General features: G+C 52.9%; 110 protein-coding genes and 1 other annotated feature (1 of these 111 cut by a window edge). Of the genes, 13 read left to right on the top strand and 97 right to left on the bottom strand.

The window, feature by feature from the left end:
* Positions 1 to 62: 62 nt before the first annotated feature.
* Positions 63 to 926 carry a class I SAM-dependent methyltransferase gene (locus tag ACE5KN_RS12215; RefSeq protein ID WP_375523667.1) on the top strand — a complete coding sequence of 288 codons (864 nt, stop codon included), beginning with the start codon at positions 63 to 65 and terminating at the stop codon, positions 924 to 926.
* 5 nt (positions 927 to 931) lie between these two features.
* Positions 932 to 1,651, top strand: coding sequence for an RluA family pseudouridine synthase (locus tag ACE5KN_RS12210; protein WP_375523666.1), 720 nt, complete (start codon positions 932 to 934; stop codon positions 1,649 to 1,651).
* Positions 1,652 to 1,783: 132 nt separating this feature from the next.
* On the opposite strand, the gene ACE5KN_RS12205 is transcribed toward ACE5KN_RS12210, so the two are convergent.
* From ACE5KN_RS12205 to leuC, 30 genes are all read right to left on the bottom strand, one after another.
* Complete coding sequence (locus ACE5KN_RS12205; protein WP_375523665.1) at positions 1,784 to 2,452, bottom strand: DUF6320 domain-containing protein; 669 nt, start codon at positions 2,450 to 2,452, stop codon at positions 1,784 to 1,786.
* Entirely contained in the window at positions 2,449 to 3,726 is a 1,278-nt protein-coding gene (locus tag ACE5KN_RS12200) for a condensation domain-containing protein (protein ID WP_375523664.1), read from the bottom strand. The genes ACE5KN_RS12205 and ACE5KN_RS12200 overlap by 4 nt, the downstream gene beginning before the upstream one ends.
* 32 nt (positions 3,727 to 3,758) lie before the next feature.
* Positions 3,759 to 4,355 (bottom strand): TetR/AcrR family transcriptional regulator, encoded by a 597-nt coding sequence (locus tag ACE5KN_RS12195; RefSeq protein WP_375523663.1) that lies wholly within the window; start codon positions 4,353 to 4,355, stop codon positions 3,759 to 3,761.
* 205 nt (positions 4,356 to 4,560) lie between these two features.
* On the bottom strand, positions 4,561 to 6,063 hold the full coding sequence (locus tag ACE5KN_RS12190; protein ID WP_375523662.1) for a DHA2 family efflux MFS transporter permease subunit: 1,503 nt from the start codon (positions 6,061 to 6,063) through the stop codon (positions 4,561 to 4,563).
* A complete protein-coding gene (locus ACE5KN_RS12185) occupies positions 6,041 to 6,505 on the bottom strand; it encodes a MarR family winged helix-turn-helix transcriptional regulator (RefSeq protein WP_375523661.1) in 465 nt (154 codons plus the stop codon). The genes ACE5KN_RS12190 and ACE5KN_RS12185 overlap by 23 nt, the downstream gene beginning before the upstream one ends.
* 285 nt (positions 6,506 to 6,790) lie before the next feature.
* The gene (locus ACE5KN_RS12180; protein ID WP_375523660.1) at positions 6,791 to 7,207 is read right to left on the bottom strand and encodes a MarR family winged helix-turn-helix transcriptional regulator; all 417 of its coding nucleotides are present in this window, start codon (positions 7,205 to 7,207) and stop codon (positions 6,791 to 6,793) included.
* A gap of 1,067 nt (positions 7,208 to 8,274) precedes the next feature.
* Complete coding sequence (gyrA, locus tag ACE5KN_RS12175; protein ID WP_375523659.1) at positions 8,275 to 10,737, bottom strand: DNA gyrase subunit A; 2,463 nt, start codon at positions 10,735 to 10,737, stop codon at positions 8,275 to 8,277.
* 118 nt (positions 10,738 to 10,855) lie between these two features.
* Positions 10,856 to 12,838, bottom strand: a complete 1,983-nt coding sequence (parE, locus tag ACE5KN_RS12170) for a DNA topoisomerase IV subunit B (protein ID WP_375523658.1) — start codon at positions 12,836 to 12,838, stop codon at positions 10,856 to 10,858.
* 79 nt (positions 12,839 to 12,917) lie between these two features.
* Complete coding sequence (locus ACE5KN_RS12165) at positions 12,918 to 13,907, bottom strand: ABC transporter permease (RefSeq protein WP_375523657.1); 990 nt, start codon at positions 13,905 to 13,907, stop codon at positions 12,918 to 12,920.
* Positions 13,900 to 14,868, bottom strand: a complete 969-nt coding sequence (locus ACE5KN_RS12160) for an ABC transporter ATP-binding protein (RefSeq protein ID WP_375523758.1) — start codon at positions 14,866 to 14,868, stop codon at positions 13,900 to 13,902. Before ACE5KN_RS12160 ends, ACE5KN_RS12165 begins: the two co-directional genes overlap by 8 nt.
* Entirely contained in the window at positions 14,868 to 15,701 is an 834-nt protein-coding gene (locus ACE5KN_RS12155; protein ID WP_375523656.1) for a GDSL-type esterase/lipase family protein, read from the bottom strand. The genes ACE5KN_RS12160 and ACE5KN_RS12155 overlap by 1 nt, the downstream gene beginning before the upstream one ends.
* Positions 15,702 to 15,866: 165 nt before the next feature.
* Positions 15,867 to 16,547: a CAP domain-containing protein gene (locus ACE5KN_RS12150; RefSeq protein WP_375523655.1), complete on the bottom strand. Its 681-nt coding sequence runs from the start codon at positions 16,545 to 16,547 to the stop codon at positions 15,867 to 15,869.
* Positions 16,548 to 16,726: 179 nt separating this feature from the next.
* A complete protein-coding gene (gene mglC / locus ACE5KN_RS12145; RefSeq protein WP_375523654.1) occupies positions 16,727 to 17,734 on the bottom strand; it encodes a galactose/methyl galactoside ABC transporter permease MglC in 1,008 nt (335 codons plus the stop codon).
* A 27-nt stretch (positions 17,735 to 17,761) separates the two neighbouring features.
* Positions 17,762 to 19,273, bottom strand: coding sequence for a sugar ABC transporter ATP-binding protein (locus ACE5KN_RS12140; RefSeq protein ID WP_375523653.1), 1,512 nt, complete (start codon positions 19,271 to 19,273; stop codon positions 17,762 to 17,764).
* A gap of 117 nt (positions 19,274 to 19,390) precedes the next feature.
* On the bottom strand, positions 19,391 to 20,434 hold the full coding sequence (locus ACE5KN_RS12135) for a galactose ABC transporter substrate-binding protein (RefSeq protein WP_375523652.1): 1,044 nt from the start codon (positions 20,432 to 20,434) through the stop codon (positions 19,391 to 19,393).
* Between the two features lie 728 nt (positions 20,435 to 21,162).
* Positions 21,163 to 22,134 carry a substrate-binding domain-containing protein gene (locus tag ACE5KN_RS12130; RefSeq protein WP_375523651.1) on the bottom strand — a complete coding sequence of 324 codons (972 nt, stop codon included), beginning with the start codon at positions 22,132 to 22,134 and terminating at the stop codon, positions 21,163 to 21,165.
* The gene (locus tag ACE5KN_RS12125) at positions 22,131 to 23,936 is read right to left on the bottom strand and encodes a sensor histidine kinase (protein ID WP_375523650.1); all 1,806 of its coding nucleotides are present in this window, start codon (positions 23,934 to 23,936) and stop codon (positions 22,131 to 22,133) included. The genes ACE5KN_RS12130 and ACE5KN_RS12125 overlap by 4 nt, the downstream gene beginning before the upstream one ends.
* A gap of 9 nt (positions 23,937 to 23,945) precedes the next feature.
* Positions 23,946 to 25,598, bottom strand: a complete 1,653-nt coding sequence (locus ACE5KN_RS12120) for a response regulator transcription factor (protein ID WP_375523649.1) — start codon at positions 25,596 to 25,598, stop codon at positions 23,946 to 23,948.
* 198 nt (positions 25,599 to 25,796) lie between these two features.
* Positions 25,797 to 26,255 (bottom strand): GNAT family N-acetyltransferase, encoded by a 459-nt coding sequence (locus tag ACE5KN_RS12115; protein WP_375523648.1) that lies wholly within the window; start codon positions 26,253 to 26,255, stop codon positions 25,797 to 25,799.
* Entirely contained in the window at positions 26,245 to 27,438 is a 1,194-nt protein-coding gene (gene purT / locus ACE5KN_RS12110) for a formate-dependent phosphoribosylglycinamide formyltransferase (RefSeq protein ID WP_375523647.1), read from the bottom strand. The genes ACE5KN_RS12115 and purT overlap by 11 nt, the downstream gene beginning before the upstream one ends.
* 120 nt (positions 27,439 to 27,558) lie before the next feature.
* Complete coding sequence (locus ACE5KN_RS12105; RefSeq protein ID WP_375523757.1) at positions 27,559 to 29,340, bottom strand: ABC transporter ATP-binding protein; 1,782 nt, start codon at positions 29,338 to 29,340, stop codon at positions 27,559 to 27,561.
* Between the two features lie 74 nt (positions 29,341 to 29,414).
* Entirely contained in the window at positions 29,415 to 31,184 is a 1,770-nt protein-coding gene (locus ACE5KN_RS12100; protein WP_375523646.1) for an ABC transporter ATP-binding protein, read from the bottom strand.
* A 320-nt stretch (positions 31,185 to 31,504) separates the two neighbouring features.
* The gene (locus ACE5KN_RS12095) at positions 31,505 to 35,134 is read right to left on the bottom strand and encodes a dynamin family protein (protein WP_375523645.1); all 3,630 of its coding nucleotides are present in this window, start codon (positions 35,132 to 35,134) and stop codon (positions 31,505 to 31,507) included.
* Between the two features lie 168 nt (positions 35,135 to 35,302).
* A complete protein-coding gene (locus ACE5KN_RS12090) occupies positions 35,303 to 35,575 on the bottom strand; it encodes an NAD/NADP transhydrogenase alpha subunit (protein WP_355326747.1) in 273 nt (90 codons plus the stop codon).
* Between the two features lie 23 nt (positions 35,576 to 35,598).
* Positions 35,599 to 36,312, bottom strand: coding sequence for an endonuclease III (gene nth, locus ACE5KN_RS12085; protein WP_375523644.1), 714 nt, complete (start codon positions 36,310 to 36,312; stop codon positions 35,599 to 35,601).
* A 199-nt stretch (positions 36,313 to 36,511) separates the two neighbouring features.
* The gene (locus ACE5KN_RS12080) at positions 36,512 to 37,165 is read right to left on the bottom strand and encodes a GerMN domain-containing protein (RefSeq protein WP_375523643.1); all 654 of its coding nucleotides are present in this window, start codon (positions 37,163 to 37,165) and stop codon (positions 36,512 to 36,514) included.
* A 30-nt stretch (positions 37,166 to 37,195) separates the two neighbouring features.
* The gene (locus ACE5KN_RS12075; protein ID WP_375523642.1) at positions 37,196 to 38,620 is read right to left on the bottom strand and encodes an N-acetylmuramoyl-L-alanine amidase family protein; all 1,425 of its coding nucleotides are present in this window, start codon (positions 38,618 to 38,620) and stop codon (positions 37,196 to 37,198) included.
* A 309-nt stretch (positions 38,621 to 38,929) separates the two neighbouring features.
* A complete protein-coding gene (locus tag ACE5KN_RS12070) occupies positions 38,930 to 40,468 on the bottom strand; it encodes an N-acetylmuramoyl-L-alanine amidase family protein (RefSeq protein WP_375523641.1) in 1,539 nt (512 codons plus the stop codon).
* A 301-nt stretch (positions 40,469 to 40,769) separates the two neighbouring features.
* A complete protein-coding gene (gene leuD / locus ACE5KN_RS12065) occupies positions 40,770 to 41,372 on the bottom strand; it encodes a 3-isopropylmalate dehydratase small subunit (protein ID WP_375523640.1) in 603 nt (200 codons plus the stop codon).
* A gap of 21 nt (positions 41,373 to 41,393) precedes the next feature.
* Positions 41,394 to 42,815, bottom strand: coding sequence for a 3-isopropylmalate dehydratase large subunit (gene leuC / locus ACE5KN_RS12060; protein WP_375523639.1), 1,422 nt, complete (start codon positions 42,813 to 42,815; stop codon positions 41,394 to 41,396).
* A gap of 210 nt (positions 42,816 to 43,025) precedes the next feature.
* Here leuC and ACE5KN_RS12055 point away from each other — a divergent pair, with 210 nt between their 5' ends.
* A complete protein-coding gene (locus ACE5KN_RS12055) occupies positions 43,026 to 43,967 on the top strand; it encodes a LysR family transcriptional regulator (protein WP_375523638.1) in 942 nt (313 codons plus the stop codon).
* A 364-nt stretch (positions 43,968 to 44,331) separates the two neighbouring features.
* Here ACE5KN_RS12055 and ACE5KN_RS12050 read toward each other — a convergent pair whose 3' ends face one another.
* The 3 genes from ACE5KN_RS12050 to ACE5KN_RS12040 all read right to left on the bottom strand — a co-directional run bounded on the left by ACE5KN_RS12050 (position 44,332) and on the right by ACE5KN_RS12040 (position 45,922).
* A complete protein-coding gene (locus tag ACE5KN_RS12050) occupies positions 44,332 to 44,460 on the bottom strand; it encodes a hypothetical protein (protein WP_375523637.1) in 129 nt (42 codons plus the stop codon).
* 129 nt (positions 44,461 to 44,589) lie between these two features.
* Positions 44,590 to 45,036, bottom strand: a complete 447-nt coding sequence (locus tag ACE5KN_RS12045; RefSeq protein WP_375523636.1) for an acetyltransferase — start codon at positions 45,034 to 45,036, stop codon at positions 44,590 to 44,592.
* Between the two features lie 70 nt (positions 45,037 to 45,106).
* On the bottom strand, positions 45,107 to 45,922 hold the full coding sequence (locus ACE5KN_RS12040; protein ID WP_375523635.1) for a carbon-nitrogen family hydrolase: 816 nt from the start codon (positions 45,920 to 45,922) through the stop codon (positions 45,107 to 45,109).
* Between the two features lie 185 nt (positions 45,923 to 46,107).
* Between ACE5KN_RS12040 and ACE5KN_RS12035 the strand changes: the two genes are divergently transcribed.
* From ACE5KN_RS12035 to ACE5KN_RS11995, 9 genes are all read left to right on the top strand, one after another.
* Positions 46,108 to 47,316, top strand: a complete 1,209-nt coding sequence (locus tag ACE5KN_RS12035) for a pyridoxal phosphate-dependent aminotransferase (RefSeq protein ID WP_375523634.1) — start codon at positions 46,108 to 46,110, stop codon at positions 47,314 to 47,316.
* A 97-nt stretch (positions 47,317 to 47,413) separates the two neighbouring features.
* Positions 47,414 to 47,626: a binding site (T-box leader), on the top strand.
* A gap of 64 nt (positions 47,627 to 47,690) precedes the next feature.
* Positions 47,691 to 48,791, top strand: a complete 1,101-nt coding sequence (proB, locus tag ACE5KN_RS12030; RefSeq protein ID WP_375523633.1) for a glutamate 5-kinase — start codon at positions 47,691 to 47,693, stop codon at positions 48,789 to 48,791.
* Positions 48,792 to 48,837: 46 nt separating this feature from the next.
* Positions 48,838 to 50,085, top strand: coding sequence for a glutamate-5-semialdehyde dehydrogenase (locus ACE5KN_RS12025; protein ID WP_375523632.1), 1,248 nt, complete (start codon positions 48,838 to 48,840; stop codon positions 50,083 to 50,085).
* Positions 50,086 to 50,105: 20 nt separating this feature from the next.
* A complete protein-coding gene (gene proC, locus ACE5KN_RS12020; protein WP_375523631.1) occupies positions 50,106 to 50,972 on the top strand; it encodes a pyrroline-5-carboxylate reductase in 867 nt (288 codons plus the stop codon).
* Positions 50,969 to 52,180: a 2,3-diketo-5-methylthiopentyl-1-phosphate enolase gene (locus ACE5KN_RS12015; protein ID WP_375523630.1), complete on the top strand. Its 1,212-nt coding sequence runs from the start codon at positions 50,969 to 50,971 to the stop codon at positions 52,178 to 52,180. The genes proC and ACE5KN_RS12015 overlap by 4 nt, the downstream gene beginning before the upstream one ends.
* Positions 52,177 to 52,866 carry a 2-hydroxy-3-keto-5-methylthiopentenyl-1-phosphate phosphatase gene (locus ACE5KN_RS12010; RefSeq protein ID WP_375523629.1) on the top strand — a complete coding sequence of 230 codons (690 nt, stop codon included), beginning with the start codon at positions 52,177 to 52,179 and terminating at the stop codon, positions 52,864 to 52,866. Before ACE5KN_RS12015 ends, ACE5KN_RS12010 begins: the two co-directional genes overlap by 4 nt.
* On the top strand, positions 52,867 to 53,511 hold the full coding sequence (locus ACE5KN_RS12005) for a methylthioribulose 1-phosphate dehydratase (protein WP_375523628.1): 645 nt from the start codon (positions 52,867 to 52,869) through the stop codon (positions 53,509 to 53,511).
* Positions 53,512 to 53,680: 169 nt separating this feature from the next.
* Positions 53,681 to 54,064 (top strand): methylglyoxalase, encoded by a 384-nt coding sequence (gene glxB / locus ACE5KN_RS12000; protein ID WP_375523627.1) that lies wholly within the window; start codon positions 53,681 to 53,683, stop codon positions 54,062 to 54,064.
* A 73-nt stretch (positions 54,065 to 54,137) separates the two neighbouring features.
* Complete coding sequence (locus ACE5KN_RS11995; RefSeq protein WP_375523626.1) at positions 54,138 to 54,773, top strand: FMN-dependent NADH-azoreductase; 636 nt, start codon at positions 54,138 to 54,140, stop codon at positions 54,771 to 54,773.
* Positions 54,774 to 54,903: 130 nt separating this feature from the next.
* Here ACE5KN_RS11995 and ACE5KN_RS11990 read toward each other — a convergent pair whose 3' ends face one another.
* The 25 genes from ACE5KN_RS11990 to ACE5KN_RS11870 form a co-directional block, all read right to left on the bottom strand.
* Positions 54,904 to 56,040: a hypothetical protein gene (locus tag ACE5KN_RS11990; protein ID WP_375523625.1), complete on the bottom strand. Its 1,137-nt coding sequence runs from the start codon at positions 56,038 to 56,040 to the stop codon at positions 54,904 to 54,906.
* Positions 56,041 to 56,101: 61 nt separating this feature from the next.
* A complete protein-coding gene (locus tag ACE5KN_RS11985) occupies positions 56,102 to 56,542 on the bottom strand; it encodes a hypothetical protein (protein ID WP_375523624.1) in 441 nt (146 codons plus the stop codon).
* A complete protein-coding gene (locus ACE5KN_RS11980) occupies positions 56,539 to 57,075 on the bottom strand; it encodes an RNA polymerase sigma factor (RefSeq protein WP_375523623.1) in 537 nt (178 codons plus the stop codon). Before ACE5KN_RS11980 ends, ACE5KN_RS11985 begins: the two co-directional genes overlap by 4 nt.
* A 351-nt stretch (positions 57,076 to 57,426) precedes the next feature.
* Positions 57,427 to 58,131 carry a DnaD domain protein gene (locus ACE5KN_RS11975; protein WP_375523622.1) on the bottom strand — a complete coding sequence of 235 codons (705 nt, stop codon included), beginning with the start codon at positions 58,129 to 58,131 and terminating at the stop codon, positions 57,427 to 57,429.
* A gap of 3 nt (positions 58,132 to 58,134) precedes the next feature.
* Positions 58,135 to 59,430 carry an asparagine--tRNA ligase gene (gene asnS, locus ACE5KN_RS11970; protein ID WP_375523621.1) on the bottom strand — a complete coding sequence of 432 codons (1,296 nt, stop codon included), beginning with the start codon at positions 59,428 to 59,430 and terminating at the stop codon, positions 58,135 to 58,137.
* Between the two features lie 87 nt (positions 59,431 to 59,517).
* Positions 59,518 to 60,714: an acetate/propionate family kinase gene (locus tag ACE5KN_RS11965; protein WP_375523620.1), complete on the bottom strand. Its 1,197-nt coding sequence runs from the start codon at positions 60,712 to 60,714 to the stop codon at positions 59,518 to 59,520.
* Entirely contained in the window at positions 60,711 to 61,583 is an 873-nt protein-coding gene (locus ACE5KN_RS11960; RefSeq protein WP_375523619.1) for a 3-hydroxyacyl-CoA dehydrogenase family protein, read from the bottom strand. Before ACE5KN_RS11960 ends, ACE5KN_RS11965 begins: the two co-directional genes overlap by 4 nt.
* 136 nt (positions 61,584 to 61,719) lie before the next feature.
* Positions 61,720 to 63,222 (bottom strand): AAA family ATPase, encoded by a 1,503-nt coding sequence (locus ACE5KN_RS11955; protein ID WP_375523618.1) that lies wholly within the window; start codon positions 63,220 to 63,222, stop codon positions 61,720 to 61,722.
* Positions 63,215 to 63,748 (bottom strand): hypothetical protein, encoded by a 534-nt coding sequence (locus ACE5KN_RS11950; RefSeq protein WP_375523617.1) that lies wholly within the window; start codon positions 63,746 to 63,748, stop codon positions 63,215 to 63,217. Before ACE5KN_RS11950 ends, ACE5KN_RS11955 begins: the two co-directional genes overlap by 8 nt.
* A gap of 413 nt (positions 63,749 to 64,161) precedes the next feature.
* Entirely contained in the window at positions 64,162 to 64,692 is a 531-nt protein-coding gene (locus ACE5KN_RS11945) for a cell wall elongation regulator TseB-like domain-containing protein (protein WP_375523616.1), read from the bottom strand.
* A gap of 31 nt (positions 64,693 to 64,723) precedes the next feature.
* Positions 64,724 to 66,025, bottom strand: coding sequence for an amidohydrolase (locus ACE5KN_RS11940; RefSeq protein ID WP_375523756.1), 1,302 nt, complete (start codon positions 66,023 to 66,025; stop codon positions 64,724 to 64,726).
* Positions 66,012 to 66,665, bottom strand: coding sequence for a redox-sensing transcriptional repressor Rex (locus ACE5KN_RS11935; protein ID WP_375523615.1), 654 nt, complete (start codon positions 66,663 to 66,665; stop codon positions 66,012 to 66,014). Before ACE5KN_RS11935 ends, ACE5KN_RS11940 begins: the two co-directional genes overlap by 14 nt.
* A 47-nt stretch (positions 66,666 to 66,712) precedes the next feature.
* Positions 66,713 to 69,574 carry an ATP-dependent DNA helicase DinG, 3'-5' exoribonuclease type gene (gene dinG, locus ACE5KN_RS11930; protein WP_375523614.1) on the bottom strand — a complete coding sequence of 954 codons (2,862 nt, stop codon included), beginning with the start codon at positions 69,572 to 69,574 and terminating at the stop codon, positions 66,713 to 66,715.
* Positions 69,575 to 69,732: 158 nt separating this feature from the next.
* Positions 69,733 to 70,338 (bottom strand): hypothetical protein, encoded by a 606-nt coding sequence (locus ACE5KN_RS11925; protein ID WP_375523613.1) that lies wholly within the window; start codon positions 70,336 to 70,338, stop codon positions 69,733 to 69,735.
* A 155-nt stretch (positions 70,339 to 70,493) separates the two neighbouring features.
* Complete coding sequence (gene panD / locus ACE5KN_RS11920) at positions 70,494 to 70,877, bottom strand: aspartate 1-decarboxylase (RefSeq protein ID WP_375523612.1); 384 nt, start codon at positions 70,875 to 70,877, stop codon at positions 70,494 to 70,496.
* On the bottom strand, positions 70,870 to 71,772 hold the full coding sequence (panC, locus tag ACE5KN_RS11915) for a pantoate--beta-alanine ligase (RefSeq protein ID WP_375523611.1): 903 nt from the start codon (positions 71,770 to 71,772) through the stop codon (positions 70,870 to 70,872). Before panC ends, panD begins: the two co-directional genes overlap by 8 nt.
* Positions 71,769 to 72,644, bottom strand: a complete 876-nt coding sequence (gene panB, locus ACE5KN_RS11910) for a 3-methyl-2-oxobutanoate hydroxymethyltransferase (protein ID WP_375523610.1) — start codon at positions 72,642 to 72,644, stop codon at positions 71,769 to 71,771. Before panB ends, panC begins: the two co-directional genes overlap by 4 nt.
* Before the next feature lie 275 nt (positions 72,645 to 72,919).
* Positions 72,920 to 73,897 (bottom strand): biotin--[acetyl-CoA-carboxylase] ligase, encoded by a 978-nt coding sequence (locus ACE5KN_RS11905; protein ID WP_375523609.1) that lies wholly within the window; start codon positions 73,895 to 73,897, stop codon positions 72,920 to 72,922.
* A complete protein-coding gene (locus ACE5KN_RS11900; RefSeq protein WP_375523608.1) occupies positions 73,884 to 75,170 on the bottom strand; it encodes a CCA tRNA nucleotidyltransferase in 1,287 nt (428 codons plus the stop codon). Before ACE5KN_RS11900 ends, ACE5KN_RS11905 begins: the two co-directional genes overlap by 14 nt.
* A gap of 303 nt (positions 75,171 to 75,473) precedes the next feature.
* On the bottom strand, positions 75,474 to 76,637 hold the full coding sequence (bshA, locus tag ACE5KN_RS11895; protein WP_375523607.1) for an N-acetyl-alpha-D-glucosaminyl L-malate synthase BshA: 1,164 nt from the start codon (positions 76,635 to 76,637) through the stop codon (positions 75,474 to 75,476).
* Between the two features lie 299 nt (positions 76,638 to 76,936).
* Positions 76,937 to 77,629, bottom strand: a complete 693-nt coding sequence (gene bshB1 / locus ACE5KN_RS11890) for a bacillithiol biosynthesis deacetylase BshB1 (protein WP_375523606.1) — start codon at positions 77,627 to 77,629, stop codon at positions 76,937 to 76,939.
* Positions 77,626 to 78,060 carry a methylglyoxal synthase gene (gene mgsA / locus ACE5KN_RS11885; RefSeq protein ID WP_375523605.1) on the bottom strand — a complete coding sequence of 145 codons (435 nt, stop codon included), beginning with the start codon at positions 78,058 to 78,060 and terminating at the stop codon, positions 77,626 to 77,628. Before mgsA ends, bshB1 begins: the two co-directional genes overlap by 4 nt.
* Positions 78,061 to 78,122: 62 nt before the next feature.
* Positions 78,123 to 78,926 carry a 4-hydroxy-tetrahydrodipicolinate reductase gene (gene dapB / locus ACE5KN_RS11880; protein ID WP_375523604.1) on the bottom strand — a complete coding sequence of 268 codons (804 nt, stop codon included), beginning with the start codon at positions 78,924 to 78,926 and terminating at the stop codon, positions 78,123 to 78,125.
* A gap of 33 nt (positions 78,927 to 78,959) precedes the next feature.
* Positions 78,960 to 79,493, bottom strand: a complete 534-nt coding sequence (locus ACE5KN_RS11875; RefSeq protein WP_375523603.1) for a tetratricopeptide repeat protein — start codon at positions 79,491 to 79,493, stop codon at positions 78,960 to 78,962.
* Between the two features lie 53 nt (positions 79,494 to 79,546).
* A complete protein-coding gene (locus tag ACE5KN_RS11870) occupies positions 79,547 to 79,876 on the bottom strand; it encodes a nucleotide pyrophosphohydrolase (RefSeq protein ID WP_355320299.1) in 330 nt (109 codons plus the stop codon).
* A gap of 161 nt (positions 79,877 to 80,037) precedes the next feature.
* On the opposite strand from ACE5KN_RS11870, the gene ACE5KN_RS11865 reads away from it, so the two are divergent.
* Complete coding sequence (locus tag ACE5KN_RS11865) at positions 80,038 to 80,907, top strand: YitT family protein (RefSeq protein WP_375523602.1); 870 nt, start codon at positions 80,038 to 80,040, stop codon at positions 80,905 to 80,907.
* Positions 80,908 to 81,040: 133 nt separating this feature from the next.
* On the opposite strand, the gene ACE5KN_RS11860 is transcribed toward ACE5KN_RS11865, so the two are convergent.
* From ACE5KN_RS11860 to ACE5KN_RS11670, 39 genes are all read right to left on the bottom strand, one after another.
* Positions 81,041 to 81,880, bottom strand: coding sequence for a sporulation protein YpjB (locus tag ACE5KN_RS11860; RefSeq protein ID WP_375523601.1), 840 nt, complete (start codon positions 81,878 to 81,880; stop codon positions 81,041 to 81,043).
* Positions 81,881 to 82,215: 335 nt separating this feature from the next.
* Positions 82,216 to 82,854: a DUF1405 domain-containing protein gene (locus ACE5KN_RS11855; RefSeq protein ID WP_375523600.1), complete on the bottom strand. Its 639-nt coding sequence runs from the start codon at positions 82,852 to 82,854 to the stop codon at positions 82,216 to 82,218.
* A 147-nt stretch (positions 82,855 to 83,001) separates the two neighbouring features.
* Positions 83,002 to 83,181 carry an IDEAL domain-containing protein gene (locus ACE5KN_RS11850; protein WP_375353501.1) on the bottom strand — a complete coding sequence of 60 codons (180 nt, stop codon included), beginning with the start codon at positions 83,179 to 83,181 and terminating at the stop codon, positions 83,002 to 83,004.
* 25 nt (positions 83,182 to 83,206) lie between these two features.
* Positions 83,207 to 83,713, bottom strand: coding sequence for a gamma carbonic anhydrase family protein (locus ACE5KN_RS11845; protein ID WP_375523599.1), 507 nt, complete (start codon positions 83,711 to 83,713; stop codon positions 83,207 to 83,209).
* A 55-nt stretch (positions 83,714 to 83,768) separates the two neighbouring features.
* Positions 83,769 to 84,872 (bottom strand): hypothetical protein, encoded by a 1,104-nt coding sequence (locus ACE5KN_RS11840; protein ID WP_375523598.1) that lies wholly within the window; start codon positions 84,870 to 84,872, stop codon positions 83,769 to 83,771.
* A 231-nt stretch (positions 84,873 to 85,103) separates the two neighbouring features.
* Positions 85,104 to 85,679, bottom strand: a complete 576-nt coding sequence (locus tag ACE5KN_RS11835) for a histidine phosphatase family protein (RefSeq protein ID WP_375523597.1) — start codon at positions 85,677 to 85,679, stop codon at positions 85,104 to 85,106.
* Positions 85,680 to 85,732: 53 nt separating this feature from the next.
* Positions 85,733 to 86,347: an anti-sigma factor gene (locus ACE5KN_RS11830; RefSeq protein ID WP_375523596.1), complete on the bottom strand. Its 615-nt coding sequence runs from the start codon at positions 86,345 to 86,347 to the stop codon at positions 85,733 to 85,735.
* Positions 86,344 to 86,937 (bottom strand): RNA polymerase sigma factor, encoded by a 594-nt coding sequence (locus ACE5KN_RS11825; protein ID WP_511215699.1) that lies wholly within the window; start codon positions 86,935 to 86,937, stop codon positions 86,344 to 86,346. Before ACE5KN_RS11825 ends, ACE5KN_RS11830 begins: the two co-directional genes overlap by 4 nt.
* A gap of 409 nt (positions 86,938 to 87,346) precedes the next feature.
* A complete protein-coding gene (locus ACE5KN_RS11820; protein WP_375523594.1) occupies positions 87,347 to 88,435 on the bottom strand; it encodes a prephenate dehydrogenase in 1,089 nt (362 codons plus the stop codon).
* 23 nt (positions 88,436 to 88,458) lie between these two features.
* Positions 88,459 to 89,562: a histidinol-phosphate transaminase gene (gene hisC / locus ACE5KN_RS11815; protein ID WP_375523593.1), complete on the bottom strand. Its 1,104-nt coding sequence runs from the start codon at positions 89,560 to 89,562 to the stop codon at positions 88,459 to 88,461.
* 29 nt (positions 89,563 to 89,591) lie between these two features.
* A complete protein-coding gene (trpA, locus tag ACE5KN_RS11810; RefSeq protein WP_375523592.1) occupies positions 89,592 to 90,398 on the bottom strand; it encodes a tryptophan synthase subunit alpha in 807 nt (268 codons plus the stop codon).
* Complete coding sequence (gene trpB / locus ACE5KN_RS11805) at positions 90,395 to 91,591, bottom strand: tryptophan synthase subunit beta (RefSeq protein ID WP_375523591.1); 1,197 nt, start codon at positions 91,589 to 91,591, stop codon at positions 90,395 to 90,397. The genes trpA and trpB overlap by 4 nt, the downstream gene beginning before the upstream one ends.
* Entirely contained in the window at positions 91,575 to 92,261 is a 687-nt protein-coding gene (locus tag ACE5KN_RS11800) for a phosphoribosylanthranilate isomerase (RefSeq protein WP_375523590.1), read from the bottom strand. The genes trpB and ACE5KN_RS11800 overlap by 17 nt, the downstream gene beginning before the upstream one ends.
* 48 nt (positions 92,262 to 92,309) lie before the next feature.
* A complete protein-coding gene (gene trpC, locus ACE5KN_RS11795; RefSeq protein ID WP_375523589.1) occupies positions 92,310 to 93,092 on the bottom strand; it encodes an indole-3-glycerol phosphate synthase TrpC in 783 nt (260 codons plus the stop codon).
* Positions 93,082 to 94,122, bottom strand: a complete 1,041-nt coding sequence (trpD, locus tag ACE5KN_RS11790; protein WP_375523588.1) for an anthranilate phosphoribosyltransferase — start codon at positions 94,120 to 94,122, stop codon at positions 93,082 to 93,084. The genes trpC and trpD overlap by 11 nt, the downstream gene beginning before the upstream one ends.
* A gap of 53 nt (positions 94,123 to 94,175) precedes the next feature.
* On the bottom strand, positions 94,176 to 95,726 hold the full coding sequence (gene trpE, locus ACE5KN_RS11785; protein WP_375523587.1) for an anthranilate synthase component I: 1,551 nt from the start codon (positions 95,724 to 95,726) through the stop codon (positions 94,176 to 94,178).
* Positions 95,727 to 96,101: 375 nt separating this feature from the next.
* Positions 96,102 to 96,485 carry a chorismate mutase gene (gene aroH, locus ACE5KN_RS11780; RefSeq protein WP_375523586.1) on the bottom strand — a complete coding sequence of 128 codons (384 nt, stop codon included), beginning with the start codon at positions 96,483 to 96,485 and terminating at the stop codon, positions 96,102 to 96,104.
* Positions 96,486 to 96,488: 3 nt separating this feature from the next.
* Positions 96,489 to 97,583: a 3-dehydroquinate synthase gene (aroB, locus tag ACE5KN_RS11775; RefSeq protein ID WP_375523585.1), complete on the bottom strand. Its 1,095-nt coding sequence runs from the start codon at positions 97,581 to 97,583 to the stop codon at positions 96,489 to 96,491.
* A gap of 2 nt (positions 97,584 to 97,585) precedes the next feature.
* Positions 97,586 to 98,755 (bottom strand): chorismate synthase, encoded by a 1,170-nt coding sequence (gene aroC / locus ACE5KN_RS11770; RefSeq protein ID WP_375523584.1) that lies wholly within the window; start codon positions 98,753 to 98,755, stop codon positions 97,586 to 97,588.
* A 169-nt stretch (positions 98,756 to 98,924) separates the two neighbouring features.
* A complete protein-coding gene (locus ACE5KN_RS11765; protein WP_375523583.1) occupies positions 98,925 to 99,725 on the bottom strand; it encodes a CheR family methyltransferase in 801 nt (266 codons plus the stop codon).
* A gap of 30 nt (positions 99,726 to 99,755) precedes the next feature.
* The gene (gene ndk, locus ACE5KN_RS11760) at positions 99,756 to 100,199 is read right to left on the bottom strand and encodes a nucleoside-diphosphate kinase (protein WP_375523582.1); all 444 of its coding nucleotides are present in this window, start codon (positions 100,197 to 100,199) and stop codon (positions 99,756 to 99,758) included.
* 120 nt (positions 100,200 to 100,319) lie between these two features.
* Complete coding sequence (locus ACE5KN_RS11755; protein WP_375523581.1) at positions 100,320 to 101,294, bottom strand: polyprenyl synthetase family protein; 975 nt, start codon at positions 101,292 to 101,294, stop codon at positions 100,320 to 100,322.
* The gene (locus ACE5KN_RS11750) at positions 101,291 to 102,157 is read right to left on the bottom strand and encodes a menaquinone biosynthesis protein (protein ID WP_375523580.1); all 867 of its coding nucleotides are present in this window, start codon (positions 102,155 to 102,157) and stop codon (positions 101,291 to 101,293) included. The genes ACE5KN_RS11755 and ACE5KN_RS11750 overlap by 4 nt, the downstream gene beginning before the upstream one ends.
* The gene (locus tag ACE5KN_RS11745; RefSeq protein ID WP_375523579.1) at positions 102,114 to 102,761 is read right to left on the bottom strand and encodes a UbiX family flavin prenyltransferase; all 648 of its coding nucleotides are present in this window, start codon (positions 102,759 to 102,761) and stop codon (positions 102,114 to 102,116) included. The genes ACE5KN_RS11750 and ACE5KN_RS11745 overlap by 44 nt, the downstream gene beginning before the upstream one ends.
* The gene (locus ACE5KN_RS11740) at positions 102,758 to 103,633 is read right to left on the bottom strand and encodes a UbiA-like polyprenyltransferase (protein ID WP_375523578.1); all 876 of its coding nucleotides are present in this window, start codon (positions 103,631 to 103,633) and stop codon (positions 102,758 to 102,760) included. Before ACE5KN_RS11740 ends, ACE5KN_RS11745 begins: the two co-directional genes overlap by 4 nt.
* Complete coding sequence (locus tag ACE5KN_RS11735) at positions 103,626 to 104,354, bottom strand: demethylmenaquinone methyltransferase (RefSeq protein WP_375523577.1); 729 nt, start codon at positions 104,352 to 104,354, stop codon at positions 103,626 to 103,628. Before ACE5KN_RS11735 ends, ACE5KN_RS11740 begins: the two co-directional genes overlap by 8 nt.
* Before the next feature lie 9 nt (positions 104,355 to 104,363).
* A complete protein-coding gene (locus tag ACE5KN_RS11730; protein ID WP_375533081.1) occupies positions 104,364 to 105,230 on the bottom strand; it encodes a heptaprenyl diphosphate synthase component 1 in 867 nt (288 codons plus the stop codon).
* Between the two features lie 374 nt (positions 105,231 to 105,604).
* Positions 105,605 to 106,159, bottom strand: coding sequence for a hypothetical protein (locus tag ACE5KN_RS11725; RefSeq protein WP_375523575.1), 555 nt, complete (start codon positions 106,157 to 106,159; stop codon positions 105,605 to 105,607).
* A gap of 99 nt (positions 106,160 to 106,258) precedes the next feature.
* Entirely contained in the window at positions 106,259 to 106,486 is a 228-nt protein-coding gene (gene mtrB, locus ACE5KN_RS11720) for a trp RNA-binding attenuation protein MtrB (RefSeq protein ID WP_375523574.1), read from the bottom strand.
* Positions 106,487 to 106,822: 336 nt separating this feature from the next.
* On the bottom strand, positions 106,823 to 107,095 hold the full coding sequence (gene hbs, locus ACE5KN_RS11715; RefSeq protein ID WP_355320329.1) for a non-specific DNA-binding protein Hbs: 273 nt from the start codon (positions 107,093 to 107,095) through the stop codon (positions 106,823 to 106,825).
* A gap of 174 nt (positions 107,096 to 107,269) precedes the next feature.
* Entirely contained in the window at positions 107,270 to 108,256 is a 987-nt protein-coding gene (locus tag ACE5KN_RS11710; RefSeq protein ID WP_375523573.1) for an ABC transporter permease, read from the bottom strand.
* Positions 108,246 to 109,769 (bottom strand): sugar ABC transporter ATP-binding protein, encoded by a 1,524-nt coding sequence (locus tag ACE5KN_RS11705; RefSeq protein WP_375523572.1) that lies wholly within the window; start codon positions 109,767 to 109,769, stop codon positions 108,246 to 108,248. The genes ACE5KN_RS11710 and ACE5KN_RS11705 overlap by 11 nt, the downstream gene beginning before the upstream one ends.
* Positions 109,770 to 109,843: 74 nt before the next feature.
* On the bottom strand, positions 109,844 to 110,926 hold the full coding sequence (locus tag ACE5KN_RS11700) for a sugar ABC transporter substrate-binding protein (protein WP_375523571.1): 1,083 nt from the start codon (positions 110,924 to 110,926) through the stop codon (positions 109,844 to 109,846).
* A 187-nt stretch (positions 110,927 to 111,113) separates the two neighbouring features.
* The gene (spoIVA, locus tag ACE5KN_RS11695; protein WP_375523570.1) at positions 111,114 to 112,592 is read right to left on the bottom strand and encodes a stage IV sporulation protein A; all 1,479 of its coding nucleotides are present in this window, start codon (positions 112,590 to 112,592) and stop codon (positions 111,114 to 111,116) included.
* A gap of 64 nt (positions 112,593 to 112,656) precedes the next feature.
* The gene (locus tag ACE5KN_RS11690) at positions 112,657 to 112,791 is read right to left on the bottom strand and encodes a hypothetical protein (protein ID WP_375523569.1); all 135 of its coding nucleotides are present in this window, start codon (positions 112,789 to 112,791) and stop codon (positions 112,657 to 112,659) included.
* Between the two features lie 183 nt (positions 112,792 to 112,974).
* Complete coding sequence (locus tag ACE5KN_RS11685) at positions 112,975 to 113,319, bottom strand: 2Fe-2S iron-sulfur cluster-binding protein (protein WP_375523568.1); 345 nt, start codon at positions 113,317 to 113,319, stop codon at positions 112,975 to 112,977.
* Positions 113,309 to 114,064 (bottom strand): hypothetical protein, encoded by a 756-nt coding sequence (locus tag ACE5KN_RS11680; protein ID WP_375523567.1) that lies wholly within the window; start codon positions 114,062 to 114,064, stop codon positions 113,309 to 113,311. Before ACE5KN_RS11680 ends, ACE5KN_RS11685 begins: the two co-directional genes overlap by 11 nt.
* A gap of 9 nt (positions 114,065 to 114,073) precedes the next feature.
* On the bottom strand, positions 114,074 to 114,349 hold the full coding sequence (locus tag ACE5KN_RS11675) for a stage VI sporulation protein F (protein WP_375523566.1): 276 nt from the start codon (positions 114,347 to 114,349) through the stop codon (positions 114,074 to 114,076).
* Positions 114,350 to 114,413: 64 nt separating this feature from the next.
* Positions 114,414 to 115,343 carry the 3' portion of an NAD(P)H-dependent glycerol-3-phosphate dehydrogenase gene (locus ACE5KN_RS11670; RefSeq protein ID WP_375523565.1) on the bottom strand. 111 nt of this gene lie beyond the right edge of the window, so only the last 930 of its 1,041 coding nucleotides appear in the window; its start codon lies beyond the right edge, outside the window; the stop codon is at positions 114,414 to 114,416.

Below are 115,343 nucleotides of genomic sequence, written 5' to 3'. Positions count from 1 at the left end.
CGGCGCAAGCTGCAATTGTGTACAATAGTGTGCATACGACTTTTTGAAGGATGGATTATGACATGTATGTAGCTGACAAGTGGAAAGATTATGAAGTGATTGATACCGGTGGCGGTGAAAAGCTCGAACGCTGGGGAGAGGTAATTTTGCGGCGCCCTGATCCGCAAATCATTTGGCCTTTGACCAAGGAAACGGCGGAATGGCGCAGCACACACGGCCATTACCATCGCAGCTCGTCCGGCGGCGGCAGCTGGGAGATGAAGAAGCCTGTACCCGAGCGCTGGGCGATCAGCTATGAAAACCTTAAGTTCCATATTCGCCCAACCAGTTTTAAGCATACCGGCCTCTTCCCTGAGCAGGCGGCCAACTGGAGCTGGATGATGGATAAGATCGCTGGGGCAGGCAGACCGATCTCGGTGCTGAATCTGTTCGCTTATACAGGCGGAGCGACGGTTGCAGCCGCTTATGCCGGAGCAAGTGTCGTTCATGTCGATGCGGCCAAAGGCATGGTGCAGTGGGCCAAGGAGAATGTGCAGCTGTCCGGTCTTGCCGACAGACCAGTGCGTTTTATAACTGACGATGTATTCAAATTCGTGCAGCGGGAACAGCGGCGCGGCAACAAATACGATGCTATCATTATGGACCCGCCTTCCTACGGCCGCGGACCCAGCGGCGAAACGTGGAAGCTGGAGCAGAGCCTCTATCCTTTCCTGGAATCGTGCATGAGCATCGTATCGGACAACCCTTTATTTTTGCTGATCAACTCCTATACGACCGGCATTTCGCCTACCGTATTGAAAAATATGCTCAGCATGACCATGCAGCCAAGATATGGCGGCAGTATCACTGCCGGCGAAATCGGGCTGCCGATTACCCGCTCCGGGCTCATTCTGCCCTGCGGCATTCTCGGACGCTGGGAGGCGTAATCCCCATGCCACTTGTTCCAAACGAGGAATCCGGGATCAAGGTATTGTATGAGGACAACCATGTGCTGGCGGTTGCAAAACCAGTCAACGTTCCTACTCAGGAGGATGCGAGCGGAGATCCCGACCTGCTGACCCTGCTGAAGCAGGATTTGAAGATCAGGCATCAGAAGCCTGGAAACGTGTTTTTGGGGTTGATCCACAGACTGGACAGGCCTGTTGGCGGCGCCATGATCTTCGCCAAAACGTCCAAAGCCGCATCCAGGCTGTCCGAGGCCGTCCGCAGCCGCAGCTTCCGCAAGCTGTACGCAGCCGTAGTGCACGGCTCCCCTAGAGGGCAGAGCGGCCGGCTTGAGCATTACCTGCTCAAAGACCCGCGCACCAATACAGTGCAGACAGTGAAGCCAGGCACGCCGGGAGCCAAGCAAGCCTTGCTTGAATACAGAGTTGTGGGAGAAAAAAACGGACTAAGCTTGATTCTGGTTGAATTGCACACTGGCCGGCCCCATCAAATCCGCGTGCAAATGCAAAGCATCGGCTGTCCCCTGTATGGGGATCAGAAATACGGTGCTCAGGTGAACCGTCCTGGCCAGCAGCTCGCTCTTTGGTCCCTGCTGGCTGGCGCTCCCCACCCTGTCAGCAAGGAGCCTCTGTTGTTCCGATCGCTCCCGCCTCGTCAATTTCCGTGGAGTGAATGGCCGGAGGCGGTTTATGAAGAGGCTCACTAACAAATAAAATATCGGCTGCTAAAGACGTAAGCTTTTGTCTTTGACAGCCGAGTAAATTCCGGAACCCTATAACCAGTTCGCACTTCGAGTGCCGTCCGTCACTTCAAATTAGCTCACTGTTCTTGCCTTCTGTTAAAAATGCAATCTGCGCTTCATTTCCTTACGGAATCCCTTGTCTGTGAGCATCCACATCCCGAAAAGTGTTAACAGGGCATACAGCCCGGCCGCAATAGCTGTCCATAATACTTGTGACATGCCTACGGCATATAACAGCAAAGGGACAAAACAAAGGAGAATCAGAGTTAACAAGTATCCTGTGAACTCCCGCCACCACATACTGCACATAATGGTAACCACGAAGGTTGCAGCCATCATCAGGAACGGAATGACATATCCTGTTGACCAGTTACTCGTGCCTGCCGCCACATTGATCCACAATAGCATACCCGACAGCCCGAGCAATTGAACGATAACTTTGGCGCCCATGTGTGATCGTGATATCAAAGTATGTCTTATGAACAGCCAGACGTACAATACACAGGGGATCACATACAGACACCACCAGACATCGCTTTTTCCCAGCGCGTTGATGAGGATGGAGAGACTGATAACAACCAGCACGATAAAGGCAAGCCACTTGGAAAAAAGATTGCTGACTCGCTGCTCTTGTGTAAATGTATAAACAGGGTACCAGCGATTGCCGGCTGTTTGTGCTGCCCCCCTGCCACTTAAGTTTCTTCGGCATAAGGGACATGCGGCATGCGCCGGATCTACGGATACGCCACAGCTCATACACTTCATGCTCCCATCCCCCAATCATTGCTGACAATCCTCAAGTCCAATCCGCTTAGAATGGCGAGCTGGCGAAAAAAATGCATGATCACATCGCTTTCGACAATATTGCGTGCAAAGGTGATCGTGAGCTCCTCATTGATGGAGCATACAGCACAATTTATCGGGCTTTTAGCTGTTGGGTACAACGTGGCCTCCATGGCCTCTACATGCGCTGACATACTGGAAGGAATAGCGATTCTGCCCAGATTGGTAAGCGTAAGCGTTTTGACTTCTTCACCGTAATGGTCGAAGCCATATCGGATCGCCAAGTTCTTCAGCTTGAGCGGTGTAAATCTGGATAAAAGATTTTTCTCGTATTTCATGCTGCCGGCCATTACTTGACTTAAATAGGGCTTGGTTGTTTTTTCTTTCATCTGTGCATGTACGATTTCGAGCACTTGCTCGAATGTCATGTCTTCATTCATCTCTACACCAATGTTAATCACTGCAAAAAAGTTCCTCAGACTGCTGGAAGGGAATATTTTTCGCAGATTCACCGGTATGCATATTACAATGGGCAACTTCTCGTTATTGAAAGGCAATGTGGAAGCATGAACCGCCATGATCAGAATCGCCGTCAGATATGCCGTGAGAGTTACGCCCTTCTCCTTGGCAACCGCATTCAGCCGGGAAGCGTGGATCATTCCGTGTATCACATTGTGTCCATAAGGCGTAAAACGTGTACCTGGAATCTGCAGGGCTTCCGATGCCCTGATTTCCGTTTCTGATGAGGCAGAAGCGTAATGGGCTTTAAAGCTGTCCTGTTCTTCAGCATAACGGGCAAATGACGCAGGGGGTAAAATCAGACCTTCCTTGTCCTCAATGCTCTCACCGCTCAGATATAAATATTGGAATACCAAGGTTTTGAGAAACTCAAGCGCCCCTCCTCCGTCTGTCAGTGCATGAAAAATCTCCACGCTGACTTTGTTGCCGTAATATAAAACTTTTACCAGACTTCCGTTCTTATCCGAAAGCGTTACTGGCGCACAGGGATAGGTCGTTTCCGGTTCGATCGTCAGAGGCGTCTCTTTCTCGCGCAGGAACTTCCAAAAAAGTCCATTGCTCAGTTCCATCTTCAAGAGTGGATACCTCTTAATCACCCCGTCCAAAGCCTGCTGCAAGAGCGACGGATTTACGGGACTTGTGAGTATCATTGACAACCGAAAAGTTGAGGAATTCTCCTGACCCGCAACTGCCGGGAACAGCTTCCCGGCGTGGTCAAGTTTATACCATTCTGCCATACGTTGATCTCCTTAGTTTTTGTAACGTCACATTATGAATACAGAAAAGCCATCACATCCTCGACCGGGGGCACCATGAAACGATCTCCCATAAACAGCTTCATATCAGCAACCCCCTGAATCACGGAAAAGAAGAAGAGCGACAATTGATAAGGATCCCCTTGCCTAAATTCCCCCAGCTTTTGCCCTTCTTCAATTAAGCGGGCGGTCTGTTGGAACAGCAGCAGATCGATCTTTTTCAGCTCCGACATTTGCGGCAAAGGCTCCAGCGCCAGCAGCGAGCGGGTCATCAGTATAAAATATTGCGAAATCGGCTCATTCCCTTGAATATCCTTAAGCAGGCCGGACGTCACCTGAGTCAATGTCCGGGAAGGGTTCCCATCAGAATCGAGAAACCGAATGGTTTCCGCCATTTCCATCATCGTATTGTCAACCAATTGGGTGAACAGCTCCTGCTTGGAGGCAAAATGCCGATAAATCAGGCCTGTGCTAATGCCCGCGGCTTTCGCGATATCCTTCATGCTGGTTAAGGCAAAGCCCTTTTGGACAAAACATGCTAGACCGGCGGTTTCGATTTTTTTTCTTGTTGCCGCCGACATTTGGTCGTTCTGTTCCTTTGTGCGAGGCATTGCGATTTCTCCCTCATAAAATGAATTGAACGTAAATTCATTTTATTTTATTAAGGGTGGCATGTCAATAAAAGTACGGACACAGCTTCCCCTGTCAGTACGGGAAATTTCAAGTTTTGTTGTTGCTAAGGATTTTGATTTGCTCTTACCGAATACAAAAACCCTGCAGCCTAATGCAGGGTTTTTGTATTGTATAGATTTTTATTTACGAAGAAACAGCCGTGCGTCTCTTTTTCTCCACCACTTCACGCTGCTTCTGCGGGTTTGTATTTTGAATAAAGAATGACAGGATCAGGGCGGCAATGCTCATGCCTGTGGCAATCATGAACGCATAATTGATGCCGTAGGTCATGGCATGGTTGGTGATGCCCGCCAGGCCTGCGCTGTCCGTCATGGATACCCCTTGGGCGGCGGCCAGTTCCTGCGTACGGCTCTGCGTTTTCATCGTCATGACCGTTACGAGCAGCGCCGTCCCGATCGAGCCTGAAATCATGCGCAGCGTATTGCTCATCGCCGTACCATGGGCGTTCAAATGCTGAGGAAGCTGGTTCAGCCCCGCCGTCTGGATCGGCATCATAATCATCGACATGCCGAACATGCGGGCCGTATAGATGATCATCAGCTCCATAAACGATGTGGTTTCAGTAAGCCGTGTAAACTCCCAGGTCGTGATGCTCATAATGGCTAAGCCGATGACGGTCAGCCAGCGGGCTCCAATTTTATCAAAGATCGTTCCTGTTATCGGGGACATGATGCCCATCAGAATCGCCCCGGGCAGCAGCAGCAGACCCGACTGCATGGGGGTAAAGCCGCGAATGTTTTGCAGATAAAGCGGCAGCAGGATCATGCCCGCATACAAAGCCATGGTGACAATCACGTTAATAATGATGGTCAGACTGTACATATTGTAATTAAAAATACGGAATTCCAGCATCGGCTCATCGCTTTTAAACTCACGAATAATGAACAGTACCAGGGCAATGGCGCCAATGGCGAGTGTTGCGAGCACAACCGGGCTGCTCCAGCCAGCGTTGGCTGCCTCACTGAAACCGTACAGCAGACCGCCAAAACCCAGTGTGGACAAAATGATTGCCGGAATGTCCAGTTTCGGATTGGACAATTTCGTCACATTTTTCAGAAAAAATGCGCCGATTAACGTAGCGAGCACCGCGATTGGCAGGATAATCCAGAAGAGTACGCGCCAGTCATAATGCTCGACAATATATCCGGAAAGCGTCGGACCAACGGCCGGGGCAAAGGTCATGGCGATACCCATCATACCCATCGCCTGTCCCCGTTTCTCGATGGGGAAAATATTCAGAAACACGACGGTCATCAGAGGCATCGTAATACCGGCCCCGGCGGCTTGAATCAGTCTTCCCAGCAAAACAACAGTAAAGTTAGGAGCAACGGCACACAGCAGCGTTCCGATGCTAAATAAAATCATGGAGCTTAAAAAGAGCTGTCTGGTGCTGAACCTGGCGATCAGAAAAGCGGTCACCGGAATCAGCACACCGTTGACCAGCATAAAGCCGGTTGTCAGCCACTGGGCTGTCGACGGCTCGATGACCAGATCAGCCATCATTTTCGGTAATGCGATGTTGATTAACGTCTGATTCAGTAAACCTACAAATGCGCCAAGCAGCAGTGCGGCTACGATTGGTGCTTTTCGTATTTCAGCTGTATCAGCAGTTTGGGGATTGTTCACGTTGTGTCATTCCTTTCTCTTGAAGCTTCTGTACGATTTGCTGATGAACCTGCAATGTAAAATCAAGATCCGCCCTCGGAATCTCCAATATGCTTGAAACTCGCTCCATCCAGAGTGTATCGATGCGTTCCCGGACGGCTTCTCCCTCAGCAGTCAATTTCAATGTTAACGACCTCCGGTCATTCATGAGACGGGCACGGGTAATATATCCTCCCTTGCACAGCCGCTCCACAACGCCGCTCATCGTACTGCTTCCCATGTTGGCCAGTTTTGCCAGCTCGGCGAGACCGATGTCTGGCCGCTCATGAAGAATAGACAGTACGAGATATTGGACAGACGTTAACTCCAATTGCAGATCACTGTGCCAAAACACCTGAAACAGGGCCTTGTTAACCTGTCTGAATGATTGAACGATGCGATAGATCTCATGCTTATCGTCCAATGCCCAAGCCTCCTTCATTTCTATTAGCATTATAATCATTCGTATGCGAATTATTATAACTATATCTATATAGTTTAAACCTTCATTTATGTAATAGTCAACATAACATGCTCTTTTTTCTGTAAATTAGCAAAAATAAAAGACAGTTTTCTGAAAGCCAGAAATAAACTGTCTGATTTTATCCTTTATTAAGATTCTAGAATGTATAAGCTGCCTGGAATCGCAAGAAAAACTACCGCTAAGCGCGGTCTGGCTTCTGTGAATATACATCGATAGACGTTTTTCTTATGCTTGTCCGGCCGCTGTAATTTTGCCCAATAAATAAACGAGCAGATTCTGGTTATGAATGGAGATTCGGCCGAGCGCTGCAGACAAAAAATCATTGCGAATTTGAATGCCCCGGTCTGCTTCCTCCTTGCCGCGGTCCGTGATCAAGATCCACACGATTCTGCGGTCCTCCTGATCCCTTATACGGGTGACAAGCTCGTTCTTCTCCATCCTGTCCAGCAGCATGGTAACTGCGGCGGGTGTCGTGGCAAGGAACGGGATCAGCTGGGAGGGCTTCATCCGGCCGTTCTCCCTAAGCACTTCCAGTACCGTCAACTGGGACTCGGTCAACGAGGGTGCCAAGTTCTGTTCCATATATGCTTTATAGTCTTTGGTTAGCTTAAACCACAGCTTGGCAAATTCAGACGTTTGCATTCTTTCATCTCCTCTCAGCAGTCAACTATACGCACGTCGTAAATGCAACTTATTCATGCTGTTAAATTTCGCCGTGACACCTGCTTTTCCTGCCCTGTTCTCCTTAAGAAAGCCAAAACAGGAAATAAGTCATACATACACCCATGGGGTATGCTGCATTTCGACAGTGGTCATTAAAAACCTTGCCATCCTGACAGACAGAGCCCGACAATAAGCGAAAGTCCGAAGCGGAATTCCTAAAGGATTCTGCGATGCTCTTGAGACGATTCAGAGATACTTCTGGAGATATATCCTGAGACGATCTTGAGAAGTTTTAAGTATTAATTTCCTTCAATATCCTTAAATTTCAATTATTACTCTGAACCAAAAACGAGATCGTATTTTAACAAGACCGGACGTAGTACAAAATCGTCCTGACGGACTGTAATGCTGCTATTTCGGCGAAAACAAACGTTTGTGGAATGTCAACGGACCCCATAGCCTTTATTTAGCATTTAAGCGAATGTTTTGGGGCATTTTGGGGTAAATAAGATCTCCCTAGTCCGTTAAAACACTGATATTTCGCTTTTGGGGCAAATAAGAGCACTCGAGTCCGTTAGCGTGAAAGGATGACGATGCCTCGTTCCAATGGCTAGTTGTGAAGCATTCTTTCAGGTTGAGCCATTTTTAGAGAGGAAAGTCGGCGCCAACGCCGAAGGCTATTGCTTTTCCGCCAGTTGCTTCACCCTTTCCGCTGCTAGTGCTTATACCTACGTAAAGAACCGTAAGGCAACACCAATCTCAAGCAATTCCTGATTTAATAAAAAAAAGGTCGAGATAGGTACACCACCGTTCTCGACCTTTGCGAAGCAATATTCTTTTCATCTTCGAATCAGCAAACCAAACATCCCCTTGAACAAGCGAAGCATTCAAGGAACACTACCCTGCAAAGTACCCGGAATTGTCCTGAAGAAGCGGAGCGTTCGCCTTTGTCCCCGGATTTCTTCCACTGCCTATTCAATCAGGAAATCCGGGGACAACAGCGATCGGAAGGACAATCCGGGTACGCCTAACTCCGGGTACGCCCCCTACTCAACCTCTGACGAGCTCTGCGGCTCAGGACGAAGCAGTACGTCCGCGACAAGGTCCTTCTTCTCTAACGTAACGAGCAGTTTGCCCGTATCCTTGCGATCCATTAATGGCGCTTTCTCGGAGAGGAAGGACAGGACTTGCCCTTCGGTGGTAACGACGCTCACCTGCACGGCCTCCGTAACGTGGAAAGCGGCCACCAGCCTGGAACCGTTCGGGCGCACCCGCTTCCCTTCCTTGAATTCAAAGGTGGCAATGCCTTTGCCGCCCCGCCCCTGAGCCGGATAATCAAGCAACAGCGATCTCTTTCCGTATCCGAGATCAGACACGACGAGAATCTCTCCTTCATCTTCCTGAACCCAAAGTGCGGCGATGACTTCGTCTTCGTCCGCCACCTGGATACCACGGACACCCGCTGACACACGTCCCATCGCGTTCACCTCGTTCTCACGGAAGCGAATGCTCATTCCGGCACGGGTGACAAGCAGCAGATCACGCGAATTGTCACTCAGCGTGACCGACAGCACTTCGTCGTCTGCAGCCACCTTAGCCGCAGCCACCGCACTGGAGCGCTTGGTCGCATAATCCTTCAGTTCCGTACGTTTGACCTGTCCTTTGCGGGTGACAAATACAAGACTTTTGCCCTCTTCTTCCATGCTCTTCACCGGGATGATGCTGACAATCCGGTCTTCCTTGGATAAAGGAATAACATTGACAATCGCCGTACCCGGCTCCTTCCACTTGTATTCAGGGATCTGATGCACGGGCAGCAGGAAGTACTGTCCCCTTTGGGTAAAGACGAGCAGCGAATCCAGAGTGTTCACATCCAGCAGCTCTGTCACATAGTCGCCTTCCCTGACGCCGGAGCCGTAGCGTTCCCCACCGGAGCGGGTAAAGGACAGCAAGCTGGTCCGTTTGACATACCCCTGTTTGGACAGAGTCACGAGCACATCCTCGGAACTAACCATGACCTCAAGGTTCACCTTGATTTCTTCCACTTCCTCCTGAATGGCGGAGCGGCGGTCGATGCCGAATCGCTCGCGGATTTCGAGCAGCTCCTTGCGGATAACATTGATCAGCTTGCGGTCGCTCTCCAGAATGGAACGCAGCTGGGCAATTTTCTTTTGAATATCAGCCAGCTCTTTCTCCAGGGAAGTAATCTCCAGATTGGTCAAACGGTACAGCTGCAGGGTTAGGATAGAATCCGCCTGGCGCTCACTGAAGCCGAACATCCACTGCAAATTGTTCTGTGCATCCTGACGGTTCTTGGATGCCTTGATTGCTGCGATGACCTCATCCAGAATATTAAGCGCTTTAACCAGGCCCTCAAGCACATGAGCACGGTCCTCCGCCTTCTCCAGCTCGAATTGGGTGCGGAAAGTCACAACTTCGCGCTGATGCGCAATGTAGGCTTCCAGAATCGGTTTCAGCCCCAGCTGATGAGGCGCCTTGTTCACGATAGCCACCATATTGAAGTTGTAGGCCACCTGCAGATCCGTTTTCTTCAAAAGATAAGCCAGGATTCCTTCCGCATCGGCGTCTTTCTTCAGTTCAACGACAATGCGCAGCCCTTCGCGGCCGCTTTCGTCACGAACCTCGGCGATGCCCTCCACCTTTTTCTCCAGGCGGATATTTTCCATGGCTGTCACCAGCCGGGATTTGACCACCTGATAAGGAATTTCCGTAATGACAATCTGCTGCTTGCCGCCCCGCAGCGATTCTATCTCCGTCTTCGAGCGGATATAGATACGCCCTTTGCCTGTTCTGTACGCGTCCAGAATGCCTTCCCCGCCCATAATCAAGCCGCCTGTCGGGAAGTCGGGACCTTTGATAAAGGTCATGATCTCTTCCAGCTCGATGGAAGGCTTCTCCATCACGGCGATGCAGGCATCGATTACCTCGCGCAGATTATGAGTCGGAATTTCAGTGGCAAAGCCGGAGGAAATACCGCTGACGCCGTTGACCAGCAGATTCGGATAGCGTGAAGGCAGGACGACCGGCTCCTTGGCCGTATTGTCGAAATTGTCCTTGAACAGAACCGTGCGCTTCTCGATATCGCGCAGCATTTCCATCGCGATCGGTGAAAGCCTTGCTTCCGTATAACGCATCGCCGCTGCCGGATCATCATCCACAGAACCCCAGTTGCCATGCCCGTCGATCAGGACATGTCCCATTTTCCAAGGCTGAGCCATGCGGACCATTCCTTCGTAAATGGACGAGTCGCCGTGCGGATGATAATTCCCCATCACGTCGCCGACGGTCTTGGCCGATTTCCGGTACGGTTTATCCGGCGTGTTGCCCGAATCGTACATAGCGTACAAAATGCGGCGCTGCACAGGCTTCAGACCATCGCGTACATCAGGAATGGCGCGGTCCTGAATAATATATTTGGAATATCGGCCAAAGCGGTCGCCGACAACCTCTTCCAGAAAAGCTGGCAAAAACTGTTCTGATAAGCTCATCTAAGCACCTCTTTTTAAAAATAACCGTTAATCATCTAAGCAAAAAACGCCGCCTGTAGCGTGAAAGGCGGCGGGGCAGGCTGAAAAACCGCCCGCCTTTTTTTTGCAAACATGTCGTTTACTCTTCATATTCGGTAAAATCCACATTTTCGACAATCCATCTTTTGCGCGGATCGACCTTGTCGCCCATCAATGTTGACACTCTGCGCTCAGCCTTGGCCGCATCCTCGATCTGCACCTGCAAAAGAATGCGCGTCTCCGGATTCATCGTCGTCTCCCACAGCTGCTCCGGATTCATTTCGCCAAGTCCTTTGTACCGCTGCAGCTCGAAATTCTTCCCGAATTCCTTAAGGTAATTCTGCAGCTGCTCGTCGCTCCAGGCATATCTGACCGTTTCCAGCTTGCCTGATTTACGGGTGATTTTGTAAAGCGGCGGCTGTGCGATATAGACTTTACCGGCATCGATCAGCGGCTTCATATAGCGGTAGAAGAACGTAAGCAGAAGCACTTGAATATGAGCGCCGTCCGTATCCGCGTCTGTCATGATGATAATTTTCGAATAATTGCTGTCATCGACGGTGAATTCTGTACCGATCCCCGCACCGATGGCGGAAGTGATGGCACGATACTCCTCATTCTTCAGAATATCGGCCAGCTTCGCTTTCTCGGGATTCATCGGTTTGCCCTTCAGCGGCAGAATGGCCTGAATCTTGGAATCCCGTCCCTGCTTGGCAGAGCCTCCCGCCGAGTCTCCTTCGACGATAAACAGCTCGTTGCGCGTAAAGTCCTTGGACTGCGCAGGAGACAGTTTGCCGTTCAGGTTGGAGCTCTCGCTGCGCTTTTTGCCCGAACGCATTTCATCCCGTGCTTTTCTTGCCGCTTCACGCGCCTTGGAGGCCTGAATCGATTTCTTGATCAAGGTTTGCGCCACCTGCGGGTTTTCCTCCAGAAAACGCTGCATGTTCTCGGCCACAATCGCATCCACGGCACTGCGCGCCGATGCGCTCCCCAGCTGATCCTTGGTCTGTCCGACAAATTCCACCTCAGACATTTTCACGCTGATGACGGCCATCATGCCTTCGCGCAGGTCGTTGCCCTCCAGATTTTTTTCTTTTTCCTTGAGCATGCCCGTACGGCGGGCGTAATCGTTCATCACTCGCGTATAGGCTGTCTTGAATCCGGTCTCATGCGTGCCGCCGCCGCGGGTCGGAATGGAGTTCACGAAGGAAGCGAGCGTTTCCGTATAACCTGCATTATACTGAATAGCCACTTCAACCTCGATCTCTTCCTTTTCACCGGTGAAATGAATCACATCGTGCAGAACGTCTTTGCCCTCATTCAGGAACGCGACAAACTGGCTGGCTCCGCCCTCATAATAAAATTCATCGCTTCTGCCATTACGCTCATCCTTCAGGACAACGCGGAGACCTGAGTTGAGGAAAGCAATTTCCTGCAGCCGCTCGGCGAGCGTATCGTAATTCAGAGTAATGCCGTTCTGGAAAACGCGGATATCGGGTTTGAACGTGACTTTGCTGCCGGTCTTGTTCGTATTCCCGAGCACCTCAAGCCCGGTTACAGGTTCACCGACATGCTCAACCCCTTGCTCATCCTGCCAATATTCAAAACGCTGGCGGTGAATTTTGCCCTCCCGGTAAATCTCCACCTCCAGCCACTCGGAAAGCGCGTTGGTTACGGACGCCCCTACACCGTGCAGGCCGCCCGATTTCTTATACCCGGAACCGCCGAATTTGCCGCCGGCATGCAATATTGTAAAAACAACCTGGGGGGTTGGTATCCCCATTTTGTGCATTCCCGTTGGAATGCCCCGTCCGTTGTCCAATACGGTAACTGAACCGTCCTTATGCATAGTGATGTCGATTCGGGAGCAAAATTTGGCCAGATGCTCGTCAACCGCGTTGTCTACAATTTCCCATACCAAATGATGCAGTCCCGAAGAACTGGTGCTCCCGATGTACATGCCCGGCCGTTTCCGTACCGCCACAAGCCCTTCGAGAACTTGAATGTCGTCCGCCCCGTAATCCGAAGCCTGACGGTCGTTGCCGTCAGCCCCCTTGGCGAACAAGTCGATTTGGTCGACCATTCATGCTCCCCCTTTGTCTAATCATGACCTTGTTTTAACCAAAAATGCAAACAGATGTTTTCTTTATACTTTGTCCATTTTAATTCAATATATCCCGTTTCGTAAAGACGGCGAATGAAACGATCAGCGACAATCCCCCCCAAACTGACAGCACAGCCAGGGAAAACGGCAGTGTCATACCCTCGATCGGAGCAGGATTTCCAGCCAGATAATCCGTCAATCCAAGATTCACCATGAACAGATATTTGGCGCTCTCCCAGGAAGAAGCCATGTTGGTCAGAATCGTGCCTGCGATCAATGCCGACATCATCACCACAATGCTCGCCGCCGTACTGCGAAGCAGGACGGAAACCATAAACGCCAGCATGGCGACAATCATGCTCACAAACCAGATCAGCCCGCACTGCAGCAGCATGTATTGCCACTGCGGAATCGCCTGTACGGCTGACAAATCCACGTTCGACCCGACGATTCGGAAGCCCGTAAATATCGGGACTCCAAAACCGCTGTAACCGAAGAAAAGCCCGGATATGAGATAGCTCACGGCAAAAGTGGACACCACAATGAGCGAAACAAACATAAAGAGCGACAGCAGCTTGCTTAACAGCACCTTCCACCTGCGGACAGGCCTGGTGAGCAGCATCTTGATGGTGCCTGTCGTTCGCTCTCCGGATACAAGATCCGACGCGATCGCCATAATGAGCAGCGGGATGAACAGATTTACGGAATTGTCCATAAATTCACGGGTAAAGGTGACCGCTCCCGGCTCATTGGGATTGATGTCATGCTCTAAATAATACTGCATTTGCTGAATAAAAACACTCCGGTACCTTTTCCATTCCTCAGGAACCCGGTCGCTGCCAAGCGAGTTCTGGTTGTCCGTGATCGCCTGCTGCAGCTCAAGCCGCCAATCGCCGCCAAATTTCTCGCGGTTTCTCTCCGCAGCTTTAAGCTGGGCATAAGTAAATATCGGCACGAGGACGAGCAAAATGAGCAGAATGATGTAAAGTCTTTTTCTTTTCATAATTTTGATCGTCTCGTTCTTCACTAGAGGCAGTATATTATTCAAGCACTTCACCCTCTGTCATCTTCAGGAATAGCTGCTCCAGCGTCGGATTGATGGGGCTTACACGATGCACCTTGATGCCTGACCCTGCGAGAAGGGCAACCAGTTCAGATATATGCCTTTCCTCCATTTCGGTGAATATCGCCCCTTCACCCGCGGAGGCTATGATACTGTCATCCACCTGCTCGTCGGGCCGTTCAAGCACCTTAACATGCGGCGAGGCCTGGAGTATTGCCAGCCCCTGCTCACGCGGATGCAGCTGCCAGACTGCGAGCCGCGAGTGATCCGCGACCAGTTCCTTTACTCCGCCTACCGCAAGCACGTTGCCGTGGCTGATAATGGCCACCCGATCGCACAGCAGCTGAATTTCGCTCAGCAGGTGGCTGGATACGAATACGGCCATACCCTGCTCGGCCAGCGCCCTGATGAAAGCCCGCATTTCCTTGATACCCTTGGGGTCCAGCCCGTTCGTTGGCTCATCAAGAATTAACAGCTTCGGTCTGCCCAGCAGCGCTTGAGCAATGCCGAGCCGCTGCCGCATGCCCAGAGAATATGTACTGACCTTGTCGTGAATTCTGCGGTCCAGCCGAACGAGATTAACGACCTCCAGGATTCGTAACGCGTCGATCCCCGACTGCATGCGCGCAAAGTGCTCCAGGTTTTCCCACCCTGTGAGATAGCCGTACATTTCGGGATTTTCCACAATTGAACCGACATAAGTGAGCGCGCGCTCAGGGTCCCGGTTCACATTGTATCCGCAAACGCTGATCGTTCCCTCCGTCGGCTTGATCAAATCCACCAGCATGCGGATGGTGGTCGTTTTGCCCGCCCCGTTTGGTCCGAGGAAACCGAAAATTTCCCCTGCATACACATCAAACGTCACATCCTGAATGATCCAGCGGCGTCCTATTTTTTTCTTTACATGCTGTACGGATAATACCGTTTCCCTGTCATGAGTGTCCATCATTCGTTAGCCTCCCCGCCCGGTGATGCTGTGCCGAAGCCCTGCACGATCCGCTCGGCGATAGCCTGATAACCCGCGCCGTTCGGGTGAAAATGGTCCGAGGAAAGGTAAACAGCCAGGTTTTGCTCAAACAGGTCGAACGTCGGAATGACACTCATTTGATCGCTCTTGTTCGTAATCCTGAGCGCCGCCGCATTCCATTCGCTGACCACGGTATTGCCGGGAACCCTCAGATCCGGCAGATCGCTGAAAGGATTGTATAGACCAAGATACAATATCCGGGCATCCGGATTGATGGTGTGCAGCTTTTCCAGTATCTTCTGCAGGCGCGCAGAGGCACCGGGCAGGGTTGCCCTCAGCTTATCCACTGACGGAGGCTCTGTGCCGCTCTGGAGAGCCTGTCCGCCAGCAAACAGATCGTTTCCTCCGATGGAAAGCATGATCACGTTGGCTTCCTTGAGAACATATTGTACACCTGTCTCGTCAAGTCTGGTCAAGAGGACATCCGTCGTGAGCCCGTTAATCCCCAGATTATTAATAAGCTTGGCATGCATCCCGTTTTTATCCAACAGGTCAACCGCTCTTCGCACGAATCCGCTTCCCGAGTCATCCCCTGTTCCTCTTGCAAGCGAATCCCCGATCGCAACGGCTCTGATTTCATTCCCTGCCGCTGGAGACGGGGCCTGTCCGCTTTCCGGCACGGCTGCGGGCGGAGACACCGGTGCCGACACAAGATTCCCGGCAACGGCTGCAACAAAACCGTATATAAGCAGCAATGTGGCTGCAATGGACAAGGTGCTTGTTATTCTCCAGATCCAACTCGTTGAATTCAACTTGCATACCTCCCGAGTGCCCTAATCTACCTAAAGATAAAGCTTCTTTTTGCGATTTGCAAATTTCCCCTCAGCCGCGGCGCCGGAAAGCGGAGTTTTGTTATAGAAAACACAAAAAAGCAGATCAGGAATTTCAGTATTCCCGATCTGCTTTTTCCTATTTCATTATTTGCCGATAAACTCTTGTACCCAGTAGCCGTTATAATAGCCTACGCCAATCGTTGTGAAGTTCGGATTCAAGATGTTTTCACGATGGCCCTGGCTGTTCATCCAGTCTTTCATAACTTCCTGAGGTGTTTGCTGCCCCATGGCAATATTTTCGCCGGCATAAGAATAGGAAATGCCGAATTTCTTCATCATATCAAATGGCGAACCGTAGGTTGGCGAGTTATGATCAAAGTAGTTGTTCTTGCTCATATCCTTCGCTTTTTCCAGCGCCATGTTGGAAAGGTTCGTATGGTTGGTCAATGGCTTCAGACCTGCTTTGCTGCGTTCTTGGTTTACGAGGGTAATGACCTGTGCCGTAAACTGTGACTTGTCTGTTGCTGGCTTGGAAGTTGTATTCCCTGTGTTATTATTGGTTGTAGTGCCATTGTTATTGGTTGTAGTCCCTGGTTTGGACACCGGCTTTGTCGGAGCTGCTGGCTTGGAGGCGGTTTGTCCGCTTTGTGGCCAGTTCGCTGTATATCCTTCATAGCCATTATTGTTGAGCCATTGCTGAATATAGGAAGACAAATCCGTTGAAGTCGTTGGCGCAGGTGCCGCTGATACTGGCAGGACTAATGCTGCGGACAACGCTGCTGTCAGGGTACCTGTTGTCAAAATCTTTTTCCACGTATTTTTCAATGTTCTCATCTCCCGATTTATAAATTTACAAAAAGGTTACAAACTTGTCATCAACATAGTGCCAGTATAACATGATTCGACACGAGCTTCCTATCCCAAATTTATGGAAATCCCCCTGTTAAATCACAGTAAAAAGCCGCGGCAGGACCGCGGCCTTGTTGCTGTAATATAGTTAAGACTTACTTTTTGGCTGCATATTTTCTCATATCGATGGCGATGGCAGCCACGATGATGAGACCCTTGATTATCAGCTGCCAGTAAGGGCTGACCCCGATAAATGTCAAACCATAGTTGATAATGGTGAAAATGAATACCCCTACAAGCACACCCGGCACGGTTCCGATCCCGCCGGAGGTGGATACCCCGCCCACGACACAAGCCGCGATGGCGTCAAGCTCATACATATTGCCGTAGTTGTTCGTTGCGCCGCCTGTACGCGCAGCTTCCAGCACCCCTGCCAGACCGTATAGTGCGCCGGCAATCGCATAAATCCAGATCAGGTTCTTGGAAACATTGATGCCGGATACTTTGGCAGCCTGGATGTTGCCGCCGATGGCATACATGTTTTTGCCAAGCTTCGTTTTGTTAAACACGACCCACACGATCACGGCCACGACAATGGCAATGATGACGATGTAAGGGATCGAATACTGCCCGGTGCCGATAAACCCGGAGCCGATGGCCGTAAAATCAGGGCGCAGACCGCCGATCGGCTGGGATACGTTCGGTTCCATATCGAAATACAGGGAGTTCAAGCCGTAAACGGCAACCATCGTGCCGAGTGTGGCGATAAACGGCGGAACGTTCAGCTTGGCGACAACCCAGCCGTTGATCATACCGCACACGAGGCCGATAATAACAGCCAGCGCAATCGGAATGATAACGTTCAGCTCCGGCATATCCGGGAAGAAACGGCGCGGATAGTCGGCCACCTGCAGCATGGAAGCCGAGATGACGGCGGATAAACCGACAATCCGCCCTGCAGACAGGTCCGTGCCGGCTGTAATCAGGACGAAGGCCATGCCTAGCGCGATGATGATACGGGTTGAGGACTGAATGAGCACGTCCCGCAGCGTATTTACGGCCAGAAAGGTCGGATCATAAACGGCAATGCCGATAATAAGCACAAGAAGCACAATATAAATAGCGTTTTGGGACAAAAATCCCTTCATTTTTATAGTATCCATAATGACAGTTTCCCCCTCTGATTCTCCCTAGTGCTGGGCAGCCAGCTTCATAATCTCTTCTTCTGTAGCCAGTTCGCCTTCCAGAACCCCCGTAAGGCGCCCTTCCGACATCACCATAATCCGATCGGACATGCCCAGCAGCTCCGGCATTTCGGAGGAGATCATGATAATGCTCTTCCCTTGCTTCGCCAAATCGGAAATAATGCTGTAGATTTCAAACTTGGCCCCGACGTCGATCCCGCGTGTCGGCTCATCCAATAACAGAATATCAGGCTCCGTCAGCAGCCAGCGGGCAAGCAGCACCTTTTGCTGGTTGCCGCCGGACAGATTCATGATGAGCGCCTTCGTATTGGGCGTCTTGGTGCGCAGCTTCTCGACCATTTTGTCCGATTCGCTCCGCTTCCGCTTCTCGTCCAGCAGCAAGTACGGTGTCTGATACCGCCCCAGATTCGCGATCGCTGCGTTCTCATGCACCGGCAGCACAGGGAAGATGCCCGTTACGCGCCGTTCCTCGGTCAGGAGCGCCATGCCCAGCTTTTTGGCATCCTCCGGTGATTTGATTTTGACAGGCTTGCCGTTCAATTCGATCGTTCCGGATTCGATGGCCCGCAAGCCGAATAGTGCCTCAATGACTTCCGTGCGTTGAGCACCGACCAGTCCCCCAATCCCCAGCACCTCACCCTTGCGCAGCTCAAAGCTGACATCCTTGAACGATTTCGGCAGCGGCGACGTCAAATTTTTCACACGCAGCACCACTTCGCCAGGCACATTCTCGCGTTCCGGGAAACGAGAGGTCAAGTCACGGCCGACCATGCGCGAAATGATCAAATCAGTGGTCAATTCGGATGCAGGCCATGTGCCTATTTTTTTGCCGTCACGCATAATGGTGACATCGTCCGAAATTTGCAAAATTTCTTCCATTTTGTGCGAAATATATATGATTGCCACACCCTGTTTTTGCAGGTCGCGAATGATGCGGAACAGATGCTCCACTTCAACGCCCGTCAGGGAAGAGGTCGGTTCATCCATCACGATAATTTTGGAATGGAAGGATACCGCCTTGGCGATTTCGATCGATTGGATTTTGGATACGGACAGTTTGCCGACAAGAGTGTCAGGCTCAAGATCGATATCTAGCTGACGAAACAGCGCCTCCGTATCTGCTTTCATTTTCTTGTGATCAACAAACTGCAAGGGTCCAATGCCCTTAGTCGGAAAACGTCCCAGCCAGATGTTCTCCATCACATTCCGGTGCGGCACCGGATGAAGCTCCTGGTGAATCATGGATATCCCGTGTTTCAACGCATCACTCGAATTGTTGATGTCCGTTTTGACGCCATTCAGCAAAATTTCTCCGCTATCAGGCTTGTAAATGCCGAATAGGCATTTCATCAGTGTCGATTTGCCGGCTCCATTCTCACCCATCAGGGCATGGACCGTGCCGGGTCTAACCTTCAGGGTCAGACCGTCCAAGGCCTTGACGCCGGGAAATTCCTTGGTAATGTCGTTCATTTCCAAAACATACTCATGTTGAGCCATCTGTTACGCCCCCTGCGTATTTGTCTTTAATGGAGAGGCACAGCACTCCTCATTCCTATCCGGATGCAAGCGGAGCGGGTGGAAGACCACCCGCCCTAAGCTCCATCCATGCGGTTGTTACTTAACGGATGCGTCGGCAATGTTATCCTTGGTGATTTTCTTATAGGAGATCCAAACATATTGATTGTCTGTAATGTCGAAGCCAACATTGTCTTTGCTAGGCGTTTCACCTTTGGCAAGCACTTCAGACAGATTCACAGCTGCTTTACCCTGGCTGCTGGCATCATTCAGCACGGTTCCGAGCAGTGTCCCGTCCTTCAAGGCCTGCAGGGCAGGCTCGGTTGCGTCAACGCCGACAACCGGCATGTATTTGTCGCCTTTGAAGTAGCCTGCAGCTTTAAGTGCTTCCACTGCGCCCAATGCCATATCGTCATTGTTGGCCAGCACCGCTTCGATTTTGTCGCCGTGAGCGCCAAGGAAGGCTGCCATTTTTTCCTGGCCTTTTACGCGGTCCCACATCGCCGTGTCTTCCGCAAGCTTCTCAACCTTGATCCCTGCATCTTCAATTGCTTTTACAGAATACTGTGTGCGCAGTTCGGCATCCTGGTGGCCAGGCTCGCCTTTCAGCATGACATACTGAAGAACGCCGTCCCCGTTTTTGTCCGCCTCAGGATTGTTTTTGAAATAATCTGCAATCAGCTGGCCTTCCATTGTTCCGGATTCTTCGGCTTTGGCGCCGACATAATACACTTTATCCCACTTCTTCATGTCCTCCGGCAGCGGCTCGCGGTTCAGGAATACTACAGGAATATCCGCTGTTTTCGCTTTGTCTATAATGACGCCGGCTGCTGTACGGTCCACCGGATTCACGATCAAAGCGTTTTTCTTCTTCGTGATGAACAGATCGACTTTATCGTTTTGCGTCGGCTGGGAGTTTTGGCTGTCCACGATATCCACGGCCACTTTGCCTGCCGCATTTTTCTCGATGGCGCTGCGGACACCGGACATAAATGTATCGTCAAATTTGTAGATCGCTGCCCCCACTTGCGGAAGATCACCGCCTCCTCCACCGCCTGAGCCGGATTTGCTTCCGGAAGAGCAGCCTGCCAGCGCTCCGCTGACCAAGGCACCTGCAAGGAGTACAAAAGTAACTTTTTTCATCAAATATTAGACCTCCTGGGACGGCTTTATCAGCCGCTTTCTCTTTTGTTTACGCTTTCATTATCCTTGAAAAGGGGGCCCAGTGTAATGCAAAATCCTCATCAAAAATATCAAAATCCTCATCAATGTATGAGGATTTTCATGGGCAAATAGTCCTTTGCGCTGTTGAGAGACACTCCGCAAACGAATGATTCCTCCGCTGCATCAAGCCGATCCCTTACTTAAAACCACAAAAAAGAACAGGAGCAAAATGTGCCTCCTGTTCACAAGAATGTTATGGGGCCCTGGGCACTGAGGAATTTGAATCCCCCTTACAAGATCGTGGCAAGGCATGTGAACTCACTATCCGAGAGCTTTGCACCATTATCCCATTGGATCAGGTTAAGAAAAACAGCAAACCGGGAACCGAAAATATACTTTAGGCGCGTTAAAGAAAATAACGGATCAAGTGAGGCGCGAAAATGCCTGTTGTTACGCTATTCAGAACATCGAATGGGTCTATTTTCAAACACTGCGATCAGGACGCAGCCGCATAGACTCCAAAAAACCCCCGCCCCCTCGCATTCTGAACAAAAGGGATAATCATGCAAGGGTATATGGAGAGGCTTCAGGCATCAGGCAACGGTCACCACTCCCTATAGCTATCCATCTCACTCTGGATACAAGACTCTGAGGGGGGCGAATCCCCTTCTTGCAAGAAAGCTAGCATTTAGTTATCCATACAACTGTCATCTGACAAACGGGAATAGCTGCTTTTGATTTTCCGGCCACATCATGTTGTTTAAATCGATCAGCTTTGTGCCCGTGTCCGTCCGGTCGGGGACGTCCATCCCCTGGATATATTCCACCGCCTGCTTCACGGCGAGATAGCCGTTGCTGAACGGGTTTTGGATGACCGTCGCCTGCACGGTGCCCTCCTGCAGCATTTCCATCACCGCAGGCGGGCTGTCGAACGTTACAATCTTGACCTTCGACACAAGACCGGCCTCACGGACCGCTCGTCCGGCACCCAGCCCCGCCTCCCCGCTGAGGCCCACAATGGCATCCAACTCCGGGTGCCTCTTCAACATTGCGGCAGCCTGCCGGTATGCCAGTTCCTGGTCGGAGCCGCAGTAAGCCGTCTCTACAATCGAGATGCCGGGAAAGCGCGCCAAATAATCCATCAGCCCTTCGATCCTTTGGTCCGCATTACGCGCCCCTTTTACAAAATTGACGATCCCGATATCCGCTTCCGGGCCGGTAAGTGCGGTCAGCCGCTCGGCCGCCAACTGTCCGGATGCATAATTGTTTGCTCCGACAAAGGCGACAGGACGGGCAGACGCTACCTCGGAATCCATACCGATAACCGGTATGCCGATAGCCTGGTCCGTTACCTGGGCCAGAGCCATATAATCGCTTGCCGCGAGAATAATAGCATCCCGGTCCGCCTTGATGGACGCCTCCATTAATTTAATTTGCCCCTTTATATCCGTTTCACTGTCAGGGCCGAGAAAGTTCAGCTTTACATTGAACTCCTTGGCGGCAACCTCCGCCCCCAGTTTGACCGTATTCCAATACTCACCGTCCTTCTTCTTGACAATCATGTCAATCTGCAGCGGCGTACTGCCGACTGTCGGCTCAACACTCTGTTCTCCGCAGCCGCCCAGCAGCCCGGTGAACAGGCAAAGGCTAATCAGCACATTCCATTTAAAGCGTCTCATGCTTCAACCCTCCCCGGTGCGCCATCTTCAATCGGCAGGACCGGTATCCTGATCGTGACTGTCGTCCCTTCTTCCAGCTCGCTTTCAAAATGAAGACCATAACCGTCTCCGTAATAGAGCCTAATCCGCTTGTGCACATTGGCAACTCCTACGCCGGAGCCTTTTTCGGATCTGTGCTCCCCGGTCAGAATGCGTTCCAGCGTACCCTCTGTCATACCCAGTCCATTGTCGGAGACGGTGATCAGGATATCCCCGCCGTCAGCCCATGTACGGAGCCGGATAAAACCCTTGTCCGCCATCTCCTCGATGCCGTGTACAATGGCGTTTTCAACGATAGGCTGCAGTATCAGCTTCAGGCACTGGAAATGCCGCAGCCCTTCATCCGCTTCAATGACAAAATCAAAACGTTCCTTGTAGCGTACCTTCTGAATAATCAGATAATGGCGCACATGCTCCAGCTCATCCCCGAGTGATATAATCTGTTTTCCCTTGCTGAGACTGATGCGAAAGAACTTGGATAAAGAGGTGATCGCTTTGACCACTTCGTCATTTTGTCCTCTCTCCGCCAGACGGATCACCGTGTTCAGGGTGTTGTATAGAAAATGCGGATTGATCTGGGCCTGCAGCACGTCGAGCTCGCTCTTGCGCTTCGCCTCCTGCTCGCGGATGCTTTGCTCCATCAGCTCGCGGATGCGGGTCAGCATCCGGTTGAAACTGCCCGATAGCTGCTCGATTTCGTCCGCTCCCCGCACTTGAATAGGCGTATATAAATCCCCTTTCTCCACTTTGCGCACCGCTTTTTCCAACCGTTGGATCGGCTTGGATATACTTGCCGAAACGAGAACGGATAATATAAGCACCACAATGAGGACCTCTGCCAGAAACCAGACGATAAAACTGTTCAGCTCCTGCTTGGTCGTCAATATTTCCTCCGGAAAAGCGACACCGACAATTTTCCAGCCGATTGGATTGACCGTCTTGACGGTAATGAGCCGTTCCTCTCCAGTTGAATGATCGATATATCTTCCATACGAATAGCTCAGCACCGGCTCTATGTTTTCATACTTTAAACCGGCGTATATCAGCTGCTGCTGCGGATGGTATACGATGTTGCCTTGTGAATCGATAATGTACACATAGCCCCGCTTGCCCAGACTGACCCTTTTTGAAAGCTCGTCGATCGTCTTGAAATTAACGTCCACCAGCAGGATGCCTTTCTTGATTTCTCCCCCCTGGCGGTAAGCAACCTGTCCGCTCATGGAGACAACCCATTTGTACTGTCCCGGAAACAGATTCTGGATATGGGGAGGAGAAAAGGACATTCTCCGCTCTCCCCGCAGCGCACTCTCGAACCAGCTTTGCGAAGTCAGATTCGTGTTCCGCTGCAGCTTCCGGTCCGGCATATCCAGCACCATGTCTCCCTCGGGGGTAAACAGCGCAAAGGAAACGACATCCTGTCTCGTTCCGAGCACGGCCGACAGTTGCTCATGCAGCTTGCTGTCCGAGATATCCTCTGCCGCGGCGATCCTTTCGCCGGCCACCTCGTAGATGCCCATCATGCCTTCTACATAAATTTCCAGATTATAGCTGACCTGCCCGATAATCTGCTGGATGTTAAGATAAGCGTTCTCCTCCGCAGTGCTCGAAAACTTGTTGTACAGCAAACCGCTGACAATCAAAACGATAAAAACGGTCAGCAATGTAAAGGACAAACCGATTAAAAAACGGATGCTTCTCCACGGCAATGTCCCAATCATCGCGCGAAGACGGCCGAGCGGCCTTGCCAAAAGTGTTATTTTCATGCTGTCGGTTCAGCCTCCCCGGGAGCTGTTGCGGTATTCTTTAGGTGTCATGTTGAACGTCTTCCGGAAGCAGTAGCTGAAATAGTTGGAATCCGAAAATCCGGTTTTCTCCGCAATTTCAAACGCCTTCAGGTCAGTGGTACGCAGCAGCTCCTTCGCCTCCTCCATACGCAGCTGCATCAAGTAGCCGACAAAGGTCGTCTTCATCTCTTTTTTGAAAATACTGCTGAAGTAACCTGCGCTGATATGAAGATGGCTGCACACCTTGGCGATGGACAGGTCGCTGTCGCGAAAATGCTCGCGCATAAACGCCTTGGCTTCCTCCACAAGCTTGCTGTACCCCGTTTCGCGGCGACTGGAGATCAGACGGGTCAGAGTATTGCAGGCATACGTAAACCACTGCTTTACCTCGGGCAAGTTGTTCAGCCGGTATACTTCCGCAACCGGATTGGAAGCAGCTCCGAATACGGACTCGATCCCGATTCCGGCCTCACGTGTCACTTTGAGAATGACGGTCAAAATTTCCAAAAGATATACCTGGTAGTCCTGCACAGATACTACGGAAGGCTCCAGATCGGCAAACAGGCTATCCATCAGCTCGACCAGCTCAGCCGCGGTGCCCACCTTCAAGGTGCGGATCAGCGCCTGCTCCTTCAGGTCGTCAAAACGGAGCAGCTCGGCTCTGCCCGACTCCACATCATCAATCAAAATAATGCGATTGTTGCCAAGCACAAATCTGTAGTTTAACGCGCCACAGGCGCTTTCATAGGAGATATAGGCATTTTCCGCTTCCCTGAACTCAGTCCCGACTCCGATAGTAACGGTAAGCTTTAAATATTTCTCGACACTCATCCGGATTTCATCCAGTACGTTCAGGACATTACGGGTAAATTGCTCACTCTCTTCGCCACGACGGACAGACAGCAGCACGATTTGATCCTGATGCATGAACACAAGGCCGCTGCCACGCCTGCTTAGGATTTCATCCGCGATATTGAGCACCGCAAATAGCTGCAGCTGCAGGTTGTCAGAGCTGCGCAATGAAATACTGTCATGGCTTTCATCAGCCCCGGACCAGTGCTGCCCGTGGAGCCGGTCAATGGAAATCACCGACGCCATATAGCCATCACCTGACAAGTCCAGACCGTACTGCCGTGACTTCTCTGAAACTTCCGCCTGCGGCAGGCGCCTTGACATGAGCGAAATCAGAAAAAGCTCGCGCAGCAGCGGCAAGCTCCGTTTGTAATGATCCTGAAGCACCTGCAGATTTTCTTTTTCCGCAATTTCACTTTCGATGCGGGTTTTCACCTTTAACAGCACATCCACCAGTTCACCCGCCGAAAACGGCTTAAGCACATATTCGTCGATATGCAGCTTGATGGCCCGCTGGGCGTATTCGAATTCGTCGAAGCCTGTCAAAATAATGATTTTGGCTGTCGGCGCGTGAAGCCTCACCCATTCCGCCAGCTGCAAACCGTCCATAAATGGCATCTGAATATCGGTGACGATGACGTCAGGCTGATGCTTCTCCACAAGCTCGCATGCCTCTCGGCCGTTCTCGGCCGTGGCTATGACTTCAAGGCCGTGTGCCTGCCAATCAATTTGCTCCAGCAGCCCCTCACGGACGTCCTGCTCATCATCTACCAGAATAAGCTTATACATTGCATCATCCCTCAAATCCTCATACTATGTATGAATCAAGTGAATATCCTTGAACCGCTGTTTCGTGAAAGCGTTTCCCAAAAATCACTTAGGTATTGTATTATATCCTTTGCAGGAAGTAAATAGAGAAGAAATTTCAGCAGAAAAAAAGAACCGGCCACTTGCGTGCCGGGTCAGTTTCATACCTATTTATATCTGCTATTTCAGCTTTTTGATCAGTCGATAACCATGTTTTTCAAACCCGATGTGTTCGTAAAAATCGAGTGCGACTGCATTCCGTTCACGATTTGCGCCTGTGACTACCATTTGCACGCCTCCGCGCTCTTTACCCCACGCCTCCGCCTGTGCAACGAGCCTTCTGCCGATTCCTTCACGGCGGTGTTCATTGCAGACAATTAACAATGTGATCTGTGCGGCCGGCTCGGGATAGGCATGGCTCTGTACGATCTGAACGCCGATTGCGCCAGCCACCTTTCCGTCAACTTCCGCCATCATAATGCAGGCATTAGGATCAGCTTCAATGGATTCCATACGTTCGCGCATAACGGCGCAGGTCATCGGATAATTGATTTCCCGCATCAAACCTGTAACGCATTCGCAGTCACTGAGCTCACCGGTCCGAAGCGTCAGCTCCGGAGCCAAAACGTTATTTGACATGGTTTACGTTAACCTCCACTTTAAGCTTATTAGCAGCTTCTTTTGCAATTTTACGGGCTGTCTCCACTTCATCGGCTGTGCTCAAGGCTACAGCCATCCGCCGGCCCACTTTCGTCTCCGGCTTGCCAAATATTCTTACCTGGGTACGAGGCAGCTTCAGCGCTTCCTCTATTCCGCCCACCGCATAATCCTGAGCGGCGGTACCCGCTTTAAGCGTGGCGGAAGCACCCGGCGCGAGCAGCTGTACGTCGTGTACAGGCAGCCCGAGAATAGCCCGCACATGCAGGGCAAATTCGGATAAATCCTGTGTGACCATGGTAACCATCCCGGTATCATGAGGACGGGGTGAAACTTCGCTGAAGACGACACCGTCCGCTGTCAGAAACAGCTCGACACCGAAAATTCCGTATCCTCCCAGCTCGTCCGTAATGCGGCGTGCAATATCCTGTGCCTGCTCCAGCTGTTCGGCCGTCATCTGATGGGGCTGCCATGATTCGACATAATCCCCATCCTTCTGCACATGTCCGATAGGCGGACAGAAGGTTGTCCCGCTTACCGAGCGTACGGTAAGAAGCGTAATTTCGCTTTCAAACGGAACAAAAGCCTCGATGATGACACGTGTCGTACGGGCGCGCGCCCCTTCCAGAGCCGCGTTCCAGCAGGCAGGCGCATCTTCCGGTGTCCTGCAGACGGATTGTCCCTTACCTGAAGAGCTCATCAGCGGCTTCACCACACATGGCGTGCCAAGCTCAGTCACCGCATGCTGCAGCTGTTCGAGGTTATCGGCAAAGCGGTACGCGGCGGTAGGCAGTCCCAGCTGTTCGGCTGCCAGCCGGCGAATCCCCTCGCGATCCATCGTAAGACGCGCAGCACGGGCGGTTGGCACAACCTTGAAGCCCTCCTGCTCCAGCTCTTCCAGCGCATGAGTTGCGATCGCCTCGATTTCGGGGACGATCAGATCAGGCTGCTCCTTGCGGATCAGCGACTGTAAGGCTTCAGGATCCTGCATGTCGATACAATAGGACCGATGGGCTACCTGCATGGCAGGCGCATGCTCATAACGATCCACGGCAATGCATTCCACACCATATCGCTGAGCCTCAATAATGACTTCTTTTCCGAGTTCGCCGCTGCCAAGCAGCAGCATTTTTTTCGCTCCAGCGGAAAAAGGAGCACCCCACATTTTGTTCCTTCCCCCTCAGACGATATAGCTCGTTCTTCTTTATTTTCAGGGTTCATGGACAATAATGCAATAGTGCTCCGCAATTTTCTTTACAAAAAACGTGATTTTGCGATGTTTTTTTTACAAAAATCTGAACTGCGCTTCGACAAGGCCCCGGTAGACCCCTTGTTTTTTCATTAATTGGTCATGGTTTCCTGCCTCCACGATCTCGCCATGGTCCAATACAATGATGTTGTCGGCATTTCGGATCGTTGACAGCCGGTGTGCAACCATGAAGGAAGTCCTGTCTTTCAGCAGCACCTTCAAAGCGTCCTGGATTTTGAGCTCCGTTTCGGTGTCGATGCTTGCCGTAGCCTCATCCAGAATGAGAATGCGCGGGTTCGCCAGCAGGGCGCGCGCGAAGGACAGCAGCTGTCTTTGACCCATCGAGAGCACGGTTCCCCTCTCCTCAACCTCCGTCTCATAACCGCGTGGCAGCTGCATAATGAACTCATGTGCGTGCACGGCCTTGGCAGCGGCTTCGATCTCCTCATCCGTGGCGTCGAGGCGGCCGAATCTTATATTTTCGCGGATGGTGCCGGAGAAAATAAACGTATCCTGCAGCACGATGCTGATCTGGCTGCGCAGGCTTTCCACCTGAACATCGCGGATGTCATAACCGTCGATGGTCAACCGCCCTGAGGTGATGTCGTAAAAACGGCTCAGCAGGTTAATGATGGTGCTCTTGCCGGAGCCGGTGTGACCGACGAGCGCAATGGACTCTCCGGCCTTAACGGATAAGCTGATGCCTTTCAAGGCCTGCCGGCCTTTCTCATACTCAAACACGACGTTCTCCAGCTCGATATCCCCACGGATGGGTGGCAGCGGTACGGCACCAGGCTTGTCGGAAATGGCGGGCTTCTCATCCATAAACTCAAAAATGCGCTCCGAGGAAGCCATCGCCACAAGCAGCTGATTGTACATTTGCCCGAGCCGGTTAATGGGGTCCCAGAAATTTCCGACATAGGTAGCAAAGGCTACCAGATAACCGATGGTCAGCTGCTCCGTCTGGATCAGGTATGAGCCGAACCAGAACAGCACGAGTGTCCCCAGGCCTCCGGTGATTTCAATCAGGGGACCGAATCCCTGGTTCATGGCGGAAGCCTTGTCCCAGGATCTTTTGCTGGAAAAGTTCATTCGGTCGAAGAAGGCCATGTTCTCATGCTCCTGCGTATACGCCTGGGTTACACGAATCCCCTGAATGGATTCATTCAAATGGGAGTTGATGCGGGAGTTCTTCATTCTGACATCCTGCCAGGCGCGGCGTATCCGTACCCGCAGCTTGGTGGAGATGATGAACATCAAAGGCACGGTCAGCATGACGGCCAGCGCCAGCTTCCAGTTGATCAACAGCAGAATGATGATGATACCCGACAGCTGCACACAATCGATGAGCACATTGACGGCACCGTTCGTAAACAGGTCCTGCAGCGAGTTGATATCATTCGTCACACGGACGAGCACGGAGCCCGCCGGCCGCTTGTCAAAAAAGTTGAACGACAGCTTCTGGATATGCTTGAAGAGATCGGCTCTGAGATCATAGATGACACGCTGCCCGATAATATTCGTATATTTGATCCGGTACACGTTCGCGCCCCACTGAATGATGTAAAGCACCAGGACAATTCCCGTCAGGGTCAGCAGGAGCTTAAGATTGGGAACGGTGATCGCTTTGTCAATAGCCTGGCTGGTCAAGAACGGTACGGCAAGCTTCGTGATTGTGCCCAACACCATCATCAGCGCAACCAGGGGGAGCATTTGTCTCGCGTAAGGCTTCATATAAGCGAACAACCGCTTGAATTCCACCCAGTTGAAGGGCTTGTCGATCACTTCGTCATCCTGATAAACGAAGCGTTCATTCATCGGTTTGCCCTGTGATTCTTCCTGCCGTTTACGCCTCTTGAACACGGAATTTTCACTTCTCTGCACATTCATATTCATGGATTCACCTTCTCCGCTGCGCTGGCCGTCTGCGCAATATGGTCTGCATATTGAATTTGATAGACGTCCTGGTATACCCCGGGTGTAGTCGTCAGCTCCTCATGGGTTCCCCGCTGCACGACCCTGCCTTCCTCCAGCACCAGAATTTCGTCGGCATGCCGGAGCGAGGAGATGCGGTGCGCGATGATAAATGTCGTTCTTCCTTTCATCACCTCTTTGAAGCCGGCCTGAATCTCATGCTCGGTTTCCATATCGACAGCGCTGGTCGCGTCGTCAAGTACAAGTATTTTCGGGTTCTTCAGCAGGGCGCGGGCGATGGCGATGCGCTGCTTCTGTCCCCCCGACAGCCCCAGCCCCCGTTCTCCCACCACGGTGTCGTAACCTTCCGGCAGTTCACTGATGAAATCATGCGCTTTGGCCAGCTTGGAGACACGAATGATCTCCTCCATGTTCACATTGCTTATCCCGTAGGAAATATTGTTGCGGATGGAGGAAGAGAACAGAAAGGTTTCCTGGAACACGGACGCGATTTGGGATCGCAAATCCTTGATTTTGATATGACGGATATCCGTGCCGTCCAGCTTGATGCTGCCTTCATTGACGTTGTAGGCGCGCATCAGCAGCTGAATAATGGTCGATTTTCCGGACCCGGTGCCTCCCAGCAGCCCGATCACGGAACCGGGGGGAGCATCGATATTGATGTCTACGACAGCAGGCATTTTATTCCCGTAAGCAAACGTAACATGCTCGAACGTGACATGGCCCTGAACCTTGCCGGAATCAAGCTCAATCACACCTTTTTCATCCTTCACATCCACCGGCTGGTTGAGCAGCTCAAGCACCCGTTCCCCGGAGGCTTTGGATTGCGTATAGTTGTTGATATGGAACCCGATGCTCCACATCGGACCGATGATGTACCAGATCAGGCTGAAAAAAGCGACCAGCTCGCCCAGTGTCAAGGATTGACGGATAACCAGATAACCGCCTACACCCATGAGCAGCACAACGCTGACCGAAGCGAGCAGCTCCATGACCGGAAAATATCGGCTCCACAGATCAGCCGCGTTCAGCTGATTTCTCTTGTAATACTCGTTGCGGATCGTAAATTTATCCACTTCATGGGCCTCGCGCGCAAAAGACTTGACCGTACGAACGCCGGTAATGTTCTCCTGTACGGCTGTCGTCAAGGAGCTCAAGGCCTGACGCATATCTTGAAAGGTCGGGTGGATCTTGGATTCGAATTTGAGAGCGACAAAGGTAAGAAGCGGCATGCTGATGAGCGTAATCAGCGTCAGCTGCCAGTTAATGGTCAGCATGACCACGGCGCCGAAAAAGAGCATCAGCAGCAAGTTGAGCAGCTGGGCGAACCCGAAGCCGATGAAATTGCGGATCGCTTCCAGATCCCCGGTAAGGCGGGACATGAGGTCTCCGGTTTTAGCGGTATCATAATAGCGGAAAGATAGGAACTGAAGCTTCTCGTAACAGGCATTGCGAAGACGGTAGGCCAAAAAGTTGCCCAGCCTGCCACCGAAAAATCCGTGGAGAAACTGCATGAAGGACTTGAGGATCACAACTCCCAGAGCCGTCAGGGCAAGCATGGGAACGTCTTCAAAATAGCGGGGCACAATTACATCGTCAATCAACCGCCGAAGCAACGTCGGGTACACAAGCCCGAGCGCGGTGGCTATGGCAAGGCATAGGATTGAAAAGAGCAAATAGTGCCTTCTCTCCTTGAAGAAGCCCTGCAGCTGCCTGAGAACATCCATGAGTTATTCCCTCCATCAACTCGAATAAAATTTGTAATGACATTTAAGAAGTTTATCACCCGCTTGACAGGGCGGCAAAGAGGATAACTCGCGGTATTCGGGCAGGAAGCCCCACATTTAACCAATGGTGTTTTGAAAACGCATTATTTTAATGGAATAGGGAAAATAACTCCCGTTTCCTTCCTTTTTTCAGCGTTCAGGCAAGCACAAAAGGCAGCCTCTCCTCATAGGATAAAGGCTGCCTTTGCGAAAACCGGGATATTGAGCTGAATGCTGCAAACAGGGCCGGAAAAATCCCGGACAGCTCAGCTTGCTATCTGTTACATGTTTTCCTGCTCCAGCTCCGCCAGCCGCTCTGCCAGTGCCGCCCATTGTTCAGGACCTTCACTGCCGGCCAGGGACTGCTTCATGCCTTCCAGCGTCTCTGCCGTCTGCTCCTGAATTTGTCCGGCATGATGCCGTCTTTCCTGACGGACGCATTCCGCATAATAATCGGCAAGATTGCCTCCCACGCGTGCCGCTTCCTCCGCTACGAGCTGCCTGAGCAGCGGCTCAAGCCTTTCCTGCAGCGAACGCCTTCCGGCACCCTCGAAGAAATGCTTCGGATTTTTGAAGAAGCTCCAGTAGCTTTTCCAATCGATCTTCCCCTGCAGGGAGGTTTCCGCAAGCTCGGGCACCTTCCACTCCTGCGGTTCTGCCGGCTTGCTGTCCAGGCCGTCCAGCAGCGCATTGATCTCCTCACAGCAGCGGGAGCTTTCCTTCAGCACCATCGCTTTGCCTGCCTTCTCCAGCCTCAGCGTGGTGGCAAGCAGCTCTTGGCTCAGCTCGATTTCGAGCAGGCGCAGCAGCTCCCTGCCGCAGGCGGCAAACACAGAGCGCAGGTCCCCCTCTCCTTCACGCAGCACGGAAGGATGGAAGGCTTCTGCCATGAACTCTCCCGTGCGGTAGGTAATGCGCTGCCGAACATGATAGAGCAGCTCATCAGCCTCCGCCGCCATACCCGGAGCGGAAGCCTCGGAGGCAAGCGCGCCGGTAATGTCGGCGGAACGGGTGAGGGCAGCTTCCACTTGATGCAGGCGGCGCTCACGCTCCTCTTGTCCGGCTGCCGCCTCTTTGGCCCACTGATCGATACGGGCACGAACTCTTTGGATCTCGCTGCCCGCCGCACGAATGGACAGGCCTGCCAGCTCTTCGCCTGCGAAAGCATGGAAAGATTGCTCAAACTCGGCAAACCTGGAGGCGTCGTAAAGCGCCGCTTCGTCCTTCTCCCGGCCGTCAAGCGCAAGCAGACTGGACACAGGGAAGATGCGCGGCTTGCGAATGCCATTCGACTGCAGCTCCGCAGATACGTGCCGGACGACCGCCTGCAGCTCTTCCGCCGAGGAAGCAAGATCCGCCGCATTTACGATAAAAAAGGTCTGATCCAGCACCAACGCATCCTTCACCCTCCCTAGCTGGGTCAGAAACTGGCGGTCGCCCTGGGTGAAGGCATGATTGTAATAGGTAACAAATACGAGTGCATCCGCATGCTTCATATAATTGAAGGTCACACCTGTATGGCGGGCATTGACCGAGTCCGCGCCCGGCGTATCCACCAGCACGATGCCCTGGCGGGTGAGGGCGCAGTCATAATACAGGTCAATCCGGTCTACAAAACAGGACTTCGATTCGGCGGCCACAAAGCCCCTGTATTCCTCCATGCCGACGGTCAGCACCTGGCCAAGCAGCGCTTCCGCGTCATTCCAGCCGGCTGCCGCAGCTTTGATAAAGCTGTAGTGCGGCCGTCCGGCCGGATGGATTCCCTCGGGCTTAAGCTGCTCCGCCGTGCGCAGCCACTGCTCACCATCCGGCATGTCGATGCCGAGCAGTCTGAAAGAATACTCCAGATCCTCGCGCAGCACGGCGGGAGACTTCATGTGGACGGCGGCCGTCCGGTGGTGCCGCTCTCCTTCCGGCGCCATGATGCGGTTGATCGCCGCCGTCGTCGGATGCGGCGAGACGGGCAGCACCGCTTCGCCAAGCAGGGCGTTGGCGAAGGAGGACTTGCCCGCGCTGAAGGCGCCGAACAGCGCGAGCGTGAACCGACCGTGCGCCAGACTGCGCGCACGGTCCCGCAGCCCCCTCACCGCCGCCTGCATGGCGGGGTAAGGGGCTGCCAGCGCGGCGGCGGCTTCGAGCCGGGCCGCCGCATCCGCGAGCCGCCGCTGCCGGTCGGCGGCGGCAGGCTGCGCAGCAGCGTCCCGGCGGCGCGCGGCCGGGACAGGCACGGCCGCCGGCGCGGGCCGTGCAGCAGGCGCAGCCCCGGCGGCGCCGGCGGGCGCCGCGGCGTGCGGCAGCGGCGCGGGCAGGCCGCCCACAGGCGGCAGCAAGGCCCGCAGCGCGGCGGCGTGATCCGCGGCCGCCGTGCGCAGCGCCTCGGCCTGCAGCGCGGCCTGCGCGCGGGCTGCGGCAGCGGCGATGCGCTCCGCCAGCGCGGCACGCTGTTCGGCTGCGCGCGCGGCCAGCTGCTCCAGCAGCCTTTCAATCAGCCCACGCACAGCGCTGCGGTACAGCGCCGCCACACCGGCGCGCAAATCCCTGCAATAGTTCAGCGTATATTCAGGCGATAAGGCCGCTTCCTGCACCGTATCCGCCACCAGCTTCTCCGTGATCCCTGGATGCAGCCGACCCAGCTCCTCCTCATACGAGCTGTCCCATATTTGATGGTGCTCGCCGAAGGTGCGGAGCATGCTTCTGACATGCGGCAGCAACTGCCCGTCCGCCTGCTCCTGCAGCATGGACGTCAGTGTGTCCAGCCGGCGCTGACGCTCCTTCTCCGTGCGGCCCCCTGCGAAAAACAGCCCGGCCTTAAAACCGCTTTTGCGGCTTTCCAAATATTCAGCCGCTGCGTCCCGCAGGACGGCCGGCGTCAGATTCGCCTGCTCAATCAACTGCTCCAGCTCACGTCGCATCCGGTCATGCTCTGCCTCCGGAAGCTTTTCAAGCAGCTCGGCCTCCTGCTTCAACCTTGCGTATTCCGCCTGCTGCCGCTGTGCCTGCATCACACCCCCGGCGTCCGCCAGAAGCCGATCAAGCGCCTCCTCCAGCTCCGTCTCACGAGCCTGAATATGCCTGTCCGCCAAATGATGCAGCGAGGAGCGCACACTGTGGCCGACCAGCGTCTCTTTCATTCCGATCAGGGAGCGGATGAGTTGATCCAGCGAAGCGCGCTGGTTCAACGGATGATCCTTGATCGTCAGCGATGTAAACAAGATATCCGTATAGCGCACCTCCCAGGCCCTGAAGCTCTCTTCCACCGCATTGCGGTAATCGGCAAAGGACAGCTCGCGTTCCCGGTGCTTATCAATCTGGTTTACGATCAGATAGAGTGGCTTGCCCCAATCGGACAAGCTTTTGGCAAAGGTCAAGTTGTTCTCCGACTGGACATGGTTGTAATCCATCACATAAAAGACGACATCCGCCAAATGCAGCGCCGAATCCGTAGCCAGCGCATGGCCTCTGTCCGTCGAGTCTACCCCCGGAGTATCCAGCAGCACACCGCCACCCTCCAGTACAGGCACGTCATCCCATACCTCCACGGCAGAATACTCTCCGCCATTGACGCAGTACTCCGCCAGATCGGCGAGGCTGACCTTAAGCGGGGCTTCTGACCGCCCGCTGCGATATATGAGCGCACGCGGCTCCCCCGACCGGATGGAAACGACATTCGCACTGGTCGGCACCGGGCTGGACGGCAGCACCTTTTTACCGCACAGGCTGTTGATGAGACTTGATTTCCCGGCTGAAAAATGACCGCAAAACGCTATGGTCAACTCCCCGGCATCCGCTTTCTGCTGCAGATCGGCAGCCGAAGCCGCTCCCGCGGAATCCTGGGCATTTTGCAAAAATTGCCGTATCCGTTCCATGGACCCGGACTTGCTCTCCTTATTTTCGGTAACCGTTTTCACCATCTGTCCGGCTCCACTCCTTCATTTCGATTGCTTCTGTATGGAACCATTGTAGCACTGATCACTCTCGCTGAGAACTGCTGCCCAGTCCTCCGCACGGTCTTGAAGACACAAAAAAACCGCCCCCCGGCCAAAGACCGGCAGGCAGCTTCATGCTTGGAACGGATCAATTCAGTTCACGGCCTCTTCCAGTACTGGAAGCAAAATTTCAAATACCTGTCCGTGCTGTAAAATGGTGATGCCGCGCTGCTTGTCCTTCATGACAACAACCTCGGGCTTTTGCGACATGCGTTCCAGATAATGCTCGGGAACGTCGCCGGAATGGCTCACTGTGATCCCTTCCATTTCACGCTCTTCATTCTCGGAGAGGCTGCTGCTGAGCACCTCTTCGAAAATGTCGGAGAACGCTCCAAAATTATCCGTATAGACCGAAATGCACTTCATTTTTCTTTCATCCTTTTCTACTCTTAGGTTTGTAGTCTTTTCTTGGCAACCTGACGCTTGACAGACGTTTCCTGTTCCTTATCCTTCCTGATTCGGGACGTTTTCATACGCTTCTTGCCTTCACGGCACACATCGAGCAGCGGGCATACCTGACACTGCGGATTCTGGGCCTTGCAATGATACCGTCCGAAAAAAATGAGCCTGTGATGGGTGATCGTCCATTCGTCACGCGGCACCCGCTTCATCAGCTTTTTTTCCACTTCCAGCACACTGTCGTCCCAGCCCGCCAGGCCAAGGCGCTTGGACACCCGTTCAACATGCGTGTCTACTGCGATGGCTGGAACACCAAAAGCATTCGATACGACGACGTTGGCTGTTTTCCGGCCTACTCCCGGGAGCTGCACAAGCTTGTCATGGGAATCCGGCACCTCGCCGCCGTACTGCTCAATAAGAATGCGGCACAGATTTTGAATATGCTTCGCTTTGTTCCGGTACAGGCCGATCCTCCGGATATCCTGTTCCAGCTCCTCCAGCGGAACAGCCAGATAATCCTCCGGCGTCTTGTATTTTTGGAACAGGTCGGCTGTTACCTTATTCACCGTTTCATCCGTACACTGGGCTGACAGCAGTACGGCAATCGTCAGCTCAAAAGCGTTGCTGTGATTCAGCTCACAATGGGCGTCAGGAAACATATTGCCGATCGTATCAAGAATATGGCGCGCGGTTGCTGCATTCACGGAATCCTACCTCCTACACAAAAAAACGTCCTGATACGGGGGCCTGCCCCGCATCAAGACGATCACTCTAAATAATCATCCGGAAAAAGAAACGACTATTATTTGGGTAGTTCAGCCAGCTTAAGGCTGAGATACTCTCTTAGTTTATCATTATCTGCTCAGGAATGCACCCCTTAAGTCCACAAAAGAACAAGAAAGATCAATTATTTCGCTTGATCGGGTGCTCAAGATCCACATGGCCCATCAGCGACTCCACCGCTTTCCCGTCAACGAGAACGTCGAGCGTGTTCACCTCAGGGAACTGGAACATCGTCTTGGTCAGCGCCTCCAGCGCCAGCGATTCTCCTCCGGCACCAAGCCGGGCAGCGTCAGGAAGGCTGATATTCAAAGTCAATGCCCCGTTTTCAAACCGAATATGCTGAATCTCTATCGATTCGGACCACAGTGGAACCTGACCGTCGCTGCCGCTCCGCTGTAAGGCCTGAAATGCCTGCTTATACTTTTGCAGCTCGCTCGGATAGCTGATCTCCTGCGTGGTCTGCACCAGCTCGGTTTGATCAGGGTCCGTATAATACACGTTAATGCTCATGCTGTCCTCTTTGACTTCATCGGCTGTCTTATCGGTTGCGATAGATTCCGATGACTCTGCAGGCGGTTCTGCCTCCTTATTTTCAGCAGGTGCTTGCGCCTCGTCTCCTGCAGGTGCTTCAGCCCCTACCTCTGCTGCAGCCCCTTGTGCAGGCTGTTCTTCCGCCGGCGGAACGGCGGCCGATGTGGCCTGCTTGCCTGCACAGCCTGCCGTGACGGCAATAATCAGCGCGAGCTGACAAGCGGTCCAAGCTATCTTCTTCATCCCTCAGCCTCCTGTTCACGAGAAAAGGGGTCAATTCACCCCAAGGTACTCTTCAATTCCGTCTGCAATCCCCTGGGCCACCCGATTCTGGAAGTCTTCCAAGAATAAGGCCGCGGCATCATTGCTGTTGCTCAAATACCCCACCTCCAGCAAAATCGCCGGCATGGTTGTTTCACGGATGACATGGAAATTGCCATAACGGACTCCGCGGTTGGTGAGCTGGGTCGCTGCAACCAGATGCTTGTGAACCGTATTGGCCAGATCTTTGCTGCTGCTGCGCTGATAATACGTTTCCGTTCCGCTTGCCGTCGAGGAGCCGGCTGAATTGGCATGGATGGAAACAAACACATCGGCATTAAGGTTCTTGGCGATCTTGACCCTTTCGCTCAACTGAAGAAATGTATCATCGCTGCGTGTCAAGACAACATCCAGATCAGGATTTTGCTTAAGCACCTGTTCCACCTTCAGTGCCATCGCCAGGTTGAAGTCCTTCTCTTTTTTCCCGCTTTTGCTGGAAGCGCCGGGATCTCCGTCACCATGCCCTGCATCAATGACAACGACCTTCTTGCCGTTGCCACCGACCGGAGCAGTTGTTCCGGTGCCTTTCTCCATCAGATCAACGATAACGAGATCATTGCCTTCATTGTACGCCTTGTAGCTCATCGCTTTATTCAGATCGATGACAATACGGACTGTAGAGGGATTATCCTGATACAGCGCATAGCGGATTTTGGAGACATTATCGTTATTCGCCACTTCCATCTCCCCGCTCTGCTCCGCGCTGAGAGTCAGGCTGTCTCCAAACGTATCCGAGAAGGCCGTATTGGGCAAGTCAATGACAATCCGGTCTGGTCCTGCCATCGTGAACGTGTTCGGCTTTACAGTACCCGTTGTAGGGATGAGCATACGGCTATCACTGAAGCTGATTCCATTCACCAGTGCAAGACCTTCCGACGGCACGGTACCATCCGTACTGTCGTTCCCTGAAGCGGGAGGAGTATTCACTCCGTTTCCTGAGCCGCTGTTCTGGGTAATAAGTGTTACAGTTTTGGTTGAACTGTCCCAGCTTACATCCACTCCCATCTGCTCACCGATGAAACGGAGTGGAACCAAAGCGCTCCCGGAACGTATAACAGGAGAAGCGTTCAGGGCAACCCGGCTCCCGTTGACGGTTGCGGATTTGCTGCCAATCGCAAGTTGAATCTCCGTACCGGCATTGGATACCTGAACGGTCTTTGCCTGCTGATTCCAGTTTACGCTGTAGCCTAAATTTTCAGAAATGACCCGAAACGGCACCATCGTCGTACCGTTAATGATTTCCGGCTTTGCCGAGCCGGAAACATTAATTTGCTGTCCGTCCAAAACAATTTGCGCACCGGCCGACGCTGCGTGTCCGTAATTAGGGGCCGCCCACATGAAGACAAATAAAAACAATAAAAAACCTAACTTCTTCATTCTTCACCCTTCCATTCCAAAATTTTTGCCACATGCTTCAGCGCAGCCTTCGTTGTGCATGCTTACGCAATGCCGGACAACCTTTTAGACGTCTGGGATCGGCAAAAGTTGCGTATAAATGCCAAGATAACTAAATTAATGTACTTTACGGCGCTTGTTGTCGACGAAAACTTGATACAACTTTCTCCTGATAGGTCTTAAGACTCAGTGATTTGGAATCATTTCCTTTCTCGGTTTTATTTACAAAAAAACGGTTATGTCAGAGGCATTTTTCCGCTGACATAACCGTTCTTATGTTAATTTCTCTTCTTATAAGCCAAGATACTCGCGCAGTCCGTTGACAATGCCGTCCGCAATCCGGTTCTGCGTCTCTTCCGAATACAGCGCAGCCTCGTTTTCAGCATTGCTCAAATAACCGGCTTCCAGCAGCACGGCCGGCATCTTCGTCTCACGAGTCACATGCAGACTCTTTACCTTAATACCGTTATCCTTAAAGCCTGTCGCTTCCACCAGATATTTGTGCATCACAGTCGCAAGCTCTTTGCTGTCAGCCTTGGTATAGTAGGTTTCAGAGCCGTTGACCAGCGCACTGGTTGCTGACTTCGTCACACTGTTGGCATGAATGGAGACAAAAATATTTGCATTCAGGCTATTCGCCATGGACGACCGCTCCGCCAGTTCCGGATAAGTATCTCCGTCCCGTGTCATTACAAGCTCGATATTCGGGTCGCCCTGCAGTCTCTCCTGTACCTTTAAAGCCACCGCCAGGTTGAAATCCTTTTCCTTACGGCCTGTAATGCCGGACGTCCCGGGGTCTTTACCGCCATGACCGGCATCAAGCAGCACCAGCCAGCGTCCATCCTGGCCGGATGGCACTGCAGGATTGGAAGGCTTCACCGGTGTGTTCACAGCTTGATCCGCAGGCGCACCCGGAGAGTCATTCAGGGTGATAACATATTCCCCGTTCTCCTGAGCAACGGAATATCCCTTCGCACGATTGAGCATGAGCACTATCCGTGCTGCCGATCCACCATCATTAAACTGTGCAAAACGGATAAACTGTACATCATCATTGGGGTCCACATCAATCACTCTGGCGCCGTCGCTGCCCTCGGAGTATCGATCTTTAAGGTGTTCGGCAAATTTCGCATTCTTAAAGTCAACGACAATCCGATCCGGATTCGTCATAGTGAATACACTCGGCTCGCTTCCCTCGTCTGCAGAGACCATGAGACGGCCATCTTCGAAGCTGATTCCGTCTACCTCGCGCGTATTTTCCACTGCATCTGTGCCTGTTCCCGTATCCGTGTCCGTCTGCTTGTCCGTATCCCGGCCTGCAGCCTGTTCATCCGACTTGCTGCTGCCTTTGTCGGAGACGTCAGTGTTGCCGCTATTGTTCTTGTCCGGCTCAGCGGCAGCAAGCTGCTGCAGATACACCGCTTTGCCGGCATTATCCCACTTGACACTTAAACCGAGCTGCTCTCCCACGAACCGCAGCGGAACCAGGGTGGAGCTTCCCCGCAGCAGCGGCGGAGAATCCAGCTGCACTTCCTTATCTCCCACATACGCTGTTGTACGGCCAACATACATGGAAATATCGGCATTGCTCTTATGTACCGTTACCTTGTACTCCTTGGGCGCCCATTCAAACTTGTAGCCCATCTGCTCGCCGATGACACGCAGCGGAACCATTACTTTTCCGTTCACCATTTCGCCCGACGCGTCTCCGGACATGTTCATCTGCTTTCCGTCCAAAAACAGATTCACACCCGCCGCCTCGGCCTTGTGAAAAGAAGGGATAAAACATAACCAAAATGCCAAAAAAAGCAGCCATCCGTATTTTTTCATCCTGATTCTCCTTATTCATATGCTCTTGGATCCCCTCGCTGCAGTTGGAGCTATCCTCATAATCTGTTAGACGCCAAATGCTGCCAAATGTTGCGCGTATATATGCATCTTTTTTTTATTTTTTGACAAAAAAACCGCAAGCGCAGATTTCACCTGCACTTGCGGCACTACGAACAATTTGTAAGAAAAACGTCTATCAATGCAATCCGCAGAAGACAGACCGCGCTTAGAGGTAGTTTTTCTTGCGATTCCAGGGAGCTTATAGCAAGAAGTTTGTACTTTCTGGAATCTTCGAAAACAATTATACGAATGCTTTCTTGGCAATCTGCTCTTCATAAAGGGCGATTTTATCTTCATGCTGAAGCGTCAGTCCGATGTCGTCCAGGCCCTGCAGCAGGAACTGTCTGCGGTGCTCATCCAGATCAAAATCGATATGCAGGCCGTATTCGTCCGTGATCGTTTTGTTCTCCAGATCCACATTCAAGCGGTAGCCGTCATGAGCCGCAGTCCGCTGGAACAGCTCCTCGACCTGCTCCTCCGACAATTTGATCGGGAGGATTCCGTTTTTGAAGCAATTGTTATAGAAAATATCAGCGAACGACGGAGCAATGACGCATCTGAACCCGTAATCCATAATGGCCCACGGCGCGTGCTCACGGGAGGAGCCGCAGCCGAAATTGGCGCGGGAAATAAGGACGGACGCTCCCTGATAGCGTTCCTTGTTCGGCTCGAAATCAGGATTTACGTTGCCTTGTTCGTCAAAACGCCATTCATAGAACAGAAATTGTCCGAATCCGGTGCGTTCAATCCGCTTGAGAAACTGTTTTGGAATAATGGCGTCTGTATCGACATTGACCCGGTCTACCGGGGCTACTACACCGTTTAAAGTTTTGAATGCTTCCATTAATCTCTCTCCTCCCGTGTCTTAGCTGACAACTTCCTGCTTGAATTCCCAGTCGCGCACATCATAGAAACGTCCGTGGATCGCTGCAGCAACAGCCATGGCAGGCGACACGAGATGCGTGCGTCCGCCGCGTCCCTGACGGCCTTCGAAGTTGCGGTTGGAAGTCGAGGCGCAGCGCTGTCCCGGCTGCAATACGTCCGGATTCATCGCCAGACACATGCTGCAGCCCGCGTCGCGCCATTCGAAGCCGGCTTCCTTGAAGATAACGTCCAGGCCTTCCTGCTCTGCCTGCTGTTTGACACGTCCGGAACCGGGGACGACAATGGCCGTTACTTTGTCGGAAACCTTGTAGCCCTTGGCGACCTCGGCCGCGGCGCGCAGGTCCTCAATCCGGCCGTTCGTGCAGGAACCGATGAACACATAATCAATTTCAATATCCGTCATCGGTGTTCCCGGTGTCAGGCCCATATATTCAAGCGCCTTCTCGGCGGCTTTGCGTTCGTTTTCCGTAGTCATCTCGGCAGGATTAGGGACCTTGGCCGTGATGTCCGTACCCATGCCAGGGCTTGTTCCCCAGGTTACCTGCGGAATGAGAGAATCCATATCAAATTCCACAACCGTGTCGAACTGTGCGCCTTCATCGGTCACGAGCTTTTTCCATTCTGCCACTGCCTGGTCAAAGGCTGCTCCCTGCGGTACATGCTCGCGTCCGCGCAGATATTCAAATGTCGTCTCATCCGGAGCGATCATGCCGGCACGGGCACCGCCTTCAATGGACATGTTGCAGATGGTCATGCGCTCTTCCATGCTCAGATCACGGATAGCCTCGCCGGTGTATTCGATAACATAACCTGTGGCAAAGTCAGTACCGTACTTGGCGATCACGCCAAGGATCATATCCTTCGCCGTAACGCCAGGCTTACGCTTGCCGACAAAGCGAACCTCCATCGTTTTGGCCTTGGCTTGCTGCAGACACTGGGTCGCAAGCACGTGCTCAACCTCGCTCGTTCCGATCCCGAAGGCAAGTGCGCCGAAGGCGCCGTGCGTGGAGGTATGGCTGTCGCCGCAGACGATCGTTTTGCCCGGATGCGTCAGGCCCAGCTCCGGTCCCATAACGTGCACCACGCCCTGATCGAGCGTGTTCAGATCATACAGGGTTACGCCGAAATCAAGGCAGTTCTTGGTCAGCGTATCGATTTGCTGCTTGGAAATCGGGTCCGTAATGTTAAAGCGGTCCTTTGTCGGCACATTGTGGTCCATCGTCGCAAACGTGCGCTCAGGACGGCGCACCTTGCGGCCGCTCAGGCGCAGCCCTTCAAAAGCCTGCGGCGAGGTCACCTCATGCACCAGGTGCAGGTCGATGTATAAAATGCTTGGCTTGCCCTCTTCCTGATGAATGACGTGATTATCCCAAATTTTTTCAAACATTGTCTTTTTGCTCATTCTAATCACCCCTGTTGGTTACGTACATTTTGAGCGGGCGGCAGTGCCGTCTCTTGTTGACATGAATATATCATCTCCGTATTCATTGATCCAAGATATAATATCTATAGGAGTGATAGGCTGAGACTATAATCTCTGTAGTCGGACTGCTTGAATTCAGATATAATAGGGAAAGCAGTATACAAAGGTTTAAAAAGGGTGATTACTTCTATGGAATTCAGGCAGCTTCAGTACGCGCTTCAGATTGCCTCCGAACGGAATTTCTCCAGGGCAGCGGAAAAGCTTCATATCGCGCAGCCTTCGCTGAGCCAGCAGCTTTCCAAGCTGGAGAAGGAGCTGGGTGTGCTTTTGTTTCAGCGCAATACGAGCGCGGTTGAGCTCACTCATGCCGGCGAGGTGTTTGTGGAAAAAGCCCAGAAAATTGTCGACGCCGTGGAGGTGCTGCGGCAGGAAATGGATGACATCTCCCAGCTGCGCAAAGGCAAGGTTGTCGTTGGCAGCATGCCGATCACCGGCTCCCACCTGCTGCCGCACGTGCTGCCTGCCTTCAAGCATTTGCACCCCGATATCGAAGTTACGCTGCTTGAGGACTCCTCCATGAATCTGGAGAAGAAAACGGCAAACGGGCAGACTGACCTGAGCTTGCTTTCCCTTCCGCTGGTCGAGCCGTCCCTGTCCTATGTCCCGATCGGGGAAGAGATCATTGACCTTGCCGTACCGCCTGGGCACCCGCTTGCCAAGCGTGCCGATGGGAAACAGCCGCAGTCAGTCAGGCTGGAGGAGCTTGCGGATGAGCCGTTCGTCGTGCTTAAGAAAGGACAGGGCTTCCGGAAGCTGACGATGGATTTATGCCATCAGGCCGGCTTTGAGCCGCGGGTTGTGTTTGAAAGCACCAATATGGAGACGGTGCAGTCCCTTGTCGCGACAGGCATGGGCATCACCCTCGTGCCGCGCTTTATCGCCCGCGCTGCCAGCAGCGAATTCGTGCCGGTATACCTCAAGCTTGCCGATCCAGCACCAAGCCGCACCCTGGTAATAGCTTACCGGAATGGGCGTTATCTCTCGAAAGCTGCTGAAGCGTTTATCGATACTTTCAAGGAAACGGTGAGCCAATTGTCGGTCGGGCTGTCACTGCCCCGTTCCGGCGTTTGATCCTGGGGTTTGCCAGCTCCTGATTTCTTTTTTGAAGACAGCGAAAAAGCCGTCTGCAGCACCCGCTTGGGCGGATGTGCAGACGGCTTTAACTGCTTTTAGCACGGTATCCCTCTTTGAAGGACATCGCTAGATGTTCTTCTTGCCCTTTACGGTGCCACGATACATCGCTAACCGGCAAGAAGCTTCCTTCTCAGAAGGGGCCTTAGTGCTCTTTTATAGAAGCGTCGCCTTGTCACTTTAATCTTGCTCGGGAAATTTACTTTGTCCATCGCTCATCACTTCTTTCCCAGAATTCATCATTCGTGAGATGTGCAGTTGACCGACTGACTGTAACCCTGTGTGGCTGAATTTCAGCCTTTCATCAGGCCGGCGGCCCTATATCCTCCGCAAAGCCCATTTCATAATCACCGCCCACAGCTTGTCTGCTGGTGTTCGGCAGCCTGATCCTTCGATCCCTTAATTCCAGTACGTTTCCACTCTGGATGTCCATCGTAATCCACCTCCTGGTTCGGGATACTATTATAATACACCTTAAAATTGTATCTGAAACAGATGAATTGAAGCTTAGCCGCAAAATCATTCGCTCCAGCAGCGATTCACGTGAACATGATAGACAAATTCAACTTTTCAGTTCCAGATGCAGGAGAGGAAAAGGACGCCCGGAACTGTCCAGCTCGGACCGTCCTGTCAGGACAAATCCATACCGTTTGTAGAACGCGTATGCTCCTTCGTTCTGCTCATTGACATCAACCTTAAGATTGGGCCCCTTTATTTTTTCTGCATGCTTGATGAGTCGGGTGCCAATGCCCTTCCCGTGAAAGCCGGGATCAACGAACAGCATCTCAATCTTTGATCCATCCAGACCGATAAACCCTGTTGGCTCACGAACTTCGTTCAATTCCATCCATATTTCGACTTCTTCCAATATCCCATTCCGAATCATTTCATGATAAAAATGAATGTCCGCATCCGTCAAAAAAGTATGCGTACAGCGGACCGCTTTGTACCAGATGTCCACTAATTTATCGCGATCATTGGCCGAGTAAGGAACAATTTCGTTTCTCATGTCATTCCTCCATCTACGCAACGTTTTCTGTTGTTTTGTCAGCAGGTTCAGGTCAGCTAAACTATAAAGATTACAGATATAAAGACGGGCGGCGGTCTTCAAATACCGGAATCCGACCCCGTACTTCCTTGACCAACTCCGGCCGGATCGTCCCCGTGATGATTTCCTCCTGATCGCCTCCCTCGGCGATCACCTCTCCCCATGGATCGATAATCATCGAATGGCCGAAAAACTCCGTTGTGCCGCCCGTGCCCACCCGATTGCAGGCAATGACATACATCTGGTTTTCAATGGCTCTTGCCGTCAGCAGCGTCCGCCAGTGATGCAGCCGCGGATGCGGCCATTCCGCAGGCACAATCAGCATTTCTGCTCCAGCCAGCGCCAGCTTGCGTCCGAGCTCGGGAAAGCGGATATCGTAGCAAATCGATGCCCCCGCTTTCATGCCGCCATCGAGACTGAACAGCACGGGTTCGCTCCCGGCCTGCAAATATTTTTCTTCATCCATCAGCCGGAACAGATGAATTTTCGAGTATGAAGCAGCCGTATCGCCTTTTCGGTCGAATATATAGGTTGTGTTGTAGATGCCGCCGTCCGCTTTTTTCTCCGCGATCGAGCCTGCCACGACATTCACCTGATGCCTGCGCGCGAAGGCGGATACCCATTCTCTTGTTTCCGTTCCTTCCCTGTCTGCCAGCTCATGAATCCGTTCCAGGGCATAACCGGTATTCCACATTTCCGGCAGCACGATCACATCAGGCTTGTGATCAGCCGTCACGGCCTGCTCCATCAGCTGCTCCATATGACGTCGGTTGACGGCTGGCTCGCCAAGTGCGATATCAGCCTGCACCAAAGCAATATTGACAGATTTGCTTGTATCAGTAGACATGGTTTTCCCCCTCTACAGACGCCGGTTGAGAGACCGTGTCCGCCTGTATATCAACATTTGTATCATCATATCCCGGCAAGCCCCTGCACGCAACAGAATATGCTTAATTCCCTCTATACAACCCGGTTATATAATGATAGATTAATCTTTAACCAAAATTGAACATAAAGGTCGTGTACATTTCCATGAACAATGAGGTTTCAAGCAGCAAGCATTCCGCTTTTTCCATACCTGTTGCGGATGTAATGACACAGCTCCCGACACAGTTTTTTGCGGCATTGGTGCAGAATGTCAATCGGGAGATTGCCGCGGGCCATGATGTCATTAATCTCGGCCAGGGGAACCCGGATACACCAACACCGGAGCATATCGTCAAGGTGCTGCAGCAGGCGGCGGCCAATCCGCTCTATCATAAATATTCGCCGTTTACGGGCTACCGTTTCCTCAAGGAAGCCGTCGCCGGGCGCTATCTTGAGGATTATGGGGTTGAGCTTGACCCGGATACGGAGGTCGCCATCCTTTTCGGCGGCAAGACAGGGCTCGTGGAACTGCCCCAGATTTTGCTGAATCCCGGCGACCTCTGCCTCGTTCCCGATCCGGGTTACCCGGATTACTGGTCAGGGGTTGCGCTGGCCAAAGCGGAAATGGCATTCATGCCCCTGTTGGAGCGGAACGGATATCTTCCTGACTATGGGAGCATCCCTGAATCAGACCGTACAAGAGCGAAGCTGATGTACCTGAACTATCCGAACAATCCGACTTCGGCGACAGCCCCGCTCTCCTTCTATGAAGAAACCGTGGAGTTTGCCAGACGACATCAGATGGTGGTGGCCAGCGATTTTGCCTATGGGGCGATCGGCTTTGACGGCGAACGTCCGGTCAGCTTTCTGCAGGCCGCGGGCGCGAAAGAGGTCGGCATAGAGTTTTATACTTTGTCCAAAACTTATAATATGGCAGGCTGGCGCGTCGGCTTTGCCCTCGGTAACGCGGATATCATCTCACAGATCAACCTGCTGCAGGATCATATGTATGTCAGCCTGTTTGGCGGCATTCAGGAAGCGGCTGCAGCAGCTTTGACCTCACCGCAGGACTGCGTTGCAGAGCTCGTTAGCCGTTATGAAGCACGCCGCAACGCTTTCTTCCAGGCGCTTGCGGACATCGGCTGGAAAGCGGAGGCGCCAAAAGGCTCGTTCTTCAGCTGGCTGCCGGTGCCGGAAGGATTTACGTCCGCTTCCTTTGCGGAGCTGCTCCTGCGCGAGGCCAAGGTTGCTGTCGCTCCCGGCATCGGCTTTGGCAGCCACGGTGAAGGCTACGTGCGTGTCGGGCTATTGAGCACCGAGGAACGGCTGGTGGAGGCCGCGCAGCGAATCGGCCGTTTAAACCTTTTCCGCTGAGGATGGACCAGGACGTAATCCTTTTGCCAAAATGCGGCGGCCGTGATATTCTTGATGATAACTCAGCATGTTTTCGTAAACAGGCAAATGTAAAACAACAAACGCAATGACGGGACCAGTAAGAGAAACCGGTGGCGACCAGAGAGTAAATTCCGGCAGGCTGTGAGAATTTACCGTTCACCCTCTCCGAATCCTACCCCCGAGCGGCCTGCATCTGCAGGACGTCCTCTGACGTTACAGGAATGAAGTCGGATGATGCCAATCATCAATAAAGGTGGTACCGCGGAAGCTCAGAACTTTCGTCCTTTGCTAAGGACGAAAGTTTTTTTGTTGTATCTTTTGCTGATTCTATTCCATTGAAGGAAGTGCATACCATGTCTTCACGTATTGTTGTCAAAATCGGCAGCAGCTCGCTGACCGGAGATGAAGGAGGGCTAAACAGGGATGCGATTTCGTTCTTTGCCGCGGAGATGGCTGCCCTGCATGCGGAGGGCCACGAGCTGCTGCTCGTAACCTCAGGCGCTGTGGCGGCAGGCTTTAGGGAAATCGGCTACCGCTTCCGGCCGAAGCAGCTGCATGAGAAGCAGGCTGCCGCCGCAGTAGGCCAGGCCCTGCTTATGCAGGCTTATCAGCAGGCCTTTGGCAGCCACGGAATTACAACGGCCCAGATCCTGCTGACACGCAGCGATTTCCTCATCCGCAAGCGGATGAACAATGCGCGCCGCACGATGGAGGAGCTGCTGCAGCAGCGGGTGATCCCCATTTTTAACGAAAATGATACCGTGTCTGTCGACGAGCTGAAGTTCGGCGATAATGATATGCTGTCCGCTCTCGTCGCCAACCTGTCCAAAGCCGCTCACTTGAGCATCATTACAGACATGGACGGCCTGTACACAGCGGATCCGCGCAAGCATCCGCAGGCGGTCCGCTTTGACAGAATCGAAGAAATTACGGAGGAAATATACGAAATTGCCGGCGGCTCCGGCTCTTCTGTCGGCACGGGCGGCATGCGCTCAAAGGTGGAGGCCGCCAAGGTGGCGGTGCGCGGCGGTGTGCCGGTATTCGTAGGCAGGGTAGCGGAGCCCGGAGATCTGCTGCGCAGTGTCGAAGGCACGGGACGGGGCACTTATTTTGATACCCATCTCTCTTCCCTGCCTGTGAAAAAACAATGGCTTGGCTTCATGTCCACCCCTCTCGGAACCGTGCATGTCGATGCCGGGGCCGAAAAAGCGCTGCTTAACGACGGCCACAGTCTTCTGCCTGTCGGGGTCGTCAGCGCAGAGGGAACGTTCAATGCCGGCGACGTCGTTGAAGTCGTCGGGCCGGAAAAGCGCATCCTGGGCAGAGGCATCGTCAATTATGATGATGAACAGCTCCGGTCGATTATGGGCTTGCCAAGCGGTGAAGTTATCGGAAAAATCGGGACCATCCACAGACTTGAGGTCATTCACCGGGATGAGTGGATTACTCTTTGAAGGCCAGGCTGGCCTTGCCGGATATTACTTGAGGAGGTAGAACGGAATGAGTGAAGTAAAGGATAAAGCGTCGCTGGCAAGAGCGACGACCGGGGCGTTGAACAAACTCAGCACACAGCAAAAAAATGAGGCGCTGCTGGCCATGGCCGACGCGCTTGTACAGCGCCGGGAGGAGCTGATTGCGGCGAACGAGGATGACCTGCGGCGCGGCCGCGCAAACGGGACCTCGGAGTCGCTGCTCGACCGGCTCAAGCTTACGGAAGCGCGGATTGAAGGCATTGCCGAAGGTTTGCGGCAAATTGCCGCCCTGCCCGATCCGGTTGGTGATACGCTGGAGATTCTGGACAGACCGAACGGTCTTCATATCGAAAAAATCCGAGTGCCGCTCGGCGTGATCGGCATCATCTATGAGGCCCGCCCCAATGTAACGGTGGATGCGGCCGGGTTGTGTCTGAAGACCGGCAACCCGGTGGTGCTGCGCGGCGGCTCGGCCGCCCTGTCCTCCAACCGCAAGCTGGCGGAAATATTGCATGAAGCGCTCGACGCTACAGCCATTCCGCGGAATGCGCTGCAGGTTATTGAGGACGCGGACAGGGCTTCTGTTGACGAAATGCTGAAGCTGAACGGACTGATCGACGTCATTATTCCGCGCGGGGGCAGATCCCTGATCCAAAATGTGGTTCAAAATGCTACTGTGCCCGTGATCGAGACAGGCGCCGGGGTGTGCCATACGTATCTGGACGCTTCGGCTGATCCGGCCATGGCGGAACGGATTGCGCTCAACGCCAAGGTGCAGCGCCCGTCTGTCTGCAACTCGATGGAGACGCTGCTCGTGCACGAGAATTTTGCAGCATCCCATCTGGCCCCGCTGGCAGAACACTTCCGTGAAGCGGGTGTGGAGCTGCGCGGATGCGACAGAACGCGGGAGCTGGTACCATTTGCTTTGCAGGTCACTGATGAAGACTACGCCACCGAGTATAACGACTACATTTTGAACGTGAAGGTAATAACCGGTCTGGATGAAGCTCTGGAGCATATCGCCCGCTTCGGCACGATGCATTCCGAATGCATTATTACCGCAGACGAGGCGAATGCTGCGCGTTTTCTGCAGGAGGTTGATGCGGCGGCAGTCTATCACAATGCTTCCACCCGCTTTACCGACGGCTTCGAATTCGGCTTCGGAGCGGAGATCGGCATCAGCACGCAGAAGCTGCATGCGCGCGGACCGATGGGTCTGCCTGCCCTTACATCCGTCAAATATATCGTCCGCGGCAGCGGACAAATCCGCGAATAATCAGGAGGTTTCATTCAGCCATGTGTGAATCTACATCAAAAACCTTAATATCTCAGCAAATCGTTTTCTCGGGTGCAGGCTCGCTTGCCGAATCCCTGATCAAGGGTATGATTGCCCGCCAGGTGGTGCGGCCTGAAGGCATTACCGCAATCAACCGCAGCAATGCTGCAAGATTGCTGGAGCTCAAGACACGTTACGGTATATTGACACAGCATGATGATACTGCCAAGGAAGAGCTGCTGCGCCGATCACCCATCATCGTGCTGGCCATGAAGCCTAAGGATGCTGGCGCGGCATTGAAGGCTATGGCCCCCCTGCTGTCTGATGATCAGCTGCTCATCTCCGTGATCGCCGGACTGTCCATTCGTACCATGCAGCAGCTGCTTGGCCGCAAACAGCCGATTGCCCGTACGATGCCCAACACCTCCAGCTCAATCGGACTTGGCGCCACCGGCATCACCTTTTCCAAGGAGATTACTCCGGAACAGCGCACCAGTGTGCTGCAAATGTTCGAATCCGTCGGCACCGTCACTGTCATTGAGGAAGAAAAAATGGAAATTCTCACAGGTATTTCAGGCAGCGGCCCTGCTTATGTCTATTATTTGATGGAGGCCATGATGGCTGCCGGGATCCGCGGGGGGTTAACACCCGAGCAGTGCCGGGAGCTGACGGTACAAACCGTCCTTGGAGCAGCCCGGATGGTACAGCTGACCGAAGAAGAGCCATCTGCGCTCCGCGCAAAGATCATGTCACCCAACGGTTCCACTGTTGCTGCGCTGCAAAAGCTGGATGAAGGAGACTTCTTCGAAACGGTCATCAGTGCCGTCAACCGCTGCGCCGAACGTTCCCGTGAAATGGGGGATGCGTTAAAGGAGGGAATTGAATGAGCTATTGCCAGGCTACCTACCGTGTATATGATGACAAAGCGGATTTTAAGAAAAAAGCCGAGTCGATCGCAGTAGGCATGACCGTCGGAAGCTGGACGGAGCTGCCGCAGACAAAGCGTGAAGCCATGCAAAAGCATTTGGGTCAAGTTATTCATGTGGAAGTGGCGGACAATGGTCCCGGCCAGCGTTATGCCGATCTGACCATTGCCTATCCTGATGTCAATTTCAGCGCGGACATTCCGGCACTGCTCGTGACGGTATTTGGCAAAATATCGATGGACGGTCGCATCAAGCTGACAAAGCTCGATTTCTCGGAGCGCTTTATGTCCGCCTTCCCCGGTCCGCGTTTTGGCATTCAGGGAGTGCGCAACCTGCTGGATGTGCAGGACCGCCCGCTGTTCATGAGCATCTTCAAATCCGTCATCGGCTTGAATCTGGATGAACTGAAGGAGCAGTTTCTGAAGCAGGCGCTGGGCGGCGTCGATCTGATCAAGGATGACGAAATCCTGTTCGAGAACGAGCTGACTCCGATTGAAAAGCGCGTTGAAGCTTGTCTCAAAGCGGCTGAGGAAGCTGGCCGTGAGACGGGCAAAAAGCTGCTTTACGCCGCCAATCTGACGGGACCGACCTCCCGGCTCCGAAGCCAGGCGATCAAAGCGGTACAGGCCGGGGCGAATGCGCTCTTGTTCAATGTGCTGGCTTACGGCTACGATGTCCTGCATGAGCTCAGCTCCGACCCGGACATCAACGTGCCCATTGCGGCTCACCCGGCACTGGCAGGCGCCTTTTACCCGTCCCCTGATTATGGCATCTCAGCATCCGTGCTGCTCGGGCAGCTCATGCGTCTGGCCGGGGCTGATCTGGTGCTCTTCCCTTCCCCTTACGGCTCGGTTACGATGCCGCGCGAAGAGAACATGGCCATACGGGACGAGCTGCTGCGCACGGATTTGCCTATGAAAACGAGTCTTCCTGTACCTTCGGCAGGGATTCATCCGGGGCTTGTGCCCTTGATTTTACGCGATTTCGGCCAGGATGTCGTGATCAATGCCGGCGGCGGTATCCACGGCCACCCGATGGGTACGGAAGCTGGCGGCCGCGCTTTCATGCAGGCGATCGAAGCTGCGGGACAAAACATTCCGCTCTCCGAATATGCTGCCTCCCATCCTGAACTGCAGTCTGCCTTGCAATTATGGGGAGGAGAACGATGACAGCAGCGAAAAAACCCGTCATCTTTTGTGATTTTGACGGCACAGTCACTGTAAGTGATAATATCGTCGCCATTATGAAGCATTTCCGCCCGCCGGGTTATGAACCGATTATGGACGATATCGTTCAGCAGCGGATTTCCATCCGCGAAGGTGTCGGCGCGATGTTCGCCCTTCTCCCTTCATCCCGGAAGGAGGAGATTGTGCGGTTTGTGCTCGGACAAGCCGGTATCCGGGAAGGCTTTGGACGTTTCCAGGATTATTTGCGAGAGCAGAACATTGAATTTTTTGTTACCAGTGGAGGCATGGACTTTTTTATCGATCCGCTGCTGGAGCCTTTCGGCATCCCGCATGATCATATTTATTGCAATGGTGCCGATTTTTCCGGAGATCATATCCAAATCACCTGGCCCCATCCTTGTGACGACCAGTGCGGCAACACATTCAAGAACGGCTGTGGCATGTGTAAGACAACCATCATGCGGCGTTTTGCGGCAGATCGTTACTACCGGATACTGATCGGGGACAGCCTGACTGATTTTGAGGGCGCGAAAATCGCCGATCTCGTGTACTCCCGCTCCATTTTGACCGACAAATGCGCGGAGCTGGACGTGCCCCATGTTCCATTTGAAACCTTTGATGATATCGTCGCTGATCTGAAATTAAAACAGCAGAAAGGAGTGCTGTAAATGAGCCTGGTTCATATCCCAGCCGAGGAAAAACGGCGCGTGCTTGAGGAACTGGCTGACGTGAAGGAGCTGTTCGCCGCCCGCAACTGGTTTCCTGGCACCAGCGGTAATCTGTCCATGCGTGTAGGGGACATCGATGGCGACCGATTCCACTTTGCCATCACGGCCAGCGGTAAGGACAAAACCAAGCGAACCCCGGAGGATTTTCTGATCGTGGATCAGGAAGGACGCCCGGCGGAGACCACCAGCCTGAAGCCCAGCGCGGAGACGCTGATTCACTGCGAAATTTATCGCCTGACAGGCTGCGGTGCTGTTTTTCACGTACATACCGTGTTCAATAACCTGATTTCCGAGTATTACGGGGAACAGGACGCAGTACCGCTGCAGGGCATTGAGCTGATCAAGGCCTTTAACATCTGGGAGGAAAATGCGGCCATTTCCGTTCCCGTGCTGCCCAACTATGCGGATATTTCCGCCATCGCCAAGCTGGTGCCCGGTGTATTGAATGAGAAGGTTCCGGGCGTACTGCTGCGCAATCACGGCATTTATGCCTGGGGCCGCGATGCGTTTGAAGCGAAGAAGCATTTGGAGGCCTTTGAATTTTTATTCGAGGTGGCTTACAGATCGCTGCTGCTGCAAAAATAGTTCTATTCTTGGTGTTCCCTGCTGCTTGCAAGGGAGCGCCTTTTTTATTTATGGCTCTATTAAACGTCATTGTTGATATATAACCGGTCGTATGTATGTTTTTTTCTGATTGGAGCCAGATTGTTAGCAAAGCGCCAACGCCGCAAATACAAAAGGAGGCAAAAACATTATGAAAATTATTGTGACGAGTTTATTCGTTCAGGATCAAGATAAGGCATTGGAGTTTTACACAGAAACGCTCGGTTTTGTAAAAAAGCATGACGTTCCCGTCGGAGAATTCAGGTGGATCACGCTTGTTTCTCCCGATGATCAGGACGGTACCGAGCTTTTGCTCGAACCGAATGACCATCCTGCCGCCAAAGAGTATCAAAAAAAGTTAGTTGCCGATGGCATCCCCGCAACCATGTTTGGCGTTGCAGATATTCATAATGAGTACAAAAGATTGTTGGATAATGGCGTAAAGTTTACGATGGAGCCAACTAAAATGGGCGATTTTATAATGGCTATCTTCGACGACACTTGCGGCAACCTTATTCAAATCATCCAGAGGTAATAAAATCATAAAAAAACCATACATGGTTCACACTAGCAGGGAAAGCAAAAATCAAGCAAGGGAGCGAATTGAATTGGCAACGGTTCTATATATTACGGCCCACCCGCATGATCATCACAACTCCTACAGCATGGCGGTCGGAGAAGCTTTTCGTACAGCCTATCAGGAAGCCCATCCCCAGGACCGGGTTGAGCATCTGGATTTATATAAAATCTATGTGCCCCATATTGATGCCGATGTGTTCAGCGGCTGGGGCAAGCTGGCGGCAGGCACGGCGTTTGATCAGTTGACCAATGATGAGCAAACCAAGGTGAAACGGCTTGGCGAAATCGTCGATCAGTTCGTCAGCGCCGACAAATATGTCTTTGTGAACCCGATGTGGAACTTTTCGTTCCCTCCCATTCTGAAGGCTTATACAGATGCTGTCTGCGTCGCAGGCAAAACGTTCCGGTACACCTCTGAAGGACCGGTTGGGCTGCTGACAGATAAAAAACTGCTGCATATTCAAGCCAACGGCGGCATTTACTCCGAAGGGCCTGCCAAAGAAATGGAATCCGGCAGCCGTTATTTGCGGATAGTGAGCGGCTTCTGGGGCATTTCCTCATTTGAGGTGTTGTTCGTCGAAGGCATGAACGCCCAGCCAGACCGGGCGCAGGCCATTAAAGAGGAAGCAATCGAGAGAGCAAAAAAGCTGGCATCTACATTTTAAAGCTCTTTATAGTTAAAAAACCGCTCAACGATAGGTTGTTGAGCGGTTATACCAGCTTGACGTTCCAAGTTAATGCCTTCTCCAGCTTGGCGTAAGCATCGCTTGTCATCCCTGCTGACGCTGTCTATTTTCACCTCGCACTCTTCCTGCTGCCCATAAGCAGCTTGCTCCCCCCTCCGATCAATACGACGGAAACGATTACCGTACGCAGATGAGTATCGATCCGCTCCTGCAGGCGCAGGTCCGGAAAACGCACATCAATAAACGGCACAACCATGTTCATCATCACAAAGTACACACCCATACAAAGCAAGATCAGCCCAAGCAGCTTCTGGTGCTGCGCAAACATCTCCAGGATCGGTCTGTCTTCCAGCGGTTCCCGCTCATAACGGCTTGCCTGCTGCAGACCGTCAAAGAAGCTGTAGAACCAGATCACGGGAATCAGGAACAAAAACACGCTCAATCTAAGGACATCAAGGATATAAATCCCACCGACAAACAATAACATGAGCTGCAGCCCGCGCTTTTGCAGTCCGAGATACATTTGTCCCGCCCCCGGAAATGCCGACAGGATCATGGCCAATACCTTGCTGCGTCGTCCTCCGGCTCTTCCGAGCTCAAACTCCTCGAACAGGGTCCGGTCGCTCAGTATGTCTCCCGCCTGCTTGTACTCAATGTACCGGAGGGCATCAAACACACAGTAAAGCCAGATGACAGGCAGAATGCCGAGAAACACCAGAAAGCTCTCTGTGCCCGTGACGACGGCGGCAAAGAAAGTCACAACACCAATGCCGAAAAAGGTGATCAGAAACGACAGCCCCCGCTGCATCAGGCCCATGTATAAATGACCCAATCCCGGGATGAACGAAAGCAGAATTGTATTGAGCTTCTCGCTCTTCCTGTATGCCTGCTGCGGGATCTGCTGCTCATAATCCGGGAATGCACCCGGATAAGCACCGCTGCCTTCCCCGGGAGGCCCATAGGGGTAACCCGCAGGCGGATAATAAGCATTCTGACTGCTGAGCAGCCTGAGCAGGAGATGCAGCATGCTGATGCCCCATACCGCCACCGCCCCCAAAAACGTCATCAACAAAAAGAAATCCTCATTGCCGATGATGGCGCCCAGAAGTACTCCTCCTACTACACCGCCAAAAAACATAAGCATATATAAAAATCCAGCAAATTTCCTGTTCCAATAAAAGAACCCGAGACCAGGCACCATATTCAAAAGCAGCGCCAGCAGCCTGCTCCGCTGTGGATCCGGCATATTTGTTCATCCTTTCTGTATTATCTTTTAACTGCAAGGTCTGAAGCCGTGCAGCCCGCTATTATTTCAACCTGTCCAGCCAGCCGGTTGCCGCTTCCATCGCCTCATCGCTGTACGAAGGAACAGAGCTTTGCTCCAGCAGCAGCGAGCGCTCAGCGGTCAGCTTGTCGAATGCCCCCGAAAACAGAATCAGAAGCGTAATGCTTGCGGCCAGCGCATAATGGAAAAAGGCGTGCTCAAACCAGCGCTGCCCAGCCTGCTTGCCGGACGCTGCTGCATTATTGCTGATTGGCAAACTGGCCATGACCCGCTCAGCAAACGAGGCCGGATTGTCCAGCTGTGGAAGATGATCCTGCAGCCGCCCAAGCTCTTTCATGTACTCCGCAAAAATGGCTTCATCCTCAAGCAGCAGCTGTTCTATGTAATCCGCCTGCTCTGCGGTGCAGCCGCCATGAATATAAGTCCTTATGTCCTGTGCTGATATGCCGCTGCCTCCATTCATCGCCATTCCTCCTCATTCCAGTTGCGCCGAATCCACTGCCTTGCCCTATACAATCGGGATTCGACCGTTTTTAAAGCAACCTGCATCTCTTCCGACATTTGCTCGTAGCTTTTGCCCTGCAAGTAAAAGGCGGTAACAATTTCCTTGTGCTGCTCGGGCAGCGATTCGATCTTGTCCGCCAGTTCCTTGCGCCTCTCCTGCCGGATCAGTCTGCCTAGTATATCCTCTTCCCGGGAAGGAAGGACTAACAAAGCCTCGTCCGCCACGGTCATATCAGCCGTTCTGCGGCTGCGCCTTCGTTTGGCATCGATAGCTTTACGGACCGCTATTCTAGTCAGCCATGACTTAAAGCCTTCATTGCGGTACTGGGAAAGAGAAGTGTACACCTGCACGAACGTTTCCTGGGAGACATCCTCCGCTTCCTTCGCATCCTGAAGAACCGAATAGGCTGTCTGATATACATGCCTGCTGTACCGGTCCACAAGTTCGCGAAAAGCGCTCTGTTCCCCGCGCCGGATCCGTGCGATTAACATGTCCGTTTCAATGACTGTTTCCTCCTTCCCATACCTATAGACGCAGCAGCCTGCAGCTCCCCCTGCATTTTTTCAAAAAAAGTTTTTGTTCAGCGCTTCACTTTTTCATGTTCTAAGATGCTTCGTTCGTATCCAAACCCGAAAAAGAAATCGTCTAATAAAAAGAGGGCAGTATATCCGCAAAAGAATTCTACGAGACAACCGGGGTCTATTATACCTTTGGATTAATATAAAGGGAATTTAAATAATCATGCTAATGATCCGGAACATTCTGGTTATTTTCCCACAAAAAAACGCACCTTCCGTATGGAAAGTGCGTTTTTAAGCTATAAATATAGGGCAATGAAAATACTATGACCGCCCGCCTGTGCGGAATTTTTGTGTATAAGCCTTCACGTCCTCCGCACTCCTTACCCGGTTGCGGCTCCATTCCAGCAGAATACGATCGATGTAGCGGAAATGAACCTTGCCTGCAAACACAGACTCCTTCAAGGCCATCAGAATGAGGTCCTCGGGATACTTGTCCTGATCCACCCAGCCGGAAATCGTTTCAAGCTCCATGGGAGACAGCGGCCTGCCAAACTCCCGCTCAAAAATGGTAAACAGGTTCCGCTTGCCCTCCGGATCGTAATCCGGGGAAAACAAATCCTCTTCCAGCTCTGTGTTAACCGCCAGGCGCCGTTCAGCAGCCAAATGTTCCGCCAGCTTGCGGTAAAGCCCTGTGAACTGGTAACGCTCATACTGCACGTCCGACTGCTCGTAGGAGCCGGATTCAATGCTGATCCAGCCTTCCTGCATCAGCTTTTGCAGCATTTTGCCCAGCGCCTCCGCCGTCAGGCCCATCCGGTCCACCAGCTGGTCCAATGTCGGAAATTCATTATGCTCCGCCTGCCTGAACGCCAGCAGCTGGATAAGCAGCATCACTTCCGCATCCGATAATTGCAGATTGCGGTAATGCCGCAGCAGGACGTAGGGGATTTGCACAGTACCGGCTTCCAGCGCGAAGGCAGCCCCTTCCGTCCATTGCCCCGCCTCATTACGGAACTGATTGTTCATCGGTTAAGGATAGAGGCGGTACAGCATGCGCGGAAACGGAATCGTCTCACGAACATGGTCCAGACCGCAAATCCAGGCGACGGTGCGTTCCAGGCCGAGGCCAAAGCCGGAATGGGGAACCGTACCGTAGGTGCGCAGATCCATGTACCACTGATAAGCTTCTTTGGCCAGATTATGCTCGGCAAAACGCTGTGCCATCAATTCAGGATCATCAATCCGCTGCGATCCGCCGATAATTTCCCCGTATCCTTCCGGCGCGATCATATCGGCGCACAGCACAACCTCCGGACGGTTAGGGTCAGGCTTCATATAAAACGCCTTTATACTGGCAGGGTAGTGGGTAATGAATACCGGCTTGTCATATCTTTCCGCAATGGCCGTTTCATGCGGTGCCCCGAAATCCTCACCCCACGGAATATCAAAGCCCTGGCCTTGCAGGAATTCGATGGCTTCATCATAAGTAATGCGCGGGAACTCGCCTGTGATGTTCTCCAGCTTGGAGATATCTCTTCCGATCGTCTCCAGCTCCTTGCGGCAGTTCTCCAGGACGGATTGAACCACATAGCTGACAAACTGCTCCTGAATGCGCAGACTTTCTTCCAGGTCCACAAACGCCATCTCCGGCTCGATCATCCAGAATTCGATCAGGTGGCGGCGTGTCTTGGATTTCTCGGCTCTGAAGGTTGGCCCGAAAGAATACACCTTGCCCAAGGCCATGGCGGCGGCTTCCATATAGAGCTGACCGCTTTGTGTCAGGAACGCGTCCTCGTCAAAATACTTGATATGGAACAGCTCCGTCGTGCCTTCAGCAGAGGACGGCGTCAGGATCGGCGGATCCACTTTGGTGAAGCCGTTGCTGTCAAAGAACTGCTGCACCGCACGGATAATTTGCGCACGGATCAGCAGAATCGCGCGCTGCTTCGGAGCGCGCAGCCACAGGTGGCGATGATCCATCAGAAAATCGATGCCATGCTCCTTTGGCGTGATCGGATAATTTTCCGTCAGATGGATGATCTCAATGCCTGTTACCGTCAGCTCATAGCCGGACTGGCTGCGCGGTTCTTCGCGGACTACGCCCGTCACATACAGGGAGCTTTCCTGTGTCAGGCTCTTTGCGTCATTCCATACCTGCTCCGGCACTTCGCTCTTCACAACGACCCCTTGGATGTAGCCGCTTCCGTCGCGCAGCTGCAGAAACTGTATTTTACCGCTGGAACGCTTATTATGGACCCAGGCGCCGATGGTCACCGTCTGTTCGGCATGGCGTCCGGCCTCGGAAATCGTGCATTTTATTGCCACATATATCTCTCCTCTGCAACCGAAATCAAACAGCCTTCCCCCAGGGACAGGCTGTTTGATCAAGGCTTTACTAATTAATATCTGCTTCTATTGTACAAGGCGGAAGGTGTCGCGGGCAATCACCAGTTCTTCGTTTGTCGGAACGACCAAAACCGCCACCTTGGACTGCTCCGTGGAAATGCGGCGCGGCTCGCCTGAACGGATGGCATTCAGCGACTCATCGATTTCCACGCCCAGGTAAGTCAGCTCCTCCAGCACCTTCTGGCGCAGCACAACGGAGTTCTCGCCCACACCGGCTGTGAACACGATGACGTCAACGCCGTTCATGGCCGCAGCATATGAACCGATATATTTGCGAACACGATAAGTATACATATCGAAAGCAAGCTTGGAGTTGGGGTCCCCTTTCTCCATGCCGTCCGTAATTTCACGCATATCGCTGCTGACGCCGGAAATGGCCAGCAATCCGCTGTGCTTGTTCAGCATCGAGTTCACTTCGTTGACCGTCAGTTCCTCCTTGTTCATTACGTAAGGAACGATGGCAGGGTCCAGGTCGCCGCTACGCGTACCCATCATCAGACCTTCCAGCGGAGTCATTCCCATGGACGTATCGACCGAAACTCCGCCTTTTACAGCTGTAATACTGGCGCCGTTGCCAATATGGCACGTAATGATCTTCAGCTCCTCCAGCGGACGGCCCAGGAATTTCGCAGCTTCCTTGCTGACAAAATCATGGGATGTGCCATGCGCGCCGTAACGGCGCACTTTATATTTGTTGTACAGCACTCTTGGGATGGCGTACATGTAGGCCTTCTCCGGCATCGTCTGATGGAAGGCTGTGTCGAATACGACCACCTGCGGAACGTTCGGCATATTCACTTCCGCAGCCTTGATGCCCATCATTGAAGGGGGATTATGCAGCGGTGCGAGGTCGAACAGACGACGGATTTCCTTCTTCGCTTCCTCGGTTACGACAGCGGATTCCTTAAAGGACTCGCCCCCGTGCACGACACGGTGGCCGACCGCATCGATTTCGTCAATGCTGCCGATGACCCCGTGCTCCTTATCCGTCAAAGCGTTCAACACTTTGCGGATCGCCGTGGTATGCTCCAAAATTTCACTGACTTCCGTCATTTCGTTTTTATTCGTAGGTTTGTGCGTCAGGATGGAGGAATCCATACCGATCCGTTCCACAAGACCTTTGGCCAGCACGGACTCATCCCTCATATCATACAGCTGGTATTTCAGCGAAGAGCTGCCTGCGTTGATTACTAGAATTTTCATACACGGTCACCATCCTTGTCGTACTTGAAGAAACCTTCGCCTGTTTTTACACCCAGATTGCCGGCACGCACCATTTTCTTCAGGACGATGGACGGACGGTATTTCAATTCGCCGAATTCACGGAACATGCGCTCAAGGGCGGCCACGACGGAATCCAGACCGAAACGGTCGGCCATCTCAAGCGGCCCGTTCTGGAAGTTATAGCCAATCCGCATAGCGTCGTCAATATCCTGGGCAGATGCTACACCTTCCTGCAGCACATGAGCAGCTTCATTGATCAGCAGACAAATAATACGGCTTGTAACAAAGCCCGGGGACTCATAGACCATGATCCCTTTTTTCTCCAGGAAGTTCTCCACAAAAGATTTAGTATGCTCAAAAATTTCGTCTGAGGTTTTCAGTCCGCGGATGATTTCTACAAGATCGATACGGGACACCGGATATATAAAGTGCATGCCAATAACACGCTCAGGATACATGGTCGAGCTGGCGAGCTCGGTCAAGCTGAGCGTGGAGGTATTGCTTGCAAGTATAATATTGCTCGGACAAAATTGATCAAGCTGCTTGAACACTTCTTTCTTCGCATCCAAATCCTCGGTGATGGTCTCGATGACCATATCGCAAGCGCTCAATTCGCCGAAATGAGTCACCTTGTGAATACGGGAAAGAATCAGCTTCTTCTCCGCCTGGGTAATGGCCCATTTCTCCAGCTGTTTGTCCAGGCTGGTTTCGATCATTTCGTACGCGTAGTCCAGTTTTGCAGGGGTTTGTTCCACCAGCAGCACGTCGATGCCTTTGGAAGCAAGCATTTCGGAAATGCCCTGCCCCATCGTACCGCCGCCGATTACGCCGATTTTTTTAAATTGCATGGTTCTTGACTCCATCCTTTCAAGGTCTCTCTGATGTATTGTATCCTTCGTTGTCGAAAAATACAGGTTTATTGACCCAATAGATAATAATATCTTAGCACGGAACAAAAGTAAAAAAAAATACCAGCATCATAAATTATGCTGGCAAAAGGCTGTTTTCACGAAATTGACACCGAAATTGCTCCCCGGTCAGCGTTTCTTCCTTCAACAGAATTTCGAGAGAATTGTCGAATATTCTGCGGTGCTGCTCCAGCAATTCGCTGGTGCGGGCATGCAGCGCGTTCAGGATCTCTTTATTTTCACGCATCAGCTCTTCCTTGGTCACCATCTCCATGTTCATGATGCCCAGGGAAGTCAGGCCGGATTTCATCATCGTTTCCACGATGTTCAGGGCCTGCTCGAAATCGTTGCTGGAGCCTGTGCTGCGTCCGCCGTAGTACATTTCTTCGGCCACAGCGCCGGCTAGGGAAATCATAATCTGCTCTTCAAGGAAATCCTTGGTATACAGATAGTGCTCCTGCTGCGGGTTATGGCGCACATACCCGAGCGCCTTGCCGCGCGGACTGAGGGCCACCTGCTTCACGCTGCCCGGACGGACAATCTCGGCCATGATGGCATGTCCCAGCTCGTGGATGGCAACTCTCTTCTTCTCTTCCTCATTCGATTCACGGTCTGTTTTTTCACCCATCATCACTTTATCGATCGCCATGGACAAATGATTCTGGCTGATGACATCCAGATTCTGACGCATGGCGTAAATCGCAGCTTCGTTCATAACGCTCTCCAGCTGTGCGCCGGAAAAACCGTAAGCTTCCTCAGCGATTTTCTCCAGTTCCACATCCCCGGCCAAGGGCTTGTTCTTGGCATGCAGCTCAAGAATATGCTTTCTGCCCTTTTTATCGGGAAGATCCACCTGGATATGGCGGTCAAAACGGCCCGGACGCAGCAGCGCGCTGTCCAGCATTTCCTTGCGGTTGGTGGCCGCAATCAGAAGGATGCGCGGAGTATCCGATGTAAAGATTCCGTCCATTTCGGTCAACAGCTGGTTCAGCGTCTGATCGTATTCACGCTGCTGTCCGCCTTCACGCTTGCCTCCGATGACATCAATCTCATCGATGAAAATAATGGCATTTTCCTTTTTCTCCTTGGCGGCTCTAGCTCTGGCATCCCGGAACAGGTCGCGGATTCTGCCCGCGCCCACACCTACGTACATTTCAACAAACTCACTGCCCGCAGCCGCCACAAATACCGAATTGGTATATTGGGCCGCAGCTTTGGCCATCAGGGTTTTGCCTGTTCCCGGAGGGCCGGTGAGCAAAATGCCCTTTAACGGGCGAATGCCAAATTTCGAAATTTCTTCATGGCGGATCAGAAAATCAAGCGCCTCCCGCAGCTCCTGCTTGGCACTCTCCTGGCCGCCGATTTGGTCAAAGGTCAGCTTGGCCGACCCGACCTGCTTGCGCTTGCGCTCCTGGCTCGCACCAACCGCCAACCCGCCGCGCATATGCAGCATCAGCATCAGTCCGCCAAGCACGGCCGCGGCGATCACAAGCGGCACCACGTTAAACCCGATAAAAACAAGAAAAATGACCAGAACCGGCACGATGCCGATCAGCAATTCCTTCACCCACCTAGGCATTAGGCCACACTCCCATCGTTTCCGGCTCGCGCGGCAGAATAATATACTTGCTGGCTTGCCCTTCCTTTAGCCTGATATAGACGTTCTGATCGTCCATTTCCGTCTCGGCCTGTACCTTGGAACCCTTCTGCTCCAGTGATTCCAACGTGGCCGGGATTTGCGTGTACTTTTTATTCTCCATCGCCTCCGCGATGGGGAACATGGCCTGCGACCACCACTTGTCCAGCTCGGCGCTGGAGCGGTCCTGAATGTCCAGCTTGAGCTGGCGGCTGCCGATAATGGACTGCCCTTCCCTTTTGATCTGCTGCACCAGGCCGCGCAGATCGGCATCGGGCTGCAGTACAAGTTTCAAAACGACCTCATCCTGTTTAATAGCTATTTGGGCGCTGGAGACGCCCGGATATTTAGTCACTACCTGCTGCAGCGGATTCTGAATCGCCATATGACGGTACAGGAACCATCCGCCGAACAACACGGAAGCTGTAATTATCGCCGTTAAAGCAATAGGCAAAATACGAAGTTTCAAAAAAACGTCCTCCTCTCAAACATAAAATATCAGCAGAAACGTCGTTGGGACTTTTTTTGAACTGTGAGGCAAAAGGAGCCCTTTTAGACATAACAGTCTATCACTAGTATAAACCTGAGTATATCATATCGTATATCACTTTTCGAAGGCAAAGTTTGAACAGTTTATAAAATTTGTAATAATTTTTTTAGATTTCATAAAGTATAAACTTCCGGCAGAAGCTTCCTGAAATCGCAAGAAAAACTTCCGCTAAGCGCGGTCTGGCTTCTTTGAAAGTACGTCGATAACGTTTTTCTTACAAACGGATAATTTGCACAGAAAAATACGCAATAAGTAATAATTTTGCCTAATGCAAAAATGCTCCGGCCGCAGCCGGAGCGATTGCTCTTGCATGATCGTGTTCCAGCTCTCTGTCACTGCAGGGTGTTGGGCAGCTGAAAAGGAGTGCCTACCGGACTTCCGTCCGCAAATTTGTAAAATTGATAATAATAGCTGTTATTGATTTTGTAGAACAGCTGCCAGACATATTCACCATTAAAAACACCCGGCAGCAGACGCACAATCTCAAGGTCGGGATTTGCAGACGTAATCGCTGTGCGCATCTGCTCCTCGCTCACACCATTTTGCAGCAGCTCGCTATGCACGCCCTCGGTTCCCTGCTGCGGTATATCCTGCCCGTCCTTTATCGATTGAAAAGGCACCCATACCATCATCTTTCTATTCTCGGCATCCGTGCCTTCCACCACCCAATAGGTATCAGCCCACACGCTTTTCCACGTCTTATCCGTTGCAACCAGACCTGCTGTCTGTTTCGCTTTGAGAATGGCGGTGCTCTCCTCCTGCTTCGGCCCCTGGGTAACATAAGAATAATACCAATACATGGCGATCAACAGCAGGATGAAAATAAACACCCCGTAGGCGATCATCGTTTTTCTGTTTTTCAATCCAAGCTTCCTTTCCGATGGTGTGGTTTGATCAGCGGGAGAGCAGGCCGGTAAACGCCGCTTGCGCTTCGTGCTTGATCCGTTCCTCATCCATGGTCAGGCATTCGCCGTTCCTGACAACCTGACGGCCGTCTACCCAGACGTGCAGAACATCCTTGGCGCTGGCCGAGTACACGGCGTGGGAAACGAGATCCGTTTTCGGCAGAAAATGCGGCTGGTCGATATTCAAGGCAATAAAGTCGGCCTTGCTGCCCGCAGAGAGCGATCCCACTTCCTTCAGGGCAATCGATTTGGCACCATATTCCGTAGCCATGCGCAGGGCTTCGCCCGCCGGAACGGCTGTCGGGTCGCCTGTGACACCCTTATGAATCAAAGCGGCCAGCCTCATTTCCTCGAACATGTCCAGGTTGTTGTTGCTTGCCGGACTGTCCGTTCCGAGCGACACGGTTACCCCTGCTTTAAGCAGCTCTGTCACCCGCGCCACTCCGCTGGCGAGCTTGAGGTTGCTTCCCGGATTGTGGGAAACGGCCACCTTGCGCTCCGCAAGCAGGGCAATCTCTTCATCATTCAAATGCACGGCATGCGCGACCAGGGAAGGACGGGAGAAGAAGCCCAGCTTATCCAGATGCGCAACGGGACGAAGACCATATTCTCGTACGTTCTGCTCCACCTCGGCCGCCGTTTCCGACATGTGGGTGTGGAGCGGCAAATCGAGATCATGAGCCGCCTGCACAAACTGCTCAATAAAGGCCGGCGGGCAGGTATAAGGCGCATGCGGGGACATCATGGCCGTGATCCGGCCGCCCGCCTGACCGTGCCAGTTCTTCGCAAAGGCAACAGCCTCCGCCAGTTTGGCGCGCTGCTCCTCTTCCGAGCACAGTCCGATGGCGCCGCGCATGAGGCTGGCGCGGATGCCGGATTGCTCGACCACCTTGGCTACTTCATCCATATGGTCATACATATCCAGAAAAGCCGTTGTGCCTCCCTTGAGCATTTCTAGTACGGACAGCGACGTCCCCCAGTAAACATCGGAGGCGGTAAATTTGGCTTCCATGGGCCACATTTTTGTTTGCAGCCATTCCTGCAGCACCATATCGTCTCCATAGCCCCGCAGCAGCGACATGGCGGCATGCCCGTGCGTATTGATCAGACCCGGCAGGAAGAGCAGCCCTGTGCCGTCAACCGCCTCTGTGGCTTCCTCTCCTGCGGGCAGCTCTTCTCCGATATAGGTGATCCGGCTGTCTTCAATGATCATATAGCCGTGGACAACCGCTTTTTCCTCACGATTCACCGCGAATGCCCCATTTTTAATCAACCATTTATTGGTCGTCATTTTCATTGTCATCCTTTCCGTTCTCCAGGTAATAGGCCAGGCTCAGCAGGTCTGTCGTAAAGTCCGTGGCATGAATGCGGATATGCGGAGGTGCCTTGATGATGGTCGGGGCGAAATTCAGAATCGCCCCAATACCGCTCTCGATCATCTCGTCAGCCACACGCTGGGCTTCAAAATCCGGTACGGTAATAATTCCGATCCGGATGTGCAGCTGTCTGACCGTTTCTCTCAGCTCGTCCATCGGTTGTACGGTCAGGGTGTTGATTTGGTGCCCGATCTTGGCCGGCGAGGAGTCGAAAACCGCCACAATTTTCATATTATCCTTTAAATAAGCGTTGTAATTGGACAGCGCCTGTCCGAGATTACCGGCCCCTACCAGCGCAACGTTGATTTGCTGGTCTATTTTGAGAATATGGCGTATTTTATCGATCAGATACACTACATCGTAGCCGATGCCCTTGCGTCCGAAATCGCCGAAATAAGCCAGATCCTTGCGGATCTGCGCCGGATTCAGGTCCAGCTTCTGCCCGAGCTCCTGGGATGAAACCGTCGTGACCTCCCGCTTATGAAGCTCGTTCAGATAGCGCAGGTAGACGGGCAGCCTGCGCACCACGGCCTCGGATATTTTGTCTGCTTTCATGCATAATCCTCCTAAATTCACGGACTAATGAAACGTTATGAGCTTTATTAGCTGCCCGCTTCCTCATGAAGCCATTCGGAAATACGGGGCACCATCTGCTCTGTTTGCATATGCTCTATTTTCGGCCCCGGCAGGGAGTAGAGAAAGTGCTTCCCGTAATAAGATTCGATGACACGGGTATCATACACGATGACTACTCCACGGTCCTTGGCTGTACGAACGAGGCGCCCGAAGCCCTGCTTGAAGCGGATGACCGCCTGCGGCACGGACAGCTTCATGAACGGGTTCTTCTTCTGCTCCTGAAGCAGTTCGCTCTTCGCCTCCAGCAGCGGGCTGTTCGGGGGCTGGAAAGGCAGTCTGACAATGGCCAGACAGGTCAAGGCCTGCCCGGGGATATCAACGCCCTCCCAGAAACTGCTTGTACCAAGCAGGACAGATGCCTTGGCTTCCTGGAACCTTCGTGTCAGCTTGCTGCGGCTGCCGCTGTCCATGCCCTGCCCCAACACCGTAATTTCGCTCGATGCCAGCGCCTCCTTGAGCGGCTCGTATACCTGCTTAAGCATCCTGTACGAGGTAAAGAGCACAAGCATCCGTCCTTGCGTTGCCTGAGCTGCGCTGCGCAGCGAGTCCACAAGCATGTCTACGAATCTGGCGTCCCCGACGGTCCCTTTTACGCTCGGGAAATCCCGCGGGACGACCAGCAGCGCCTGCTCCCGATAGTTGAACGGGGACGGCAGCAGGGATGTTAGCAGACCGCCTGCCTCCGCTGCCTCCTGAAGACCAAGCTGGTCAATCATGTACTGAAATGATTTATCCACGGACAAGGTAGCGGAGGTAAGCACCACGCTTTTTTTCTTGTCAAAAAACATCTCCTTCAGCTGCTGGCTGACATCCACCGGCACGGCATAAAATTGCAGCGATTTCCCTTTAAATTGGCCGCTCGCTTCAAGCCAGTACACAGTCGTCAGGTCATCCATTTTAATAAAGAAGCGAAGGCTGTCACGGAAGGCTGCCAGATCTTTAAACAGTCCTGCAATATCAGTGACGAGGCTTTCTGCACCGTAATCGTCCTGCTCGTCCTTGATTTCCTGCAAAATTCTGTCTCCCTTGCGGACGATTTCCCCGAGCCCGACATAGATCTGGTTTTCCAGCTGCTCCGCATCCCCCCAGCCCTTCGGTTTGGCGGAAGGCTTGAACCTGGCAGAGAATTGTCCGGTCTCTCCGGGAGAGGCGTCGCTCCGTTCAGGAAGCAGCCCGAAGAGCAGATCGCTGAGCTTGTCCCAGGTCTCTTTAACCTCCACTACCTCCGGGTACAGGCTGTCGATCACATAAGCCCATTCCGCCCCCTTCTCATGCCCCGAGGACATCAGCTGCTGGCGCAGGGCGGGAAGCTGACCGTTCTTGCTGTCCTTGAACAAGCGGGTCAGCGCATGCACGAACGTGAAATATTTCATATGAATGCCCAGATGTTTGCCTGCCACTTCTTCCAGATGATGCGCCTCGTCAATGATGAGATGCTCATAAGCGGGAAGCAGCTGATGGCTGGCTTTGACATCCGTGAACAGCTTGGAGTGATTGGTCACCACAACATCTGCCGTTCCGGCTTCCTGGCGCGCTCTATGGTAATAGCATTTGCGGAACCACGGGCATTGTCTGCCAAGGCAGGAGTCGGAGTCGCTTGCAACGGTTTCCCAGAAGTCTCCTCCACGGCTGCTGAGGTTCAGTTCCTCATCATCCCCGGTTTCGGTTTGCGTAAGCCACACGATCATCTGAGCAGCGGTGAGCAAATCTTCCTTCGGGGTTACGAAATCTCTTCTATTTATTTTATGTTCAAATTTGCGCAGACACAAATAATGCCCCCTGCCCTTGAACACGGCGGCCCGGAAAGGAAACGGCACCGCCTGTGTTAGCAGCGGAATATCCCTCTCCCGCAGCTGTTCCTGCAGGTTGATGGTATGGGTGCTGATCATCACTTTTTGCCCGTTCTTGACGCTGTGATACAGTGAGGGAAGCATGTAACCAAGCGATTTTCCCGTACCTGTGCCAGCCTCGATGAGCAGATGCTTTCCTTCGCTGAGCGCCGTCATGACGCTCTCGATCATCTGGTTTTGCGACTCCCGCTGCTCGTAATGGGACAGAGACGACCGCAGCCGCTCCTGCACCTCCTCCATGTATTCCTCAAAGCTCATGCCTGACAGCGGATTGTCCCCGGCTTCGTCGCGCGGAGGTTCAATGTCCGTCCAGTCATCCACTTTAAGGGCGAACTGACGGTAATAGGTGTGGCCCTCAAGCTCCAGCACCGGCTCCCTTTCCTTCTGCTCCCTGACCCCATCAAAAAACCAGGCCAGATCGCTGTCCTCCTGCGCGAACAAATCACTGAGCCTTTGCACGGCAAGAAGCGGCAGGCCGTTCAGTTCATCGAGGCATTTCAGAAACACCTCAGCCGTCACAATCGCGTCGCTGTCGGCCTGGTGCGGACGGTCATGGGCAAGCCCGAAATCGGCCGCAACAAAGCCGAGCTGATAGGAGGATAAGGACGGAAACATAATTTTGAGAAAATCCATCGTATCCAGAATCCGGCCGCTGAAAGGCAAATATCCGCAGCGGTCAAGCGCATTTTGCAGAAAATTAAAGTCAAAAGCGATGTTATGTCCAACGAGAACAACTTCATTCAGCAGGGGAACAAGCTCGACCATCATGTCCTCAAGTGAAGGAGCGTTCTTCACATCCGCGTCCGTGATGCCCGTTAATCCCGTAATAAAAGGGGGAATAGGCCGACCCGGATTGACATAAGAAGCATATACCTGTGAAATACTGTAATCGTGATCTATAATGGCCAGTCCGACCTGAATGATATCATCGGCGGACTGGGTACCTGTCGTTTCAAAATCCAATACGGCAAATTTCATGTTGAACCTGATCCCCTCATTCAGTCTTTGAGTATTCGAAAAAATGAACCGGGTGGGATAACCCGGCTAATACATACAGCATATCAGAAGATGGGCGCTTTGAACATGAAACAAACAAAAAGCGATGCACGCAGGCATCGCTCATTGGGCGTTATGTTTCACATATAGGCCATGAAATGGCTGCTGTAGCGCAGCCGCCCAAGGTCGGAGCGGCACGCCTCCATATTATGGTGCGCTTCCTTCAGCGCAGGATCAAGCTCAAGTGCCAGCGTAAAATGCTGTACAGCCTGCTCGGGCTCATTCTTTTTCGCCCGCACACAGCCGAGAGCATTATAAATAGCGGCCTTGATTGGTCTGCTCTCTGTCAGGCCAAGGGAAAAATGAAACAAAGATTCCGCTTCCTCCAGCTGATTTAAATGCAGGTGCGACATGGCCGCATACATTTGCACCAGCAGACTCTGGGGATAAAACTCGGCAACCTTCCCAAACTGGGCCAGCGCCTCAGGGTACATCATCAGCCTGTAATAACCCTGGCCGCGGATAAACGCTTCATGGCCCATCTCGGGCAGCGCAAGCGCGTCATCGGCGGATTGCAAAATGCCGCTCCCGGCCAGCTTGCCCATTTTCTCTTCAAAAGCCAGCCACTCATCCATAATGGAATCGCTCATGCGGCGCAGCAGGTTCCATTTATGAATAAGCTCCTCCTTGCGGGGGCCTTGGGCCGAAGGGTAATGCTTCACAATTTCATCTAACATGCTGTTCATTTCTGCGAATACATGCCGGAGCATATTGTGCATTCCACCCTTCATGGAAAAATGATTCCTCCACTGCGGCCATTTCTGGCCTGCGGCACTTGACGCCGTGAGTGTACAGTCACATTTTTCGCTCAAAGAGCTCTTTTCATCCGTGCTCCCATCGATTACATGACCGTCGCATGTGTTTCCTTCTGCATCGTTTGCACCGGACGGTTTTCCCCGTCTACAAATACGACGGTTGGTTTATAGGCTTTGGCTTCTTCATTTGTCATGGCTGCATAAGAAATAATAATAACAGTATCCCCTGGCTGCACAAGACGGGCTGCGGCCCCGTTCAGACAGATAACGCCGCTCCCGCGCGGTCCGGGGATCACGTAAGTCTCCAGCCGCGCCCCGTTATTATTATTAACGATCTGCACCTTTTCATTCTCCAGCAGATCGGCAGCTTCCATCAGGCTTTCATCTATCGTGATGCTGCCCACATAATTCAAATTGGCCTCGGTTACGGTAGCGCGATGAATTTTGGACTTCATCATCGTTCTAAACATGGGAAAGGACCTCCGCTTTTTCAAGTCTCATATTGTCGATCAGGCGTGTTTTGCCGAAAAATACAGCCAGCGCCGCTATAATATCTCCATTTATATCCTCAAACCGCTCTTCAGCAGCCAACGGCTCCAGCGACGGGAAGGTCAGAATTTCCACATAATCAATGCGCGCAAGCGGCGAGGAAGCTATGCCTGTCTCCAGGAAAGAACGGAGCTCACCCACCGTAGCAATTTCTCCTTGCGACACTCCTTCGCGCGCTTCCCGCAAGGAACGGGACAGCACCAAGGCCTGCTCCCGTTCTTCCTCATTCAAATATACGTTGCGCGAGCTGAGAGCCAGTCCGTCATGCTCCCTTACGATCGGGCAGGGAACGATCTCGACGTTCATGTTCAGGTCCGTCACCATCTGCTGCAGCACAGCCACCTGCTGCGCATCCTTCATGCCGAAGAACGCATAGTCCGGCTGAACCATGTTGAACAATTTGGCAACTACGGTTGTGACCCCGTCAAAATGACCTGGCCGCGATACTCCGCACAGCCGGTCTGTCAGGCCGGACACCCGGATTTTAGTACGTGTAGGCTGCGGATACATCACTTCAACCGTAGGGATGAACAAAATATCAACCCCTTCGCGCTCAGCGATCGCCGCATCACGCTCCTCGTCCCGCGGATAACTTTCAAAATCCTCGTTCGGCCCGAATTGAATAGGATTCACAAATATGCTGAGCACCACGATATCGCTTTGCTCGCGGGCGGCGCGCATCAGACTGGCATGCCCCTCATGCAGATAACCCATCGTCGGGACAAAGCCAACCTTCTTCTCTTTTCCCGTGCCCGGGGCGCTGCGGCGTGAAGCCAGCGCGGCACGCAGCTGCTGTACGTCCCTGACAATCATCATGATCTGTTCTCCACCTTTTCTCTGCGGTTTCCGTATAATGTATCCATTACCCCGTCCTCTGCACTGAAAACATGCTGCTCTGCGGGAAACGCCCGTCCCTTCACATCAGCCACATAACGACCTATACTGTCCTTAATCAAGGTACCAATGTCTCCATAGGTCTGTACAAACCGCTTGGGTCTGTATGGCGACGCATATTGAAGCACATCGTGGTAAACCAGCACCTGTCCGTCGCAGCCGCGGCCTGCACCGATGCCAATGGCCGGTATGGAGAGCTCTTGAGCAATATGAGCGGCCACTTCCTCCGTAACCAGCTCCAGCACAATACCAAACGCGCCCGCTTCCTCCAACGCCTTGGCGTCAGCGAGCAGCCTCCGCGCATCCGCCGCGTCCTTGCCCTGGATCCGGTAACCGCCAATCTGGTTGACGGACTGCGGCGTCAGACCGATATGTCCAAGGACCGGCACACCGGCCTGCACAGCCGCCCGCACGACAGGTGCGATTTCAGCGCCGCCCTCCAATTTGACTGCATGGGCCCCGCCTTCCTGCATGAGCCGACGGATTCCGGCAAGGCTTTCCTGAATACTCCCGTGGTATGTCATAAACGGCATATCCGCCACAATAAACGTATGCTCGGCACCACGCGCCACCGCCCTTGTATGATACACCATATCATCCAGCGTCACCGGAATGGTCGAGTCGTATCCAAGTACGACATTGCCAAGCGAATCACCGACGAGAATGATATCGATCCCCGCCTCTTCGGCCAGCCTAGCCGACGGGTAATCGTATGCGGTGAGCATGCTGATCGGGGTGCCTTCCTGTTTCATTTTTTTCATCTTCACAATGTTTAACGCCTGTTTTGCTGCCATCCTTGTGGCTCCCTTCTTCTTTTTTGGACAAACGCAAAAAAACCTTTTTGCAAACGCATCTCGTCTTGGATATGCGTCGAAAAGGTCCGAACAGCCAAAAAAGAGTCACTCGCGATCGTCCCTTCTGTCTCGGTCCTGTTCGGCTCAGAGCAGAATCCAACGTAACCAGCAAATGAAGCGATGATGGTCAAGTCTGCGGGCAACCTGCCCTGGAGTGCAGTTCGGAACAAGCCGATACCGCCTCCAGCAAAGTATAACAAATCGAGTCAGATTTTTCACTGATTAATTTGAATGTCCCCGGAAAAGATTGTCGCCAGGCTTCCGTCACTGCGTCTGACAAGCAGCGCGCCTGAAGCATCCAGCCCTTCCGCAGTCCCTTCCACAGGCTGCCCGTTGTCCCTCACAGACACCTGGCGGCCGACGATGGCCGACAGCGCCTCCCACAATACGCCGATGGGCTTGAACCCCTCCTGACTATACAGAGTATACAGGCCCTCAAGCTCCTCCATGACCGCCGCAATCAAAGCAGTTCTGTCGACAGGCGTTCCGCTCGCCTCCTTCAGCGATGTGGCTATGGGCCTCAGCTCATCGGGATAATCCCCGGCGTCCAGGTTGACATCAATCCCGATCCCCGCGATACAGTAGCGGATTCTTTGATCCTCGACCGCCGATTCGAGCAGGATGCCGCATACTTTGCGGCCGTCCACCAGCAGATCGTTCGGCCATTTGATAAAAGCCTCGACGTCGGCTACACGCCTTACAGCCCGGCATACAGCTACCCCGGCCAGCAGTGTAAGCTGGGGCGTATACTGTAAGGGCTGCTGTGGACGCAGGATGACACTCATCCATACGCCTTTGCCTGACGGAGAAAAAAATTTACGCCCTTGTCTTCCCCGCCCTCCGGTCTGCTCCTCTGATACCACCAGCGTGCCTTCAGGGGCTCCCTGCTCTGCCAGACGCATCGCATCCCCCTGCGTCGACACCGTCGTATCGAGCAGCTGCAGACGCCGTCCGAACACCTTTGTCCGGATTGCCCCGGACAGGTCATCTGCGTCCAGCTTGTCCGGCTTCGATGCAAGCGTATAGCCCAGCCGCGGCGAAGCCTCAATAACATACCCCAGCTCGCGCAGCTTATTCACATGCTTCCATACGGCCGTTCTGCTTACGTTCAGCATCCGGCTGATCTCCTCACCGGATACAGGGGAAGCCCCTGCTTCCTCAAGCATATTCAACAATTGCTCATGCTTCTTCAACTTCCGTCACCCGCTTTGCTTCCTCAATCAGCTGTTCTTTTTCATTCGCAATTTCCCCACTGGCGGCGGCCAGCAGCAGATGTTCCATCAGCTTGCCAAGCCATGGCCCGCCTCGCCGGTTCAACTCCGCCAGCAGATCATTGCCCGTAATGTTCAAGTCCTTCATCTGTTGAATGGAAGTTTGATCTGTCCATTCCCTGCCTTTGGCTGCCAGCACGCCCGCAACCCTCCGCGAAGCGGCATTCTGCCTGAAGTCAGGCGGCAGAACTCCGTTAACGGCGAGCCAATCCGCAGCTGACTCCTGTCCCCACCGGAGCAGCCATGCAATCCACAACTGCCTCAGCTCCGCTTCATCTGATACGGTGGGCGGCACTTCTGCGGCCGCTTTTTCCCATTCCAGAAGCCGCAGCATGCGGATTCGGAAAGCGTTGGAGAACGTCCATTCCCGCAGCATAACGTCCGCCTCTTCAGGCTCAAAGCGACCGCTCAGCAGAAGCAGCTCCCAACGCTGCGGCTCAGGGAGCTCATTCAGCTTGTCAAGGGACCAGGCGCTAATTCTCTCCCAGGGCGTCGCCGCCTTCGTGCTGGACAGAAGAGCGCTTCTGCGCAGCAGCTCAAGCCCGCGCAGCGGATCAGGTCCTTTCATGATTTTCTCCATTTCCGTCCGCACCCGTTCCATGGCAATAAAGCGCAGCAGATGCCTTTTGCCCAGCAGGGCCCTCCAGGTCGACGGGGCGATGCGGAAGCCGAAGACAGCGGCGAACCGCACGCAGCGGAGCATGCGCAGCGCGTCTTCTTCAAAGCGCTCATCCGCCGCACCCACACAGCGGATGAGGCGGTTTCGGATATCAGCTTCACCCCCAAACGGGTCAACAAGCTCTCCATCCCTTGTCAGCGCCATCGCGTTCATCGTAAAATCCCGACGCCGCAGGTCCTCCCGTACATCTTTCACAAACTTGACATCCTGCGGGCGGCGATGATCCTCGTAATCGGATTCGGTCCGGAAGGTTGTCACCTCAAAGGAATAACCGCCCGATACGACCGTAACCGTACCATGCTGAATTCCTGTCGGTATGACATTGTCAAACAGCCCGACCACCTCGCCAGGCTCTGCCGATGTCGTCAAGTCCATATCCTGGATGGAACGTCCGAGCAGTTCGTCGCGTACACAGCCGCCAACCCAATAGGCGTCATGTCCTGCGCTGATCAGCCGGTCAAGGACTCTTCCGGCCTCCAGGGCCATATCCCGATCCGCGCAATGCCAACTGTTCATAGCTTTTCCACCTTTACTTAATCCGTAAAAAACGGACGCGTTTGCACTAATAGTGAGTGTTCAAAAAGTCAGGTTTTCAGCACCGAAGCCTATGCTTCCGAAGTGCGTTTTTTCAAAACGCTGGAGTTGAATGAAGCTAGGGACTGAGGAGCGGAGCGTACTTGGGGTACGTGAGCCCCTGAAATGTTTCCGGAGGAAACATGCTTCGGAAGCATCCGCTTAGTCCCGACTGAATTCAAGATTCGATGTCGAGTCCACTTCCTGACTTCCTTCGTGATCAAAAGATGACTTTTTGAACTACCTCTAACAGTTCACTGGTCTTAGATCAGGCACCTCGCGTCCTAATACACGGTAATAGATTTCTTCATATTGTCTTCTGATCCTGTCGTTGCAGAACACGGTCTGGGCCCGCTGCAGGCAAGCCTCGCGCAATCTGGCCGCATCTCTGTCATCCGTCAGCAAACGGATGGCATACTCGGCCATTTGCTCCGTATCTCCGATTGGGGCCAGATACCCCGTCTCTCCATGTACGACAAGCTCGGGTATGCCTCCGGCTGTGGAACCAATCGTAGGTACGCCGCAGGCCATCGCCTCAAGGGCAACCAATCCGAAGCTTTCTTTCTCCGAGGGCAGCATCAATATATCGGCCATGGACAGCACCTGAGCGATATCATCCTGCTTGCCGATAAAATACACCTTGTCTTCCAGGCCGAGCTCTTCGATTTTACAGCGGATTTTCGGCAGATCCGGACCTTCGCCGACAAACAGCAGCTTGGATTTGACCCTCCGCTGCACCTTTTCGAATACGTCAAGGACGTCGCCCACTCTTTTTACAGGGCGGAAATTCGAAATATGCATCAGCACCTTCTCGTCCGGCGCGGCAAAATCGCTGCGCAGTGAAGCGGACTCCCGCGGATAATAAACCCTTTTATCGACAAAGTTATAAGTCAAATCGATCTCGCGCGTAATATCGAGCACTTCCCGCGTTTCACGGATCAGATCATTGGAGACGGCCGTAACGGCATCACTTTCGTTAATGGCAAGCCTGATCAGGTCCTTTAACGATTCATCCTGGGCCAGCACCGTGATATCCGTTCCATGCAGTGTCGTAACGACTTTCAAGCGATCCCCGACCATCTGCTTGGCCAGAAAAGCGCATACCGCATGCGGAACCGCATAATGTACATGAAGCACATCTAGGTTTTTCATCTTCACGACCTGGGCCATCTTCGTCGCCAGCGACAGATCATAAGGAGGATAACGGAACACATAGTAATCATTAACTTCCACTTCATGATAAAAAATATTTTTATGAAAATTTCCGCCTAGTCTGAACGGAATCCCGTTGGCAATAAAATGGACCTCATGGCCCTGCTCAGCGAGCAGCTTGCCAAGTTCGGTAGCCACTACACCGGAGCCTCCAAGGGAGGGGTAACACGTAATTCCGATTCTGAGCCTGTCATTCATGATCAGCAGCCCCCTTTCACAATCAGGAAAGCAAAAATAAGTTTAAAAGTGCGTGTTCAAAAAGTCAGGTTTTCAGCACCGAAGCCTATGCTTCCGAAGTGCGTTTTTTCAAAACGCTGGAATTGGATGAAGCTAGGGACTGAGGAGCGGAGCGTACTTAGGGTACGTGAGCACCTGAAATGTTTCCGCAGGAAACATACTTCGGAAGCATCCGCTTAGGCCCGGCTGAATTCAAGATTCGATGTCGAGTCCGCTTCCTGACTTCCTTCGTGATCAAAAGATGACTTTTTGAACTACCTCTAAAATAATTCAATTTTATAGGGGGACTTCACCGCAAAACCCTCGGCAAACGGAATCAGACTCCGCTGTCCCAGCAGGGAGTCCCGAGCCTTGACCCGTTCTATGTATCCTTGATTGAGAGGGGTGGATACCACATCGGCTCCCGCAGCCCCCTGCTCAAATTGTGAGCTGTAGCAGCCAAGCGCCTTTTCCTTAATATTATAATACCCGGTTATATCCACGATTAGATCAGCCCGGCCCAGATCATTAATAAAATAAAAACAGAGCTGATCCACACGGACAGGCGGCAGCTCCGGCATGTAGCGGCGCAGCTTGGCGTTGAACACCGCTTCCTCTACCAGCCTGCTGCACATCACATGATCCGGATGACGGTCCTCCCAGTATGGCGCAAACACAATCTTCGGAGCATGTCGGCGTATTTCCGCAGTTACAGCGGCCACATTCTCCGGCGTGATGTACAGCCCCCGGTCCGGGAGCCCCAAATTGGTGCGTGCGGACAGACCGAGCACGGCGGAGGCGGCTTCAGCTTCAGCGGCGCGCCTTTCCACCGTACCGTTGGAGGACATTTCCGCCCGGGTCAGGTCGCATATGCCAACCTTCAGTCCGGCAGCGGCATGCTTGGCAATCGTGCCGGCCATTCCGATTTCGGCATCATCCGCATGCGCGCCGAATATAAGAATGTCCAGGCTCATTTGATTTCACCATCCTGGATGCCTGGTTTGTATTTGTGAACCAGCTCCCGCCATGCAAAGTCGCCGCGGTCGAGCGCCTTCACCAATATTTCAGCCGTGGCGATGTTCGTCGCGAGCGGGATGCCCTGCACGTCACACAAGCGGAGCAGGGCGCTGATATCCGGCTCATGCGGCTGCGCCATCAGCGGGTCGCGCAGGAAAATGATCAGGTCCATGTCGTTCTGGGCCACCATGGCGCCAATCTGCTGATCCCCGCCCAGAGGCCCTGACATGTAGCGGTGAATTTTCAGGTTGGTAGCTTCCATAATCCGCTGCCCTGTAGTTCCGGTCGAATACAGCTGATGGTCCTTGAACACATGCTCGTATGCAGTTACGAAGTTCACCATTTCGTCCTTTTTGCGGTCATGGGCAATGAATGATATTTTTAACATATTCGTCTCTCCCCAGTCAGATGTATGCGTTCTATTTGTTTTTCTTCCGCTTTTACCGAACTTTAATCTATAAAATGTTCAAATCCGTAGACAAGCCCCGTATGGCCCATTACCTTCTCAATGGCCAGCTTTACCCCCGGCATATAACCTGCACGTTCATAGGAGTCATGACGGATTTTGAGAGATTGGCCAAAGCCGCCGAAAATGACCTCCTGCTGGGCAAATACGCCTGGCAACCGCAGACTGTGAATGCGGAAGCCTTGATAATAACCGCCCCGTGCTCCCTCAATGGTCTCCTCTTCGGCCGGATTGCCCTGGCGGAGCTCCTCACGGTTCTGTGCGATTAGCTCCGCCGTTTTGATCGCCGTTCCGGAAGGCGCATCCAGCTTGTGGTCTCCATGGGTCTCGATAATCTCCAGATGAGGAAAAAATTTGGCTGCCTGGGCAGCGAACTTCATCATCAGGATAACGCCGATCGAGAAATTAGGGGCAATCAGGCCGCCGATGCCGCGAAGCTGGCACTGCTTGTCCAGCTCTTCGATTTGCTCCGGGGTAAAGCCAGTGGTCCCCATGACCGGCCTGACGCCAAGCTCGATGGCCAGTGCAGTATGGGCATATGCCGACTGAGGTGCAGTAAAGTCCACCATTACATCAGGCTGGCTTTCCCTAAGAGTTCTTTCAAGGTCGCCGGTTATGTTGACTCCCGCTTCCGGCAGTCCCACCAGCAGGCCTGCGTCCACACCCGTATGGGAACGGTTCACGGCAGCGGCCAGCTCCAGCCCTTCATCCTGAAGCACTAGCTTCAGAACCTCCCGGCCCATTCTTCCTCCGGCGCCAACGACTGCTACTCTGATCTTCTCTATCATGAAAACAACTCCTTATGCTGCGAAAATGGCAGTCTATTTCTGTGAATCCCGGTAATTTTTTTTGCGTTCCAGCAGCTCCAGCTGCAGTTCTATCAGTTGCCCTTCCTGCGGCAAAAGATCTATGGCTTCCCCTACGGCGGCCAGAGCCTCGTCAAACTGTTTCAGCTCGCTATGCGCAAGGGCCAGCAGAACATAGGCATCCGCGCACAGCGGATCCAGCTTTACCGCTTCATGAAGCATATTTATCGCCTTTGCACGCGTCTGATCCTCCGGCGTGCCGCCGCCGGACAGCATTTTCCGTACTTCCCCGGCCAGACGCTTGGCTTCAAGAGAGTTCAGGTGAAGCTTATATTCATCCTGCCCCGGTGCCAGCCTGACAGCAAGTTTTGCATGCTCCAAAGCTTGATCCAGACGGCCGCTGCGCGCATAGGTAATAGAGCAGCGGTAGCGGTAATCCGCATTGTCGGGCTCGGCTGCGATTGCCTGCTCAAACCAACGGATGGCCTCTTCAAAATCGTTGCTCAAGATACTGAAATATGCTTTCTGAACATATTCTTCCGCCTTCAAGATGCTGCACCTCCGTGCGATACCCCGTTTGGTACAGCATATGTATGGACTGCCTAATCGGTGTCCTTCCTGGTCCAGCGGTCTGCATCCCGCGTATTGAATTTATGCATGATCTTATTATGGGCTTCCGTCAGATCAATGCCCAGTGAATTGGCAAAACAGATGGTAATAAAAAGAATATCCCCCAGCTCAAGTTCAATGGAATTGTCAGCCTCGTCTTTCTTCTTGGGCTTCTCGCCGAAGGAATGGTTGACCTCACGGGCCAGTTCGCCGACCTCCTCCGACATTCTTGCCAGCATGGCCAGCGGGCTGAAGTATCCTTCCTTGAATTGCGATATGTATTGATCGACTTCACGCTGGAGCTCAGCAAGCGTCTTTTCCATAAAAAGCTTTTCCCCTTTACTGTGAAGGTTTATTCATATGTTATCGTAAAGGAACTTTGAAAACAAATATTTTTTAAACATCTGGGAACAAGGTATACTAGGGTAAGATTGCCAAAGGGCTTCAGAGTAATCAAATACTATAATTGCTGCGAGGGGTCACATTGAAAACGTTTAATATCGGATCACAACTTAAACAAATCATTCCAATTCTGCTGGGAACCGCAGTGTATGCGTTCGGTTTGCTGTATTTTATTATTCCCAACCAGCTGATGGAAGGAGGCGTAACAGGCGTCACCGTCCTGCTCAATTACGCTTTCTCCATTCCGCCTTCATTATCCACTCTCGTGTTGAATATCCCTTTATTCCTGCTCGGGTGGAAAATACTAGGTGGGCGCCAGATTATATATACAGGTGTCGGCATCGGGGCTTTAACTTTTTTTCTGTGGCTGTTTGAAAAGCTGATCGATTCGGGCTGGATCGAGCCGTTTGCCACGGAGCATGATTTTATTCTGGCGGCGCTTTATGCCGGTGTTACGCTCGGAGCCGGTCTCGGCATCGTTTTCCGTTTCGGCGGCACCACCGGCGGCTCGGACATCATTGCACGTATTTTTAACCGCAAATTCGGCTGGAGCATGGGGCAGATTCTTCTCGGCATCGATATTATTATCATTGGCCTGTCTCTGCTGTACATTCCGAAGGAAAAAATCCTTTATACCCTGGTTGCTGTGTTTATTGCCTCCAAGGTGATTGATTTTATTCAGGAAGGGGCATATTCGGCTAGGGCCTTCATGATCATCAGTGATTACGCCCAACAGATCGCGGAGATCGTGACGAGGGACATGGACCGGGGCGTGACGATTATCCCGGCCATCGGCGCGTATTCCAAGCAGTCCAAATATGTGGCTTATTGCGTTGTATCCAGACAGGAAATCCGCCGGCTTCATCAAATTGTCAAATCGGTCGATCCCAAAGCTTTTGTCATTATCAACGATGTGCACGACGTTCATGGCGAGGGCTTTCGTGAGGAGTAGATGCTCCGAGAACGAAGCACCTTGTGCCATATAGCCAAAGCGCAAGAAAAGAGCAAGTATGGGTGAACATCTGACCACCCATACTTGCTCTTTTTTTTCAATATGCGCCTATGAGACTAAACAGGCGTGCAACTCAGCGCGCTGGTGGAAAAAAACTGTGCTCCCCCCGGTACTTCCGGATGCCGGCATAGACCAGGGCTGCCAAAATGACACATCCGATCAGCCATTCCAGCGCTTCATCATCCGCTGCCAGCATGAACGGGCCAAAGGCTGCTGCATCCTTCTCGCGGCCGAACAATACGTTCAGCGTTTCACGGCCGGCGGTAAGAGCAGACTTTACGGCAGCCGGGTCCGTGTTGGGATTCCCGCCAGCTCCTTTAACAAAGGATAACCATGAATCGGTCCTGTTCACGGAGGACGGCGGCATACTGATGATCGCAGCCGGTCTTATCGTATCATAATGGCTTTCCAGCCTTTCTACAGCTGCGGCAAATCCTGAAGCGCTACCCTTGGCAAACTGGTTCTCCGCTTCTTTTAAGTCCTCATATAATATTTTGTAATACTGCTGCCACAACGGCTCTTTTGGATGGGCGAGCACATCCGCCGCCAGCCGCAAGCCCGCGGCGGATTGAATGACGCCCTCCGGGGACATGCCGGCTGCGTTCACCGCTTCCTGGACATCCAGAATGGCTCCGGAAAAGGCATGAATGCCTTCCACGGACATGGCTTTCTGAACGCTTCCGCTGCCAAACAGCTGTACGACCTCTGCAAGACGGCGGCGCACTTCTATGATATTTCCTTCTTTGGCATTCTTATACAAAGCAGCCGCGGCCTGATCAAGGGCAAGCTGCTGTTTCTGATCGGCGGTTTGTGCCGGGGCCGCTTCATACGCACCGGCAACCGCCTGCGGGAGCAAGGCAAACAAAAGCGCCGCGCACAGCAGCGCCCGGATGGTACCGGCAACACCGTTCATTGGACATCCCTCCTACCTTATCTGTATGGCACGGACGGATAGCCTAGAACTGAAAGAGGTTGTTCAAAAAGTCAACTTTTGATCACGAAGTCAATCAGGAAGCGGACTCGACATCGAATCTTGAATTCAGCCGGGCCTAAGCGGATGCTTCCGAAGCATGTTTCCTGCAGAAACATTTCAGGTGCTCACGTACTCCCAAGTACGCCCCGCTCCTCAGTCCCTAGCTTCATTCAACTCCAGCGTTTTGAAAAAACGCACTTCGGAAGCATAGGCTTCGGTGCTGAAAACCTGACTTTTTGAACTCGCATTGAAAGCTGAAAAGCGGCGGCCGCAAGTCAGTTGCCAGCGGTCCGCCTTCGCGACAGGGCCATCACCAGCCAGCAGGCAGCAGCGCTGGCCAGCGTGAGGGCTACCGTAAAATTGCGGACGGCAGGCACATCGTCAAACAGCTCGCGCGGCAGCCAGGGATTGACCCCGTAGGTATAATCCATCAGATCGTTCAGCAGCGTCCACAGAAGGGCAAAGGTCAAGCCTGCGGATCGCACTGCAAAAAAGCGGATATATACCAATGCCTCCACTGCCATAATCGTATGGGAAGCCACAAGCATCCAGTCAAGCGGACCAATAGTTCCCCCTTGTGACGCTCCCGCGAAGATGATGGCTGAGGCCCAAATCCCGTACTTTACACTGGTTACGACAGCCAGTCCCTCAACAAAATATCTGAGAACGGTCCAGCCCTTGCTGGCAGGGGGGAACAGCAGAAACAGTAAAGCAATGGTAAAAAACAGGCTTGCTGTGGGACTATCGGGAACGAAGACAATCAGCCAGTGAGGATAGCGCTCCCACGTATATGCAAGCTGGTCATCGTACCACACATAACCTCCCACGGTCCCCAACAGATTACACCAGAAGAGCAGCCACAAAAAATAGCGGTTGAGCAGCAGCTCCCTGCTCCACAAAAAGGTTATGGACAAATTACATCAGGCCTCCAGTCACTCAAGCGGTATACAAATTTGATCTATGTACCAAAAGAAACCTAACCGCATGAGCGATCAGGTTTCTTAACCACTTTATTTTACTGTGACTGGCCCCGAATCGCAAGCACATGGCTGCGGCGGACATTAAGTCAGCGTTTTCAGTTCATCCGTAAGAGTTCGGAAAGCTACCTCATCCTTGGAAGCAAGCGCCTCGTCAATTTCGCGGTACAGCTTGTCGCTTTTGTATTTGCGCAATGCTTCATCCAGTACCAGCTCCGCCGACAGACCAAGCATGACTTCATAAGTAACCTTCATTTTATCCATAGGATGCACCTCCAAACAAGGGTTCTCAAATGTTTTTCTTATATTCTCTGCCTTTTGCCACATAGTTTAACGTTGTGTCAGACATCCGCTTCAAATCGGACTCCGTTAATTCTCTTACGACTCTTGCCGGAGTTCCCACCGAAAGCGTGTAGGGAGGAATACGGGTATTTTCCGTGACCAGCGATCCTGCTCCTATTAAAGCATATTCACCGATATCCGCGCCGTTCAGTACAATAGCCCCCATTCCAATCAATGTGCCCCTGCCGATAGTGCAGCCATGAATAATGGCTCCATGGCCGACAGATACGTCCTCAGACACGACCAGCGGCTGGTTGGTATTGACATGACCGATGACTCCATCCTGAATATTGCTGCGGTCGCCAATCGTAATAGGCGCCATATCGCCGCGCAGAACGGCATTGAACCATATGGAGCAATCCTGTCCAACTGTAACATCACCGATAATTCGTACTCCTTCAGCGGTATAAACCGATGAATGAAGCGAAGGCCATTTTCCCTGATAAGCGATCATATTGAATCCACCCTTTTCGTTTTGGGTGTGATTCTAGCAATGCAGTGCCCCATTGTCAAACCTTCTTTTTTCCCGTCCCGCCTGATGGGCTGCAAAAGCCCGCCGTCCTCATGCCCCATGCCGTCATCTGCAAAACGGTTCCGCCTGCCGGGTGTTCACCCACACGCAGCATCCCGAAATGCATGAGCATTCGGATGATTCTTTTATCAAAGACGGCTTCAGGAGTGTCGTAGTAAAAAGGCTTGATGAATGGTCCGATTTGTTCGAACAAGGAAGCCTGTGGTACCCAGGTTTTGGTGCAAACGGAGGTCCAATATATGAGAGATGATATATTGGGAACCGCTCCTTTATACAGTCTTAACCAAAACCTGAATAACTGTATCAGCTCTTCCTCTGTTGGACTTTCAAGCGCTTCCTCCCCTTTTGCCGTCAATACAAGGAGGCCGTTTGCTTCAGCGATCCACTTGCGGTAAATGGCATAATCATACAGCAGGGCCAAACGGTCCGGGTAGTGTTTGAAAAATCGTCCGTAACCGAAACGCCAGCCTCCCTTACCAAGCAGAGGTTCGGCAACATGCAGATGTTCCATCAATTGCTGCTGGTTACGGCGGTACATTACGCCTTCCGGGTTCAGCACAATCTCGCGGGAGCCAATGAAACGCAGCATCAGCTTTAAATCATCTCCGAGCAAATGCCCCTCGTCTCTGTACACCGCAGGTTCGTCCGTGCTTTCGATCATTTCCCGCATATGCTGTCCGGTCACTTCACTCAGACGCTGTTTTAAATCGGCAGGCACCTGAAAAAGATACCGGGTATGATGCGTGGAGCCGTTGAACAGCCAGCCTGCACTGCGCAGGCGTGTGACGATTTCCCGCGGCATAATTTCCGTCTCATCATCCAAAGCGTGTCTGGCGGCTGCGATCAGCTCTTCCATGCTGAAATATGGCCGTTCATCAAACAGCAGCGTATTCAGAAACCTTCGGTACGGCAGTGGCAAAGTCCGCACCTGTTGTTCAAAAAATTCGCGCTGTCCCAGCTTTGTGAGAATGCCTTGAATTAATTCATGCTTGGAGTTCGGTTTACATTCGCATTCATAGTGGTTGGCAATCCTATTCAGTTGGCCGATGTCGGCATAAGTAAGCATATCCGCCAGATTCATGGGTTCATCGCCCCGCCGCCCTTCTGATGGGTTTCTGCCAAACTCCGGTAATTCTTGAGCTGTCTAAAATCAGCTTTGACCGATTGCGTGCTTTCTAAACCTAAATTTATCCATAAAACCCGAAGTCATCCGCACATATAAAAAAGGATACCCCGCGGCAGAAAAAAATCCGCCGTGGGGCATCCCCGATCGTTCGAATACCTGTAAAGGAAATCAGTTTGCTGCTTCTCTTTAAAGAAGATGCTTGGTGCAGTTATAAAGTACAGGAGACCATTCGATATCCTGCCGTTCCAGAATCGTCAATGAAAGATTGCCGATTCTCTCGGTATGCTTGTCCTCATAGAGCGCTGTGAACAGTTGGGCAAGAAAAGCTCCGTGGGAGACTACGAGCAAATTGCGGTCACGGTTCTCTTCCCACACAGCCTGCAAAAATTCCAGCCCTCTCCGTCGCATCGCCTCTTCACTTTCCTGGCCGAGCTCCAGTAAATGCCAGTCTGCTCCCCATTTGCTTTCCCGCTCCGCCTGGGTCAGTCCCTCAACCTGGCCGAAAGACCTTTCATTCAGACGGACATCCGGCTGCAGCAGCTCAATTCCCAGCAGGGAAGCGATAATTTCTCCCGTTTCCCGGGCGCGCGACAAGCCGCTCGTCACAACCGCATCCCATTGATACGGCTCCTCCTGCAGACGGGCGCCAAGCAGCCTTGCCTGCTTCCGGCCTTCCTCATTTAAAGGAATATCACTCTGGCCCTGAATTCTCCCGAGCACATTCCAATCCGTCAAGCCATGTCTGATCAATCCTAACAGCATGCTCTCTTCCCTCACGTTCCCGTTTCTTGTAGTCTTTGGTGCGGGTTTATCTTCTATCTTCTTACCCGGTGCACCCAGCCGATGGACAGCAGCGCCAGAGCTACCGCAAGAAAGGACAATACCATCCAATATTGCGGATAGGCCGGAACAATATTGCCGATCAGCGGCTCCATAATACCGTATGTCGGCTCGGGAAGAACCACCTTAAAGCTGTCAGACACAGAATCCGACCCTGCCACTCCCGTCGGCAGTATCCCCGATTGCTGTGCTTCGATTGAAGCGTGATCAAAGCTTTTCCCCGCCGGGCTGCTGCTCATCGTCAAAACCAAAAAACTGCATAGAAACACGGCCAGGAAACCAGCGATCCAAGCCGAAATGGTTTTTCGCAACGCCGGACTGATACGGGAGCGGCGGTTTTCACCCGGCACAAGCCAGGGCGACTCGGCATAGATCCGCTCCATTACCCGGCGGTTAACGTTCTCCGCCTGTTCTTCTGTCACCTCATCGGAAATTTGAAGCATAGCTGAGCGGCTTAGCTGCCAGCCCGACCATTCTGCCGAACAGCGCTCGCAGTGCGCACTATGGTCTTCCACCATTTTGCGCCGCGGGTCTTGTTCGGGCAGATCATTCAAAACACCGAACAATTCCTTAGCCTCTCTGCATTTCATCGGCTGCTCATTCCTTCCCTTTCCTCATATAGGGGCTCATAAAGATAAGGCTCCAATTGATTCTTTACACTTGAACGGGCCCGGAACAAAAGCGACTTGACCGCGCTCACCGTCTGTCCGAGCACCTTGGCAATCTCCTGGTAATCCAGCTGGTCATACTCCCGCAGAATTAATGCGGAGCGCTGTTTTTCCGGCAGATTCTTGATCGCCTCCCGCACCATTTCAACCTGCTCCGTTCTTAATATCGCCTGCTCCGGAACAGCATCCGGAGGAGCGATCGGCGTAAAGCCGCTTTCCTCGAGCGGCACGCTGCCGCTGCGCTGCTTGCGCAGCTCGCTGAGCACCGTATTCCGCGCAATGGTATACAACCAGGTTGAAAAAGAGGCGTCCACTTCCCGAAAGGAGTGAAGGCTGCGATATGCCTTGTAAAAGGTTTCCGAGCACAAATCCTCGGCCATCATTTCAAGCCCCGAGCTTTTTAACATGTGGTACACGAAAGACAGAATCTTCCGCTGATACCTTCTCATTAAATGTGAATATAATTCAACATTCCCCTGCTTAATTTCCTGAATCAACTGGGAATCCGTCATCATCCGAGTGAGACCCTCCTCGCCCATGTGCCTCTTCCCCGTTCGACTCTCTTATTATGTATTACCGAACAGGTTTATAAAAGTTGCGCTCTCTTGTCTCTATGCGCCAATAAATTAAAGCTTCCGTCTATGTTCAAAATTCACCTCACCCATTGTACCATATATTAGCTGTAATCTAAAAGTTCCAAAATGGTTCACCTTTTTGACAAAAAAAAGACCACTCAGGCCAGAACCCAAGTGGTTACTACTATGTTGCAAGTAGTTCAGTTAAAGGATAGGAGTGGAGAGAAACCATACTGTACTTTAAGTATATGTATCCGTTTTCATTTTGTCAACGATTTTTTTAAAGCGTTTTCTTTTTTGGTGAAAAACAGCCGGTCTGCAGCTGCAGACCGGCTGTTTCGCTCGTTTAAACAACCACGTGGTAGCGCTGCTCGCTGAGCAGCTTTTTTGCTTTCTCCCAATCCTCTTCCTGTCTGAACGACAGCCTAAGAATACCCGGCACATCCTCTCTGCTCTCGATAATCTGCATATTGCTGAGATTGATGCGGTGATCGCCAAGCTGGGTGGCGATTTGACCGATAATGCCAGGCGTGTCCGGAACATCGATGTACAGGTCGAATAAAGGAGTGATCATTCCCTTGCGCCGTTCAGGAAGCTCGCTGCGAAACGCGCCGGCCGCCCGGAACTCGTCCGCGATGCCATCCCCGTCCTGTTCCACCAGCAGGCGGGTGAAACGTTCAATCTGCTGATTCCATTCCTGCAGCAGATTCAGCAGCACATCACGGTTGCTGAGCAGAATATCGCGCCATACAATCGGGTCGCTGGACGCAATACGCGTAATGTCCCTGAAGCCGCCAGCGGCAAGCACGCGGTAGAGACCGTTTTCTTCATTATGCGTGCGCACCTGATTTACCAGGGAAGCAGCAATAATATGCGGAAGATGGCTGATCGCCCCCACAATATCGTCATGCATTCCCGGCTCCACCCTTACAATCTGCGCACCGGTATATTTCAGCAGCCTCTCAAGCGAATGGCATACTTCTTCGGGAACTCCTGCCGTCGGAGACAGCACATAATAGGCGTTTTCGAATAAAACGGCCGACGCGGCCGTAATGCCCGAGCGCTCCGAGCCTGCCATGGGATGTCCGCCGATAAAATATACGCCGTCCCATTGAATTTTCTCCGCAAGCGAGGTAATGGACTGCTTCGTGCTGCCCACATCGCTGATGATACAGCCTTTTTTCAGCGGAAGCTTGCTCAGCAACAGCAGATAGTGCTCAAGCTGCCCGACAGGCACGCACAAAAATATAAAATCGGCGTCCAGCGCCGCTTCCTCGACGGACAAGGTCGCGGAGTCGACGACTCCGCGGCTGACCATCGGTTCCAATAATTCCGGAAGATGGGCGTGGCCCACGACAGTGATCCCCGGTTTGCCTTTAAAGCAAAGCGCAAGCGACCCTCCGATCAGGCCCACACCGAATATAGCAATTTTCATGAATATCGTTCCTATCCGCGTTATTAAGGCTGCACCTGCGCCTTTTCCAAGCCCAGCACCTGCTCAAGCGCGCTGATGAAAATTTCGTTCTGTGACTGGGAACCGACAGTTACGCGTATGCAGGTCGGATATTTTTCAAATCCTGCGCGGACAATGACCCCTTTATGCAGAAGCGATTGAAACACTTCTTTGGAAGGCAGGCCGACATCCACCAAAATAAAGTTCCCGTGTGCCGGAAAAGCAGCAAGCCCCAGTCTCTTGAATTCTTTTTGCAAATATTCGATGCCCGCGGCGTTTTTGGTCCGGCACTCCTTCACGAAGGCCTGGTCGTCGAGTGCCGCAACCGCGGCGGCCTGGCCGATCCGCGACGTGTTAAAAGGCTCGCGCACCTGGTTAATCAGACGGATAATCTCCGGCTGGGCTATTCCGTAGCCGACCCGCAAAGAAGCGATACCGTAAATTTTGGAGAAAGTGCGCAGCACAACCAGATTGCTGTATCTGGACAGCAGCGGGATGCTGCTTGGATACGAGCTGTCTGTAACGTATTCGTAATAGGCTTCATCCAGAACAACCATGACATGACCCGGAACCCGGTCCAGGAAAGCGGTCAGCTCTTCCTCCGATACGATGGTTCCTGTCGGATTATTCGGATTGCATACCCAAATGATTTTTGTTCTGTCATTGACATGGGAAAGCATGGCACTCAGATCATGCGTCCCGTCCACAAGCGGAACCTCGACCGAGACGGCGCCTTCAATATCCGCATTGCTTCTGTAAACCGAAAAGGTCTGGTCAGCCATGATGTTCTCGTCTCCGGACATCAGAAAGGCTCTTGCAATCAGCGCGATGATCTCGTCCGACCCGCAGCCGAAAATAATCTGATCCTCCTGCACACCCGTATGACGGGCGAGCGCCCTGGTCAGCTCTACGGCGCTTCCGTCCGGATAGAGGCTCAGGCTGGATAGCTCCGCCTGGATGGCCTCCTTAACTGCAGGAGAGCTCCCATACGGATTTTCGTTGGATGCCAGCTTGATGACTTGATCCAGTCCGAGCTCGCGCTTGACCTCCTCGATCGGTTTACCCGGCTGATACACCGGCAAATTGCCAATTTGCGGTTTAGGCTGCACAGCCTTCGCCTCCTTGTCTGCTAAATAGATTATGCTCTTAATTGTGCCACAAAGCTGCGAATTTGCAACAATCCCTCCTGGCGGCGGGAAGGATCGCCCAGCAGCGGGATCGCTTCCTCCACCTGGCGCACAATCGCGCTGCCCACAACAACGCCATCGCAAATCCGCGAGAAGCGCTTTACCTGTTCGCCGTTGGAAATTCCGAAGCCAATCGCGACAGGAAGATCCGTATGGCGCTTAACACTCTCGATAAACTGCTCTACACCTTCAAAAAACGAAGCTCTTTCCCCGGTTACTCCCAGAGAAGACACGCAGTATATAAAACCGTGCGCGTTGCGTACAATCCGCTCGATGCGCGTATCCGAGGTCGGTGCGACGAGCGGCACAAGATTTACGCCGGCCTGCGCCGCCCGCCGTCCAAGCTCCTCGGCCTCTTCAACCGGCAGGTCAGGGATGATGAGACCACTGATTCCATACTGCTGCAAAGCAGCAAAGAACGTCTCCATTCCCATTTGCAGTACCGGGTTGTAATACGTGAAGAGAATAAAAGGCATCCTTACCCCGGCTTCCCTTGCCTTATCCGCCACCTCCAGGCAAGTGCGGATGGTAATCCGGTTCTGCAATGCCCGCTCCGAAGCGCGCTGAATGACTGGTCCGTCCGCCAGCGGGTCGGAGTACGGAACGCCCAGTTCCAGCATATCCGCACCGGCCTCCTCCAGCTCACGAATGATATCCACCGTCGTCTCCACATCCGGATCGCCGACTGTCAAAAAGGGAATCAGTGCCGTCTTTTTTTCCTCACGGAGGCGGTTAAACGTTGCATCCATCAAGTTCACGACTGCTCGCCTCCCGTGTATTTCATAATTGACTCCACGTCCTTGTCCCCACGTCCGGACAGACAGATGACGATAACATCGGCCTTGGACATGCCGGGAGCCATTTTAACCACTTCTGCCACCGCATGGGATGACTCCAGGGCAGGCAGTATTCCTTCCGTTCTGCAAAGAAGCTGCAGCGCATCCAGCGCCTCGGCATCGGTGATCGGCACATACTGGGCCCGCTGAATATCTTTCAGGTAGGAATGCTCCGGACCGACGCCCGGATAATCAAGGCCTGCCGAAATGGAATGGGCCGGCTGCACCTGCCCATACTCGTCCTGCAGCAAATAGCTCATGGAGCCCTGGAAGACGCCATGCGTGCCCTTGCTCATCGTTGCCGCATGCAGATCGGTATCAATACCCTTTCCCGCTGCTTCAACACCGACCAGGGCCACTTCCTTATCCTCGATAAAGGGATAAAACATGCCGATGGCATTGCTGCCGCCGCCAATGGCCGCAACGACGACATCCGGCAGCCGTCCTTCGCTCTCAAGAATCTGCCGCCGGGTCTCGTCTCCGATCACACGCTGGAAATTGCGGACGATCATCGGATAAGGATGCGGGCCGACCGCGGAGCCAAGAATGTAGAACGTATCGTGCACATGGCTGACCCAGTAGCGCAATGCCTCGTTGCCGGCATCCTTCAGCGTTCTGGACCCCGAGGTGACAGGGATCACTTCCGCGCCAAGCAGCTTCATGCGAAATACGTTCAGCTGCTGGCGGACTGTGTCTTCCTCGCCCATGAAGACCTTGCATTCCAGTCCCAGCAAGGCGGCTACCGTAGCGGTGGCAACACCGTGCTGCCCCGCGCCTGTCTCGGCGATGACCTTATGCTTGCCCATCCTCTTCGCAAGAAGTCCCTGGCCGAGCGCATTGTTGATTTTGTGTGCTCCTGTGTGGTTCAAATCCTCGCGCTTCAAATATATTTTTGCCCCGCCCAGATGCTTCGTGAGCCGCTCCGCATAATAAAGAGGAGTTTCCCTGCCGGAGTACTGCTTCAGCAGATAGTTCAGCTCCTTGTTAAATTCCGGATCGTCCGCATATTTCCGGTAGGATTCCTCCAGCTCAATCAGAGCGTTCATCAGCGTCTCAGGTACGAATCGTCCTCCGAAAACGCCGAAACGGCCGTTATGATCAGGCAGTTGTGCCATGACGCTTCACCCTTTCCACGAATGCTGTAATTTTTGCTATGTCTTTGACACCGTCCGTCTCCACACCACTGGATACGTCGAGCCCCTCCGGACCAAAGGTCGAGACGAGTTCGCCCGCGTTGTCGGGAGTGAGACCACCTGCAATAAATAAAGGGATGCCATGCATCCCCGCACGCTCGTGATAAGCAGGAATGGCCTCCCAGGCGAAGGTGCGACCCGATCCTCCCCCATAGCGGGGATCATAGGTGTCCAGCAGGAAGGCATCTACGAACCCTCCATAGGGGTCCAGCCGCTCAGCGCCAGCCGCTGCATCATCAGCACCTCCCTGAACCGGAAGCGCCTTGATCACCGGTGTTCCGAACCGTTCCTTGACAGAAGCGCAGAAAGCGGGGTTTTCCTGGCCGTGAAGCTGAATCACATCCAGCGGCGCCACGTCCATGATCCCCTGCAGCTGATCGATGTCCGGGTTGACAAACACACCTACGCTGCGCGGTCGGCGGTCCGATTTCCATTCCCCTAGCACCTGCATAAGCTCAGCCGCCTGTTCCGGGTCAATGCGCCGCTTGCTCTCCGCAAATACAAATCCGATATAATCGATATTTAAATGTACCATTGATTTTAGCACTTCAACGCTTTGAAGTCCACAAATTTTTACTGCTGTTTCCGGCACTGAGCTGTCCCTCCTCCATTCCTGCACACACCGTAAAACCTGCTATATTCAGCCTTCCATCAAATCATGGACAGCCTGGCCTACGTCCTGCTGCCGCATCAGATATTCGCCGACAAGCACGCCTTTTGCACCTTTGCTATACAAATACTCAATATCCTGCGGCCCTGCGATGCCACTCTCACTGATGAGGGTGACTCCTTCCGTAACCAGCTTGGCCAGCTCCTCCGTTGTCTGCAGACGCGTCTCAAACGTCTTGAGATCGCGGTTATTGACACCGATCAGGGTTGCTCCAAGCTCAAGCACCATTTCCATTTCCGTCCTGTCATGCACTTCCACCAGCGTATCCAGCCCCGCTTCACGCGCAGTGCCCAGGAAGCGGCGCATGCGCTCCTTATCCAGAATGGCGGCAATGAGCAGCACGGCATCCGCTCCAAGGAGGCGGGCTTCGTAAATTTGCGTTTCGTCAATGATGAAATCCTTCCGCAGCAGCGGAAGTCCGACCGCCTGTCTGATTTCCCGTAAATAATCAGGACTTCCTTGAAAATAATCCACATCCGTCAGCACCGAAATACAGTCCGCCCCTGCAGCCTCATAGGCGCGTGCGATCTCAACCGGGTCGAAGTCAGGCCGGATCAGCCCCTTGGAGGGGGACGCCTTTTTGACCTCGGCAATCAGCCCCAGCCTCCGCTTGGGCCGGTTTGCCAGCGCATCCTCGAACCCGCGCGCCGGCGGCATATCCGCAATCCTGCGCTCCGCTTCAAGAATGGAAAAACGCTCTTTCAGCGCAGCAGTTTCCTTTTGCTTGGTGACCACAATTTTATCAAGATACATATTCATATTCCCCCGTTGCCTGAATTAACTGGTCCAGCTTCTCAAGCGCCCTGCCTGAATCGACCGCTTTTGCCGCCCTGTGAACTCCTTCCTGGAGTGAAGAAGCTCTTCCTGCCACATAGATGCAGGCGCCCGCATTTGCCAGTACGACTTCCCTGTAAGGCCCCTTCTCACCATTCAGAATTCTGCGGATGATGCCCGCGTTGTCTGAGGCGTCCCCGCCGAGCACATCCTCAAGCGAATGGCTCCGCAGACCCAAATCCGAAGGGGTAATTTCGTAAGTTGTCACCTTCCCGTCCTTCAGCTCGGACACCGTAGTCGGTCCGGAAATGCTGATTTCGTCCAGCCCCTCGGCGCTGCTGACAACCAGCGCGCGCTTGGACCCCAGCTGGTTCAGCACCGATGCGATGACTTCCGTCTTGCTGTTATCATAGATGCCGAGCAGTTGGCGGTCGGCTCCGGCCGGATTGGTGAGCGGTCCCAGCATGTTGAACACCGTGCGGACGCCCAGTTCACGGCGCGGAGCTGCCGCATACTTCATCGACGGGTGATACACCTGTGCGAACAGAAAGCAGATGCCGATTCGATCCAGGCAGTGTCTCGCCTGCTCTCCGGTCAAATGAATATTGACTCCGAGAGCCTCCAACACGTCGGCGCTGCCCGCCCGTCCACTGGCGGAGCGGTTGCCGTGCTTCGCTACCCGGACCGACTCCGCAGCCGCGATAATGGCTGACACCGTGGAAATATTGAATTTATGAATGCCCGAGCCTCCGGTACCGCAAGTATCCAGCAGCTGCTCGCCGCTGACACCTATCTTGCCTGCATAGCTGCGCATCGCCTCCGCAAAGCCTGTAATTTCGTCAACCGTCTCGCCTTTCATGCGCAGCGCCGCCAGCAGACCCCCAATCTGCGCCGGTGTCGCTTCGCCGGTCATAATCCGTTCCATGATGGCACGCGCCTCGGAACGGGACAAATCCGCTCCCTGCAATACCTGATTCAGTCCTGCCTGTATAAGATGCTGTCGTTCCACCTGATTTCCTCCTTATCGTCCATAAAATTCTGAAGGCCAGCCGATCCCGCTCATTACGGGGAGGTGTACAGATAATCCTGGTTCAGGACATCGCTATTCCGCTTCGGTTGTGCGAACATGGCTTCTGCCGTACGGATCGCCTTCAGCATGGCCTTGGCTTTATTGACCGTCTCCTGATACTCGTTTTCCGCTACAGAATCCCAGACGATACCAGCCCCGGCCTGGACATAAGCGCGGCCTTTTCTGAACACGATCGTCCGGATCGTAATACAGGAGTCCATATTTCCGGAAAAGCCAAGATAACCGATAGCGCCTGCATACGCACCGCGCGCTTCCCGTTCAAGCTCAGCGATAATTTCCATCGCCCGCAGCTTCGGCGCTCCCGACACGGTCCCCGCAGGCAGGCAGGACAGGAAGGCATCGAAGAAATCCTTATCCTCGGCCAGACGCCCGGAGACGTTGGAGACGATATGCATCACATGCGAATAACGCTCAATTTCCATGAACGAGTCGCATTTAACCGACCCGAACTCCGAGACGCGCCCCAAATCATTCCGGCCCAAATCCACGAGCATAAGATGCTCAGCCCGCTCCTTCTCATCCGCAAGCAGTTCATCCGCCAAGGCCCGGTCCTCGGCTTCACTGGCCCCGCGCGGACGCGTACCCGCAATCGGTCTCGTCTCGACCCGCCCATTCTCCACCTTCACCAGGGCCTCGGGGGAAGTGCCCACGATGATTTCTTCGTCCATTTTCAAATAATACATATAGGGCGACGGGTTCATGGTACGAAGAGTCCGGTACACCTGCAGCGGAGATACCTCAGTGTCGATGTGAAAACGCTGGGACAGCACCACTTGAAAAATATCCCCGGCCCGGATGTAGTCCTTCGCCTGTTCAACATTGCTGATGAACTGCTCCTTCGTCAGGTTGGAGTGGATTTCTCCTAGCTCAACATCACCAGGAACGACAGCCGCACCGCCAAAATCCCCCGCCACGGGCTCCCGCAGCCGCTCAGCAACCATCTCCAGCTTCCGCTCTACCCCGGCGTAGGCAAGCCTGATCTCCTCATCTGAAGCTCCATGGCGTACATGGACATTGCCCACAAGCATCATCTGCTGTTTGACATGATCAAAAACGATAATCTGATCACAGAACATAAAGCGGATATCGTCCATATTCAGATCATCGACGGCATGCTCCGGCAACTTCTCATAATACTGGAGCAGATCGTAACCGAAAAAACCGATGGCGCCGCCTGTAAAAGGAGGCATATCCTCAAGGCGCGGACTGCGGTAGCCGCGCAGCAGAGCTTTCAGCGACTCCACCGGCTTCCCTTCCAGCACCCGCTTCTCTCCGTTCTGTTCAAGGGTAATCCGCCCCTTTTTGCCGGAAATCATAAGAAAAGGATCTGTCCCGATAAAAGAATAGCGGGCCCACTGTGCCCCTCCTTCCACGCTTTCCAGCAGAAAGGCTCTGTCTCGGTCTGCGCAGCGGCGGAAAATCCGGATCGGCGTTTCCATATCTGCCAGCACCTTCTTGTATACCGGAATCAGATTGAATTCAGCGGACATGGAAATCACTTGCTCAACATTTGGGGTTAACATGGGCTCACTTCCTCTCAAATTTGGGAGCAGAATGAACTGAAAATTAAAAAAGCCCCTACCGGCCGGTAGGGGCTTGATCATTATTGAAATTATAAGAATGCTGCCATATGTTCGGTACTCAGATACCGTGTACACGAAAGAAACCTCTCGCTGTAGGGCAGCTGCAGCTTCCGCAAGCAGCATTTTCCCTTTGCTAAAGAAAATATGCCTGTGCCCCTCAAGGGAAAAACAGCATACCGTTTCTTTCTGTCTTATGCATATGGACTCGGCTCTAATCTGCACTCTTCTCAATCTCAACTCAAACTCACTCTACTCTGGCTCTGCTACTGAAACCACTATATCCTATTTGCATCCTTCTGGCAACCATGAAGTTACTCACGTATCCGCTTGGGAGGCAGCCGCCAAATCGGGACGCAGCACCTGTGCTCCGTTCAAATACACATGGTTTATCTCACGCTGCGATTTTTCTGTGTTCACCTGGACCAGCAGCCGGATGCATTTGGCCAGACCGCCTTCGACATCAATTTCAACCGCACACATCAGCGGCACCAGCTCCCAGCCTTCCAGCCGTCGAATCGCCTTGGCGGGAAATGTTGCATCCAGGTCCTGAGTCATCGTAATCCAGATATTCGATATATATTCCGGGTCCAGATCATTCCGCTTTACAATTTCGGACAGCAGCTGCCCGGTAGCTTCAAGAATTTCCTGCTCATCATTTTGCGTGACGGTTGTCGCCCCGCGGATTCCTCGGTTGTACACGGCTTACACCTCCTTCTTCAGCTGTTCCACGATTTCCCTGACAAGGGAGGCCGGAATGTCCTTCCGGATCTCCACCTGTCCGATGGAAAGGGGGACTACAAACGTGATGCTGCCCTCTTTAAACTTCTTGTCATGCATCATCGCGCTCATTAATGCATCAGTCTCCAGTTCACGGGGAAGGACGACCGGAAGGCGCAGCGACTGCAGCATGGCTCTCGTCTCCTGTACAAGAGACGGGTCAGCTCCAAGCCGGACGCCGAGCATGGCGGAGCCGACCATGCCGATGGAAATCGCCTCTCCGTGCAAAAACGTGCCATAACCGGCAATCGCCTCGATCGCGTGGCCGATGGTATGCCCGAGATTCAGAATCGCGCGCAGTCCGTTCTCCCTCTCATCCTGGGATACAACCTTCGCTTTCACCGCACAGCCCATCTCCAGTCCATACTCCAGCGCTTCAGGCTCAAGCGCCAGCAGCCTTTCCGCATTTTTCTGGCACCAGCGGGCAAAGTCGGCGTCCCAAATCAAGCCGTGCTTGAGCATTTCCGCCAGACCGGCAGATACCTCACGCGGCGGCAGCGTAAGCAGTGTATTCACGTCATACAGGACCAGCTCAGGCTGATGAAAAGCGCCGATCATATTTTTCGCCAGGGGGTGGTTAATACCCACTTTGCCGCCGACACTGCTGTCGTGGGCCAGAATCGTGGTCGGAATCTGGACGAAGCGGATGCCGCGCATATAACTTGCCGCCGCAAAACCCGCAAGATCCCCAATAACCCCGCCGCCCAGCGCAATGATGGAGGAGCTTCTGTCCAGACCGGCTTCAATGGCGGCTGTGATGACCCCTTCGTACACGGACAAAGATTTGGACTTTTCCCCCGCTTCCACGACAAATGAAAACGTCTTGTATCCGGTGTCTGCAAGACTCTCGGTCAATTTGTGCAAATAAAGCGGCGCCGTATTGCTGTCGCTTATAATCAAATGAGGGCTCTTCCTGGACAGTCCGCGCTGTTCAAAATAGGCTCCCGCCTGTCCCAGCAGATCCTGCCCGATATATATTGGGTAGGATCTTTCGCCAAGCTCAACAGTCAATGTACCCATAATCAGTACCTTTCCAGCTGCGCCTGGTAGGCTTCCATGTTGGCACGGATTTCCTCGATGGAATCCCCGCCGAACTTCTCAAGCAGCGCCTTCGCAATTTCCCATGCAACCACATGCTCCATGACCACGCTGGCCGCCGGCACAGCACAGGCGTCCGAACGCTCAACCTGGGCCGTGAACGCTTCCTTGGTATCGATATCCACGCTTTGCAGCGGTTTGTAAAGTGTAGGAATGGGCTTCATGACTCCGCGTACGACTACGGGCATCCCGTTTGTCATACCGCCTTCAAAGCCGCCGAGGCGGTTCGTCCGGCGGTGATAGCCGCGCTCCTCTGTATGCAGAATCTCGTCATGCACCTGGGAGCCGCGCAGCTGGCCCGCTTCAAAGCCGATGCCGATTTCCACACCCTTGAATGCGTTGATGGACATGACTGCCTGGGCAATGCGTCCATCCAGCTTGCGGTCATACTGCACATGGCTGCCAAGGCCGATCGGCACACCTTCCACGATGCATTCCACGACGCCGCCGACAGAATCCCCTTCCTTTTTGATTTCGTCGATATAGGCTTCCATTTTCTTCTCCGTCTCCGGATCGGTTACACGAACGGAAGATGCCTCGGTTACGGCGATCAGCTCGTCAATTGGCATTTCCTTGTACGGAGCCTCGATTTCCCCGATACGGATGACCTGTCCGGCCACCTTGATCCCGAATTCGGCCAGCAGCTGGCGGGCCAGCGCACCGCAGGCGACGCGAATCGCCGTTTCCCGAGCGCTTGAGCGCTCCAGCACATTGCGCAGATCCTTCAGATTGTATTTCAACCCGCCGTTCAGATCCGCATGACCGGGACGCGGGCGATGCACCCGCCGCTTCTCCTCGTCAGTGCCCTCGATCGGTTCAATGTTCATAATGTTCCGCCAGTGCGTCCAGTCCTTGTTCTCTACGACAATGGCGACAGGCGCTCCTGTAGTATATCCGTGCCGTACACCACCGACGATATTGGCCGTATCTGTCTCAATCTGCATCCGGCGTCCGCGGCCGTAGCCTTTCTGGCGTCTTTGCAGCTGAAAATTAATTTCCTCGAAATCCAAGCGCAAGTTGCTTGGCAGACCCTCCACAATAGCCGTCAATTGGGGTCCGTGCGTTTCCCCTGCTGTTAAGTAGCGTAAACTCATGCTGCGTTCCCCCTTTAAACTGTTAAACTGCGCATCGCTAAAATCCGTTAACTCATTATAGTACAGGGTATGCGCTTTGACAAGAAATGCACTTGTTATGTAAGTAAACATGTAAAAAAATCACCCCTCCCTCCAGTTGCTGGAAAAGAGGTGTGATTCGCAATCGGCATTACGATTTTTTGCGGTAAAAAAACGTCTCCGTCGCTTCAAGCTGATACTGCCCAGGCGAGAAAATCTGCTCTGTGCTGCCTACGAACAGCACCCCTCCCGGACGGAGGCTTGCCGCAAACTTGTGATACAGCTGATGCTTCGCTTCTTCCGTAAAATAGATCATGACATTTCTGCAAATAATCAGATCATACCCATTCTCGAACTTGTCCAGCAGCAGGTTCTGCTTCTGAAAGCGGATCGCCCGCTTGAGCCGGTCATCGATCCTGAACATCTGTCCGTCCTGCTTGAAATACTTGCCGGCCACGTCCTGGGGCACATCCTTCAGCGAACGCTCCAGATATTTGCCCTCTTTGGCTTTGGCCAAAGCGCCTTCATCAATATCCGATGCCAGAATGGTGCAGTCCCCCAAAATGCCTTTGCCGTCAAGCACCATCGCCAGACTATACGGCTCTTCGCCGGTGGAGCATGCCGCGCTCCACAGCTTCAGCTTGCGGTTGTTTGCCAGCAGGCCGGGAAGGACAATATCCCTGAGCACCTCCCAGCGGTTGGGGTTGCGCCAGAATTCCGATACATTGATCGTCATGCGGTCCAGAAACTCATAAAACAGCGGCTTTTCCTTCATCATGGCCTCATAAAACGAAACAAAGCTGGTAAACCCGTTCTTGTTGCGGAGTGTCGTTAGCCGGCGCTTCATCTGCGCTTCCTTGTATTGTGCGAGATCAATGCCTGTGCTGTCTTTGATGCTGCGGATAAATGCGCTATAGTCAGGGTCCGGCTGACCGTGTTCCAGCTCACTCATGATACCATTCCTTTGTGCAATAAGTTTTGCTTAGATCCAGGCCGTCACGCTTTTATCGTATTGAACCTCTTCATCAGGACCAAAAAAGTTGGCAATCTCCCGTTCGGCACTTTGAGGCGAGTCTGAACCGTGAATCAGGTTAAAGGGGGTGTGCGCGGCGAAGTCTCCCCGAATCGTCCCGGGAAGCGCCTCAGTGACCGACGTTTTGCCGATCAAAGTGCGCGAAAGAGTGATAATGTCATCCCCCTCCCAAACCATGGCGAGAACCGGTCCGGATGTAATGAAATTGACCAGATTTTCGAAAAAGGGTTTTCCCTTATGCTCCTCATAGTGACGTTCGGCCTGCTCCCGGGTGACTTGCACAAACTTGGCGGCCGTTAGTTTGAAGCCCTTGTCTTCCAGACGGCTGATAATTCTGCCGATCAGTCCGCGTTGAACACCGTCAGGTTTTACCATCAAAAACGTACGATCCATTGGCTCACTCCCTATCGCAAATACAGTTTTGGCTAGTTCAACGATATTTTAACAGAAAGTTTGCAAACGTTTAAACAATTTTTGTCACACCGCAGCCATTTTCGGAATACATAGCTGTTCTCAATAGGAACGGCGGGTAACAAAATGAGCAATGTCGCGCAGCGTTTTTTTGGTTTTGACCTCAGGCAGAAGATCAAGTGAATCTAAAGCTTTCTTAATATATCGGTCGGCAAGATTTTCCGCTTTAGCGATTCCGTCACTTTTTTTAATCAGCTCGATGGCCGCACGCGGACTATGTTTATCTTCATACTCCCGGATCAGATTGATTTCCGCAAGCAGGGCTGCGCGCAATTCCGGCTGCTGCAGAGCATAAATAACGGGAAGCGTAATATTCCCCTGTCTCATATCGCTGCCCGGAGGTTTTCCGAGCTGTTTTTCCGTGCCCAGTAAATCCAGGATATCGTCATGGATCTGAAAAGCCATGCCTACATTGTAGCCAAATGAATAGAGCAAAGAACTTATGTGCCCCGGGGCATCCGCCGCCATCGCTCCCAGCTCGCAGCTGACTGCAATGAGCAACGCCGTCTTGCGCCGGATACGAAGAAGATAATTGCGCACACTCTGATCAACATTAAAAAAGTCACGGATCTGCTCCATCTCGCCAATGGACATCTGTACCAGCGCTTTGGACAGCACATGATGAATGGCCGGATTCGGGAGCTCCGCCACAATGCTCAAGGCCCGCGCATATATGTAATCACCGGTATACATTGCAATCCGGTTGTCCCACTTCGATTTTACGGTCGGCTGCCCGCGCCGCGTCTCGGCATCGTCAATCACATCATCATGAACGAGCGATGCCGAGTGTATCAATTCAAGCGGGACGGCGACCCGCTTGAGCTTGTGCAGATCATACTCCCCAAACTTCCCGCCAAGCAGCACAAATACAGGCCGCAGCCGCTTGCCCCCTGCCTTGAGCAGGTGCAGCGAAGTATCATTAATCAGTTCTTCCCGGCTGTCGATGCTGCGGTACAGCTCATCCTCTATGAAGTTCATATCCTTATTCAGCAACCCGAATAGTTCCAATCGATTCATTCCTTCACCCGTGTCAGCGTATTGTCACTCCAGATTTGCAGTTTAATCTCGTGCTCCAGCAGGCCCAATTCATGAGCATAATTAAAATACAGCTCAAGCCCCTGCTGCTGCCTCATGCCGAAATCATAACATAAATTTGAAAAATATCCGTGCCAATAATGCTCACTGCCTCCAATTTCCCGCACAGCCTGGTTGATGAGCGGCGTCAAGTTGCTGCGGCTGCGCTCCTTGCTTGATTGAAAGGCTTGTACAATTTCGCTGATCGCCTCCGGAGCGGAAGCGGCCGCCTCGCGGCGCACGGCCCAGACGGCAAAGGTCATGCTAAATCCGGTCCAATTTTTCCACAACTGGCCGAGATCCGTCACATAATACCCTTCATTTTCCCAGGAAGCCTTAATCGCATGATCTCCGATCAGCAAGCCGGCGTCGGCATGCTGCATCATTTCCGTCAAATCCGGCTCACACGTGAAGTATTCCGGTTTTCCCTGCAAATATTTCTCCACGAGAATTTTGAGCAAATTGACCGACGTTGCGGATGTATTGGTCAGGGCGATGGTGCCGTTGACCGCTTTTTCAAGCGGCTCGCGTGAAAACAGCAAAATCGATTTCACGGGTCCGTCCGCACTGACGGACAGATCCGGCAGCAGCATAAAGTGATCCGAGCCCTGCGCATAGGCGAAGGAAGACATTGCGCTGACCTCCAGACCTCCTTCCAGCATACGCCGGTTCAGCAAGGCCGGAACTTCTGTGACCATTTCGACGGAATACTGTAATTGCTCTGGATGAAAATAATGAAAAACGGGCCAGGCGTTTGTATATTTAATTTTGCCCACCCGTGTGGTGCGGCTGATCTCCGTTTCCATTTGTATCCCCCCATCTCGTAAACAGATGATGTTCAATTCGAAGGCTGTCAAGCACTTTGCCTACGAGAAACAACACGATGTCTTCCAGACTGCGCGGCTTGAAATAGAAAGCCGGCATGGCCGGTATGATTTTGACGCCCAGCTGCGCCAGCTTGAGCATATTTTCCAGATGGATTGCATGCAGCGGCGTTTCCCGGGGTACCAGCACGAGCGGACGCCCCTCCTTAAGCATGACATCTGCCGCCCGGGCCATCAAATTGTCCGAGGCACCGTGGGCTACAGCAGACAGTGTTCCCATAGAACAGGGCATGATAATCATGCCCTCTGCCAAGTAGGAGCCGCTGGCAATCGTGGCCCCGATGTCTGTAACCGGATGGTAGACAAGAGAACCGGGACGGTCTCCGAACTTGTCGTTCAGTATGCCTTCCCGGTCAGTAACATTCCAGTCCAATTCTTCTTTCAGCACCCGCCATCCTGCGTTCGACACAACGAGATGGACCTCGAAGCCCATGGACAGCAGAACCTCTGTAAGCCTTACACCATATATGGAACCGCTGGCCCCTGTAATTCCGACGACAATACGTTTCCCCGCATAATTAGTCATACGTAATGGCGCACCACCAAATCAATCAGAGTGAACACGAACACGACGATGCTTAAAATGCTGTTCATATTGAAAAAGGCGGTCTGCAAACGGCTGAGGTCGTTCGGCGTTACAATATAGTGCTCGTAGAACAGTATGATATATGAAATAATCATTCCGGCCAAATACCACCAGCTCAGATCAGCCGCAAAAAACAGCAGGATAAACCCAATCGCCGTAATCACATGAAACGCGCGGGCAATTTTCAGTGCTCCAGCCACACCAAAGCGGGCCGGAATGGAATATACGCCTTCTTTTTGGTCAAAATCAAAGTCCTGACAAGCGTAAATGATATCAAAACCTGCTGTCCAGAATACAATCGTAATGTACAGCACCAATGCCGCCGTATCAAATCTTCCCGTTACCGCGATCCACCCCCCAAGCGGGGCAAGACCGAGGGTCAGACCCAGCACGATATGGCAGAGCCACGTAAACCGCTTCGTGTAAGAGTAAAATACAAGCATAAAGAGTGCGACCGGAAACAGCTTAAGCGCGAGCGGGTTCAATTGGTAGGACGCCCAGAAAAGAAGAGCGAGACAGACAATTATAAAAATGATAACTTCCGACGACTTAAGCAGCCCGGCCGGAATGGCTCTGGATGCCGTCCGGGGATTTTTGCCGTCAATCACCCGGTCAATCATGCGGTTAAAGCCGAAAGCAGCGCTGCGCGCCCCGAACATGGCCAGCAGAATCCAGCCGATTTCCGCCCAGGTAGGCAGCGCCCCGTTGACCATGAAGGACCCGAGAATAGCGCCCATAAAAGCAAATGGAAGAGCAAATAAAGTATGCTCGATCTTGATCATTTCCGAAAAAATAACGATTTTCCTAATCATGCTGACTCTCCTTGACTCCAATATGCAGTGCTGCAATGCCCCCGGTTAGGGAATAGGCCGTTACATTCTGCAGTCCCGTCTCCCGGAAAATGTCGGCCAGCTCCTCCCTTCCCGGAAAAAGCGCCAACGAATCCGGGAGCCATTTGTACTGCTCATACCGTTTGGCGAACAATTTGCCGAGTCTCGGCAAAATCTGTTCAAAATAAAAATAGTAAATGCCTTTGAACGGCTGCCAGGTCGGCTTGGACAGCTCGAGGCAGACGACCCGCCCGCCCGGCTTGACGACCCGCTGCATTTCCTGCAGCACGCGCCGCAGATCCGGCACATTGCGCAAGCCGAAGCCGATGGTTGCATAATCAAACGTATTGTCCGCAAACGGCAGCTCCATGGCATTGCCCTGCACGAGGGTAATCTGGCTTTGTCTGCCTTGCTGCCCGATTTTTTTCTTGCCGACTTCAAGCATGTTTTGGCTAAAATCAAGGCCGTGGATGTGCCCTGTTTCACTTGCATGGGCCATCGCCAGGGTCCAGTCGCACGTGCCGCAGCAGAGGTCGATGGCGGTGTCTCCCTTTTGCATGTTCATCTTCTTCATCGTAAAACTGCGCCACGCCTTGTGCCTGCGCAGGCTCAGGATATCGTTCATCACGTCGTATTTGCCTGCAATGCTCTCAAATACCTCATGCACAAACTGTTCCTTTGGCCGGGCTTCACCTGATTTCATTCATTTCACCTAACCTTCCCTTACGGCAGTCCCGGGCGTATGGAAGAGACGCAGGAAGGGCTCTGTCATCCGTCCGAATTCTTCCCGGTCCCTGTCGTCCGCTTCCGACAGAATTTCCCGAATCCGTCCGATCACAGCATCCAGCTTGTCCAGCAGCAAATCGCCTACCTTGTATTTCAGCAGCAGCTGACGCCATGACTTGCCGTCAAGCGTTTCGTTCAGCAGCAGATCCCTCTCCTCCGCCGTTCCTTTCTCCAGCAGCCTCCAGAAGGCAAAGCTGAATCTGGAACGCTCGGCCGCTTCTAGCCTCGTTAATTCCTCAGCCAGCGTATCGCACAGGCTGAATTCCTGCAGCAGGCTTTCCCACAGCCTCCGGTCAGAATCGCCAATCCATGGAGTGAAGGAATGAAAAAGTCTCTTCTTGATGACCGCCATCCCGTTCAAATATTCCTGAGGCGGCATGAGAAGCTTGCACATGCTGTGGTACATGCTCATTTTGCTCTCATTCACATCACAGATCGCTTTGCTCAGGATCGAGACAGCGTCGATGCTTCCGGCCTGGGCGAGCAGCTGGTAAAAACGCCCGCTAAAATAATCTCCGGCAAGCACCTTGAGCTGCCTGGATCTCATTTTGGACGGGCTGGGCATTTCCTTTGCAGTATCGATCATATCATGGGTATCAAGCCCCATTTGTACCAATGATGTAGCAAGCGGGTACAATTCATCCCGGCCGTCCTTCTGCTCATCGCTCCGGTTGAGGAACGCAAACAGCAGACGGGCGCGGCTGTCAGGAAATGACGGCATGTCCGTGTGCTGCAGTATCATGTCGTATTCCACATATTTTTTTGCCAACTGGGGTACGCGATACGGTTTCATCCTTAGCCTCCGAGCCTTTACTAAACTGTCCATTTAACTTATTGCAATACCGCTTATTATAACATAAATCACTGGGACAAGCGACTTAAGGAGCATTAAAGATTTCCTGCGTTTGCCTTAACAGTGAGTGTTCAAAAAGTCAGGTTTTCAGCACCAAAACGTATGCTTCCGAAGTGCGTTTTTTCAAAACGCCTGAGTTGGATGAAGCTAGGGACTGAGGAACGGAGCGTACTTGGGGTACGTGAGCACCTGAAATGTTTCCGTAGGAAACATGCTTCGGAAGCATCCGCTTAGGCCCGGCTGAATTCAAGATTCGATGTCGAGTCCGCTTCCTGACTTCCTTCGTGATCAAAAGATGACTTTTTGAACTACCTCTATGAGGACGGCGGTTCGACATGGTAGCGGGTACGCCACAGCTTCGTATCCGAAATACGGAACTGGCTTTTCAGCTCTTCCGGCAATTCGGGCTCCGACCAGCCCCGTAGCGCGCGCAGCGCCTCAGCCGGCCATTCATCGCGCCTGATGTCCGCGGCAATAAGCAGATATCTTTTTCCCGTCCAAGGATCCTCGGCCACGATTCTGAGCAGCAGCTGCTGCACATTGCTCGTCCCGTAAAAACAATAGCTTGCGGCTTCCGCTATATTTTCGTACACCGTTGCAGGGGCGGCCGCAGTTTCCGGCATTTTGAGGTCAAGAGTCAGCACCGCCTCCTTCCAGCTCACCTTGGCGATGGGCATGGTCAGCGAAAGCCCGTTCAACTGGTCAACCAGATTATATTCGTTCAGCTCCATCCGCGGCTGTGGCAGCAGCACAGCCCTCGTGTTTTCCGCTCTGCCTGCAAAATGGTCGAGCTGCTGCAGGGCGGGAAGAAGCGCGGCCGCGCCAACCGTCAGCAGCAGCGCCCCGGCGAAAACCGTCAACCGTTTCATGCTTCGTTGCCCCCTCCGCTCCTTGCCGGCTTTATTCTGTCCAAGACAAGGCTCCATATCACATTGTACAACGAAAAAAAGCAGGCTATGCCTGCTTTTTCACTCTTCCGTATCTATAACGCCGTGCTTTGTCATCACAAGAGCCTTGCCGCGCACTTTGATGCCGGAGGTATGCTCCGTGAACTGCACAATCAGAACCTCGCCTTTGTCCAGCTTTTCGGAATGATGCAGCTTCGTATCATGGCCGCGGGTCAGACCGAACACCTGGCATCCGCTGCTCTTGGCTTTAATCACGATATAATCGGCACTGCCGTTTCCTTCTTCCATAACGAGTCCCTCCCGATTTCAATACCTTCATGATGCAGAAGCGCCCCTGTTTTGTCAACCCGGTGGTCAAAATTCACTTTTAGAGGTAGTTCAAAAAGTCATCTTTTGATCACGAAGAAAGTCAGGAAGCGAACTCGACATCGAATCTTGAATTCAGCCGGGACTTCCGGGGCTCACGTACCCCAAGTACGCTCCGCTCCTCAGTCCCTACCTTCATCCAATCTTCTCGGTGCTGAAAACCTGACTTTTTGAACACTCACTTTTAGCTCTGAAAACGAAAGGCCGTGAATGGGATTCACGGCCTTGTCGTGCAACAATGGAAATATGTAAGAAATCTTATTTAATTCCGTCTTTGAGCGCTTTACCTGGTCTGAAAGCCGGGATTTTGCTCGCAGGGATTTCGATTTCTTCACCAGTTTGCGGGTTGCGTCCTTTACGTGCGGAACGTTCACGGACTTCAAAGTTGCCGAAGCCGACGAGCTGCACCTTGTCTCCAGATTGGAGAGCTTCGGAGATCGCGTCGAAAATCGCGTCAACCGCTTTGGTAGCATCCTTCTTGGACAGCTCCGCTTTCTCGGACACCTGATTGATCAAGTCTGTTTTGTTCATTGCCTATTCACCTCCTGAACCTAGTATGTTTTTAGAGTAATATTATCTCTTTCCGTTTTGCCATCAAATATACGTATAACCGCTTATTTTTCATCAGCATCGCCGTTCCTGCCTGCTGTACACGGCATTTCCGACGCGGAACAAGGTTTATAGTAATACATGCCAGCAACAATTTCAAGCCCGGCGGCGATTCAGTACGTAAAATGTGACGGAAAGCGCCAAAACAAGCACAATTCCCTTGATAATGTCGTGAGCGAAATACTGCACGTTCATCATCGTCAGGCCGTTTACGAGCACACCGATCAGGATGGAGCCCACAAAGGTGCCGATCACATTCGGCTTGCCTGCCCCAAGCACGGAAAATCCTACAAATACGGCGGCTACCGCTTCCATCAGCAGGGGAGCACCCGCATCAATCTGTCCTGAGCCGACGCGTGAAGCATATAAAATGCCGGCGATGGCGGCAAACAGCCCTGAAGCAACATAGGCCAGCGTCCGCACTTTCTTCACCTTGATTCCGGACAGTCTGGCCGCCTCCTCATTGCCCCCGGTGACATACATTTGCCGGCCATATCTTGTATACGTCAAAAAGACATGCACCAGAATAACCGCAGCGATCAGCAGCACGACAGAGAACGGCAGCCCGAGCCATCGGCCCTGGCCAAGCAGCAGAAATGAGGTTGGTATTTCACCCGGTGCTTTGGTCCCGTCCGGAAACTGCATATGATTATAGATTGTGTAACCCTGCGCATAGGTCTTATGCATCCCGCTGACGATGTACATCACAGCCAAAGTGGCGAGCAGATCGGGAATTCTGAGCTTGACGATCATAAACGCATTCACAAGCCCGATGACAGCACCGATGGCCAGCGATGCCAAAATCACGATATACACCGGCTGCTCATACCAGATCATCAGAGAGGCGGAAGCCACGGTTGTAAGGGAAACCGTTGAGCCCACAGACAAATCAAAGCCGTCCACGATGAGCGACAGAGTCACTCCGATGGCCACAAAAGTAACGATCGCAATCGAACCTAAAATATCGGACAGGTTATCATAAGTAAAAAAGTATGGCAGTGTCAGCGAAAAGTATGCGATTACTCCTATAATGACGACTACAGCCCCATACCGGAACAGCAAATTCAACAATTTATCCTTCATGTCTTACATCCTCTCCACCGCTTGCGTACAGCAGCAGCCTCTCCTGATCAGCTTCCCCGCGCGCAAACTCTTTAACGATAACACCATCGTACATGACCGCGATGCGATCTCCGATTCCCAGCCCTTCCGCAAACTCACACGTCAGGTAGATGACGGCTTTCCCCTTTGCCGCAAGCTCGCCGATCAACCGGAAAATATCACTTTTGGCTCCGATATCGACACCCTTGGTAGGCTCGTCAAATACGAAGACTTCCGCTCCGGAGTTCAGCCATTTCCCGATGGCGATCTTTTGCTGGTTGCCTCCGCTCAGGTATTTGGCCTCCTGCCGGACGGAGGCCGTCTTGATGCGCAGCGCAGATACGAGCTGCTCGGCATGTCCCCGCTCCCTTCTGCGGTTGACGAAACCAAGCGTACTCAGCTTGTCCAGTAGCGGCAGGCTCAGGTTGCGTTCCACGGACTCCTCGATCAAAATTCCCTGCTTGCGCCTCTCTTCGGGAACAGAGACAATGCCCTGGGCCACTCCGTCCGCCGGCTGCTTCATTTGAACGGCCTTGCCGTGCAGCAGCACAGTCCCTCCTTCCGGCCTGTCCGCTCCAGTCAGCAGCCGCGACAGTTCCGTCTTGCCCGCGCCTACCAGTCCCACGATGGCCAACACTTCACCGCTCCGGGCGTACAGATCCACACCACGCACTCTAGTTCCGCGCCGGAGAGCACGGGTCTCAAGCACGATTTCACCCTGCTCGGCCTCCACCTTCGGGAATTCCTCGGCAAACGTTTTGCCAAGCATATGCGTCACGATACCGGCCGCATCAATGGATGCCGCTTCACCGGTAAATACGTGGGTGCCATCCCGCATGACCGTTACCCGGTCGCAATGCTCCGTTACTTCGGGCAGCCGGTGTGTGATCAAAATGCAAGCGACACCGTCCTGCTTTAATTGATGGACCGTTTCAAACAAACGATTCGTTTCTTCCTGGCTGAGCGGAGCCGTCGGCTCGTCAAAAATGATGACATTTGCCTTTTGGATCAGAATGCGGGCGATCAGCACCATCTGCTTTTCGGCCAGCGTCAGATCCACAACTTTTGCACGGACATCGATGTCCGCTTTCAGCCGGTCCAACGCTTCCCTTGCCTGAAGGCGCATACGCGGTCCTCCCGCCCACATTCCTCCGCCTGGGGCGGAAAGAGTGTCCAGCATAATATTTTCGGCAACTGTCAATTGGGGGACAAGCGCAGAGTCAACCTCCTGGTACACGCAATGAATGCCCGCTTTTTTGGCTTCTGCCGGAGAACCGATTCGCAGTTCACTGCCATTCGCGCAGATACTGCCGCTGTCCGGGCTGTATGCGCCTGATAAAATTTTCATCAAGGTGCTTTTGCCAGCCCCGTTTGCTCCCAGCAGAGCGTGAATTTCCCCGCCTGATACGGTAAGATCGACATCACGGAGCGCGGCCACCCCCGCAAAGGATTTACAGATGCCGCTCATTTCCAGCCTGTAGGCACCTGAATTCATGGATTTTCCTCCTCACACAACGGAAAGGCGCGCCTTTAGCGCGCCTCCTGTTCATTCTTGAACGGTCAGACCGGTTACTTGGACGTTTCGTATTCTGCCATCCAGTCTTTCTTGCCCTGCTCGCTTTGTCCCCAGCCCTTTACATACTGGGAAAGCTCAGCCGTGGATATTTGCTGGTCAGGCAGAGAATCGCGGTGCACATAAACCGGCTCCAGCACCACGTTAGCCTCAGGTTCATCGCCATGCAGCTTCTGGTAGACATAACGCACCTGAACACGCCCGATATCCGTCGGATCGACCGCTGCCGAAGCGACCCATGGACTGGCCGGATCCTGAATCATCTGCAAATCCTCGTCGCTCATATCGATACCATATACCTTGATTTCATCTCTGCCGGCCTGCTGAATCGCCCGCGCTGCACCTTTCGCGAATTCATCCCAGGCTGCCCATACCGCCGTAATTTCACCCTTCGGATACTGCTTCAGGACAGCTTCCATTTTGGCCTGTGTGTCCAAGGCCGGATTTTGCGCGCTGCCGAAGGAAGAGATCTCCTCGATTCCCGGGTTTTCCTCCATAAACTTGGCATAAGACTGCTGGCGTCTTTCCATCGGCGCAAAGCCGGCGACCCATATTTTCACGATCTTGCCTTTGCCGTTCAGATCCTTTTTCATCTGCTCCAGTGTAAGCTCCGCCATTTTTTGATCATCCTGGGAAAGGACCGTCGCGCCTGGCACATTGACCGCTGCATCAAACACGACGACCGGAATGCCTTTCTCTACCGCTTTCTTCAAGCCTGGCTCAAGCAGCGAATCGCCATGGTCTGTCAAAATGGCGTCAAAATGCTGGTTAACCGCGCTATCGACCAGGGAGGCCATCTTCGCTTTATCGTTATCAGCCACGAATTTCGTAAGCGTACCGCCAAACTTCTTCACTTCCTCTTCCACGCCCTGCACGTATTGCTGCGAGAAAGTTCCGGTATTGAATTCCATGATCAGAGCAATCCGCTTGCCGCGCAGATCACCACCGGCTGCAGCGGTGCTCTGCTGACCTTCTGCAGCCTTCTGCTCGGGAAGCTGGACACCGCATGCGCTCAGAAATAGGGCCATGACTGCCAGCACGGATACCATCCACATCGTTTTGGATGCTTTCAATTTCATTCTCTCTGTTCCCCCTCAAGTATGTACAACCTTTTAAATTTGATAATTAATATAACGCGTTAAACCGACTATGTAAATAGGTTTTGTGATTTTTCTTATTGCGCTTGTATACCAAACAGCTGCAAACAAAAAAACCGCAAAGAGTTTAACTCTTCACGGTTTTTTCGTACCAGGCATATATTGCATATCATAAGATGATGGCAATCAGACCGCCGGAGCCTTCATTAATGATACGACCCAGGGTTTCCTGCAGCTTGTAGCGGGCATTGTCCGGCATCATGGCAATCTTACCCTGAATTCCTTCTCTTACGATCGAATGAAGCGATCTGCCGAAGATATCGGACTCCCAAATCTTGATCGGATCGTTCTCGAAGTCCTGCATCAGATAACGGACGAGCTCTTCGCTCTGCTTCTCTGTGCCAATGATCGGAGCGAACTCGGATTCGACATCCACCCGGATCATGTGGATCGATGGTGCCGTCGCTTTCAGGCGGACACCGAAACGAGAGCCCTGGCGGATCAGCTGCGGCTCATCCAGCGCCATTTCAGCCAGCGAAGGAGCAGCTATGCCATAACCGGTCGTCTTGACCATTTCCAGCGCTTCCGCAAACCGGTCGTATTCCCGCTTCGCATGGGAGAACTCCTGCATCAGCTGCAGCAGATGGTCTTTGCCGCGGATTTCCACTCCGACCACTTCCACAAGGATTTGGTCATACAGCTCGTCAGGCGCATACAGGTCAATTTCGGCCACTCCCTGACCCATATTCATACCGCTAAGTCCGGCGCGTTCAATAAAGTCATACTCCATAAACTGGCCGACTACCCTGTCCACATCCCGCAGCCTGCGGATATCCTTGACCGTATCTCTGACCGAATTTTCATAGTTCGTACGCAGCCAGTGCCGCTCATTCAGCACCATAACCCAGCTGGGCAGGTTGACATTGACTTCGTGAACAGGAAATTCGTACAGCACCTCTCTCAGCACGCCGGTAACATCCTCTTCCGTCATCGTCGAGGCGCTGAGCGTCATTACCGGAATATCATATTTGGCAGCAAGCTCATTACGCAGCTCCAGCGCTTCCTCGCTGCGCGGCCGGGTGGAGTTGATCACGATGACAAACGGCTTCCCGACCTCTTTAAGCTCCTCAATGACCCGCTCTTCAGCCTCTACATACGAACTGCGCGGGATTTCCGCAATCGTGCCGTCAGTTGTCACCACCACACCCAGCGTGGAGTGCTCCTGAATCACTTTGCGCGTGCCGATTTCAGCCGCTTCCTGGAAAGGGATCGGCTCTTCGAACCATGGTGTCGAAATCATACGGGGACCGTTTTCGTCCTCATACCCTTTCGCTCCGTCCACAGCATAACCGACACAGTCCACCAGTCTGACATTCACCTCAAGCCCTTCGGCTACTTTGATTTGCACCGCATTGTTCGGTACAAATTTCGGCTCTGTCGTCATGATTGTTTTGCCGGCCGCACTTTGCGGCAGTTCATCGGTGGCCCGCAGCCGTTCAGCTTCGCTGGTAATGTTGGGAAGCACAATGGTTTCCATGAAACGCTTGATGAATGTGGATTTTCCCGTGCGGACTGCACCGACGACCCCCAGATAAATATCTCCCCCGGTGCGCTCGGCAATGTCTTTAAAAATGTCTACTTTCTCCAATGAAATCCCCTCCTCAAAAGTCTCCGAAGGAACAATGCTGCAAGAGCATCCGCTTCGTGTTCAATCAGAAGATTTGATCCCCTGCTGCGGCAGAGCAAGCACGGAAGTCGTCCGCCGCCGAGCATTCCGGCACGGTTCGTGTGCTGATCGAATCGGCGTGAGCGGTCTGCACGCGTACATGAATTTGGACTGGTATCATATTATGTATATGCCCTAGTGATTATGACTGCATCTATATCTATTGCATCGGAATGAAAGAATCCCTGTATGAGTTCCCGGGCCGTTACCACGATGTATATGCTGTTTTCCCGCTGCCCATGCCAGTCGGAACAGCAAAAAAACCGCCAAAGGCGGTTTTGCATTGGTTCATAACTTCAGTTGTTTACCAGAGATCGTCCTCGGCCTGCCGTTCCAATTGACGCCGCACAACCGCTTTAAACGGGTCTTCAGGCACAGTGACGTTCATATTCCCTGTGACCCTGGCCTGGCAGGACAAACGTATTCCCTTTTCCAGCAGAGGCCCGAGCTTGCGTTCCTCCGCGGCCGTCGGCAGTGTCATTCCGGCATCTGCGGGATTCACCGTAATTTTGCACATCAGGCATGACGCCTTGCCGGCACAGCGGGTGGGTATGTAAATACCGGCTTTGCGAGCGGCTTCAAGCACGGTTGTACCGGTACGGACAGCTGTTTTCTTTCCGGCCGGAAGAAATACAACTTCATGATTCATACCGATCTTCCCCCTCCCGGTCCTCTTTTTGCTGCCCGGCAACGATATCAGCAGCCCATGGCAGCAGAGCGGCCATCCGGCTTAAATGACTGTCTGACCAGACGTTAGTCTGCAGCAGTCTTCTCACCAGCGGGGCATGAAGGTCAGGACAACCATTCATCACCTGTGCGATGGCTTCATAACGGTCTGGCCTGTCCCGCAGCAGATTAAACATGAACTCATGGCTTAGCGGAGTAAGCTGCAATTGGTGGTCCTCCAGCTCCAGCAGCGGGGCACGCTTCTGCAGAACATGCTCAACCTCCAGTCTGTACATCGAGCCCCCGGCCATGATTTCAAAGCCTCCGACCAGTTCAAGGCGCAGCCCGCCTACCCGGTAATGGCTGAGGAGTGATGTATAAGGGCCGCTGCGATTCATCTCCTGCCTGTCCTCAGGCTCGCCTGGAGCAGCCATGTGCAGCTGTTTGGCAGCAGCGATGTCGGCATATACATCAATATCATTCGGCTGCCGTTCCAATTTCACCTGCTGCAGCAGCAGTGAGCAGCTTCCTCCCAGCAGCCATACCAGCCCAAGCCCTGTCCAGGCCGTGGATACATCATGCAGCGCTGCAGCAAGCGCCGGTATATTGCGGAGCAGTTCCGACCCCTTTAAGATATTCAAAGCCGTTGCTCCTTTCTCCGCTTTGCCGATCGCATTGGGAAAAAAGCCCACAAACCTGTCCGGTTTGCGGGCTGAGCGAAAAGACAAAACAGCCGTTTATTTCTTAATCATCATCTTCATCAACCCTTCCAGACTGGAAGGATTCATGCCGCTTTTCTTGACCGCAGACACAATATCCTTGATTGTATCTTCCGACACAGGGATATTGGCCATGGCTGACACTTGTTTGATCAACTGGCGAAGCTTGGCTTCACTTTGCAATGTCTCCGGTTTCACGGTACTGGCCAGTTTTTTGACGGCATTTTCGGATATCGACTTACCACTTTTTTTGTTGATCGCGTTCAGTGCTTCCTTAGGAAAATTCTTGCTCACTGTCTCCCCTCCTCCGGCAATGCTCCATTCAGTGTATGAATGCCGGAAGTAAAAGGTGAGTATTCTAGGAGTGCCATTGCTCCCATGTTTTTAAAGGCATGACTTCCATCTCTGTCTTCGGATCACGCCCCATGAGCGCTTCCACCGCGCTTCGTACATCCTTCTGTTCAAACAATACCTTGTACAGCTGCTCCGCAATGGGCATTTGCACATTCAGCTTGCGGGACATGGCATAAGCGGCTTTAGTTGTCCGAATTCCTTCTACCACCATGCCCATCGTGTCCAGCACCTGATCCAATGGCTGGCCCTGGCCGAGCAGCGAGCCTGCGCGCCAATTTCTGCTGTGCTTGCTTGTCGCCGTTACGACCAGGTCTCCGATGCCCGCAAGCCCTGCAAACGTCAGCGGGTTGGCCCCCATGTCCACGCCAGCTCTGGTAATCTCGGCCAGGCCGCGTGTCAGCAGGGCCGCTTTGGCGTTATCGCCAAAACCAAGACCGTCCGACATGCCTGCTCCGAGGGCAATGATGTTCTTGAGCGCCCCCGCCAGCTCCACACCGATCTGGTCACGGTTCGTATAAACTCTGAAGTAGGAATTCATAAACAGATCCTGGGCAGCCTCCGCGCCATGATCATCTTGAGACGCAACAACAACGGTCGTCGGGCATTGGCGGACAACCTCCTCTGCATGGCTGGGCCCGGACAGCACTACAACTTGACCTTCCGGGCAGCCAAGCTCCTCCGCGATTACGGTCGACATCCGCTTCAGACTCTCGGTCTCAAACCCTTTGGTCGCATGCACAACGAGCATACCGTCCCGGTAAAAGGGCTTGAAATCCGCGCATACCTGCCGCATGGCCGCAGAAGGAGCAACAATAACGACGGCATTCGCATTCTCGGCCGCCTTGCTCATTTCCGTAGCCGCTGAAATGCGGGAAGACAGCTCGGCGCCAGGCAAATACCGGCTGTTCGTATGCAGTGTATTGATCTCTTCGGC

The sequence above is a fragment of the Paenibacillus terreus genome (genome assembly GCF_042138595.1).
Taxonomy (GTDB): Bacteria; Bacillota; Bacilli; order Paenibacillales; family Paenibacillaceae; genus Paenibacillus; species Paenibacillus terreus.
This window is presented reverse-complemented; position numbering and strand designations above follow the sequence as displayed.

What these genes read in the sequence shown, in the direction of transcription:
- mgsA (WP_375523605.1), bottom strand. Translation starts at nt 78,060, where the DNA reads ATGTTAAAAATATCATTCATTGCCCATGACCGCAAAAAGGACGAAATG.
- trpC (WP_375523589.1), bottom strand. Translation starts at nt 93,092, where the DNA reads ATGTATCTTGATAAAATTGTGGTCACCAAGCAAAAGGAAACTGCTGCG.
- ACE5KN_RS11750 (WP_375523580.1), bottom strand. Translation starts at nt 102,157, where the DNA reads ATGGAAACGGAGATCAGCCGCACCACACGGGTGGGCAAAATTAAATAT.
- proB (WP_375523633.1), top strand. Translation starts at nt 47,691, where the DNA reads ATGTCTTCACGTATTGTTGTCAAAATCGGCAGCAGCTCGCTGACCGGA.
- ACE5KN_RS11690 (WP_375523569.1), bottom strand. Translation starts at nt 112,791, where the DNA reads ATGATACCAGTCCAAATTCATGTACGCGTGCAGACCGCTCACGCCGAT.
- hbs (WP_355320329.1), bottom strand. Translation starts at nt 107,095, where the DNA reads ATGAACAAAACAGACTTGATCAATCAGGTGTCCGAGAAAGCGGAGCTG.
- ACE5KN_RS11710 (WP_375523573.1), bottom strand. Translation starts at nt 108,256, where the DNA reads ATGAAGGATAAATTGTTGAATTTGCTGTTCCGGTATGGGGCTGTAGTC.
- ACE5KN_RS12100 (WP_375523646.1), bottom strand. Translation starts at nt 31,184, where the DNA reads ATGGATGTTCTCAGGCAGCTGCAGGGCTTCTTCAAGGAGAGAAGGCAC.
- panD (WP_375523612.1), bottom strand. Translation starts at nt 70,877, where the DNA reads ATGTTTAGAACGATGATGAAGTCCAAAATTCATCGCGCTACCGTAACC.
- ACE5KN_RS12205 (WP_375523665.1), bottom strand. Translation starts at nt 2,452, where the DNA reads ATGAAGTGTATGAGCTGTGGCGTATCCGTAGATCCGGCGCATGCCGCA.
- ACE5KN_RS11990 (WP_375523625.1), bottom strand. Translation starts at nt 56,040, where the DNA reads ATGCCGGATCCACAGCGGAGCAGGCTGCTGGCGCTGCTTTTGAATATG.
- ACE5KN_RS12075 (WP_375523642.1), bottom strand. Translation starts at nt 38,620, where the DNA reads ATGAAGAAGTTAGGTTTTTTATTGTTTTTATTTGTCTTCATGTGGGCG.
- ACE5KN_RS12160 (WP_375523758.1), bottom strand. Translation starts at nt 14,868, where the DNA reads ATGGACACTCATGACAGGGAAACGGTATTATCCGTACAGCATGTAAAG.
- ACE5KN_RS11735 (WP_375523577.1), bottom strand. Translation starts at nt 104,354, where the DNA reads ATGAAATCAGGTGAAGCCCGGCCAAAGGAACAGTTTGTGCATGAGGTA.
- ACE5KN_RS12090 (WP_355326747.1), bottom strand. Translation starts at nt 35,575, where the DNA reads ATGAAGTGCATTTCGGTCTATACGGATAATTTTGGAGCGTTCTCCGAC.
- gyrA (WP_375523659.1), bottom strand. Translation starts at nt 10,737, where the DNA reads ATGAGCTTATCAGAACAGTTTTTGCCAGCTTTTCTGGAAGAGGTTGTC.
- ACE5KN_RS11935 (WP_375523615.1), bottom strand. Translation starts at nt 66,665, where the DNA reads ATGAAAGCAGACAAAATATCCGAGGCCGTGGTGCGCAGGCTGCCCGTC.
- leuC (WP_375523639.1), bottom strand. Translation starts at nt 42,815, where the DNA reads ATGAGCAAAAAGACAATGTTTGAAAAAATTTGGGATAATCACGTCATT.
- ACE5KN_RS12035 (WP_375523634.1), top strand. Translation starts at nt 46,108, where the DNA reads ATGAACAATGAGGTTTCAAGCAGCAAGCATTCCGCTTTTTCCATACCT.
- ACE5KN_RS12195 (WP_375523663.1), bottom strand. Translation starts at nt 4,355, where the DNA reads ATGCCTCGCACAAAGGAACAGAACGACCAAATGTCGGCGGCAACAAGA.
- dinG (WP_375523614.1), bottom strand. Translation starts at nt 69,574, where the DNA reads ATGAAATTTGCCGTATTGGATTTTGAAACGACAGGTACCCAGTCCGCC.
- ACE5KN_RS12005 (WP_375523628.1), top strand. Translation starts at nt 52,867, where the DNA reads ATGAGCCTGGTTCATATCCCAGCCGAGGAAAAACGGCGCGTGCTTGAG.
- ACE5KN_RS12080 (WP_375523643.1), bottom strand. Translation starts at nt 37,165, where the DNA reads ATGAAGAAGATAGCTTGGACCGCTTGTCAGCTCGCGCTGATTATTGCC.
- ACE5KN_RS11740 (WP_375523578.1), bottom strand. Translation starts at nt 103,633, where the DNA reads ATGATTAGGAAAATCGTTATTTTTTCGGAAATGATCAAGATCGAGCAT.
- ACE5KN_RS11850 (WP_375353501.1), bottom strand. Translation starts at nt 83,181, where the DNA reads ATGGATAAAATGAAGGTTACTTATGAAGTCATGCTTGGTCTGTCGGCG.
- dapB (WP_375523604.1), bottom strand. Translation starts at nt 78,926, where the DNA reads ATGATAGAGAAGATCAGAGTAGCAGTCGTTGGCGCCGGAGGAAGAATG.
- ACE5KN_RS11840 (WP_375523598.1), bottom strand. Translation starts at nt 84,872, where the DNA reads ATGAATCTGGCGGATATGCTTACTTATGCCGACATCGGCCAACTGAAT.
- leuD (WP_375523640.1), bottom strand. Translation starts at nt 41,372, where the DNA reads ATGGAAGCATTCAAAACTTTAAACGGTGTAGTAGCCCCGGTAGACCGG.
- ACE5KN_RS11705 (WP_375523572.1), bottom strand. Translation starts at nt 109,769, where the DNA reads ATGAATTCAGGTGCCTACAGGCTGGAAATGAGCGGCATCTGTAAATCC.
- ACE5KN_RS12125 (WP_375523650.1), bottom strand. Translation starts at nt 23,936, where the DNA reads ATGAAAATAACACTTTTGGCAAGGCCGCTCGGCCGTCTTCGCGCGATG.
- ACE5KN_RS11980 (WP_375523623.1), bottom strand. Translation starts at nt 57,075, where the DNA reads ATGTTAATCGCACGGATCCGGCGCGGGGAACAGAGCGCTTTTCGCGAA.
- bshA (WP_375523607.1), bottom strand. Translation starts at nt 76,637, where the DNA reads ATGAATGACAGGCTCAGAATCGGAATTACGTGTTACCCCTCCCTTGGA.
- panC (WP_375523611.1), bottom strand. Translation starts at nt 71,772, where the DNA reads ATGATGATTGTCAGGGACGTACAGCAGCTGCGTGCCGCGCTGGCTTCA.
- ACE5KN_RS12140 (WP_375523653.1), bottom strand. Translation starts at nt 19,273, where the DNA reads ATGGCTCAACATGAGTATGTTTTGGAAATGAACGACATTACCAAGGAA.
- ndk (WP_375523582.1), bottom strand. Translation starts at nt 100,199, where the DNA reads ATGGATCGTACGTTTTTGATGGTAAAACCTGACGGTGTTCAACGCGGA.
- ACE5KN_RS11825 (WP_511215699.1), bottom strand. Translation starts at nt 86,937, where the DNA reads ATGACGGATTCCCAGTTGATTCAGGAAATTAAGCAGGGGAATGTTGAA.
- ACE5KN_RS12180 (WP_375523660.1), bottom strand. Translation starts at nt 7,207, where the DNA reads ATGCAAACGTCTGAATTTGCCAAGCTGTGGTTTAAGCTAACCAAAGAC.
- ACE5KN_RS11700 (WP_375523571.1), bottom strand. Translation starts at nt 110,926, where the DNA reads ATGAAATTGAAAGCATCCAAAACGATGTGGATGGTATCCGTGCTGGCA.
- ACE5KN_RS11870 (WP_355320299.1), bottom strand. Translation starts at nt 79,876, where the DNA reads ATGGAAAAGACGCTTGCTGAGCTCCAGCGTGAAGTCGATCAATACATA.
- ACE5KN_RS11925 (WP_375523613.1), bottom strand. Translation starts at nt 70,338, where the DNA reads ATGAACAGCATGTTAGATGAAATTGTGAAGCATTACCCTTCGGCCCAA.
- ACE5KN_RS12045 (WP_375523636.1), bottom strand. Translation starts at nt 45,036, where the DNA reads ATGAGAAACGAAATTGTTCCTTACTCGGCCAATGATCGCGATAAATTA.
- parE (WP_375523658.1), bottom strand. Translation starts at nt 12,838, where the DNA reads ATGGTCGACCAAATCGACTTGTTCGCCAAGGGGGCTGACGGCAACGAC.
- ACE5KN_RS11985 (WP_375523624.1), bottom strand. Translation starts at nt 56,542, where the DNA reads ATGAATGGAGGCAGCGGCATATCAGCACAGGACATAAGGACTTATATT.
- ACE5KN_RS11755 (WP_375523581.1), bottom strand. Translation starts at nt 101,294, where the DNA reads ATGAATCGATTGGAACTATTCGGGTTGCTGAATAAGGATATGAACTTC.
- ACE5KN_RS11940 (WP_375523756.1), bottom strand. Translation starts at nt 66,025, where the DNA reads ATGACGACCAATAAATGGTTGATTAAAAATGGGGCATTCGCGGTGAAT.
- ACE5KN_RS12015 (WP_375523630.1), top strand. Translation starts at nt 50,969, where the DNA reads ATGAGCTATTGCCAGGCTACCTACCGTGTATATGATGACAAAGCGGAT.
- proC (WP_375523631.1), top strand. Translation starts at nt 50,106, where the DNA reads ATGTGTGAATCTACATCAAAAACCTTAATATCTCAGCAAATCGTTTTC.
- ACE5KN_RS11730 (WP_375533081.1), bottom strand. Translation starts at nt 105,230, where the DNA reads ATGAAACCGTATCGCGTACCCCAGTTGGCAAAAAAATATGTGGAATAC.
- ACE5KN_RS11900 (WP_375523608.1), bottom strand. Translation starts at nt 75,170, where the DNA reads ATGAACAGTTGGCATTGCGCGGATCGGGATATGGCCCTGGAGGCCGGA.
- ACE5KN_RS12115 (WP_375523648.1), bottom strand. Translation starts at nt 26,255, where the DNA reads ATGTCAAATAACGTTTTGGCTCCGGAGCTGACGCTTCGGACCGGTGAG.
- mtrB (WP_375523574.1), bottom strand. Translation starts at nt 106,486, where the DNA reads ATGGAAGAAGGAAACGGCAGTGCCGATTATATCGTGATTAAAGCCAAG.
- aroC (WP_375523584.1), bottom strand. Translation starts at nt 98,755, where the DNA reads ATGAGTTTACGCTACTTAACAGCAGGGGAAACGCACGGACCCCAATTG.
- ACE5KN_RS11860 (WP_375523601.1), bottom strand. Translation starts at nt 81,880, where the DNA reads ATGAACGGTGTTGCCGGTACCATCCGGGCGCTGCTGTGCGCGGCGCTT.
- ACE5KN_RS12025 (WP_375523632.1), top strand. Translation starts at nt 48,838, where the DNA reads ATGAGTGAAGTAAAGGATAAAGCGTCGCTGGCAAGAGCGACGACCGGG.
- ACE5KN_RS12095 (WP_375523645.1), bottom strand. Translation starts at nt 35,134, where the DNA reads ATGGTGAAAACGGTTACCGAAAATAAGGAGAGCAAGTCCGGGTCCATG.
- ACE5KN_RS12210 (WP_375523666.1), top strand. Translation starts at nt 932, where the DNA reads ATGCCACTTGTTCCAAACGAGGAATCCGGGATCAAGGTATTGTATGAG.
- panB (WP_375523610.1), bottom strand. Translation starts at nt 72,644, where the DNA reads ATGGCAGCAAAACAGGCGTTAAACATTGTGAAGATGAAAAAAATGAAA.
- ACE5KN_RS11820 (WP_375523594.1), bottom strand. Translation starts at nt 88,435, where the DNA reads ATGAAAATTGCTATATTCGGTGTGGGCCTGATCGGAGGGTCGCTTGCG.
- ACE5KN_RS12135 (WP_375523652.1), bottom strand. Translation starts at nt 20,434, where the DNA reads ATGAAAAAAGTTACTTTTGTACTCCTTGCAGGTGCCTTGGTCAGCGGA.
- ACE5KN_RS12200 (WP_375523664.1), bottom strand. Translation starts at nt 3,726, where the DNA reads ATGGCAGAATGGTATAAACTTGACCACGCCGGGAAGCTGTTCCCGGCA.
- ACE5KN_RS12120 (WP_375523649.1), bottom strand. Translation starts at nt 25,598, where the DNA reads ATGTATAAGCTTATTCTGGTAGATGATGAGCAGGACGTCCGTGAGGGG.
- ACE5KN_RS12010 (WP_375523629.1), top strand. Translation starts at nt 52,177, where the DNA reads ATGACAGCAGCGAAAAAACCCGTCATCTTTTGTGATTTTGACGGCACA.
- ACE5KN_RS11685 (WP_375523568.1), bottom strand. Translation starts at nt 113,319, where the DNA reads ATGAATCATGAAGTTGTATTTCTTCCGGCCGGAAAGAAAACAGCTGTC.
- ACE5KN_RS12040 (WP_375523635.1), bottom strand. Translation starts at nt 45,922, where the DNA reads ATGTCTACTGATACAAGCAAATCTGTCAATATTGCTTTGGTGCAGGCT.
- ACE5KN_RS11745 (WP_375523579.1), bottom strand. Translation starts at nt 102,761, where the DNA reads ATGACTAATTATGCGGGGAAACGTATTGTCGTCGGAATTACAGGGGCC.
- ACE5KN_RS11975 (WP_375523622.1), bottom strand. Translation starts at nt 58,131, where the DNA reads ATGAACAATCAGTTCCGTAATGAGGCGGGGCAATGGACGGAAGGGGCT.
- glxB (WP_375523627.1), top strand. Translation starts at nt 53,681, where the DNA reads ATGAAAATTATTGTGACGAGTTTATTCGTTCAGGATCAAGATAAGGCA.
- ACE5KN_RS12215 (WP_375523667.1), top strand. Translation starts at nt 63, where the DNA reads ATGTATGTAGCTGACAAGTGGAAAGATTATGAAGTGATTGATACCGGT.
- ACE5KN_RS11830 (WP_375523596.1), bottom strand. Translation starts at nt 86,347, where the DNA reads ATGAAATGCAGAGAGGCTAAGGAATTGTTCGGTGTTTTGAATGATCTG.
- ACE5KN_RS12105 (WP_375523757.1), bottom strand. Translation starts at nt 29,340, where the DNA reads ATGAATGAACGCTTCGTTTATCAGGATGACGAAGTGATCGACAAGCCC.
- purT (WP_375523647.1), bottom strand. Translation starts at nt 27,438, where the DNA reads ATGTGGGGTGCTCCTTTTTCCGCTGGAGCGAAAAAAATGCTGCTGCTT.
- ACE5KN_RS11955 (WP_375523618.1), bottom strand. Translation starts at nt 63,222, where the DNA reads ATGCCTAGGTGGGTGAAGGAATTGCTGATCGGCATCGTGCCGGTTCTG.
- ACE5KN_RS11765 (WP_375523583.1), bottom strand. Translation starts at nt 99,725, where the DNA reads ATGAGTGAGCTGGAACACGGTCAGCCGGACCCTGACTATAGCGCATTT.
- bshB1 (WP_375523606.1), bottom strand. Translation starts at nt 77,629, where the DNA reads ATGAGCCTGGACATTCTTATATTCGGCGCGCATGCGGATGATGCCGAA.
- ACE5KN_RS12130 (WP_375523651.1), bottom strand. Translation starts at nt 22,134, where the DNA reads ATGAGACGCTTTAAATGGAATGTGCTGATTAGCCTTTGCCTGTTCACC.
- trpE (WP_375523587.1), bottom strand. Translation starts at nt 95,726, where the DNA reads ATGTTAACCCCAAATGTTGAGCAAGTGATTTCCATGTCCGCTGAATTC.
- ACE5KN_RS12050 (WP_375523637.1), bottom strand. Translation starts at nt 44,460, where the DNA reads ATGGACATCCAGAGTGGAAACGTACTGGAATTAAGGGATCGAAGGATC.
- ACE5KN_RS12055 (WP_375523638.1), top strand. Translation starts at nt 43,026, where the DNA reads ATGGAATTCAGGCAGCTTCAGTACGCGCTTCAGATTGCCTCCGAACGG.
- aroB (WP_375523585.1), bottom strand. Translation starts at nt 97,583, where the DNA reads ATGGGTACATTGACTGTTGAGCTTGGCGAAAGATCCTACCCAATATAT.
- ACE5KN_RS11960 (WP_375523619.1), bottom strand. Translation starts at nt 61,583, where the DNA reads ATGCAATTTAAAAAAATCGGCGTAATCGGCGGCGGTACGATGGGGCAG.
- ACE5KN_RS12070 (WP_375523641.1), bottom strand. Translation starts at nt 40,468, where the DNA reads ATGAAAAAATACGGATGGCTGCTTTTTTTGGCATTTTGGTTATGTTTT.
- ACE5KN_RS11845 (WP_375523599.1), bottom strand. Translation starts at nt 83,713, where the DNA reads ATGATCGCTTATCAGGGAAAATGGCCTTCGCTTCATTCATCGGTTTAT.
- mglC (WP_375523654.1), bottom strand. Translation starts at nt 17,734, where the DNA reads ATGGATACTATAAAAATGAAGGGATTTTTGTCCCAAAACGCTATTTAT.
- ACE5KN_RS11725 (WP_375523575.1), bottom strand. Translation starts at nt 106,159, where the DNA reads ATGAAACGGTTGACGGTTTTCGCCGGGGCGCTGCTGCTGACGGTTGGC.
- ACE5KN_RS11835 (WP_375523597.1), bottom strand. Translation starts at nt 85,679, where the DNA reads ATGCTGTTAGGATTGATCAGACATGGCTTGACGGATTGGAATGTGCTC.
- trpB (WP_375523591.1), bottom strand. Translation starts at nt 91,591, where the DNA reads ATGGCACAACTGCCTGATCATAACGGCCGTTTCGGCGTTTTCGGAGGA.
- ACE5KN_RS11965 (WP_375523620.1), bottom strand. Translation starts at nt 60,714, where the DNA reads ATGAAAATTCTAGTAATCAACGCAGGCAGCTCTTCGCTGAAATACCAG.